The sequence below is a fragment of the Paraglaciecola sp. IT1134 genome, assembly GCF_058068185.1.
Genome location: NZ_CM176486.1, coordinates 114,854 through 230,196 on the forward strand (window position 1 = coordinate 114,854; position 115,343 = coordinate 230,196).

106 protein-coding genes and 1 tRNA gene (2 of these 107 running past the window's edge) are annotated in these 115,343 nt (G+C 46.8%); 55 read left to right on the top strand and 52 right to left on the bottom strand.

The features are described from left to right. Together accC and prmA are read left to right on the top strand one after the other, a co-directional pair. Positions 1-1,206, top strand: the 3' portion of a protein-coding gene (gene accC, locus AC3RV5_RS00550) for an acetyl-CoA carboxylase biotin carboxylase subunit (RefSeq protein WP_489730058.1). Its footprint begins 144 nt before the window's first position; only the last 1,206 of its 1,350 coding nucleotides appear in the window; its start codon lies off the left edge, out of view; it ends in the stop codon at positions 1,204-1,206. A 389-nt stretch (positions 1,207-1,595) separates the two neighbouring features. After that, the gene (prmA, locus tag AC3RV5_RS00555) at positions 1,596-2,474 is read left to right on the top strand and encodes a 50S ribosomal protein L11 methyltransferase (RefSeq protein ID WP_489730059.1); all 879 of its coding nucleotides are present in this window, start codon (positions 1,596-1,598) and stop codon (positions 2,472-2,474) included. A 69-nt stretch (positions 2,475-2,543) separates the two neighbouring features. On the opposite strand, the gene AC3RV5_RS00560 is transcribed toward prmA, so the two are convergent. The 9 genes from AC3RV5_RS00560 to trxA all read right to left on the bottom strand — a co-directional run bounded on the left by AC3RV5_RS00560 (position 2,544) and on the right by trxA (position 10,209). Further along, positions 2,544-3,764: a winged helix-turn-helix domain-containing protein gene (locus AC3RV5_RS00560; RefSeq protein WP_489730060.1), complete on the bottom strand. Its 1,221-nt coding sequence runs from the start codon at positions 3,762-3,764 to the stop codon at positions 2,544-2,546. Positions 3,765-4,071: 307 nt separating this feature from the next. Continuing rightward, complete coding sequence (locus AC3RV5_RS00565; protein ID WP_489730061.1) at positions 4,072-4,446, bottom strand: type II toxin-antitoxin system PemK/MazF family toxin; 375 nt, start codon at positions 4,444-4,446, stop codon at positions 4,072-4,074. Beyond that, on the bottom strand, positions 4,443-4,706 hold the full coding sequence (locus tag AC3RV5_RS00570; RefSeq protein ID WP_489730062.1) for an AbrB/MazE/SpoVT family DNA-binding domain-containing protein: 264 nt from the start codon (positions 4,704-4,706) through the stop codon (positions 4,443-4,445). Before AC3RV5_RS00570 ends, AC3RV5_RS00565 begins: the two co-directional genes overlap by 4 nt. A gap of 322 nt (positions 4,707-5,028) precedes the next feature. After that, positions 5,029-5,104, bottom strand: a tRNA-Thr gene (locus AC3RV5_RS00575). 82 nt (positions 5,105-5,186) lie between these two features. Continuing rightward, positions 5,187-6,329, bottom strand: a complete 1,143-nt coding sequence (locus AC3RV5_RS00580) for a 5-(carboxyamino)imidazole ribonucleotide synthase (protein WP_489730063.1) — start codon at positions 6,327-6,329, stop codon at positions 5,187-5,189. Then, the gene (purE, locus tag AC3RV5_RS00585; protein WP_489730064.1) at positions 6,326-6,817 is read right to left on the bottom strand and encodes a 5-(carboxyamino)imidazole ribonucleotide mutase; all 492 of its coding nucleotides are present in this window, start codon (positions 6,815-6,817) and stop codon (positions 6,326-6,328) included. Before purE ends, AC3RV5_RS00580 begins: the two co-directional genes overlap by 4 nt. A 151-nt stretch (positions 6,818-6,968) precedes the next feature. Beyond that, complete coding sequence (locus AC3RV5_RS00590; protein WP_489732061.1) at positions 6,969-8,186, bottom strand: amidohydrolase; 1,218 nt, start codon at positions 8,184-8,186, stop codon at positions 6,969-6,971. A 178-nt stretch (positions 8,187-8,364) separates the two neighbouring features. Beyond that, the gene (gene rho, locus AC3RV5_RS00595; protein ID WP_489730065.1) at positions 8,365-9,630 is read right to left on the bottom strand and encodes a transcription termination factor Rho; all 1,266 of its coding nucleotides are present in this window, start codon (positions 9,628-9,630) and stop codon (positions 8,365-8,367) included. A gap of 252 nt (positions 9,631-9,882) precedes the next feature. Continuing rightward, the gene (gene trxA / locus AC3RV5_RS00600; RefSeq protein WP_489730066.1) at positions 9,883-10,209 is read right to left on the bottom strand and encodes a thioredoxin TrxA; all 327 of its coding nucleotides are present in this window, start codon (positions 10,207-10,209) and stop codon (positions 9,883-9,885) included. Positions 10,210-10,310: 101 nt separating this feature from the next. Here trxA and rhlB point away from each other — a divergent pair, with 101 nt between their 5' ends. After that, the gene (rhlB, locus tag AC3RV5_RS00605) at positions 10,311-11,570 is read left to right on the top strand and encodes an ATP-dependent RNA helicase RhlB (protein WP_489730067.1); all 1,260 of its coding nucleotides are present in this window, start codon (positions 10,311-10,313) and stop codon (positions 11,568-11,570) included. Then, positions 11,570-13,081, top strand: coding sequence for a Ppx/GppA phosphatase family protein (locus AC3RV5_RS00610; RefSeq protein ID WP_489730068.1), 1,512 nt, complete (start codon positions 11,570-11,572; stop codon positions 13,079-13,081). Before rhlB ends, AC3RV5_RS00610 begins: the two co-directional genes overlap by 1 nt. 28 nt (positions 13,082-13,109) lie before the next feature. Here AC3RV5_RS00610 and hemB read toward each other — a convergent pair whose 3' ends face one another. The 7 genes from hemB to tatA are packed head-to-tail and all read right to left on the bottom strand — an operon-like array spanning position 13,110 to position 18,657. Then, complete coding sequence (gene hemB / locus AC3RV5_RS00615; protein WP_489730069.1) at positions 13,110-14,108, bottom strand: porphobilinogen synthase; 999 nt, start codon at positions 14,106-14,108, stop codon at positions 13,110-13,112. Positions 14,109-14,110: 2 nt separating this feature from the next. Then, positions 14,111-16,027 carry a sensor domain-containing diguanylate cyclase gene (locus AC3RV5_RS00620; RefSeq protein WP_489730070.1) on the bottom strand — a complete coding sequence of 639 codons (1,917 nt, stop codon included), beginning with the start codon at positions 16,025-16,027 and terminating at the stop codon, positions 14,111-14,113. Continuing rightward, entirely contained in the window at positions 16,027-16,815 is a 789-nt protein-coding gene (locus AC3RV5_RS00625) for a TatD family hydrolase (protein WP_489730071.1), read from the bottom strand. The genes AC3RV5_RS00620 and AC3RV5_RS00625 overlap by 1 nt, the downstream gene beginning before the upstream one ends. A 2-nt stretch (positions 16,816-16,817) precedes the next feature. Next, positions 16,818-17,357, bottom strand: a complete 540-nt coding sequence (locus AC3RV5_RS00630) for a hypothetical protein (protein WP_489730072.1) — start codon at positions 17,355-17,357, stop codon at positions 16,818-16,820. Continuing rightward, on the bottom strand, positions 17,354-18,094 hold the full coding sequence (gene tatC / locus AC3RV5_RS00635; RefSeq protein ID WP_489730073.1) for a twin-arginine translocase subunit TatC: 741 nt from the start codon (positions 18,092-18,094) through the stop codon (positions 17,354-17,356). The genes AC3RV5_RS00630 and tatC overlap by 4 nt, the downstream gene beginning before the upstream one ends. A 6-nt stretch (positions 18,095-18,100) precedes the next feature. Further along, positions 18,101-18,400: a Sec-independent protein translocase protein TatB gene (gene tatB / locus AC3RV5_RS00640; protein ID WP_489730074.1), complete on the bottom strand. Its 300-nt coding sequence runs from the start codon at positions 18,398-18,400 to the stop codon at positions 18,101-18,103. Between the two features lie 14 nt (positions 18,401-18,414). After that, positions 18,415-18,657, bottom strand: a complete 243-nt coding sequence (gene tatA / locus AC3RV5_RS00645) for a twin-arginine translocase TatA/TatE family subunit (protein WP_489730075.1) — start codon at positions 18,655-18,657, stop codon at positions 18,415-18,417. Between the two features lie 120 nt (positions 18,658-18,777). Between tatA and AC3RV5_RS00650 the strand changes: the two genes are divergently transcribed. Then, the gene (locus tag AC3RV5_RS00650; protein WP_489730076.1) at positions 18,778-19,695 is read left to right on the top strand and encodes a hypothetical protein; all 918 of its coding nucleotides are present in this window, start codon (positions 18,778-18,780) and stop codon (positions 19,693-19,695) included. A 64-nt stretch (positions 19,696-19,759) separates the two neighbouring features. On the opposite strand, the gene ubiB is transcribed toward AC3RV5_RS00650, so the two are convergent. The 7 genes from ubiB to prlC form a co-directional block, all read right to left on the bottom strand. Further along, positions 19,760-21,391 carry a ubiquinone biosynthesis regulatory protein kinase UbiB gene (gene ubiB / locus AC3RV5_RS00655; protein ID WP_489730077.1) on the bottom strand — a complete coding sequence of 544 codons (1,632 nt, stop codon included), beginning with the start codon at positions 21,389-21,391 and terminating at the stop codon, positions 19,760-19,762. 3 nt (positions 21,392-21,394) lie between these two features. After that, complete coding sequence (locus AC3RV5_RS00660) at positions 21,395-22,051, bottom strand: ubiquinone biosynthesis accessory factor UbiJ (RefSeq protein WP_489730078.1); 657 nt, start codon at positions 22,049-22,051, stop codon at positions 21,395-21,397. Next, the gene (gene ubiE, locus AC3RV5_RS00665; RefSeq protein WP_489730079.1) at positions 22,051-22,836 is read right to left on the bottom strand and encodes a bifunctional demethylmenaquinone methyltransferase/2-methoxy-6-polyprenyl-1,4-benzoquinol methylase UbiE; all 786 of its coding nucleotides are present in this window, start codon (positions 22,834-22,836) and stop codon (positions 22,051-22,053) included. Before ubiE ends, AC3RV5_RS00660 begins: the two co-directional genes overlap by 1 nt. A gap of 321 nt (positions 22,837-23,157) precedes the next feature. Next, the gene (locus tag AC3RV5_RS00670) at positions 23,158-25,281 is read right to left on the bottom strand and encodes a TonB-dependent receptor (protein WP_489730080.1); all 2,124 of its coding nucleotides are present in this window, start codon (positions 25,279-25,281) and stop codon (positions 23,158-23,160) included. A gap of 65 nt (positions 25,282-25,346) precedes the next feature. After that, a complete protein-coding gene (locus AC3RV5_RS00675) occupies positions 25,347-26,414 on the bottom strand; it encodes a PepSY-associated TM helix domain-containing protein (RefSeq protein WP_489730081.1) in 1,068 nt (355 codons plus the stop codon). A gap of 316 nt (positions 26,415-26,730) precedes the next feature. Next, positions 26,731-27,435 carry a DNA-3-methyladenine glycosylase I gene (locus tag AC3RV5_RS00680; RefSeq protein ID WP_489730082.1) on the bottom strand — a complete coding sequence of 235 codons (705 nt, stop codon included), beginning with the start codon at positions 27,433-27,435 and terminating at the stop codon, positions 26,731-26,733. A gap of 10 nt (positions 27,436-27,445) precedes the next feature. Beyond that, on the bottom strand, positions 27,446-29,485 hold the full coding sequence (gene prlC, locus AC3RV5_RS00685; protein ID WP_489730083.1) for an oligopeptidase A: 2,040 nt from the start codon (positions 29,483-29,485) through the stop codon (positions 27,446-27,448). A gap of 272 nt (positions 29,486-29,757) precedes the next feature. Here prlC and gorA point away from each other — a divergent pair, with 272 nt between their 5' ends. From gorA to AC3RV5_RS00705, 4 genes are all read left to right on the top strand, one after another. Further along, on the top strand, positions 29,758-31,104 hold the full coding sequence (gorA, locus tag AC3RV5_RS00690) for a glutathione-disulfide reductase (RefSeq protein WP_489730084.1): 1,347 nt from the start codon (positions 29,758-29,760) through the stop codon (positions 31,102-31,104). A gap of 461 nt (positions 31,105-31,565) precedes the next feature. Continuing rightward, complete coding sequence (locus AC3RV5_RS00695; RefSeq protein WP_489730085.1) at positions 31,566-32,060, top strand: hypothetical protein; 495 nt, start codon at positions 31,566-31,568, stop codon at positions 32,058-32,060. A gap of 337 nt (positions 32,061-32,397) precedes the next feature. After that, positions 32,398-32,682, top strand: coding sequence for a hypothetical protein (locus AC3RV5_RS00700; protein ID WP_489730086.1), 285 nt, complete (start codon positions 32,398-32,400; stop codon positions 32,680-32,682). A gap of 241 nt (positions 32,683-32,923) precedes the next feature. Next, a complete protein-coding gene (locus AC3RV5_RS00705; RefSeq protein ID WP_489730087.1) occupies positions 32,924-34,408 on the top strand; it encodes a DUF418 domain-containing protein in 1,485 nt (494 codons plus the stop codon). Between the two features lie 40 nt (positions 34,409-34,448). Here the strand turns inward: AC3RV5_RS00705 and AC3RV5_RS00710 are convergent, their stop codons facing one another. Beyond that, a complete protein-coding gene (locus tag AC3RV5_RS00710; protein ID WP_489730088.1) occupies positions 34,449-35,132 on the bottom strand; it encodes a 4'-phosphopantetheinyl transferase family protein in 684 nt (227 codons plus the stop codon). A gap of 89 nt (positions 35,133-35,221) precedes the next feature. Here AC3RV5_RS00710 and AC3RV5_RS00715 point away from each other — a divergent pair, with 89 nt between their 5' ends. The 21 genes from AC3RV5_RS00715 to AC3RV5_RS00815 all read left to right on the top strand — a co-directional run bounded on the left by AC3RV5_RS00715 (position 35,222) and on the right by AC3RV5_RS00815 (position 52,607). After that, a complete protein-coding gene (locus tag AC3RV5_RS00715) occupies positions 35,222-35,605 on the top strand; it encodes a hypothetical protein (protein WP_489730089.1) in 384 nt (127 codons plus the stop codon). Then, positions 35,598-36,344 carry a beta-ketoacyl synthase chain length factor gene (locus AC3RV5_RS00720; protein WP_489730090.1) on the top strand — a complete coding sequence of 249 codons (747 nt, stop codon included), beginning with the start codon at positions 35,598-35,600 and terminating at the stop codon, positions 36,342-36,344. The genes AC3RV5_RS00715 and AC3RV5_RS00720 overlap by 8 nt, the downstream gene beginning before the upstream one ends. Continuing rightward, a complete protein-coding gene (locus tag AC3RV5_RS00725) occupies positions 36,337-37,101 on the top strand; it encodes a lysophospholipid acyltransferase family protein (protein ID WP_489730091.1) in 765 nt (254 codons plus the stop codon). Before AC3RV5_RS00720 ends, AC3RV5_RS00725 begins: the two co-directional genes overlap by 8 nt. Beyond that, the gene (locus AC3RV5_RS00730) at positions 37,098-37,349 is read left to right on the top strand and encodes a phosphopantetheine-binding protein (RefSeq protein WP_489730092.1); all 252 of its coding nucleotides are present in this window, start codon (positions 37,098-37,100) and stop codon (positions 37,347-37,349) included. The genes AC3RV5_RS00725 and AC3RV5_RS00730 overlap by 4 nt, the downstream gene beginning before the upstream one ends. Before the next feature lie 15 nt (positions 37,350-37,364). Next, entirely contained in the window at positions 37,365-37,616 is a 252-nt protein-coding gene (locus tag AC3RV5_RS00735; RefSeq protein ID WP_489730093.1) for an acyl carrier protein, read from the top strand. Positions 37,617-37,620: 4 nt separating this feature from the next. Then, positions 37,621-38,169 (top strand): COG4648 family protein, encoded by a 549-nt coding sequence (locus tag AC3RV5_RS00740; protein WP_489730094.1) that lies wholly within the window; start codon positions 37,621-37,623, stop codon positions 38,167-38,169. Continuing rightward, positions 38,159-39,493, top strand: coding sequence for an AMP-binding protein (locus AC3RV5_RS00745; protein WP_489730095.1), 1,335 nt, complete (start codon positions 38,159-38,161; stop codon positions 39,491-39,493). The genes AC3RV5_RS00740 and AC3RV5_RS00745 overlap by 11 nt, the downstream gene beginning before the upstream one ends. After that, positions 39,486-39,839, top strand: coding sequence for an ApeI family dehydratase (locus AC3RV5_RS00750; RefSeq protein ID WP_489730096.1), 354 nt, complete (start codon positions 39,486-39,488; stop codon positions 39,837-39,839). The genes AC3RV5_RS00745 and AC3RV5_RS00750 overlap by 8 nt, the downstream gene beginning before the upstream one ends. Next, on the top strand, positions 39,836-40,567 hold the full coding sequence (locus AC3RV5_RS00755) for a glycosyltransferase family 2 protein (RefSeq protein WP_489730097.1): 732 nt from the start codon (positions 39,836-39,838) through the stop codon (positions 40,565-40,567). The genes AC3RV5_RS00750 and AC3RV5_RS00755 overlap by 4 nt, the downstream gene beginning before the upstream one ends. Beyond that, positions 40,564-41,526 carry a lysophospholipid acyltransferase family protein gene (locus AC3RV5_RS00760; RefSeq protein WP_489730098.1) on the top strand — a complete coding sequence of 321 codons (963 nt, stop codon included), beginning with the start codon at positions 40,564-40,566 and terminating at the stop codon, positions 41,524-41,526. The genes AC3RV5_RS00755 and AC3RV5_RS00760 overlap by 4 nt, the downstream gene beginning before the upstream one ends. Next, positions 41,523-43,067 carry an HAL/PAL/TAL family ammonia-lyase gene (locus tag AC3RV5_RS00765; protein WP_489730099.1) on the top strand — a complete coding sequence of 515 codons (1,545 nt, stop codon included), beginning with the start codon at positions 41,523-41,525 and terminating at the stop codon, positions 43,065-43,067. The genes AC3RV5_RS00760 and AC3RV5_RS00765 overlap by 4 nt, the downstream gene beginning before the upstream one ends. Beyond that, positions 43,060-43,482 carry an acyl-CoA thioesterase gene (locus AC3RV5_RS00770; protein ID WP_489730100.1) on the top strand — a complete coding sequence of 141 codons (423 nt, stop codon included), beginning with the start codon at positions 43,060-43,062 and terminating at the stop codon, positions 43,480-43,482. The genes AC3RV5_RS00765 and AC3RV5_RS00770 overlap by 8 nt, the downstream gene beginning before the upstream one ends. Then, a complete protein-coding gene (locus tag AC3RV5_RS00775; RefSeq protein WP_489730101.1) occupies positions 43,479-44,030 on the top strand; it encodes an outer membrane lipoprotein carrier protein LolA in 552 nt (183 codons plus the stop codon). The genes AC3RV5_RS00770 and AC3RV5_RS00775 overlap by 4 nt, the downstream gene beginning before the upstream one ends. Then, positions 44,030-46,312, top strand: coding sequence for an MMPL family transporter (locus AC3RV5_RS00780; protein ID WP_489730102.1), 2,283 nt, complete (start codon positions 44,030-44,032; stop codon positions 46,310-46,312). The genes AC3RV5_RS00775 and AC3RV5_RS00780 overlap by 1 nt, the downstream gene beginning before the upstream one ends. Further along, on the top strand, positions 46,296-47,525 hold the full coding sequence (locus AC3RV5_RS00785; protein ID WP_489730103.1) for an NAD(P)/FAD-dependent oxidoreductase: 1,230 nt from the start codon (positions 46,296-46,298) through the stop codon (positions 47,523-47,525). Before AC3RV5_RS00780 ends, AC3RV5_RS00785 begins: the two co-directional genes overlap by 17 nt. After that, positions 47,513-48,073, top strand: a complete 561-nt coding sequence (locus AC3RV5_RS00790) for a DUF3261 domain-containing protein (protein ID WP_489730104.1) — start codon at positions 47,513-47,515, stop codon at positions 48,071-48,073. Before AC3RV5_RS00785 ends, AC3RV5_RS00790 begins: the two co-directional genes overlap by 13 nt. Beyond that, entirely contained in the window at positions 48,066-49,235 is a 1,170-nt protein-coding gene (locus AC3RV5_RS00795; RefSeq protein ID WP_489730105.1) for a beta-ketoacyl-ACP synthase, read from the top strand. Before AC3RV5_RS00790 ends, AC3RV5_RS00795 begins: the two co-directional genes overlap by 8 nt. A 2-nt stretch (positions 49,236-49,237) precedes the next feature. Next, positions 49,238-49,705: a hotdog family protein gene (locus AC3RV5_RS00800; RefSeq protein WP_489730106.1), complete on the top strand. Its 468-nt coding sequence runs from the start codon at positions 49,238-49,240 to the stop codon at positions 49,703-49,705. 1 nt (position 49,706) lies between these two features. Continuing rightward, positions 49,707-50,435 (top strand): 3-ketoacyl-ACP reductase FabG2, encoded by a 729-nt coding sequence (locus AC3RV5_RS00805; protein ID WP_489730107.1) that lies wholly within the window; start codon positions 49,707-49,709, stop codon positions 50,433-50,435. Continuing rightward, entirely contained in the window at positions 50,435-51,658 is a 1,224-nt protein-coding gene (locus AC3RV5_RS00810) for a beta-ketoacyl-ACP synthase (protein ID WP_489730108.1), read from the top strand. The genes AC3RV5_RS00805 and AC3RV5_RS00810 overlap by 1 nt, the downstream gene beginning before the upstream one ends. Before the next feature lie 148 nt (positions 51,659-51,806). After that, on the top strand, positions 51,807-52,607 hold the full coding sequence (locus AC3RV5_RS00815) for an RMD1 family protein (RefSeq protein WP_489730109.1): 801 nt from the start codon (positions 51,807-51,809) through the stop codon (positions 52,605-52,607). 26 nt (positions 52,608-52,633) lie between these two features. Here the strand turns inward: AC3RV5_RS00815 and eutC are convergent, their stop codons facing one another. The 8 genes from eutC to nhaR form a co-directional block, all read right to left on the bottom strand. After that, positions 52,634-53,464 carry an ethanolamine ammonia-lyase subunit EutC gene (eutC, locus tag AC3RV5_RS00820; RefSeq protein WP_489730110.1) on the bottom strand — a complete coding sequence of 277 codons (831 nt, stop codon included), beginning with the start codon at positions 53,462-53,464 and terminating at the stop codon, positions 52,634-52,636. An 11-nt stretch (positions 53,465-53,475) separates the two neighbouring features. Continuing rightward, on the bottom strand, positions 53,476-54,915 hold the full coding sequence (locus AC3RV5_RS00825; RefSeq protein WP_489732062.1) for an ethanolamine ammonia-lyase subunit EutB: 1,440 nt from the start codon (positions 54,913-54,915) through the stop codon (positions 53,476-53,478). 190 nt (positions 54,916-55,105) lie between these two features. Continuing rightward, positions 55,106-56,029: a protein translocase subunit SecF gene (gene secF / locus AC3RV5_RS00830; RefSeq protein ID WP_489730111.1), complete on the bottom strand. Its 924-nt coding sequence runs from the start codon at positions 56,027-56,029 to the stop codon at positions 55,106-55,108. Beyond that, positions 56,026-57,849, bottom strand: a complete 1,824-nt coding sequence (gene secD / locus AC3RV5_RS00835; RefSeq protein WP_489730112.1) for a protein translocase subunit SecD — start codon at positions 57,847-57,849, stop codon at positions 56,026-56,028. Before secD ends, secF begins: the two co-directional genes overlap by 4 nt. A gap of 144 nt (positions 57,850-57,993) precedes the next feature. After that, positions 57,994-58,536: a hypothetical protein gene (locus AC3RV5_RS00840; RefSeq protein ID WP_489730113.1), complete on the bottom strand. Its 543-nt coding sequence runs from the start codon at positions 58,534-58,536 to the stop codon at positions 57,994-57,996. Positions 58,537-58,627: 91 nt separating this feature from the next. Beyond that, a complete protein-coding gene (locus AC3RV5_RS00845; protein WP_489730114.1) occupies positions 58,628-59,059 on the bottom strand; it encodes a 3TM-type holin in 432 nt (143 codons plus the stop codon). A 33-nt stretch (positions 59,060-59,092) separates the two neighbouring features. Then, on the bottom strand, positions 59,093-60,406 hold the full coding sequence (locus AC3RV5_RS00850; RefSeq protein ID WP_489730115.1) for an N-acetylmuramidase domain-containing protein: 1,314 nt from the start codon (positions 60,404-60,406) through the stop codon (positions 59,093-59,095). A gap of 191 nt (positions 60,407-60,597) precedes the next feature. After that, positions 60,598-61,497 (bottom strand): transcriptional activator NhaR, encoded by a 900-nt coding sequence (gene nhaR / locus AC3RV5_RS00855; RefSeq protein ID WP_489730116.1) that lies wholly within the window; start codon positions 61,495-61,497, stop codon positions 60,598-60,600. Positions 61,498-61,623: 126 nt separating this feature from the next. On the opposite strand from nhaR, the gene nhaA reads away from it, so the two are divergent. The 6 genes from nhaA (at position 61,624) to AC3RV5_RS00885 (ending at position 66,721) form a co-directional block, all read left to right on the top strand. Then, on the top strand, positions 61,624-62,832 hold the full coding sequence (nhaA, locus tag AC3RV5_RS00860; protein ID WP_489730117.1) for a Na+/H+ antiporter NhaA: 1,209 nt from the start codon (positions 61,624-61,626) through the stop codon (positions 62,830-62,832). 10 nt (positions 62,833-62,842) lie between these two features. After that, a complete protein-coding gene (locus tag AC3RV5_RS00865) occupies positions 62,843-63,337 on the top strand; it encodes a Rap1a/Tai family immunity protein (RefSeq protein WP_489730118.1) in 495 nt (164 codons plus the stop codon). Between the two features lie 179 nt (positions 63,338-63,516). Further along, a complete protein-coding gene (locus AC3RV5_RS00870; protein ID WP_489730119.1) occupies positions 63,517-63,792 on the top strand; it encodes a hypothetical protein in 276 nt (91 codons plus the stop codon). A 291-nt stretch (positions 63,793-64,083) separates the two neighbouring features. Then, positions 64,084-64,461, top strand: coding sequence for a PA2779 family protein (locus AC3RV5_RS00875; protein ID WP_489730120.1), 378 nt, complete (start codon positions 64,084-64,086; stop codon positions 64,459-64,461). 31 nt (positions 64,462-64,492) lie between these two features. Then, positions 64,493-65,491: a PA2778 family cysteine peptidase gene (locus AC3RV5_RS00880; RefSeq protein WP_489732063.1), complete on the top strand. Its 999-nt coding sequence runs from the start codon at positions 64,493-64,495 to the stop codon at positions 65,489-65,491. 150 nt (positions 65,492-65,641) lie between these two features. After that, the gene (locus tag AC3RV5_RS00885; protein WP_489730121.1) at positions 65,642-66,721 is read left to right on the top strand and encodes a serine hydrolase domain-containing protein; all 1,080 of its coding nucleotides are present in this window, start codon (positions 65,642-65,644) and stop codon (positions 66,719-66,721) included. A gap of 273 nt (positions 66,722-66,994) precedes the next feature. Here AC3RV5_RS00885 and AC3RV5_RS00890 read toward each other — a convergent pair whose 3' ends face one another. From AC3RV5_RS00890 to priA, 6 genes are all read right to left on the bottom strand, one after another. Next, positions 66,995-67,246: a hypothetical protein gene (locus tag AC3RV5_RS00890; protein ID WP_489730122.1), complete on the bottom strand. Its 252-nt coding sequence runs from the start codon at positions 67,244-67,246 to the stop codon at positions 66,995-66,997. A 63-nt stretch (positions 67,247-67,309) separates the two neighbouring features. Further along, the gene (locus AC3RV5_RS00895) at positions 67,310-67,489 is read right to left on the bottom strand and encodes a hypothetical protein (RefSeq protein ID WP_489730123.1); all 180 of its coding nucleotides are present in this window, start codon (positions 67,487-67,489) and stop codon (positions 67,310-67,312) included. A gap of 463 nt (positions 67,490-67,952) precedes the next feature. Next, the gene (hslU, locus tag AC3RV5_RS00900) at positions 67,953-69,284 is read right to left on the bottom strand and encodes an ATP-dependent protease ATPase subunit HslU (protein ID WP_489730124.1); all 1,332 of its coding nucleotides are present in this window, start codon (positions 69,282-69,284) and stop codon (positions 67,953-67,955) included. Between the two features lie 57 nt (positions 69,285-69,341). After that, positions 69,342-69,866, bottom strand: a complete 525-nt coding sequence (gene hslV, locus AC3RV5_RS00905; protein ID WP_489730125.1) for an ATP-dependent protease subunit HslV — start codon at positions 69,864-69,866, stop codon at positions 69,342-69,344. A gap of 288 nt (positions 69,867-70,154) precedes the next feature. Then, positions 70,155-70,688 (bottom strand): SPOR domain-containing protein, encoded by a 534-nt coding sequence (locus tag AC3RV5_RS00910; RefSeq protein WP_489730126.1) that lies wholly within the window; start codon positions 70,686-70,688, stop codon positions 70,155-70,157. 133 nt (positions 70,689-70,821) lie between these two features. Then, positions 70,822-73,002, bottom strand: coding sequence for a primosomal protein N' (gene priA, locus AC3RV5_RS00915; RefSeq protein ID WP_489730127.1), 2,181 nt, complete (start codon positions 73,000-73,002; stop codon positions 70,822-70,824). Between the two features lie 205 nt (positions 73,003-73,207). Here priA and rpmE point away from each other — a divergent pair, with 205 nt between their 5' ends. The 5 genes from rpmE (at position 73,208) to AC3RV5_RS00940 (ending at position 79,336) form a co-directional block, all read left to right on the top strand. Beyond that, the gene (rpmE, locus tag AC3RV5_RS00920) at positions 73,208-73,420 is read left to right on the top strand and encodes a 50S ribosomal protein L31 (RefSeq protein WP_489730128.1); all 213 of its coding nucleotides are present in this window, start codon (positions 73,208-73,210) and stop codon (positions 73,418-73,420) included. Positions 73,421-73,965: 545 nt separating this feature from the next. Then, positions 73,966-75,213 carry a malic enzyme-like NAD(P)-binding protein gene (locus tag AC3RV5_RS00925; RefSeq protein WP_489730129.1) on the top strand — a complete coding sequence of 416 codons (1,248 nt, stop codon included), beginning with the start codon at positions 73,966-73,968 and terminating at the stop codon, positions 75,211-75,213. 341 nt (positions 75,214-75,554) lie between these two features. After that, a complete protein-coding gene (locus AC3RV5_RS00930) occupies positions 75,555-77,051 on the top strand; it encodes a methyl-accepting chemotaxis protein (RefSeq protein ID WP_489730130.1) in 1,497 nt (498 codons plus the stop codon). 1 nt (position 77,052) lies between these two features. Then, on the top strand, positions 77,053-77,583 hold the full coding sequence (locus AC3RV5_RS00935) for a DUF6436 domain-containing protein (protein ID WP_489730131.1): 531 nt from the start codon (positions 77,053-77,055) through the stop codon (positions 77,581-77,583). A gap of 148 nt (positions 77,584-77,731) precedes the next feature. Further along, the gene (locus tag AC3RV5_RS00940; RefSeq protein WP_489730132.1) at positions 77,732-79,336 is read left to right on the top strand and encodes an ABC-F family ATPase; all 1,605 of its coding nucleotides are present in this window, start codon (positions 77,732-77,734) and stop codon (positions 79,334-79,336) included. Positions 79,337-79,412: 76 nt separating this feature from the next. Here AC3RV5_RS00940 and AC3RV5_RS00945 read toward each other — a convergent pair whose 3' ends face one another. Both AC3RV5_RS00945 and AC3RV5_RS00950 read right to left on the bottom strand, forming a co-directional pair. Then, a complete protein-coding gene (locus AC3RV5_RS00945; protein ID WP_489730133.1) occupies positions 79,413-79,637 on the bottom strand; it encodes a histidine kinase in 225 nt (74 codons plus the stop codon). An 18-nt stretch (positions 79,638-79,655) separates the two neighbouring features. Beyond that, complete coding sequence (locus AC3RV5_RS00950) at positions 79,656-80,669, bottom strand: GGDEF domain-containing response regulator (RefSeq protein ID WP_489730134.1); 1,014 nt, start codon at positions 80,667-80,669, stop codon at positions 79,656-79,658. A 307-nt stretch (positions 80,670-80,976) separates the two neighbouring features. Here AC3RV5_RS00950 and AC3RV5_RS00955 point away from each other — a divergent pair, with 307 nt between their 5' ends. The 9 genes from AC3RV5_RS00955 (at position 80,977) to AC3RV5_RS00995 (ending at position 92,144) form a co-directional block, all read left to right on the top strand. Then, positions 80,977-82,041, top strand: coding sequence for a S66 peptidase family protein (locus tag AC3RV5_RS00955; RefSeq protein WP_489730135.1), 1,065 nt, complete (start codon positions 80,977-80,979; stop codon positions 82,039-82,041). Between the two features lie 287 nt (positions 82,042-82,328). Further along, positions 82,329-83,495: a DUF819 family protein gene (locus AC3RV5_RS00960; protein ID WP_489730136.1), complete on the top strand. Its 1,167-nt coding sequence runs from the start codon at positions 82,329-82,331 to the stop codon at positions 83,493-83,495. 11 nt (positions 83,496-83,506) lie between these two features. Further along, positions 83,507-84,895, top strand: a complete 1,389-nt coding sequence (locus tag AC3RV5_RS00965) for an SH3 domain-containing protein (protein ID WP_489730137.1) — start codon at positions 83,507-83,509, stop codon at positions 84,893-84,895. A 32-nt stretch (positions 84,896-84,927) separates the two neighbouring features. After that, entirely contained in the window at positions 84,928-86,022 is a 1,095-nt protein-coding gene (locus AC3RV5_RS00970) for a dipeptide epimerase (RefSeq protein ID WP_489730138.1), read from the top strand. Positions 86,023-86,197: 175 nt separating this feature from the next. Continuing rightward, positions 86,198-87,778 (top strand): sodium:solute symporter, encoded by a 1,581-nt coding sequence (locus AC3RV5_RS00975; RefSeq protein WP_489730139.1) that lies wholly within the window; start codon positions 86,198-86,200, stop codon positions 87,776-87,778. After that, positions 87,775-88,668: a glucosamine kinase nucleotide-binding domain-containing protein gene (locus AC3RV5_RS00980; RefSeq protein ID WP_489730140.1), complete on the top strand. Its 894-nt coding sequence runs from the start codon at positions 87,775-87,777 to the stop codon at positions 88,666-88,668. The genes AC3RV5_RS00975 and AC3RV5_RS00980 overlap by 4 nt, the downstream gene beginning before the upstream one ends. Before the next feature lie 6 nt (positions 88,669-88,674). Further along, positions 88,675-89,598, top strand: a complete 924-nt coding sequence (gene murQ, locus AC3RV5_RS00985) for an N-acetylmuramic acid 6-phosphate etherase (RefSeq protein WP_489730141.1) — start codon at positions 88,675-88,677, stop codon at positions 89,596-89,598. Beyond that, the gene (locus AC3RV5_RS00990; RefSeq protein WP_489730142.1) at positions 89,595-90,782 is read left to right on the top strand and encodes an exo-beta-N-acetylmuramidase NamZ family protein; all 1,188 of its coding nucleotides are present in this window, start codon (positions 89,595-89,597) and stop codon (positions 90,780-90,782) included. The genes murQ and AC3RV5_RS00990 overlap by 4 nt, the downstream gene beginning before the upstream one ends. Before the next feature lie 201 nt (positions 90,783-90,983). Continuing rightward, entirely contained in the window at positions 90,984-92,144 is a 1,161-nt protein-coding gene (locus AC3RV5_RS00995) for a class I SAM-dependent methyltransferase (RefSeq protein WP_489730143.1), read from the top strand. On the opposite strand, the gene AC3RV5_RS01000 is transcribed toward AC3RV5_RS00995, so the two are convergent. From AC3RV5_RS01000 to AC3RV5_RS01030, 7 genes are all read right to left on the bottom strand, one after another. Beyond that, positions 92,141-92,788, bottom strand: a complete 648-nt coding sequence (locus AC3RV5_RS01000; protein ID WP_489730144.1) for a DUF6058 family natural product biosynthesis protein — start codon at positions 92,786-92,788, stop codon at positions 92,141-92,143. The two genes, AC3RV5_RS00995 and AC3RV5_RS01000, sit on opposite strands and share 4 nt — an antisense overlap. An 84-nt stretch (positions 92,789-92,872) precedes the next feature. Beyond that, on the bottom strand, positions 92,873-93,241 hold the full coding sequence (locus tag AC3RV5_RS01005; RefSeq protein ID WP_489730145.1) for a DUF3703 domain-containing protein: 369 nt from the start codon (positions 93,239-93,241) through the stop codon (positions 92,873-92,875). 126 nt (positions 93,242-93,367) lie between these two features. Continuing rightward, entirely contained in the window at positions 93,368-93,904 is a 537-nt protein-coding gene (locus tag AC3RV5_RS01010) for a DUF924 family protein (protein WP_489730146.1), read from the bottom strand. A 160-nt stretch (positions 93,905-94,064) separates the two neighbouring features. Beyond that, positions 94,065-94,910, bottom strand: coding sequence for a MurR/RpiR family transcriptional regulator (locus tag AC3RV5_RS01015; RefSeq protein ID WP_489730147.1), 846 nt, complete (start codon positions 94,908-94,910; stop codon positions 94,065-94,067). A gap of 277 nt (positions 94,911-95,187) precedes the next feature. Beyond that, positions 95,188-95,454 carry a DksA/TraR family C4-type zinc finger protein gene (locus AC3RV5_RS01020; protein ID WP_489730148.1) on the bottom strand — a complete coding sequence of 89 codons (267 nt, stop codon included), beginning with the start codon at positions 95,452-95,454 and terminating at the stop codon, positions 95,188-95,190. Positions 95,455-95,655: 201 nt separating this feature from the next. Beyond that, complete coding sequence (locus AC3RV5_RS01025) at positions 95,656-96,057, bottom strand: NUDIX hydrolase (RefSeq protein ID WP_489730149.1); 402 nt, start codon at positions 96,055-96,057, stop codon at positions 95,656-95,658. A 49-nt stretch (positions 96,058-96,106) separates the two neighbouring features. Further along, positions 96,107-97,984 carry a glycoside hydrolase family 3 protein gene (locus AC3RV5_RS01030; protein ID WP_489730150.1) on the bottom strand — a complete coding sequence of 626 codons (1,878 nt, stop codon included), beginning with the start codon at positions 97,982-97,984 and terminating at the stop codon, positions 96,107-96,109. Between the two features lie 762 nt (positions 97,985-98,746). Between AC3RV5_RS01030 and AC3RV5_RS01035 the strand changes: the two genes are divergently transcribed. The 4 genes from AC3RV5_RS01035 (at position 98,747) to AC3RV5_RS01050 (ending at position 107,467) form a co-directional block, all read left to right on the top strand. Next, positions 98,747-101,605 carry a TonB-dependent receptor domain-containing protein gene (locus AC3RV5_RS01035; protein WP_489730151.1) on the top strand — a complete coding sequence of 953 codons (2,859 nt, stop codon included), beginning with the start codon at positions 98,747-98,749 and terminating at the stop codon, positions 101,603-101,605. A 186-nt stretch (positions 101,606-101,791) separates the two neighbouring features. Then, positions 101,792-103,306: a tryptophan halogenase family protein gene (locus AC3RV5_RS01040; protein ID WP_489730152.1), complete on the top strand. Its 1,515-nt coding sequence runs from the start codon at positions 101,792-101,794 to the stop codon at positions 103,304-103,306. 73 nt (positions 103,307-103,379) lie between these two features. Further along, positions 103,380-105,863, top strand: coding sequence for a penicillin binding protein PBP4B (gene pbp4b / locus AC3RV5_RS01045; RefSeq protein ID WP_489732064.1), 2,484 nt, complete (start codon positions 103,380-103,382; stop codon positions 105,861-105,863). A 26-nt stretch (positions 105,864-105,889) separates the two neighbouring features. After that, positions 105,890-107,467, top strand: coding sequence for a serine hydrolase (locus AC3RV5_RS01050; RefSeq protein ID WP_489730153.1), 1,578 nt, complete (start codon positions 105,890-105,892; stop codon positions 107,465-107,467). Positions 107,468-107,567: 100 nt separating this feature from the next. Here AC3RV5_RS01050 and hutG read toward each other — a convergent pair whose 3' ends face one another. The 5 genes from hutG to hutC all read right to left on the bottom strand — a co-directional run bounded on the left by hutG (position 107,568) and on the right by hutC (position 113,759). Next, positions 107,568-108,377, bottom strand: a complete 810-nt coding sequence (gene hutG, locus AC3RV5_RS01055; protein ID WP_489730154.1) for an N-formylglutamate deformylase — start codon at positions 108,375-108,377, stop codon at positions 107,568-107,570. Then, positions 108,374-109,591, bottom strand: coding sequence for an imidazolonepropionase (hutI, locus tag AC3RV5_RS01060; RefSeq protein WP_489730155.1), 1,218 nt, complete (start codon positions 109,589-109,591; stop codon positions 108,374-108,376). Before hutI ends, hutG begins: the two co-directional genes overlap by 4 nt. Before the next feature lies 1 nt (position 109,592). Further along, positions 109,593-111,146: a histidine ammonia-lyase gene (gene hutH / locus AC3RV5_RS01065; protein ID WP_489730156.1), complete on the bottom strand. Its 1,554-nt coding sequence runs from the start codon at positions 111,144-111,146 to the stop codon at positions 109,593-109,595. A gap of 25 nt (positions 111,147-111,171) precedes the next feature. Then, entirely contained in the window at positions 111,172-112,875 is a 1,704-nt protein-coding gene (gene hutU / locus AC3RV5_RS01070; protein WP_489730157.1) for a urocanate hydratase, read from the bottom strand. Positions 112,876-113,003: 128 nt separating this feature from the next. After that, the gene (gene hutC / locus AC3RV5_RS01075; RefSeq protein WP_489730158.1) at positions 113,004-113,759 is read right to left on the bottom strand and encodes a histidine utilization transcriptional repressor HutC; all 756 of its coding nucleotides are present in this window, start codon (positions 113,757-113,759) and stop codon (positions 113,004-113,006) included. Positions 113,760-113,987: 228 nt separating this feature from the next. Between hutC and AC3RV5_RS01080 the strand changes: the two genes are divergently transcribed. Beyond that, positions 113,988-115,343, top strand: partial view of a formimidoylglutamate deiminase gene (locus AC3RV5_RS01080; RefSeq protein WP_489730159.1) — the 5' portion only. It continues 9 nt past the right edge of the window; 1,356 of the gene's 1,365 nt are visible here — the first part of the coding sequence; it begins with the start codon at positions 113,988-113,990; the stop codon falls past the right edge of the window.

Genomic DNA, 115,343 nt, shown 5'->3' on the forward strand with positions numbered 1-115,343 from the left:
ATCTGTATCGGCAAGCCTTCTGCCACAGAAAGCTACCTCAATATACCGCGTATTATAGCCGCCGCAGAAATTACCAATTCTGACGCTATCCATCCCGGTTACGGATTTTTAGCTGAAAATGCTGATTTTGCCGAAGCGGTAGAAAGAAGCGGTTTTATTTTTGTTGGCCCAACTGCCGAAACAATTAATCTAATGGGAGACAAGGTGTCCGCCATTAGATCGATGAAAAGTGCCGGGGTACCCTGTGTGCCAGGTTCTGACGGACCACTGGGTGAAGATGAAGAACGTAATAAGGCTATAGCCTTGCGTATTGGCTATCCCATAATCGTCAAGGCAGCGGGAGGCGGTGGTGGCCGGGGTATGCGCGTTGTACGCAACGAGGGTGAGTTAATCAACTCTATTGCCGCAACCAAAGGTGAGGCGGGAGCGGCCTTCAATAACGACGTCGTCTACATGGAAAAATTCCTGGAAAACCCTCGCCACGTTGAAATTCAGATTTTGGCTGACGGTCAAGGTAGCGCTATTCATTTGGGTGAGCGGGATTGTTCTATGCAGCGCCGCCACCAAAAAGTGGTTGAAGAGGCACCGGCGCCGGGGATTACCCCGGAAATGCGCGCTAAAATTGGTGCCAGATGCTGTCAGGCTTGTGTGGATATAGGTTATCGCGGGGCGGGCACCTTTGAATTTTTGTTTGAAAATGGTGAGTTTTACTTTATCGAGATGAATACCCGTATTCAGGTTGAACATCCTGTGTCTGAGATGATCACCGGTATCGATTTGATCAAAGAACAATTGCGTATTGCCGATGGCCAGAAACTATCGATTAACCAATCTCAAGTACAATTCCGTGGTCACGCCATCGAATGTCGAATCAATGCTGAAGATCCTGAAACCTTCGTGCCCAGTCCGGGCAAGATAAATATGTTTCATCCTCCAGGGGGCTTGGGTGTACGCTGGGATTCACATATTTATGCGGGTTATTCTGTACCACCTAATTATGACTCCATGATAGGCAAGCTCATTACCTACGGTGAGACCCGGGAAGTGGCCATTGCCCGAATGCGCCATGCTTTGGATGAGTTAGTGATTGAAGGTATCAAAACCAATATTCCCTTGCAACAGAAGATCATGGCGGATGAAAATTTCGCTGCCGGTGGTGCCAATATCCATTATCTCGAGAAAAAACTGGGATTAGGCGGGCACTAATTCCGGGCCGACAAGGCAACCCATGCGCTGACAACGCATTGGCAGAAAAAAGGGGATACTTGTGCAAACTAGAATCCCCTTTTTAATTCAGACCGTTTTGTGGTTTTCCCACGAGCCGGTAAAAAGCGCTTTTGAGACGGGTAGTATGCAACAAAGAGCATTTATACCCAAAATCATTGGAATTGCATGGCGGCGGCAAATGAATGAGACCCCATGAATTTAGTCCTCTAAGTGCAACGTTGGTTGTCGCGCCGCGGTTGTCGCAACGCGGTTGTCGCAACGCGGTTGGCGCACGTGGCGAATGAGTGTAGCCAACAAATAGGCAGTTTTAAGGATGAAGGGTATATCTAATGGTATACTGGGTTTTCTAACACCCAGCCAAGAATTTTATGCCCTGGATCCAATTGATTATTGACACTCGCGCCGAACACGCCGAACAAATTGGCGATATGTTAAGTGCGAATGGTGCCCAAGCAGTCACCTTCGTTGACGCTAAAGATACCCCTATGTACGAGCCCAAGCCGGGGGAAGTGATGTTATGGCCTGAAACGCAAGTGGTCGGCCTGTACGATGCCCAGCATAATATGGCCCAGGTGGTTGCTCAGTTGAGTAAGTCGCGCCTACTTGGCCAGGACTTCCCTTATAAACTTGATCAATTGGAAGACAAAGATTGGGAGCGGGAGTGGATGGATAACTTCCACCCTATGCAGTTTGGCAAACGCCTATGGATTTGCCCGAGTTGGCGCGATGTGCCGGACCCAAAAGCAGTGAATGTTATGTTGGATCCTGGTCTGGCTTTTGGCACAGGCACTCACCCTACAACAGCCTTGTGTTTACGTTGGCTGGATGGGCTGGAGTTAACCGCAAAAACGGTGGTGGATTTTGGCTGTGGCTCGGGCATTTTAGGCATAGCGGCTATCAAATTGGGAGCCAAACGGGTTATCGGTATTGATATAGATCCCCAGGCATTGCTTTCGAGTCAAAACAACGCCGACCGTAATGAGGTGGGGGATCAAATAGAGTTATATCTGCCACAATATCAACCCCAGTTACAAGTGGATGCGGTGTTGGCCAATATTCTGGCCGGGCCCTTACGAGAATTGCGTGAAGTGATCACAGCCTACTGCAAACCTGGCGCTAACCTGGTTTTGTCAGGCATTTTAGCCAATCAGGCGGCAGAAATTGACGCACTGTATAGCCAGGATTTTGTTATGGACCCCATCGCCATCGATGGTGAGTGGGCACGTGTGTCAGGGGTTAAACGCTAGCCCGAGCGATAGTTGTGACCACTGCTTCGAGACAAGGAAGTCGCATTGACAGCACGAGTAAGTGGAACTTTACTGGCATAACAGCTTACTTAAGTGCTCTACAGTGGTTCGGGAATACACATTTTTACTACTGGATATGGTTCTCACAACGAGTTGGTTTGCGCTGTTAAACGCCATAAAAGCCTTAAGGGCAGGTTTAAGAGCAGCGATAAAATCTACATCTTCTTGAACTTCGATATGTAAATGATTGATAGTTAGTATGCCTGATTTCCGCTGCATTTTAACATCCATTCGCCCGGCAAATGTCTGGCCCCATAACAGGGGTAAACTGAAGTAACCAAACTTACGTTTCTGCGCTGGTACATAACATTCAATTTGATAATCGTAGTTGAACAAGACTTTGGTTCGTTTACGTTGTATTAACAGGTTATCAAAGGGCGAGAGGATTTTTACCTGTGTAGCGTTGAGGCGTTTTTTCAACAACTGCTCGAGACAAGGTAACGCAAAGTAAGTGGTAGCCCCCACTGTAACGCGCATTAGCTGACCACTTTCTAACATTTTAAAACATTGGTTTTTGATAGCCGGTTTAAGCCCCTTCAACAAATACCCGATTTGCTCGACAGTGGCTATGCCGTGAGCGGTTAAAAAGCGCGTAATGAGGTAGTCTAGATACTCCTCGTCATTGGGCTCACGGGTATCTACACCTGCGGGAATGACACGTTCGGTCAGCTCATATACTTTTTGAAACCCCTGGCGTTTGATAACCATCAACTCCCCTTCCATGAACAATTGTTCCAGGGCTTTTTTTGCTGGTTTCCAGTCCCACCAACCACTATTTGACTGGCGCTTATCGTCAAAATCCTTAGCTTGTAAGGGGCCTTCGTTTTTTATGCGCGCTAATACCAATGCGGCCAGTTTTGCATCTTTGTCAAACCAGTGTTTATCACCTTTAGTAATGGCGTTTTTACGTGGCAGACTAAAACGATAATCTGACATGGGTAAATAAGCTGCCGCATGGGACCAATACTCAAAGATACGTTTTTCTGCTAATAGCTGTTCGATGTGTTCAGGTTGATAATCCTTAACACGGTTCCACAGGCTGTGGTGATGGGCTCGTTGGACCACAGAGATAGAATCGATCTGCACATAACCGAGTTTTTCGATGGCATTTAGAGTGGCAACTGCACCGCGCCCCAATTGCTGTTGCTGGTGGATCCCCTGGCTCAACAACACAATTTTTGTGGCTTGGCGTTGGCTGATCACAAGAGGGGCGGGTAGCGGGCAATTCATATAATTTTTTAATAGCGATGCAATATGCCCATAGCATAACAAGTAAGGGTAAAAGATAAAATGTCCGCACTGTTACCGAACCTATTTGCCGCTCTAAATTGGCGCAGCCGTAGGCTGACCCTGAAAGGAAAAGGTACATGGATGTTGTGAATAATCTAATGGGGTGAAGTAAGTGTCTTCAGGAGCACAGCTTCGCCTGACTGAAGGACATAATATAACCGGACATGATACTGAGCTGTAAAAAATTAGAATGGGTCTCGCGTTAATTACTGACGCACTATTGCCCAGGGCTGGCTCCGTTTATGCCTCATTTTAATTGCTCGTTGACGATATTCTCAATCAGTTCGCCTGCGCCTATTAGTGGTATTAGCCTAAGTAGCACTTGGTCTAAAACACCCGCTTGGGCTTCAATGATCAGTTTCGCCTTTCGGTCTTTCCAGGAAAGCGTTTGGATAAGACTCGCGGCCACAACTGATTTGCTATCTAAGTTATTCACCTCAACTTCTGTTTGATGCCCTCGAACGCTGGTGCTTACTGGGCAGCAGATGAGCAAGCCAGTGTTTTTGTTGTAATCAACCGAACTTAATACGAGTGCCGGTCTATATTTACCTATTTCCTTGCCTTTAACAGGCTCAAAATCCATCCAGATAATGTCGTTACGCCGTGGTACATATTGACTCAAATTTGAAGTTCCTTATCGATGTTTGCGGCTAATTCATCCGAGTGCGAACTATGAGTATCCAAATCTTGTATTAACTCACCTTCATTGAAGGGTAATGAAAATACTTTGTTGATGGTCTTTGGCTTGATAGTCATTTTCCCGTTAGAGGTTTCGACGATAACAGCAACACCTTTGGCAAACATCGGCTCTTGTGCCATTGCGCTGGAGATGCGCAAAGCCAATGAGTTACCCCATTGTTTTATTTCAGTTTCAAATCTCATAAATTACTGTATCTATAATGTAGATACATTAATTGTACACGATGTGTCTACCTGGGCAAATATGAATTAAACGGATAGCAATGATATCGAGCACGAATATATTAAAGTGGGTGTTGGTTAATTCGCTGAGATTTGAAACTTGCTGGAGAGTGGACTTTGTAAAAAAATCCTATATTTTGCCCTGTGGGCCATCCGGCGAGGCGCCCGCTCGAGACGAGGTTTGAAAACAGGCATGGATGCCATAAGCGAAGCGCATATTTGTAATGCACACAGTGCCTAACGTTCGCAAAGCGTAGATCTTTGAGATCTAAAAAAATAAAAATGGTGCCGACTACCGGAGTCGAACTGGTGACCTACTGATTACAAGTCAGTTGCTCTACCAACTGAGCTAAGTCGGCACACTAAAACGATTGTTATTGGTTGCCCAAAAACCAGGCGCTATTTTAGGCATTCATAACGTTATGTCAAAGCATAAAAAAATTATTTTAAGCTGACAAGTCTGCTTGCTTCTGCCCCAAGCATAGGAAAATGTTCTTTGGGTAAATATTCCGCCAGATTGGTCATCGCTAAACCTAAATCCCGGTAATTCTCAGCACATAGATTAAAATGTCCCATTTTACGTTTCTCCCGTGGGCTTTTACCGTACCAGTGCAAATGACAACCGGCTATGCCTAACATATCCCGGCTAAAGGTGTGGCAACCGATAATGTTGATCATCGCCGTATAAGACACCACTTTAGTTGAGCCGAGGGGCAAACCTCTTACTGCTCGTAAGTGGTTTTCAAACTGGCAGGTATCGGCCCCTTGTTGGGTCCAGTGCCCAGAATTGTGCACCCGTGGGGCAATCTCATTGACTAACAGTTGGGTGCCAATTTGAAAAAATTCGATGGCTAACACCCCGACATAATCCAGGGCTTGGGCAAGTTTAGTGAATATATCCTGCGCTTGTTGTTCAAGGGCAGTATCAACTTGGGGAGCGGGCGCCACAGATACATGTAATTGCCCCTGATAATGCAGATTTTCTGCCAGTGGATAAAAGGCCACATTACCGCTGGTGTCACGAACCCCTACCAGTGATAACTCGCGATCGAAGTCGAGCATCTTTTCAACCACTAAGGGGACTTTTTGCAGGTCCAATTGGGCCAACTGTTGTTTTAACTCAGGTAACTGCTTTTTGTCCTGCAGCCGCCATTGACCATAACCGTCGTAACCATCCCGGCTGGCCTTAATAATCAGGCGCTCGCCAAGGCTGTGCACTGCTGTGTCAAGTTGCTCCACATCAGTGACTATTTCAAATGGGCAATTGGTGATGGCCAATTTCTGTAACAGCTTTTTTTCACGCACCCTATCGGCACCCGTGAGGATCGCTTCGATACTGGGCTTAAGTTTGCCACTGGCATGAGCTTTATGCAGTAAGTCTTCTGGAATGTGCTCAAACTCAACGGTTATCGCATCTACTTCCTCAATCTGGCTGTCCAATGAACTACCTAGTGGCAGTTTACTGATGGGATCAACCACGTTATGGTCGGTGACATCAACCGCCTGGACACTCAGGCCCAAGGGGTATCCGGCCAGGGCCATCATTCTGGCTAACTGCCCTGAGCCCAAAACTAAGATACTCATTCTGGCAATTCCAAATCAGGCTGGGCGAGTACGGCTGCGGTTTGTTCGGCGCGAAAATCGATTATTGCCTGGCGAACGGTAACGTCTTGCAAAGCGACTACCTGGGCAGCAAGCAAACCTGCATTGGCGGCGCCAGCTTCGCCTATGGCCAAGGTTCCCACAGCTACACCTTTGGGCATCTGCACTATGGACAGTAACGAATCCAGGCCGCTCAATTGGCTGGAACGCACAGGCACCCCAAATACAGGTAAGTGGGTATGTGCCGCTATCATGCCGGGTAAATGCGCAGCACCACCGGCACCGCCTATGATCACCTGGTAGCCTGCATCGGCTGCCCCGTGGGAAAATTCACTCAACAGATCCGGAGTACGGTGAGCCGAAACGACCTGCGCTTTGTAGCTAACACCCAGTTTGTCTAACATTTTCGCTGCCTGGGCCATAGTTGGCCAATCAGACTTAGATCCCATTACAATCGCCACTTTAGGCATAATGACTCCCAGATAAATACAAAGATTACTAGCGAAAAACGCGTTCAATTTGAACGCGTTTAAGTTACTGAAAAATTTTGGAAACGGATTGTAGCTTAAATCATGGCTTGCGTCCCGTCTGAGCAATAATCCCGCCTTACAGTTTCTATTATTATTTATGTTGCTGCATGTAATCCAGAGTTAAATTGCTCAGCAGCTCAACGCCAAGCCTCATACCTGCATCGTCCACCTTAAAGCTTGGGGTATGATGAGGAGGCGCATCTTTTTTGGCTAAATCTAAGGGTTTGCCACCGACAAACAGATATAGGCCAGGCACTTGTTCCTGAAAGAACGAGAAGTCTTCGGCTCCGGTAACGGCATTAACCAGCTCAACCTTGGCCTCGCCTGCTGTGCGCGTGAGTGTGGGCAGCATCTGTGCCATTAACTTAGGCTCGTTATAGGTAACCGGGTAAGAATAATCCAGGGGTAAGATCACTTCAGCTTGAGCGCGCATGCTATCGGCAATGCCCTTGACCTTTCGGGGTATAGCTTCATACATATGTTTACGTGCTTCGTCGTTTAAGGTGCGGATGGTGCCAATCAGCTCCACTTGCTCGGGGATGATATTTGAACGGTTACCGCCATGTATAGAGCCAATGGTTACTACGGCCGCGTTGTCGATGAGTTTGACCTCCCGACTGACTATGGTTTGTAAGGCCAATACTATTTGCGCTGCTGTAGTGACGGGATCAACACTTAGCCAAGGATAGGCACCGTGTGCCTGTTTACCCTTAATGATAATTTTAAACGGGTCCACCGCCGCCATTATGCCTCCCGGGCGATATTCAACTGTGCCAACATCGGTGTCAGAGCTGATATGTAATCCGAAGATCACATCCACATCCGGATTTTTTAGTACACCTTCTTGCACCATGACTTGTGCGCCGCCTTTTTCACCCGCGGGGGCCCCTTCTTCGGCAGGCTGAAAAATAAACTTAACCTGACCGCTGAGTTCGCTACGCATGTCGCTCAATATCTTGGCGCTGCCCATGAGCATGGCCATATGGGTGTCATGGCCACAGGCATGCATCACAGGTACTTGTTTGCCATTGTATTCGCCTGTTTGCGTGGATTTATAGACAAGTTCGTTTTGTTCGAGTACGGGCAAGCCGTCCATATCGGCACGCAGGGCGATCACCGGCCCGGGTTTACCGCTATCAAGAATGGCGACCACACCAGTTTTGGCCACGTCCGTGGTGACAGCCAACCCCAAGCTGGTTAAGTATTTTGCAATATAGTCAGCGGTTTTGAATTCACGGTTGGATAATTCGGGAAATTCGTGAAAATGATGCCGCCACTGGATAACTTGCGGTTCTATTTTGGCTGCCATGTCGGCAACGGGATCGGCTTGGGCCAATAGTGGCGCTAAAGCCAGGGTGTAGAGGATTTTTTTCATCTGAAAGTTCCGTAAGTAAACTAGTAGATTAACTTACAGCAATAGATTTTCAAGGCAATAAAAAATCCGCCGTCGTTTTACCGAGAGCGGATTTTTTGACGCCTATACTAGCTTAGCTTTTTTGCTTACGCATGGAGGTGAAAAATTCATCATTGGTTTTGGTCATAGACAACTTGCCAATTAAGAATTCCATGGCGTCAATTTCTGACATCTCATGCACGATTTTGCGCAAAATCCACATTTTTTGCAATTCGTCTTGAGTCGTCAGCAACTCTTCGCGACGGGTACCTGAACGATTGTAATCGATAGCCGGGAATACACGTTTCTCGGCAATCTTGCGGTTCAAGTGCAATTCCATATTACCCGTACCTTTAAACTCTTCATAGATAACTTCATCCATTTTAGAGCCGGTATCGATAAGTGCAGTCGCAATAATGGTCAAACTTCCGCCCTCTTCGATGTTACGTGCGGCGCCAAAGAAGCGTTTGGGTTTATGTAAGGCATTGGCATCCACACCACCGGTTAATACTTTACCGGATGAAGGAATTACCGTGTTGTAGGCACGCGCTAAACGGGTAATAGAATCAAGCAAAATAACCACGTCTTTTTTATGCTCAACCAAGCGCTTGGCTTTTTCGATAACCATCTCGGCCACTTGTACATGACGGCTGGCGGGTTCATCGAAAGTAGAGGCTATAACTTCACCTTGCACCAAGCGCTGCATTTCAGTTACTTCTTCCGGGCGTTCGTCGATCAGTAATACCATCAACAAACATTCGGGGTAATTGGCAGCGATGGATTGGGCAATATTCTGCAGTAACAGTGTTTTACCGGCTTTAGGCGGAGCCACGATAAGACCACGTTGACCACGTCCGATAGGTGCAGCTAAATCCAACACCCGGGCGGTAATATCTTCCGTGCTGCCATTGCCACGCTCCATGATTAGGCGTTCATTGGCATGCAGTGGCGTTAAGTTTTCGAACAGGATCTTGTTACGGGCGTTTTCTGGCCGGTCAAAGTTGACTTCGCTAATCTTCAGTAAGGCGAAGTAACGTTCGCTGTCTTTGGGCGGACGAATTTTACCGGAAATGGTATCGCCAGTGCGCAAGTTAAAACGTCTTATCTGGCTCGGCGATACGTAAATATCATCTGGGCCTGCCAAATAAGACGCATCATTGGAACGCAAGAATCCAAAGCCGTCTTGAAGAATTTCTAAGACACCGTCGCCAAATATATCTTCTCCACCTTTGGCGTGGGTTTTCAATATTGAAAATATAATGTCTTGTTTGCGAGCGCGAGCCATATTCTCTAGGTTCATTGCCTCGGCTAGTCCAACCAGCTCACTGATCGGTTTATTCTTGAGTTCCGTTAGGTTCATATTGGTGGGTCTTTATGCTTGAAAAATTCGCTATAACAGCAAAAATTAATTGAATGGTTCAAAGGTATTTACTTTTTAAATCTCTGATTGGGGCGAAAATACAGGTCTGTTCAGGTGTGAACACAGAAAAGTTAGCACCAAAACAAGGTTGCGTCTAGTGAAAATAACCGATTAGTTGATTAAGGGGCTAATTCATTTTTACGCTCAACATAAAAAAACCCGGCTCAACCGGGTTTTAACAGAGTATTTAAACTAGATGTTTTCGTTCAAAAATTCTTCTAATTGGGTTTTTGATAGGGCTCCAACTTTAGTTGCTGCTACATTACCGCCTTTAAATAACAACAAGGTAGGTATACCACGGATACCGTACTTTGGTGGTGTTTCGTTATTTTCATCGACATTTAGCTTGCCAACTGTTACTTTGCCGTCGAATTCGTCAGCAATTTCATGCAGTATTGGCGCAATCATCTTACACGGACCGCACCATTCCGCCCAGAAGTCAACTAGTACAGGACCAGTAGCATTGATAACATCTGCCTCGAAACTATCGTCTGATAACTGGATAATTTTGTCGCTCATTCTTTTCTCCGTCATTTATTCTAGCGCCGAACTACTTCAGCGTGATCGTGATTGTTATATAGAAACTGTTTTTTAATGCAAGCACTGATAAGCTATAAGCTATGCAAACTACACATTTAACTGAAACACATTTCTCGGACTTGCCTATACATGAGCAAGTTATTAAGGCGTTATCCGCCGCTAACTTTAGTCACTGCACACCAATCCAAGCTTTGAGTATACCGCCTTTATTAGAGGGTAACGACATCGCAGGACAGGCGCAAACCGGAACCGGTAAAACTATAGCCTTCCTGGTGGCGACTTTTCACCACTTATTGAATAATCCTCAGCCGACTAAAAAACAACCCAGAGCCATTATTATGGCACCAACCAGAGAACTGGCAGTTCAGATCTTTAATGATGCTGAATTGCTTAGTCAACACACTGGTTTGTCGCTTGGTCTAATTTATGGGGGCGAGGGCTATCAAAGTCAACGGGAAAAGCTCGAAGAAGGTGTGGATATTATTATCGGCACCACAGGCCGGATCATTGATTATTACAAACAAGGTATTTTTTCGTTAGCCTCGATCCAGGTATCGGTACTTGATGAAGCTGACCGCATGTTTGATTTGGGTTTTATAAAAGATATTCGTTATCTTTTAAATCGTATGCCCAAACCAACAGAACGTTTAAGCATGTTGTTCTCTGCTACTTTGTCCTATCGGGTACAAGAATTGGCCTACGAACACATGAATAATCCTACCCATGTGCAGGTCGAACCTGATCGCAAGACTGGCGCACGAATTAAGGAAGAACTGTTTTATCCCTCTGATGAAGACAAGATGTATTTGTTACTCAGTTTGATGGAAGAAGAATGGCCAGAAAAGGCCATAGTTTTTGCCAATACTAAACATAGCTGTGAAAAAGTAGCCGACTGGTTACAGGCGGATGGACACCGGGTCGGTTTGCTCAGTGGCGACGTGCCCCAGAATAAACGTTTAAAAATCCTGGAAAATTTCACTTCGGGTATCCTTGACGTGCTTGTGGCCACAGATGTTGCCGCTCGTGGCCTGCATATCCCCATGGTAAGCCATGTTTTCAACTTTGACTTACCCGATGACGCAGAAGATTATGTGCATCGTATCGGTCGTACCGGTCGGGCCGGTCACAGTGGTAGCTCAATCAGTTTTGCTTGCGAAAAGTACGCACTTAATTTGCCGGCGATTGAAATTTACATCGAGCATTCGATACCGGTGACGGAATATAATCCAAACGAATTAGTTCGTGATGTGGTTCCACCTAAACCTAAGTTCAAAAAACGTATGCAAAGTGGGCGCAGCCCGCAAAACCGTCATTCGGGCCCTCGACCACGCAGGAATTAATGATCACGTCCACACGTCTGCCTCAAAATAAGCCAGAGCAGCTTTATGCTGCCGTTGATCTGGGTTCGAATAGCTTTCATTTAGTGATTGTGCGTGTGGTCGCCGGTAGTGTGCAGATCATCGGTAAGGTTAAACAAAAGGTGCGCTTAGCCGCCGGTCTTGACGATGACATGATGCTCGACACACAGAGCCTCGAACGAGGTTGGCGTTGTCTGGAAACCTTCGCTGAACGTTTGCAAGATATACCTTCGTCTAATATCCGGGCTGTTGCGACAGCCACCTTACGCCTGGCCAAAAACGCCGATGTTTTTACTTCTCGTGCTGAAAAAATCCTTAATCACAAACTCGATGTGATCAGTGGCGAAGAAGAGGCGCGTCAGATTTATTTGGGCGTGGCTTATACCTCTGCTAATCAAGGCAATTCCCTGGTGATTGATATTGGCGGTGCCAGTACTGAGATTATCATTGGCAACGATATGGAGCCCATCCACCTGGTGAGTCTGGACATGGGCTGCGTGACCTTTATGGAGCGTTACTTTGTCGGGGGAAAATTAACCAATAACAATTTCCAACGGGCCATAGGCGCAGCAAAGTCTCTGTTAACCACTGTTGTTGATGGTTTTGTGAGCTTCGACTGGCAACAGTGTTTGGGTGCTTCCGGCACGCCTCAGGCAATAGCAGAAATTTTGGTGTTTCAAGGGATAAGCGATGCCATTCGTATTGATTATCTCTATAATTTACGCCAGCAATGCATAGATTGTGGCTCAACCGATACCCTGGACATTGAGGGGTTGGAGGAGTCGCGCCAGACAATTTTTGCCAGCGGGTTAGCCATTTTAATTGCCCTATTTGAAGAGCTCCATATCGACCAGATGCAGATATCGGGCGGCGCCCTGCGTGAAGGCTTGATCTACGGCATGCTGGAAAACATGCAACAAAATGATCGCAGGTTGCAAACCCTGGAACAAACCATGGCGCAGTTTCATATTGAAGCGGATCAGGCCGTACGGGTCAAAAACCTGGCGCTGAATCTGTTTAAACAGATGCAGGGGCAGGTTGAATTAGGCAACATCGATTGCGAGGCCATGCTGATTGCCGGTGCCATGTTACATGAGGCCGGCCTGCACATAGAATACAAACTGCACCATGTACATGGTGCCTACATCATTACCCATCTACCTTTACCCGGCTATACTGCATTGCAGCGCGAGGGTATAAAAAATCTGGTGTTAAACCACAGGCAAAATATCAATACTGGCGTATTTGACAGTTTTCATGACGATGTGCGTCAGTCTATGCTGTACCTGTCGCGCTTGCTGCGCCTGGCCTGTATCTTGTCTATCAGGCGCAGGGACAACCTGTTACCCAACTTGACATTAACGGTCAATCAGGACCTATGGTCACTCACTTTCCCGGATGGCTGGCTTAAAGCCCATCCGTTGATTGACGCTGAACTGGCAAATGAAAAATGGCAGCAACATAAAGTAGGCTGGTTACTGAATTGTCAGTAATGCCGCTTTTCGTACACTAGCCTGTCATCTAAGCCGATTTAAGCATTATGGCCGCCTGTTTGGCAAAGTAGGTAAGAATGCCATCGGCCCCGGCGCGTTTAAAGGCTAATAACGACTCCATAATCACGGTTTCCTCGTCCAGCCAACCATTGGCAAATGCAGCTTTATGCATGGCGTATTCACCGCTCACCTGATAAGCAAAAGTGGGGGCCTGAAATTGGGTTTTGCAGCGATGTACTATATCCAGGTAAGGCATACCTGGCTTAACCATAACCATGTCGGCACCTTCCTGCAAATCCAGGGCAATCTCGCGCATGGCCTCATCAGCATTGGCCGGATCCATCTGATAACTCTTTTTATTGCCCCCTTTAATATTGCTCGCCGAGCCGACCGCATCTCTAAATGGCCCGTAATAACTCGACGCATACTTGGCTGAATAGGCCATGATACAAGTATTGATATGTCCGTGGCTTTCAAGCGCCTGGCGAATGGCGCCTATGCGTCCGTCCATCATATCCGAGGGGGCGACTATGTCGGCCCCTGCCTCAGCATGGGATAGCGCTTGTTTGACCAAGACTTCGATAGTTTGGTCATTGAGTACATAACCGTTTTCGTCGATTAAACCATCCTGGCCGTGTGACGTGAAAGGATCCAGCGCCACATCTGTGATGATCCCCATTTGCGGCACAGCCTGTTTGAGGGCTTTTACTGCCCGTTGGGCGAGTCCTTCGGGGTTAAAGCCTTCACTGGCACACAGTGATTTTAATTTTTTGGGCGTGACCGGGAAAAGCGCCAATGCGGGTATGCCCAGGTCGGCCAATAACTTGGCTTCTTCAACCAACAAATCTATCGATAAACGCTCTATGCCAGGCATAGAAGGGATGACTTCTTTTTTGTTTTTACCGTCTAGTACAAAAAGCGGATAAATCAGATCGTTAACGGATAAGGTATTTTCCGCCATCATTAAACGGCTAAATGTATTGCGACGCATGCGGCGCATGCGTGTGTTAGGAAAGACCTCGGGCATCACTATTGTCCTATTGTTGCATCCAATGAAAGTGGCAATTGCGCGGCGCACACCAGGTTTCGGCCACGATTTTTGGCTTTATATAATTGCTGGTCAGCGCTGGCTATGAGAATGTCCTCTGGGTGCGCGGGTTCGATTATTCCGGAGCAGACCCCGGCGCTGATCGTTAAATGTATCTCAAGATCAGCACTCGACACAGGTGTGCTTTCAAGCTGTAGCCTGGCCTGTTCAACCAAGGTTTGGGCACCCGTCAAGTCCGTGCTAGGCATGATCAGCGCAAACTCTTCACCGCCATAACGACAAACATCATCACTGGGGCGTTTAAGGACATCTTGTAGTGCTTGTGCCACAAATTTGATGCAATCGTCGCCAACCAGATGTCCATGTTTATCGTTCACCTGTTTAAAATTATCGATGTCGATCATTGCCACGGATAAGTCCGTGCGTTCACGACGGCTGCGGCGAACTTCAGCCAAATATTTTTTATCAAAATAACTGCGGTTGCGAATACCGGTTAACGCATCAAGGGTGTTTTTTTCTGCTAATTCTTTATTGGTTTCAGATAATTCCCTTAGGGCAATTTGCAGCTCCAGGGTGCGTTCTTGCACACTGTATTCCAGAGCGTGTTTAGTCGTTTTTTGTAATCCCAGTATACCTTCTTGCGCTTTACGCATTTCTCGCTCTTTGCCAAGTGCGGCTTCTTGGGCATCAAATATTTGCTGACGTTGTTGATTGTAATTTACCGCCAGCACTAGGGCCAGCAGGAAGGTTTCTATAGTGGCGCCCACCATCAACAAATAATGAGAAGGAATATCCAGTTTAATCAAGCCAAGGTTGTCTAAACTAGTGATAAATCCACTGACAAGTAGCGCTGACCAGGCCAGGGTATAAAATCTGGCTATCTGCACGCCTTTTGACCACAACCATATGCCTACCGCAAAGATCAAGAGCACTGCCAAACACAGCATCACCAGAAAACCTTCGATAAAAAAAGCATGGGGCAAAAACAAACTCACGCACAAGCTGATCAGGAATATTGCCGCGCTGATTTTTAGTATGGCGCTAATCTTCTGACTATGGACACGTACACCAAGCAACAGATCGGTAAAAATAATCGCAAAAAATAGCGTAGCATTGGCGTAAATAGCGATGGCATGTTCTTGCAACCAGGGACTTTGCGGCCATAAATATTTGTAACCTAAGCCATGTAATGATGCCAGGGTTAACGCGAGTGTTAATACATATCCCCCGTAGACTAAAAACGTGTTCTGGCGGGTGGTAATATAAAAGAAAAAGTTGCTCAGGCCCATAGCGGCCATAAAACCAAAAAACAGTCCCATAGCGATACTGTGCTCACCGTTAAATACCAAATAAGAGGACTGCTGCCATAAACGCAAGGGTGCCTTGACTGTGCCACTGGTTTGGATTTTGACAAAAACAACTAAAGGCCTTGTTATCTCGGGTACGGGGAATAAAAATTTTTCATGGCGCATAGTACGTTGATTAAATACCTGGCTATCGCCAGTGTCATAGCGCGCCACTACCTGTTGTTGGTGCATAAACCACAGTGAAATATTGTCTAACAAAGCATAATCCAGCTCAATTAACCACGGCTGAGAGTCATTGGCTTGGGTCAGGGTGAATTTAAACCAGTAAGGGCTATCACTCATGCCAAAGTTAAGGTATTCGGTTTGTTCAAGCTGCCAGGCAGTCTCAGGCAATGTTTGCACTGTGGCGATATCCAGTTCAGCGTCTACATCATGGTAGTACTGTACGCCGCGACTGATATTGCGCTCTGGGGCACTGATATTAAAGGTCTTGATAATACCAAAAAGCCCCAACATACAGGCTAGGCTGACAAACAAAATCAAACCGCTTTGACCGATTTTACTGCTAACTCTGGGGGGGTGATCCAGCATCAAGTTAAGCCAAACAATTGTTGGCTGTTATGGGTACTGTGTTGCTGAATATCCCCAAGCTTGGCCTGCATTAACTCGGCTAGCTGATGGGCAATGTGTGGTAAATAGCAGGGTTCATTGTGATCCACCCCTTTAATTTTTTCCTGACCCAAGCTTTTGGGTCGCAAATAGGGCGCATCGGTTTCCAGTAATAAATGTTCAAGAGGCAGATGAGTGACCGCCTCACGCAAAGCATGGCCACGCTGTGGATCACATACCCAGCCGGTGATGCCTATATATAAATCCAGCTCAAGATATGCCTGCATTTGCTGAGTATCACCAGTGAAACAGTGCACAACCCCACCGGTAAGTTGTGAACGGTATTTTTTTAATAACGAATATTGTTGTTCGAACGCATCGCGTTCGTGTAAAAAAACGGGCAGGCCAAGTTCACTCGCCAGTTTCAGTTGCTGTTCGAATACCCTAATTTGCTGCTCGGGCGGTGAGAAGTTGCGGTTAAAATCCAGACCACATTCGCCTATAGCCACAACTTGCGGATTGCTCGCCAATTGACGGATAGTCTCAAGGTAATCATCTGTGACATCTTTGGCACTGTGGGGATGCACACCTACGGTACTAAACAGCTGCCCAGGATAATCGGCCGCCAAAGATGCGGCTTGCCCACTCTGGGTAACGTCGGTACCAGTCAGTATTATTTTCTTGACTCCTGCGGCATTAGCGCGTTCAAGCATGGGCTCGATCTTTAGCCTGCTATTGGGTAAGTTCACGCCTATATCGACCCAGTGCATGGTTATTTTATCCGTTTGACGCGAATACGTTTATTAACCGACTCTTTACTGAGGAAAAACGAGTTCAGAGCACCTTCTTCGACATATACCTGGTCACCGGTTCTCACGCGAAAACTATCGGAATCGTTTTGCTTCCAGACATGTTGATTGTCTAAACTGATAATTAACTTCCCGTATGGGTCCTTACTTACCTCTGAAACTGTGGCAATAACCTTGCTGATCTTGGTATTGGTTTTAGCCGGTTTGTTGGCCAAGCCAAATTCTTGCTCTTGACTCCGGGGACTGATAGCCATGGCCTTTTTGGGGGGGGTAACCACGGGTTTTTCGGCTGCGGGCGCCGGCAGCATTTTTGGTTTCGTCTTAACAGTGGCATTAGCTTGACTTGTTTTAACCGGCTGGTTAGCCAGTTTGTCGAAGCAAGTTAACCGGGCCAGGTTGTCTATCTTTGTACTGCACGCTTGCAGCGCATCAGCCAGGGTTTGGGCTTGGCTGATGCCGGTTGTTATCAGCGTTAACACCAGTGTTAGGATAGTGATCTTCATTGTTGTTCCTGCTCCTCATTTTGCTTGTCTCGGGTGTAGATGCCGCCAACTATTACTCCCACTTCAAACAGTATCCACATAGGGATGGCTAACAGGGTTTGTGAAATAATATCAGGCGGGGTAAGTAACATACCTAGAGTAAAAACCCCTACTATCACATAAGGGCGTTTGGCGCGTAGCGCATTAGGCGTAGTCATTCCAGTCCAGCACATCAATACTATGGCTATGGGTATTTCAAAAGATAAACCAAAGGCAAAAAATATCTTTAAAACAAAATCCAGATAACTGCTGATATCGGTATTGATGACGACTCCTTCTGGCGCCACACTGGTGAAAAACGCAAAGGCCAGGGGAAATACTACGTAATACGCAAAGGCCATACCGGCGTAAAAGAGCAGAGTGCTGGAGAGTAATAAAGGCACAACCAGACGTTTTTCATTTTTATACAAGCCCGGAGCGATAAATCCCCATACTTGATACAACACCATGGGTATGGCAATAAAAAAAGACAGTACCAAGGTTAATTTGAAAGGGGCAAAAAAGGGCGAAGCCACATCTGTGGCTATCATTTGCGCATGTTCAGGCAAGGTATCGAGTAAAGGGGTAGCCAGCCAGTGATAAAGATCCTGGGCGAAATACACTAAACATAAAAAGATCACAAAAACACTGATAACAGCCTTTAATACCCGACCTCGTAACTCAATTAAATGGGCAATTAAACTATTGGGCTCTGACATCCATAACTACTTTTTTTGGTAAGGTTTTTGAACAGACTTGGCTGCTGCTTGCAGTTCATCTACGGATTGTTGCAATTCTGGTGATAAATTTTTCAGACCCTGTTGCTCAGCCTTTTTCAAGTTTTCATGCAACTCGTGAATTTTGAATTGCTGTTCGACTTCCTGGCGGAAACCTGTGGCCATGCTTTTCACGCTGCGCACGGTTTTCATGGTGGCGCGGATCGCCCCGGGTAAACGTTCAGGCCCGAGTACCAGCAAAGCAACTACACCAATCACTAACAATTCAAGAAAGCCAATATCAAACATGACAATTGCTCTTGTTAATCACTTTTTGCATTGGATTCACTTTTTGCATTTTGCCCTGTAGCCTGTTCGGATTTCTGGGGCTCGTTTTCGACTTTCTCATCTGGCTTGAAATCTGCATCTTTATCTTCGATAGCTTTTTTGAATCCCTTGACTGCCGAGCCGAGGTCGCCACCCATGTTGCGCAGTTTTTTGGTGCCAAAAAGTAGCACGACTATGACCAAAATGATGATTAATTGCATTGGGCTAATACCAAACATAACATACTCCTTTAGGATAATTAGTTACATTATACGTAGCAAAATGAAAAGGTCACTGGATTTGATCCGGCAAAAATACAATGGCACAGTATTAGGTATAGACAAACAGGGAAATGCCCGTTGAAAATCACTAAAGAGAGTTTATTTTTGATCATGTTGATGCCTTTGGTGTCGGTGGCTCAGGAGGATAAGACCTATCCCTGGTTGGATACCATGCATGAAAATATCGCCGATTCAGTGAATGAGAGTGCGATCTGGTTCGACAACTTTTTTTTGTTAGAAGATTATAACAACCAGCAAAACGCCAATGGAGAAGCCAGAATCAAGTTGGGATGGGAGCCAAGAAGCCGGGAATTTAACAATTTTGAGAGTCGATTCAGGGTCAGGGTTCGGTTACCCAATTTGAAAAGTCGCCTGGATGTGGTGTTATCGGATTACGATGATGAACTGGATCAGAATAACAATACCATTGCATCTAATGACAGAGGCGCTGATCGGGAGCGCTTCAGCTTGGCGTTGCGTTGGCGAGTCAAACCTAACAGCGGGTTTTCTCACCGTATTGGGGTTGGCAGGCGTTTACAGCCTTTCGTGAAAAGCCGATACCGCAATGATTTTGCCATTTCTAATCAAACCCATGTGCGCTGGGAAACGTCTGTCTATTACTATAGCAATGATGGTTTTGGTATGCATTTTTCTACCAAACTGGATCACAGCGTCAATACGCAGTCATTATTTCGTTTCGATAATAATTTTTATTTCAGGGATGAGACCAACGATTGGCTGTGGCGGCATAGTTGGCAAAACCTCTATCAGCTCAATAAACGCACCGCTATTATCAGTGGTTATTACATCGAAGGCCTCAGTCAACCAAATTATCGCCTAAATGAACACCTTGTCAGTATGCGCTGGCGGCAGAATACCCTGAGAGACTGGTTATTTTACGAAATCGAGCCGTTTATTTTGTGGCGCCGAGACGAGAGCTTTGCACCTTCTTATGGCCTTGCACTGCGGGTGGAAGGATTTTTCGACCATGGTTAAGTTTATAGTGCTCGTTGGTGTCATGTATAGGCGGTTTTGGGTTGAAAAAACCGCCGTTAATCAGTTAATCGGCCCGATAGCGCCAAGCTACCAGCCAGGCACCTAGGCCAACTATCGCTGTGATGGTGGGTATCCACCATTGTTCAATATACAGCGGCAATATACTGGAGACTAACAATAAGGTTGATCCGCATAGGGTGATCACCAAACGTCGCTGACTTTGTTTATGTTGCTGCATTTGCAGTTCGAACTGCTGACGTTGCTGTTCAGGATATTTTTTGATTTGACGCAGGGAGTCATAGATAAGGTCAGGCATTTCCGGCAGTTTCTCTGACCAAAAGGGCAGGTTGGCCGAAATTTTATTGTACATGGCTTTGATCCCAATCTGCTCTTTCATCCAATTTTCCAGGAAAGGTTTAGCCGTTTGCCATAGGTCGAGTTGCGGGTATAGCTGGCGTCCCAGACCTTCTATGTACAATAAGGTTTTTTGCAGCAATACCAATTGCGGCTGGATGACCATGTTAAAGCGTCGAGCGGTATTAAACAGTTGCAATAAAACATTGCTGAACTCGATTTCCGCCAGGGGTTTTTGGAAAATAGGTTCACAAACCCGTCGAATGGATGCCTCAAAGTCATCAATATTGGTGTCGGCGGGCACCCAGCCTGAGTCCACGTGCAGCTCCGCTACCTTGCGATAATTACGGTTGAAAAAGGCGATGAAGTTTTCCGCCAGATAACGTTTGTCTTCACTATTTAGGGTGCCAACTATGCCATAATCTATGGTGATATATTGGGGGTCGTGGGGATTTTCAAAGGAAACAAAAATATTGCCTGGATGCATGTCTGCGTGGAAAAAGCTGTCCCTAAATACCTGGGTAAAAAACACCTCAACTCCCCGCTCGGCGAGTTTTTTCATGTTGGTATTGCGCGCTTCCAGGGCCGCCACTTCGGAAATGGGTGTGCCATAAATACGCTCCATGACCATCACATTTATATGGCAAAAATCGCTATAAATTTCGGGTACATATAGCGCAGGTGAGTCTTCAAAATTGCGCCTGAACTGAATACCGTTGGCCGCTTCATTGAGTAAGTCTAATTCACCGATTATGGTTTTTTCATATTCTGCGACCACTTCCACCGGGCGCAGGCGTTTGCCATCGGGTAATAATTTTTGCAAGACGCCGGCAAAGGTGCGCATTAATTTGATGTCAGCCTGAATGGTGTCGGCAATATTGGGGCGGATCACTTTAACCACCACTTCTTGGTCCTGGCCATTGAGTTTGGCAGCGTGCACCTGGGCTATTGAGGCTGACGCCATGGGAATAGGGTCAAACTCGCTGAATATGTCGCTGAGCTGTTCGACCCGAAACGCTTTGAGGATAATTTGCTCGGCGACCTTGCTATCGAAGGGTTCAACTTGATCCTGCAAAATTGCTAGTTCATTGGCGATATCGAGGGTAAGCAAGTCTTTACGGGTGGACAGCATCTGGCCAAATTTGACAAACACCGGTCCCAACGTTTGCAACGCCAGCCGGATCCGTGTGCCTTGGGTTTTTTCAGGGTGTTGATTGTGCAGCCAGAAAAATCCATACCGACCTAGTTTGGCATACCAAGGTAACCATTTAGGGGGAATGAGTTCATCTAATCCGTGTTGTAAGAAGACTTTGTTAATTTTATATAAACGTAAGGTTCGCACGGCTTAGTTATCGTCCTGTGGGGAGTTTTCCAATAGTGAAAGCCGGGCATCCAGGCGTTCAACAGCGCTGCGTAACTCGTTCACCTGCTCACAAAAATTATCTACTGCGGGTTTTGAGGTAGCGATGGCGTCATCTTGGGTCAGATTCTGTGCCAGTTGCTGGCCAAAGTCTTGTAACTGTTGCTGTGCGGTTAAAAAAAGCGATTTGATACTGGCAAAGGTCTGATGAGCGACTACGTCCCCGGTGTATTTTGACAGTTGCTCTTCCCAATCTATGTCCAGCTCTTTGAGCAGGCTACTAAACCCCTGGGCAACCTGGATATCGCCTTCCAATGTAAGTTTGTTCTGCTGGATCAATTGGCTAATTTTGCTACTGTCTCGCAGTTCGCCTAGTGTCTCAAGGGCCAGGGAAATATGACAATCTACTACCAGATTAGCGGCCTCTTCTGGCCACTGTGATTCAGTATCGCTTGGAGGGAGCGCCATGACATCTATTTGCTCTGAAAAACTAAACAACAAAGGCCAGGGTAACTCCCGCACCGAAACTTGTAGCTGTTTACCGGACAGTTTTTTGAGTTTGGACAAACTGTTTGGATCGAGTTTAAGCAATTGATTGAGGCTAAACTCAAGACCGGCGCTAAGCAGTTGGGCAAGGGGCATCAGAATTTAAATCCACGATGCAGGGCGACCACGCCGGCGGTTAGATTATGATAGGTGGTTTGTTCGAAACCTGCGGTTTCCATCATGTCTTTTAACACCTCCTGGTTTGGATGCATGCGGATCGACTCGGCCAGGTAGCGATAACTTTCACTATCGTTGGCCACCCATTGCCCAATTTTTGGCAACAAATGAAAGGAATAGGTATCGTATACCTTGCTGAGCAATTCATTGGTAGGTTTGGAAAATTCCAATACCAGTAAACGCCCTCCGGGCTTAAGCACCCGATACATTGATGCCAGGGCTTTGTCTTTGTCTGTTACGTTACGCAGACCGAAAGCGATGGTAATAATATCGAAAGTATTGTCAGGAAAGGGCAGGGCTTCGGCGTTAGCCTGCACGTAGTCGACATTGCCTACTATGCCCAGATCCCGCAGTTTGTCCCGGCCCACCTTTAACATGGCATCGTTGATATCGGCGAGCACTACCTGGCCGGTTGGCCCCACTATGCGTGAGAATTTGGCAGTCAAATCCCCGGTCCCACCCGCTAAATCCAGTACCTTATGACCCGCTCTGGCTCCACTGCAATCAATGGTAAAACGTTTCCACAAACGATGAATGCCCAGTGACATAAGATCGTTCATAATGTCATATTTGGCTGCCACCGATTGGAATACCTCGGCCACCATAGATGCCTTCTGACTCTTGTCTACCTGTTTAAAGCCAAAATCCGTTTTTTCGGAGGCAGATTTTGGCTGACCTGGGCTATTGGTGTCGCTATCGCTCATTATCATTCCTTGCAAATTTCTAAGGGCAGTTTACTCAATTCTGCTGCGTGCCGACAGGGCCAACAACACAAATTTGTCAAAGGTTGGCATTATCCGCCATATTGATTTAATTCAGTACTGGTTGAATACGTGCGAGTCGCCGACTTTATTGCTGAAGCTAAAACATATTTATTGATATAAAAAATAATAACAAGGTTACACAGGTAAGTCACAAAAGCTGCAAAATACCGAAGTGGCTGTTGCTATCGAATATTTTGCCTGACATGAAAAAGCCAGTTCATAGTGAACTGGCTAACAGGTTTTTATGCCGTGTTGAATCTACTAAAATAGATATTTCATTCCGAGGTTCACTGTAGTTCCTAAGCCTTTTACTGCATAACCACCGTAAGTATAGGATTGCGCTCTGGCAGGGAAATAGTCTGCATTGAGTAGGTTTTGGATCCCTGCAAATGTTTGCCAATTGTCTGCCATGGCGTAGGTGCCACTTAGATTAACTAGATTATAGCTATCTACCGGGCCTTGGTCAGTGCCATATTCACCATTCTCATCAGGTTCAAAACGCTTTCTATTGCCCACGTAGAGGTATTCGAAGGCGACAGACGCGTCATCTATTGGCTGCCACTGCAGCATCAGTGTGGCTTTGGGCGGGCTGATATCCCGCCCACCCAAATGTGCATCACTGTCGGTATTTTTCCCTTCAACATAACTATAAGTCGCCACTAACTGCAATTGAGCGTTAATGCGTAAGTCCATAAGACCTTCGTAACCCCAAATTTTAATCGGTGAACGCACGGGTAGATAAATACCACTTTGCGCATCAAAAGCGGTGGTGGTACCAAGTTGTGACGTGCTGCGATAGGTCGCCACTTCAAAACGCAGATCTTTTGATAATTGCGAGGTAATTCCGAATTCATAGTTGTCAATAATCGACGCTTGGGTCTGAATTTCTGCGATGTCGGTGACGGTCGCAGAGCGCAGCAGTCGTCCGGTATCGGATATATCTGCACCCTGTGAATAACTTAAAAACGGACTGAATTTTTCATATTTATTGTATTTAATTGCAACGTTATAGGTGGTGGCACGATAATTCAGATCGCCACCCTTAACCGCCATTGCAATTGAGCATTGGGTCGCACTTCTACACAGTTTTAGGGTGTCATAATCATCCACCCCAAGATCAATGTTCTCTCTGCGAACACCGGCTTTGAAGATGATATTTTCAGCCACTACCCATTTGCTTTGCACAAATGCCGCAATGTTTTCCATGTCCATCTCTGGTACCCAGATACGCCCGTCCACTAAAGGTTGTGAGGTAACATCATTTAATGCATCAACGCCGTAAATCAAGGTTGCGTTGACATTATCAAAATCAAACTTACTATTAAAAGTTGCTCTTAAACCTTGTTTTTCGGATTTGATAACCGATTGCCCACCCTCGTAATCTTCGTCTGGATTGGCTAAATTGCTGGAGAAGAAAAATATGTTTTCGATGTTTTGCTGATAATAGTCAAGGGTTAAAGCCGTATTAGCGAAAACGTCGTTATCTTCGTATTTGAGAGTGAAGTTAGTATTGCCTTCAGGGCCCTGGGGTTTGCCGTATTTTTGCAGTTCAGCGGGTACATGTATGGCATAGTCTTTGGTGCCGTCATTGACGTCACCTAAATCAGTCTTTTGCTGTGAGCGATAAAAATTGTAGCTCATTTGCAATGACTTATCAGCGTCAAACTGATATCCCAGTTTGGTAAAATAATTTTGCGTTACGGCATCTGAAAGGCCATATTGCAGGCCAAGAATATCGCCTTGTGCATCACGCTGAACACCATTTTGTTCATAACTGCCCGTAACCAGGTAGTGCCAATTTCCATTACGCCCGTTGACAGCCGCTTCCACACGAGTGCCAGCACTTTCAGCTGCTCTAACCGCACTAAAGCGGCTGGAAAAAGCCACATCTCCACTGATGCCGTCATTGCTTTTCGGTTGGCGGGTGATGTAATTAATGATCCCACCAGCAGCACCATTGCCAAAAATCGACGTAGCCCCCTTAATGACCTCAATTCGTTCAATAGCACTGGGGTCTAAGGTTTTGACACCAAGAGAACCATTGCGAAGTGGGGTTGATTGCGGTACCCCATCAATCATTATTAACGGGCTTCGTCCTCGAAGTGTTTGTCCGGTATTGCTTGATGAGCCGGTATCTGGCCCCATTCCGGGTACGTACATGGCCAATAAACTTTGCAGCTCAGACGTAATCTTCAAGTGCTCACGAATTTGTTGTTGATTGATAATAGTAATGGATGCGGGCACCTCGTCAATGCTCTCCACTACCCGGCTGCCCGTTATAACCAAGCGTTCGGTGTCGTCAGAAGACGTTTTTTCAGCTAGCGCGGTTGTCGATATCAGCGTTGCCGATACAAAATAGCAAAGCTTGCTTAAGGTAAATTTCATTGACACAAAGGTCCTCACCAGAAAAAAGAATGCGTATACTAATGATAATCATTCTCAATATCAAGTTATTTGCGCAAGCTTCTCTTAAGCCAAAGGTACAGCCCAGAAGCGGCAAAAAAGCTGGCTGTCAACACTAGCAGTAGCCAAAAAACTTGTACTACTGGCCCGGCAAAAGCACCGATATGAAATTTATACCTAAAATTCCAAACCTGGGTTGCCATTGACGCCTGACTGCCATCATAAACTTGTAGCACCTCGCCTGAATAAGGGTCACTCCACACCCAGCTATAGGCATGGGTTTCGCCGGGCATACTTAGTCGCAAGCGCATTGTTTCAGTGGCAGATAACGGCATGTAGATCCTAAATAAGGTTGCCTCAGGTAGGGCCGCTAATGCATTTTGCAGGGTTAACGTTATGCGAAGCTCCGGCTTCGCTGCAACCGAGGGGGCAGCGGGGCGGCTCTCGATTTTACCAGGTGACAACAGATTAACTATGGCTAGAGCGGGTTGTTGCCAGTGAAACGCAATGCCCGTAAACGCAATGAGTATCAGGGGGATGATACAATACACACCCAGTACGCTATGCAATTGATACATCAATACTTTCAATCGTGCTTTAGGTTGGATCTTAAGTCGTTTTAACGGTTTTTTCGGTTTTAGCCAAAGATATAAACCGACCAATATTTGCAGCATAAACATTACCGCAACTATGGATACCCAGTTTTGTAATGGTTTTTGCTGGTCGCTTTGCCATAACAACCAGCGATGCAGTTGCAGGGTAAAACCATAAAGCGTATCGCGCTCATTATAGACTAACAGTATCTCACCCGTGTAAGGGTTAACGCTGACGTGACTGCCATCATTAAGTTTCATTTGCCAGGCAAAATCAGCTATATCTGGCTCTAGGCTAATGTGATCTACAGATAGTGAAGTCTGCTGGCTGACGGTATCCAGTATGACGTTTAGTGCTAAGGTATTTGCTTGTGGTTTGGCAACCCAGTAAGCAGGGTTAATTAGGGCTTGAATGTCTTTGGCGTAGATGAGTATCGACCCCGTGATACTCAAAATTATAATGAATAGTCCGCTGATCAGGGCAATAAATAGATGTATTCTGCGCAGCCACAACTTGGGCATAACGTCACTTAACTTGTCAAAATTGGCTCTAGAGAATATTGATTTTTGGGTATGTTGCAACCTAAAGACACTGCCGTTGTGCAATATACTTTTCTGTGAAACTCTTAATGAAGTATTGTTTTTTATATAAAAATCAATTGGTTAATTTTTATTTGTCACGCAAAAAAAAGATAAAATTAAATTCTACCTTAGGGGCGCAGTATTGCTGTCTATGTTTGTATCAAGAAGCCCAATTGTCACTGCGTATACATAATGTTTTTTGATTTTACCTGACCAACAAACAGACTGTTTACGTTAACCCGCAGCATTTACGGTATTACACAAAGTTGTCTCCAACACTCAATGAAATAATTTGGCTAAGCTCCTGCAATGAGCGCCCGCTTTGCTGTTGTAATTCATTGAAAGATGCCTGAATAGCACTCAAGCTGCGTTTAGAGGTCACGCCCCCAGAGATAATATTGCGCTGCAAGAAATAGCTACTTACATCGCGACTCAATAAAAAGGTGTCTTTGCCTAAAAAACGCAGGGCATAAGGCCCGGTATTGCCGCCTAAACGCGCCCCATGTTGTTTCAAATAGGCCCATAAATTAATGATGTCATCTGCTGGCCAGTTGGCCACGAACCCGGCGAAACTGCCATGTTCACTGCGCACCGAATCGATCATCAAGGCGTTGTCACGCACCGTTTTAACCTTACGGTAATTGCGGATAATGCTTGGGTCCTGAGCGCGCTGTTCGAGCATTTCATCCGGCATTAGTAATACTTTGTCTATATCAAAGCCAAAAAACAAACGCTCGAAATCGGGCCATTTGTTACGTACCACTTTCCATACAAAACCTGATTGGAAGATTTTTTTGGTGAATTCAGCCAAAAATCTGTCATCCCCAAGGGCCGCCACCTGGCTATTGACCACGGGTTTGCTGAGCAAAGCCTCGAGAGCTTCAGGGCCGCCTTTGCGCTCACAAGCCCTTTGATACAGGGCCTCAAAGCTTTCCATCTGCGCCAATACAGCGTCGCTCATGGATTATTCCTTATTCAATGCCCGAATGCCTGAGCAAAGCATCTACCTGGGGTTCGCGCCCCCGAAACGCCACAAATAACTCCATTGGCTCCCGGCTGCCGCCCATTTCTAATACATGGTTTAAAAAATCTCGTCCGGCTTGCTCGGCAAATATGCCCTCTTCTTCAAAGCGGCTAAAGGCATCTGATGAGAGTACTTCTGCCCATTTGTAACTGTAATAACCAGCGGCATAACCACCAGCAAATATGTGGCCAAAACTGTTTTGAAAACGGTTAAACTCTGGGGGCGTGATCACTGCTACTTCCTGGCGTACGTGGTCTAAAAAGGCTTGTACTGACGTTTTATCTGCAGCGCTGTATTGCTCATGTAACATAAAATCAAACAAGCTGAATTCGAGCTGCCTAAGCATCTGCATGGCAGATTGGAAATTACGCGCAGCCAGCATTTTATCCAACAGATCCTGGGGTAAAGGCTCGCCACTTTGATAATGTCCGGAAATAAAGGCCAACGCTTCAGGCTGCCAACACCAATTTTCCAAAAACTGGCTAGGTAATTCCACAGCATCCCAGGCGACACCATTGATACCTGAGACCCCGCCAACCTCAACTTTGGTCAACATATGATGCAGGCCATGACCAAATTCATGGAATAAAGTGATCACTTCGTCGTGGGTAAACAGGGCAGGTTTATCTCCCACCGGGCCACTGAAATTACAGGTCAAGTAAGCGACAGGCATTTGCAGGCTGTCATCGAGTTTACGTCGCCGTGCCTGACATTCATCCATCCAGGCACCGCCGCGTTTGTGTTCACGGGCGTAGAGATCCAGATAAAAACTGCCTCTTAATTCGCCACTGGCATCTTTAATATCAAAAAAACGTACATCTTTATGCCAGGTTGCTACATCGGAGCGCTCTGTGATCGCCAAACCATATAAGCGGGTCACGACTTCAAATAAACCACTTACGGCCTTATGCGCCGGGAAATAGGGGCGCAGTGCCTCATCTGAGATGGCGTATTTTTTCTCCTTTAATTTCTCGCTGTAATAGGCTAAATCCCAGGCTTTAAGCTCGCTTAATTGATAGGTCTGGGTGGCAAATTCGTTAAGTTCGGCCAAATCCTTACGGGCCTGGGGCTGGGAGCGCTTGGCCAGATCACGTAAAAAGGATTTCACCTGAGTAGTCGAGTCGGCCATTTTAGTGGCCAGGGAGCGCTCAGAGTAGTTGGCAAAATCCATCAGCCGGGCAACTTCTTGACGCAGACTCAGGGTTTCATCAATCAAGGGACCATTATCCCATTGCCCAGCATTCGGGCCTTGATCCGAGGCGCGTGTGGTATAGGCACGGTACATTTCTTCCCGTAACGGGCGATGGTCAGCGTGCATCATAACCGGTAAATAACTGGGGATGTCCAGGGTAAACAACCAGCCTTGCAGCTCTTTACTTGACGCCAACTGTTTGGCGGCTCCCATGGCGGATCCCGGTAATCCTGCCAGCAATGCCTCGTCAGTTATATGCTTTTGCCAGCCTAGAGTGGCGTCCATGACGTTGTTGCTAAACGTTGAGGAGAGATCTGACAAACGACTCTGAATTTGTGCGTAACGTTGCTTTTTATCCGCAGTTAACCCCACGCCAGACAATTGAAAATCACGTACGGCGTTATCAATCACTTTACGCTGAGCCTCGTTTAACTGGGCGAAGTCATCGCTGGCCTGAATTTGGCAATAGGCATCATACAAACCTTTATGCTGGCCAACCCAAGTACCATAGTCGGATAACAATGGCAGGCAGGCATCGTGGGCTTCTCGTAACTCATCGTTACTGACCACAGAATTCATATGGGATACAGGTGACCAAAGACGACCTAATTCGTCATCCATTTCTTCCAAGGGAGCAACCAGATTCTGCCAATTGTATGCGTCTTGCTGCAGTAAACTTTCTATATGTTGTTTGCATTGGCTGACACTTTGTTCAATGGCCGGTTGGATCTGTTGGGGTGTGATTTCGCCAAAGCGCGGCAAACCGGATAGATCTTGTAGTGGGCTGAGAGTCATAGTGAATTCTTTAATAAAAAAATTATGCATAGTAAATAAGGGGTCAGAGCAACAAATTCAAGTGCGCACGACAAATCTTCTGTCAGTCAGCTCCTTGCCCAACTTGACATAATGCACAGTTCGACAAGGTACAGGCAATTTATTTGCAGTTGCCAGGGTCTTCTGGCCACACTGATTGAAATAACGATTAGTACAATAGGAATTTAAGTTTGTCTTTGGGCAGGCTAACCTTATATCGTGTACAGATACTAAACTAAGTAGGACAGAGCAAAATGACAGATTTTGATTATATATGTATCGGCGGCGGCAGTGGCGGCATTGCCTCTGCCAATCGTGCGGCTAAACATGGCAAGAAAGTCGCCCTTATCGAGGCCAGTCATATGGGCGGTACCTGCGTCAATCTAGGCTGTATCCCTAAAAAAGCCATGTGGTTTGGCGCCCAAGTCGCCGAAGCGATCCACAGGTACGCCGCTGACTACGGTTTCGATCTGACGGTGAATAAATTCGATTGGCAAACCCTGGTCAATAGCCGTGAAGCCTATATCAAGCGGATCCATCAATCCTATGAGCGGGTATTGGGCAACAATGACATCACAGTAATCGATGGTTTTGCCAAGTTTATTGATAAAAATACCGTAGAGGTAGACGGCACACACTACACCGCAGATCACATCTTGATTGCGACCGGCGGCCGCCCGATAAAACCCAGTATTCCCGGTGCTGAGCTAGGCATAGATTCAGATGGTTTTTTTGCCCTAACCGAGCAACCTAAACGAGTAGTAGTGGTAGGGGCTGGTTATATAGCAGTAGAACTAGCCGGTGTATTACATTCCTTGGGCAGCGATACTCATCTGGTGGTCCGTAAACATGCCCCCCTGCGCTCGTTCGATACCCTGTTAAGCGAAACCTTAGTTGAGCTAATGGCCGAAGATGGCCCCACTTTGCATACCCATCGCACCCCGGAAAAGCTTGAAAAAAATGCGGATGACAGTTTGACCCTGACCTTCGAAAACGGCGAAAGCATCGAAGCTGATTGTGTTATCTGGGCAATAGGCCGGGTACCTTCCACCGAAAAAATCGGCTTAGATAAGATCGGCGTTAAGGTGAACGAACAAGGTTATATCGCAGTAGACAAATATCAAAATACCAATGTTGAAGGCATATATGCCGTGGGTGACAATATAGGCAAGGTGGAACTAACGCCAGTGGCAGTTAAAGCCGGGCGCTTGTTATCCGAGCGCCTATTTAATGGTCAAACAGATGCCCATATGGATTACACCCTCATTCCCACGGTGGTTTTCAGTCATCCAGCGATCGGTACTATAGGCCTGACAGAGCTAGAAGCCCAGGCTGAATACGGCAAAGACAATATTAAAGTTTACAATTCCAGCTTTGCCGCTATGTATACCGCCGTAACCCGTAATCGCCAGATGACACGCATGAAGCTGATCTGTGCCGGTGAAGAGCAAAAGGTTGTGGGTTTACACGGCATTGGTTTTGGAATGGATGAGATATTACAAGGTTTTGCCGTGGCCATGAAAATGGGCGCCACCAAAGCCGACTTTGATGCCTGTGTGGCTATACACCCCACCAGCGCCGAAGAATACGTCACCATGTAGAGCTATAACGTTTACTGGTGGAACTGAAACTTTACTAGTCTTGATTAAATAGAAGCTTATTTTGGTTCGGACTGGTAGGTTTTGGGCTCTGCTTTAGCGCACTTTTAATCCCACGAATCTCATTTAACTGCCCAGCAATACGTCATAAAACGAATCTTTCCGCGCTCCCCCCCGTCATGCACAATCCTTACTCCCTATGACCATAGAACTCTGACATATATGCGAGTTGAAAAAGGCAAGTCAAAGCTGTGTTGGGTTGTCAGTAAAAATTACAATTTTAAAGTAAAATATTGCCCGGTAGGCCAATCTATATTTGCGCCAAGGGGGTGTACGCTTTACGTCAAGCCGCGTCAATTTATGCCCTGGACATAAAATTTCATTTAACCATAAATTGGGCCTATGGATTGCAAAGGGGTAAAGCGCGTAAACAAGTAGTCGTTATCAATGTAAAGGAGAGACAAATGAGTGATGTAATTACAGGTCTATTTGACAACCCATCAAAAGCAACTCTTGCGATTGTTAAATTAGAAAATTTAGGTGTTCTTGGTAAAGACATCAGTATTATTGCCAATGATTCCCATAGCAAAGATGATTTTGCTGTTGACGAAGGCTCAAAAGCTGCGGAGGGTGGCTTACTTGGCGCTGCTTCTACTGGCATTATTGCCGCCTTGGTAGCCGGATTTACTGCGGTAGGGACAGTGGCCACAGGTGGCGCCGGACTGCTGGTTGCAGGACCCATTGTTGCTGCGCTAGCGGCTGGTGGTGCCGGGGCTGCGGCTGGTGGGACGATTGGCGCAATTATTGGCGCGTTCATTCCTGAGCATGAAATCAAGTATTATGAAGATGCGCTTGAAAAAGGCTCAGTGCTGGTGGGAGTGAAATACAACAGCGATAATAAAAACGACATTAAAGAAATACTAGAAAAAGCCGGGGCTGAAAAAGTATCGACAGCATAATTTTTTAGTTTTTAATAAACTAAGGGGAGCTGATGCTCTCCTTTTTTATTTGCTTTTATCAATTTAAACCCGGGTAATTAATTAAACGTAAATCTAATAGCTTGGCCAGCACAAGTGTGTTGTTAGCATCACCTAATTCAGATCTGGCACTGATATTTCAATAGGTAAAAAGTACTGGCTCGCTGAAATTCCTACAGGGAGTAAGTCTGTTGGTTGGCTCCAAGTTATGCTTAATCGGTTGTTGGGGGGCCTTAGGAGATATCAGCTTGCTCGGCTCACTTGGCATACAGTTTGCCTTATTTTTTATGCTGTTTAGACAAACTATTGGAGAGCAAAAATGGACAATATAAATGATACAAGCAGGCAAGTTTCCCCCACGTTAGGCGATACTTTGACTGATTCTGATAAACAAAATTTACGACAAGCGACACTGGTTAACCAAGCTCAGCCTCAAGCGGCGGGCACTGCTGGCCAATCTATGGCTAGTAGGGGATATGAAGTTGCCAATCAGTGGCAGCACTCAAGTCTCAGACGTCGCATCCAGGAACACCCGGTTAAGGCAGCGGGTCTGGTTTTACTAAGTGGTATTTTAATTCGCTCAATCTTTAGCCGCAAAAACTAAAATAGTAATAACGACGTTCACTTGGGTGCAGTGATGGTAGTATATTGCACCCTCTTTGCGCTTTTTACTACGGCCAGTAACTGCGTGCCAAAGGGCTGATATTGATCAGCCCTTTTATGCTTGCTTCGCACCTTCCTACACCACATTAGCAATCGGCAAGTCACAATAGCGGGGTTATTAGACATTCTAGCGGTAATTACTTAATCTAGGTTTTGCTAACAGATGACAGCAAGGAATTAGCATGTCAGATCTCAATTCCCCTCAACTTAATCTTCCGGATAATAATTTTTCAGAGCAAGCTACACACCTGAGCCCCATCAGCACAGCTAGTCGCATTGGTGCATTGGATATGTTACGCGGTTTTGCCTTGATTGGCGTACTGCTGATGAATATTGAATGGTTTGCTCGCCCCTTTAATGACATGGGCCAGTTTGATATTAGTTTAACGGGCTGGGATCACGTTTGGGGCTGGTTGATCCGCTGCCTGGTGGAGGGCAAGTTTTACAAATTATTTTCCCTGCTGTTTGGCATGGGTTTCGGGGTGATGTTAATTCGTGCTAACGCTGCTGGGCGCCCCTTTAATCTGTGGTTTAGCCGGCGCATGTTGGCGTTGTTTATACTGGGTATAATTCATTCGGTGTTTTTTTGGGTGGGCGATATTCTACATATCTATGCGATCAGCGGCATGTTGCTACTCGCCTGGCTGCACTTGCTGCAAAAACCAGGTTTTCAGCGACTCGCTGACCCAAGGTCGGTCTTGAAGATAGCACTAGGCTGGATGTTTTTACCCTTGTTGTTAACCCTGATCTTTGGCATCGGGTTTGGCAACTTTATGGACCATTCCAGAATGTTGGCCAGTTGGCAACATTCTCAACAAGTGAATGTCAGGGTTGATGAGATCAGGGCTAAAAATCAGCAGGGATCCAGTACTGCCCTAGAAGTCATACCCGAGTCAGACAAACAGCCACTAGTAGAGGATCAGCTTAAAATTACTGAGCCAGATGACCCTATTGAAGAGCAAGCCACAGTTGCATTTGCTGAGCAGCAAGAAGAGTGGGCGGACTCAGCAAAAGAAATCGCCGCATTACACAAGGGCAATTATTGGCAGGCAACAGCTTATCGCGCCCAGTCCTCCCTATATTGGTTATTGATCTCGTTTCCTATGGCGCTGATGATTTTTTTACCCATTTTTATGTTTGGCTACTGGCTGATCATCAGCGGCGTGATGACTGAATACCAAAAACACCAAGCCTTGTTTAGAGTGCTAGCCTGGGGAGGCACACCAGCTGGTTTATTCATGACAGTAGGGGCCTTGCTGATTTTACAGCATCCGGCCACCGCCGACATCGATGCTATTGCTATTAGTGCTGAGGGGCTGTTTTTTGCCGGGCAATATTTTATGGCGGCAGGGTATTTGGGTATTTTTATGGTTTTGCTTTGCACGGAAAAATGGCCGCAAAGGTTAGGGTTTTTAGCACCCTTGGGCAAAATGGCATTGACCAACTACATCTCCCATAGCGTGATCCTAAGCAGTGTTTTTTACGGTTATGGTGCAGGTTATTATGGTGAAATACCCCGTAGTTTTCAGGTCCTACTAGCCCTGCTGATCATCGCCATGCAAATTCCCCTTTCTCGCTGGTGGCTGAGGCATTTTTATTTCGGCCCGCTGGAATGGTTATGGCGCTGTTTTACTTACCTTAAATGGCAGAGATTTAAGATTGGTTAATGTACTGCGCGGTTAAATTGGAACGTCAGTGGTTGTCAAATCACAGTTGCCAGTTTTCATGGCAGTGGCTAAATGTCTGCAATAGATTGTTTGTATAGCGCCAATAAATAATCTGCAGGGGAGTGGTTGGCGCTTGAGTCAACACTATAGCTAGTTCAACTTGATCATTGACGTGAATTAACTGCGCAAAATTGTGCGCAATTATAGATGTAATAGGAAGCTTGAGCACATCGAATATTGAGCATTTTGATAGTTTTGCGTAGGCCTCTTTGATCACCCAGATTTGATAGAAAGTATATTTTTTTGCAGCGATTTGCTGCTGGTCGTTTTCACTCAGCAAGGTTTGTAATTGTGCCAGTTGCTTCGCTGTCTTGCTGTGATACTGAACGTCCACCCCAGCGATGTTATCTGCACATTGCAAAGCCGCAACATACTGGCGGCTATGGGACAGGCTAAAGCGGTTTTGCGTAAGTTTTGTCTCTCCGCATAGGTCGATCATACCTACTGTCTTATCGTACAAAGCACAGTGTTGTGGCCAAAGAGTTGAACGTGCCCCTAAACAAACTTGTTTCATCAAGTAGCGACTGGCAAAAAATTGATTGCGTATTACAGAGCGTTTTTTTTGTTGAAAAACCTGTAATTCATCGGGGTGTAGCCAGCTTGTATCAAGATCACCTATTCCTTGGAGGTCTGCAATATGCAACACATAATTTATATCAGCCATGAAAACACACCAAAATCCTATACGTATTTTGCGTCACTTTGATATACTCCGCTGTCATTTTGCCTATCATAAAACAAGGGATCCAGTTTATGTCTAGCTTGAAACACATAGCCTTAGCCATAATTGCGCTCACGTTAGTCGCATGTATGACCACTAAGCCGATTTATAATGTGGCTGAGAAAAATAACACTGCTGCCAATCCTACCGTAGCTCAAGTCAAAAAAGCGATTGTTGCCGGAGCTAAATATAAGAATTGGGTGGTAAAAGAAGACTTACCGGGTAAATTGATTTTAGACATTACCGTACGTGACCACTATGCCCAGATTGAAGTACCTTATTCTGCAAACGGATACAGCATTCATTATCTATCAAGTACCAACTTAGGCATGAAGGGCAATAAAATTCACCGTAACTATAACCGGTGGATCAAATACCTTGAGCAACAAATTGATGCCTATTTGAGTTATGAATAAAGCTGGTCAAACAGGTATTGCGATAAATATTCATACCTGGTCTGCATGGCTACATGGTTGCTCACTCAGCGAATTGAAAGCTTGGGCCCTAGGTGCACTAATGTTACCTGCTCAGCCTGAAACTATGCCAGCTCCTCGAAAAGTGCCCAAAGGGCAGCACAGGCGTTTAAGCCCCATGGCTAAAATGGTCCTGAGTCAGATTGATAATATCGATAACGCAACAATGTTGCCGAGTGTTTTTTCAACTCGGCATGGTGATTTAGGTAAGACGGTAGCTTTAGTCGCCGATGTAGCAAATAACGAGCCATTGTCGCCCACGCAATTTGCACTTTCAGTACATAATGCCATTGCCGGGCAGTTTAGTATCTACTGGGGCAATAGCCAAGCGAACAATATTGTGTCTGGGGGCAGGGATAGTTTCCATTTAGGTTTACTGGATGCCGCCGTCAGATTAGGTAACTCATCGGCCTCACAAATGCTATTCATCCATGCTGACTTGCCGTTGCCAAGAGCATACGAAGGGTATGCAGATGAACAACAAATAGGTCATTGTGTTGTAATGGTGCTCAGTAAAGCAGTGTCTGCATTATCCTACAGGTTAAAGCGCGTTGTGCATCTTCAAGCGACGGACCCGATATTGCCTTTGCCCCAGGCCGTCGAGTTTTTAAAGTTGATGCTGAATGAGCAGAAAGAGTTTTGCATTCAGGGTGATGCGAGTTGGGAATGGCAGCGTGGATAAACTAAACCAAGGCTGGCGTTTAATTACCACAGGCCTGTGTTTTTTAGTATTTGGTGTGGGTGGGCTATTGATGGCACTGTGTTGGTTGCCATTGTATCGTATGGTCTATCGTCAACCGGCACAGCGCAGGAAAGCCAGTCGTTTAGCTGTACATAAAGCCTTTAAATTTTTTGTGCAATTGATGGAATTTGTTGGTGTGGTTCGACTCGACCGACAAAATTTGTCCAAATTGCACAATATCGACGGGCGGATAGTGATAGCCAATCATCCATCTTTAATTGATGTGGTAGTGCTGATATCACTGATCCCCAATGCGAATTGTGTAGTTAAACAAAGTTTGTGGCGCAACCCCTTTATGCGCGGTGTTATTCGTAACACCGGCTATTTAAGTAATGCGGATCCGCAAAAATTGTTAATGCAATGCCGGGATTCATTGGCAAGTGGCAGTTGCGTCATCATGTTCCCTGAAGGCACGCGCACTGAACCTGGCAAGATACCCAATTTTCAACGCGGTGCGGCGAACCTAGCCTTGCGCTGCAATGCTAATTTTCAGTGTGTATTTATACAAGTTACGCCTCCGGGGCTGACCAAATGTTTACCCTGGTACAAGGTGCCAAAACGCAAAATGCAGTTTTTGTTAGACGTAAGAAAAGAGTTTGATGTGAGTCCGTATTTGACAGGCAACATTAGTAAATCGGTACGTATCCTGACACGGGATATAGAGGCGTTATTTATAGAGGAGTTAATGGAGATATGAGCTTACACATCCAGCTTAAGCAATTGATTATCGATACCTTGGATTTGGAAGATATAGGAGTAGAAGATATAAATAATGACGAGCCACTGTTTGTTGACGGACTGGGTTTGGATTCGATCGACGCCCTTGAGCTAGGATTGGCCATTAAGAAAACCTACAACATAACGATAGAGAGTAATTCTGAACAGACTAAGGCGCACTTTGCTTCAGTAGACAGTTTAGCGAATTTCATTACATCACAGGCATAGGAAGTAGTGAGTATAATGACGAACACCCAAAATGAAATCTTCAGTCAATTAAAAATCATTTTAGTTAATGATTTCGAACTGGAAGAAAATGACATAGTACCAGCGGCAAATCTGTATGAAGACCTGGATTTAGACAGCATTGACGCCGTAGATTTAGTGGTTAAAGTACGGGAACTAACCGGTTTAAAAATTGAACCCGATGCCTTCAAGCAAGTGCGCACGGTGCAACATGTAGTGGACGAAATTTATTCTTTAAAACAAGGCTAGTGAAGTGACGTGGCTAGTGGCTGTGCTTGCGTTAGCTTACCCATTGCTGGCTTATTTGGGCCTGCAACTGGGGTCGCCCGCCCTAGTTGCAGCAGTGCTCATGGGCGTGTTATTAGGACGACTAAAATGGCATAAAGGCGGACTTTCTGACCGATATGTAAATGTGGCGTCGGTTATGATCGTGCTGGTGTTGGGTGTGTCGGTGCTGACAAATTCCAATATAGGTCTTCGCTTTTATCCCGTCATGGTCAATCTGATGTTACTGATGTTGTTTGTTGCGTCGCTGTTTTCCCCCCCTCCCATTATCGAACGGCTCGCCAGATTGCAGCAGCCTGACTTACCACCTTCAGGCGTATCCTATACCCGCAAGGTAACTATGGTTTGGAGTGTGTTTTTTCTACTCAATGGGAGTATTGCTCTAGGCACTGCAGTGTGGGCAGATATGCAAACCTGGGCGCTGTATAATGGGTTTATTGCTTATCTTTTAATGGGGGGGCTTGGTGCAGGTGAATGGTTAGTTCGACGCAGGGTAAAAAAACAACATGACAGTTAATCTTGCGCTGGATAAAAATAGTACCCGGACTTTTATTAGTTATCCCCAGCACAACATTAGCTTCGGCCAGTGGACAGTAGCGGTGTTGCATCGAGCGGCGTTTTTCAGCCAGAAAAGTGAACATAGGTGGCTAGTGTACGAGCCAGATTTCTACGAGTTTTCGGTTTCCTTTTTCGCCTTATTGCTGGCCAAAAAAGAGATATTGTTAGCCAGTAATGGTCAAGCTTTGAGCGTTAAATCTCTGGCCGAGCATTTCGATGTGGCTTTGTTACCAGAAGTCATACCGCACGTGCATTGTTACACTCCTCAAGTATGTTATGCGCAATTAACTGGGGCCCAGTGTTCATCGATAGATGACATGCAAGTGGTGAACTTTTTAACCTCTGGTAGCAGCGGAGAAGCTAAAAAAATTGGCAAATATTGGCATCAGTTAAAGGCAGAAGCACTTTGTCACATCCAGCAGCATCAACCTCAATTCGCTGCTGGCATCTTTGTCACCAGTGTTAGTCATCAACATATATACGGTTTGTTATTCAAGTGTATTGTACCGCTATTAGGCAGTTATTCGGTGATCGCACCTATGATTCAATTTCCGGAGCAACTAAGCCGCTTAGCAACTGAATATAGAACGCTGATTTTCATATCTAGCCCCGCCTATTTAAGTCGGGTTGTACAGGAACCATGTAATATTCAAAGCCTGTCGTCTATGGGGATGACTTTTAGTTCTGGAGGGCCATTGCAACCTAACACTGCCCAGGCGATTTACCACAACATTGGCACAAGTCCGATAGAAATCTTTGGCAGTACAGAAACAGGTGGCATAGCGTGGCGCCAATATCCTGAAATAGATTATTGGTTACCTTTGCTGCCGGTAAAAATTAAGATTGTAGAGCAAGGACAATTAGCGATCCAGTCGCCATTTTTAGGTGATAAAAATTGGTATGTGAGTGACGATCTCGCCACGCTGGTCACTGAGGATAAGTTTAAGTTGCTCGGGCGCGTCGATCGTATTGTTAAGTTAGAAGAAAAACGCTTATCCCTGAGCGAAGTTGAGAAGGTGCTAGTTCAGCATCCACTTTGTGAGCAGGCCAAAGCGTTTTTGCTGGAAGGTAAACGTACCCAACTTGCGGTAGTTATTGCCATGGTCCCAGGTCAAACCTTAACTGGATCTGCCAGCTTGAAAAAAATATTCAAACAACATCTTGCGGGATATTTTGAAACTGTGTTGTTACCCAGAAAATGGCGTTTTGTTGACGTGATACCGACAAACAGCCAAAGCAAGACCCCCCAAGCTATGTTAATGGAGTTGTTTGCTAGTGAATAGGGAGCCGCAAGTACTGTTTGCACAAACCAGTGGTGATGAATGCAAATTGTCATTATTTTTGGCAACAGACCTAGATTTTTTCAACGGTCATTTTCCCGGCGCTCCAGTATTGCCCGGTGTCGTTCAATTGCATTGGGCAGTGGAATTCGCCCAGCGGTATTTCCCTAGTGCAAGGTACCGCTATGTGCATCAAGTAGAGGTGTTGAAATTTCAACAACTATTGATCCCCGATCAGCAAGTAGATTTATTATTAACGCGTAAATCGGAGTTTAAGTTTAACTTTGTTTATCACTCTGAATTTGGACAACATGCTTCTGGCCGAGTGATATTCAAGGATATTGAATGAAGGTTTGTGTGGTTATCCCCTGCTTTAATCATGGGCATAAGTTGTTTGAGGTGTGTGAGCGATTACTAACCTACGGACTGCCAATTATTATAGTTGATGACGCCAGCCATAAGACTACCGCGCTAGTCGTGGATCAACTGGTAACGCGCGAGGATATACATCTTGTTCGTCACGGGGTCAATCAAGGCAAAGGAGGAGCTGTCATGAGTGGTTTCCGCCAAGCCTATAACATGGGTTTTAGCCATGTGCTGCAAGTTGATGCAGATGGTCAGCATGAATTAGCCGATATTCCTAAGCTGCTGGAGACAGCGACTGCCTTGCCACACCATGTTATAAGTGGATATCCTCAATATGATAATAGTATTCCGACAGGTCGTAAATATGGCCGTTATATCACCCACTTTTGGGTTTGGGTAGAGACCCTGTCTTTTACTATCAAAGATACTATGTGTGGATTTCGAGTCTACCCTTTAGCACCGTGTCTGGCTCTGATGGAAAGCCACGCACTGGGCCGAAGAATGGATTTTGATATCGAAATCCTGGTCAGATTGCATTGGCGCAATGTGCACACATCTTTCATCCCGACTCGGGTTATTTATCCACCAAATGGATTGTCTCATTTTCAGCCCTTGGCCGACAATATGCGGATCGCTTGGCTGCATACACGTCTTTTTTTTGGCATGTTGCTGCGCGCGCCTTTTCTTGTTAAACGCAAGTGGGCTAAATGAACCAACACTGGTCCATGTTAAGCGAACGTGGCAGCCTGCTCGGTATGCGCATCCTGTTATTTAGCTATAAGCTAAGTGGCAGATGGCTTGCCTGGCTGATACTCGGTCCGGTCATCCTTTACTTTTTTATCACGGGCCGAGAGGCACGTCGAGCCTCAGGTAATTTTCTGTATAGCGTATGGCAAGCCCACCCTGATGGACCGATTAAGCAAAAACCTGGTCTTTGGCATAGCTTTACGCATTTTTTAAGCTTCGGTTCAGCGGCGTTAGATAAAGTAGATTCCTGGTTGGGTAAAATTACTAATCAACAAATCAGTTATACAAATTACGCCCTGTTTGAAACGCTGCAAAAAAGCCAGCAGGGGGCGGTCTTTATTGGTTCCCATTTAGGTAACCTTGAAGTGTGTCGTGCCTTGAGCAGCCAAAAATATCCGGTGCGGATTAATGTTTTGGTATTTACTCAGCATGCCCAAGCATTTAACCGTATGTTAAATCAATTAAATGTGGAGGTTGGGGTCAACCTTATTCAGGTGAATGAGCTTGGGCCGGATGTCGCTATTATGCTAAAGCAGCGAATAGACGACGGTGAATACCTGGTCATTGTCGGCGATCGCACGCCCATCGCCAACCCAGGACGTGTGGCTAATTGCCGGTTCTTGCAACACGATGCGCCATTTTCACAGGGACCTCTAATATTAGCCAGCTTGCTCGAGTGCCCGGTGTATTTATTGTTTTGTTTGCGTCAGGGCCGGGGTTTTCACGTTATTCTCGAATCCTTTTGCGAATCCAAGCTCGTGTTAAAACGTAATGTTCGCCAACAGCGTTTAAACGAACTGTGCCAGACCTATGCAGACAGACTAGCTTATTACGCCAAGCGCTATCCGCTGCAATGGTTTAATTTTTATGATTTTTGGCGACATGAACTTGCCGCTGTAAAACAGGAAGATAGTACTGAATGATATGCCAAGATAAACAGGTGTTTGGCCACGAAAGATTGTGTATTGAAGATATTGTATCTATCGCGATTAAAGGAGCAGAAGTTGCACTGTCAGACGATCCAAAGTTTACACATAAAGTGGACGCTGGTGTCAGGTTTTTAGAAAAATTGTTGACCGAAGACGGCGTGATTTACGGCGTGACCACGGGTTACGGCGATTCTTGCACTGTGGATATTCCGCCTGAACTTGCCGGTGAGTTACCGTTGCATTTAACCCGTTTCCACGGCTGTGGCTTAGGAGATGACTTTTCACTCCAGCAGGGCCGGGCCATACTTGCCGCTCGTTTGTGCTCGTTGAGCCAGGGTTACTCAGGAGTCAGTTGGGACCTATTAGATTTGTTGGTGGCGTTATTGAATCGCAATATCATTCCTGTTATTCCCCAAGAAGGCTCGGTTGGAGCCAGTGGCGACTTAACTCCCCTTTCGTATTTGGCCGCAGTGATGTGTGGTGAACGAGAGGTGTTTTATCAGGGCCAGAAAACGCCGGCACTACAAGCTCTGGCAGCGGAAAACTTGCAGCCAATCACATTACGCCCCAAAGAAGGCTTGGCAGTGATGAATGGTACAGCGGTGATGACGGCACTGGCAGCATTGGCCTTTGACCGGGCCAGTTATTTGACCAAGCTTTGTAGCCGTATTACTTCCTTAGCCAGCCTGGCATTAAAAGGTAATAGCCATCATTTTGATGAGATTTTGTTTTCAGTTAAACCCCATGCAGGGCAACAGCAAGTGGCTAAGTGGATCCGGGATGACGTGAATCATCATGATCATCCACGCAATGATAAACGCCTTCAGGATCGTTACTCTATTCGTTGTGCACCCCATGTAATAGGGGTGTTGGCAGATGCCTTGCCTTGGTTTCGCAGTCTCATCGAAAACGAATTAAACAGTGCAAACGACAATCCAATTATTGATGGTGTCGGAGAGCACGTGCTGCACGGCGGCCATTTTTACGGTGGGCATATTGCGCTGGCCATGGACACCATGAAAAACTGCGTTGCTAATCTCGCTGATTTGATGGACAGGCAAATGGCGCTGTTAATGGATGTGAAGTTCAATAACGGTTTACCCGCAAACTTATCAGCGGCTAGTGCCCAGCGTAGTTGCATTAATCATGGCTTCAAAGCGGTACAAATCGGTACCTCTGCCTGGACTGCTGAAGCTTTGAAGTTAACTATGCCAGCCAGTGTTTTCTCCCGATCTACTGAATGTCATAATCAGGACAAGGTCAGTATGGGTACCATAGCGGCACGGGATTGTTTACGTGTCTTGCAATTGACTGAGCAAGTGGCGGCGGCAACGCTGTTATCGAGCTGGCAAGGGGTGGCATTGCGCGTGGCTCAGGGTGAATTGGCCGAGGATACGTTCACCCCCCAGCTCACAGCCATGTTAGATGATATTAAAAGCTTTTTCCCTTTGTTAACAGAAGACCGGCCACTCGAACATGAGCTTAGAAATGTTATCAATTATATTCAAACTAAGCGCTGGAATTTATATGAATAACGAAATGCCCAGTGTTGATGTCTGCATAGACGTGCCATTTTACGACGTCGATGCGATGCATGTCGTGTGGCATGGTAATTATGTGAAATACTTGGAAGTGGCACGTTGTGAATTGTTGCGTAGCTTTAATTACGATTACCTGGATATGCACGCTTCAGGTTACATGTGGCCTATTGTTGATATGCGGATCAAGTATGTGGGTTCGGCCAAATTTGCTCGTAAAATCAATGTCAGAGCTAGTATTAAAGAGTATGAAAACCGCTTAAAAATAGCCTATATCATTACCGACGTAGCTAGTGCCGAAGTGTTAACCAAGGCTAGCACCATCCAGGTTGCTATTGATATGTTATCAGGGGAGATGCTGTTTGCCAGTCCAGCCATACTATTGGAGAAATTAGGGATTAAGGGAGCATGAAGATGGCTCTGGGTGGGTTATTTTTCGCTTGGCTATTGGTCACCGGCAGCGCACATGGTGTCACCCTGGATTGGCCTGCTCAGCAACCACAAGAAGGCCAGTTTGAGCAGCAAAAGCATTTAAAAGTATTAGCCCAACCCTTTGTGAGTCAAGGAGAATACAGCTATAGCCCACAAAAAGGCATAGTGTGGTGTACCCAATATCCTATCGTGAATACCTTAATTATTGGGCCCAAGGGCGTGTTTGAAACCCAAGAGGATGGCAGTAAAATCTTATTGACTGCTGACACGCGCTTGAGTGAATTATTACTGGTGTTGTTTAGTGGCGATGAGCAATTGTTGCAACAGCAGTTTGAGGTTGAAAAAATGACCGAGCACTACCTGTTACAGCCTATCGATGCACAATTACGTAAGCTGTTTGCCAAGATCACTGTCACCTTAGACAACAATCTCATTAGGCAAATTTCGTTGTTTGAGGAAAACGGCAATTACACCGACATTTTTTTAACTGACCAAGCAAGTGACGCATCAAAAGTGAATGCCCCCTAGTGTTACAACAGTTCACTAAATGGCGTGTGGCAGCGCTATGGCTGATTAGTTATTTGTTGATTCTTACTGCGCTTTTAGTGCATCTTTATCACCAACCTGTGACATTAGATGCGGATATCTTGAATCTACTGGACACGGATCAAGATGCAATGCAATTGGTGAAAGAAGCGTCCAGACCTTTTCAGCAAAAAGCATTGTTGCTGGTCGCCCACGAAGATCCGGCACAAAGTAAAACCTATCTTGATACTATTAGCCCCGCACTGTTGGCGTTAAAGGGTGTCAGCTCAGTTACTGCCAATCTGGCAGACAGTCTGGATTTAACAAAAATTCTGGCCGCCTATGGCAACTATCCTCTTAATTTTTTGAGCACCCAAGCTCAAAAAGCCAAAAGCAATAACGATTATGCTTATTTACAGCAGCGCTATTTACAGCTCATGAGTCAGCCTGGAAATCCGGTGGTCAGCGGTACGCTAGCTGATGCGCCGCTATTAAATGTGGCCGATTGGATCATCGAGCAAAGTAAACAGGGAAACTGGTTGCAGGATGGCAATTATCTCTATGTGAAACATGCTGAATTACGTTATTACCCGCTCTTTATTGAGCTGACGCCCGGCGCAATGCAGTTAGATCAAGCGATTACTACCGTGGACAATTTTTGGCATATTTTGCGGACCGCTGATAAAACCGGGCAATTTATTCTGAAAACCAGTGGTTACATTTTTCACGGCGCGGCGATTACTGCCAGGGCGGGATACGAAATGCAGTTTTTTGGCATGATTTCCTTGTTAGGAATATTGCTACTGACTTGGTTGAGCTTCAAAAGTGTGCGCCCGCTTTTTATGACATTATTACTGATTATCGGCGCTGTAACAGCAGGCTTCACTGCTTTGGTGCTGGTGTTTGCAAAGATCCATTTATTAGCTTTGGTGTTTGCTATCAGTTTAATCGGGGTGGCGGTTGATTATGCCTATCATATTCTGCTTAGTGCTCGTCACACAGGTAAAACGGGCGGGGCATTAGCCCGTTATATGTTGCCTTCCTTATTAATGAGTGGTGGCACCACATTGGTAAGTTACCTATTGTTGTGGTTGATCCCTATTGGGTTTTTACACCAAGTAGCCGTTTTTGTTAGTGCTGGCTTGGCGTTTGCTATTTTTAGCGGACTGAGTCTATTGTGCTGGTTCCCCGCAGTGATCCATGCACCCACCGAAGCGGTGGTTAAGATTGTACATAAGCGATACTTTGTGGGGGTGGTAGTGATTTTTGTCGGGATCATAGTCATGGCAGGGTCGATGTTTAGGTTTGTGGATGACATCCGTATATTTAATAGCGTTCCGAAGGACCTGATTGAAAATGAGAAATTTGTAAATAGCCTGATTGGTAATCAGCAGTATCCGCGTTTTATTTTGCTGCAAGGGGATAGTGAAGAGAAACTTTTGCAAAATTTCGAAGTCACTCGGTCGGCATTCTCGCGTATTTCCAACGAACGTGTAGTGGGCATCGACCAATGGCTGCCCTCAGGCAAACGACAGCAAGATAACGCACTGTGGCTACGCGGCGCCTTACAGCAACAGTTACTCCCATTAATTAGTCCATTTATTCGTCCACAGCAGCAGCAAAAATTGCTTAACTCCCCCATCGAGGTGATGCAAGCGGCCCAATTGCCCCAAAGTATTAACCAGCTGTACCCGCAAATATTAACCCAGGGGACACAGAAATACGGTGTATTGAGTTACTTTACAAAACTGAGCGACAGACAACTTGCCCGCTTGCAGCAGGCCTTGCCTTTTAAAGTAAATTTGATTGACCAACCGAGCCAACTCAGTGCCGCGCTATTTGAATTGCGGCACTACGTGGGATATTTTTTGCTGGTCTCCACATTGGCTCTAATCAGCTTGATGTTGCTACGCTATGGATTTCGTTATGGAACCGTGATGCTGAGCATTCCGCTATTGGCAGCAGGATTAGCCCTGGCGATCAGTCAATTGCTTAACGGATTTCTGACATTGTTCAACTTGTTGCCCTGTATATTGATCTTGGCGCTGAATGTGGATTACAGTGTTTTTCTTAAAGAACACGGTAGACAGAAGCATGTTGTGCTTGCCATTGCCTTAGCTGCACTAACCTCGATACTGGCATTTGGTATGTTGGTATTAAGTAATACACCTGCTATTAAACAATTTGGCTTGACCACCTTAGTGGGCGTTGCGGCAGGGTGGTTACTCTGTTATTTGCTACCGCCATCTTTATTAAACAAGGAAAGTAATGCAACAAAGTTGTGATGTAGTTGTTATTGGTGCCGGACCTGCCGGTTCATGTGCGGCAAAAATGTTGGTCGATAAGGGCTTATCTGTGGTGGTGGTGGAAAGAGCCACCTTTCCGCGTTTTTCAATTGGCGAAAGTCTGTTGCCGCAATGTATGAGCTTTCTGCAGGAAGCCGGATTAAAAGAGGTTGTAGACCAGTATGGTTTTCAACCAAAAAACGGGGCAACATTTTTACGTCACGGTCAGTTAAGTGAATTTGATTTTTCTGACAAGGTGACGGCTGGGCCGAGTACCACTTATCAGGTTAAACGCGCAGAGTTCGACCAACTATTGGCTGACGCGGCGAGTAAAGCCGGGGCTGATATTCGTTTCAGACAGCAATTGCTATCCTTAGTACAGCAAGAAGGGCTGGTTGCATTACAAATACAAGATGAAGTTACCGAGCAGTCATATCAGCTTAATTGCCAGTTTGTATTGGATGCCAGTGGCTTTGGCCGCGTTTTGCCGAAGATGTTGGGATTGGAGTATCCTTCTGCATTTCCAGTGCGCCAGGCGCTGTTTGGTCATATTCGTGACCGACTCCCAGCCCATGTGGATCGTAATAAAATTCTGATCACCGTTCATCCTGTGCACCCGGACGTATGGTTTTGGTTGATCCCCTTCGCCGATGGTACCAGCAGTTTGGGCGTTGTGGGTGAACAACATTACTTCGATGCTAGCGACACCAGGAGTAACGAACAAATACTATGGGATTTAGTGCGCCAAGCCCCGGATTTGGCCCAGCTACTTGTGGAAGCTGACGTGGTTTCACCCGTGCGGGATATCGTGGGTTATGCTGCTAACGTAACGAGCCTTTACGGTCAGCGATTTGCATTGTTGGGTAACGCTGGGGAATTTCTCGACCCGATATTTTCATCTGGTGTCACTATTGCCTTAAAGTCCGCATCTTTGGCAGTCCCTTTGGTACAGCGAGAGTTACAAGGAAAAAATGTCGATTGGGAAAGCGAGTACAGTGTGCCACTACGCAAAGGCATAAATACGTTTTGGCAATTTGTGGCTAAGTGGTATGAACTGCCGCTGCAAGACATCATTTTCTATCCCACACCTCAGCCCCAGGTGCGGCAGATGATATGTTCGATCTTAGCTGGCTACGCTTGGGATGACAGTAATCCATTTGTGCACGACCCTGGACGCCGTCTAAGTGTATTGGCTGAGCTGTGCGCGCCTTAGTCTTATTGCTGGTATGCCAGTTGTTGCTAGGTTGTGCGTCTCATATGCAACAAGTAGAAGAAGTGCCCTTAGGGAGCGGTCAATATCAACTGCAACCCATTCCGTCACAGTTACAAGGACAGGGGCGCTTAGAGCAACTGCTAGTCACCCGAGATAATCAGCAACATCAGTTGTTGCTGCAAATAGAATTGCACGCACAACAGATTAAAATGGTGGGTTTTTCTGCTGCCGGTTTAACCCTGTTTGAGCTAAACTGGCAACCGTTGACAGCTATTCAAAGCTACAATTACATGCCGATAGATGGGGTGCCTCTGGCACAGATATTGGCTTATTTTCAATTAGCCAATTGGCCGGTAGAAAGTTTATATAGTGGCTTGAAAGGCATCGAACTAAACGCTAGTGATAACGGGCAAACACGTCGCTTCGCGTATCAAGGTCAGCAGGAATTTAGTGTGATTAAAACAGCAAAAAAAAGCGTGTTTGCACATCAGCAACAACATTTCAGTATCGAAATTAGCACATTAAAGATTTGGCCTATTAATGAGTAGTTTAACTGACTTAGGCATTGTCTGTGCGTTAGGCGAAAATAAACAGCAAGTGTTGGCAGCTTGTTTGCGTGGCTGTCAGCAAGGCATGTCGATGCGCAAAAATCTTCATCCCCAACACTCTGTTCGGGTGGGGCAAGTAGAGACAGCATTGCCTACCTTAGCTGCATTTGCTAAGGGCGCTAAAAGTCGCTGCAATCAGTTGGCTTATATTGCTTACCAGCAAATCGCCAAACAAGTGGCGAACCTGCCTTATGCTGCCGAGCGTATTGCTGTCATTATTGGCACTAGCACATCGGGTATCGAGACCGGTGAGTTAGCCATGGCCGAGTACAACCACACAGGGAAGATGCCGGATGAATTTAATTACAGTATTCAGGAAATGGTCGCGCCCGCAACATTTATTGCAAAATTAAGCGGGGCTAAAGGGCCAGTTTATAGTCTTTCCAGCGCCTGTTCTTCATCAGCTAAGGCCTTGATCAGTGCCGATTTTTTGCTACGCTCAGGCCAGGTTGATGCCGTTATTGCCGGTGGTGTAGATAGTTTATGTAAGCTGACGATTAACGGTTTTGCAGCTCTGGAATCGGTAGCGAAAGATTATGCGTCACCCTTCGCCCAACAACGTGACGGCATCAATATTGGCGAGGGTGCCGCCTTGTTTGTGATGCAAAATAGTACCACTGGGGTGATATTAAAGGGTTACGCAGAAAGTTCAGATGCGCATCATATTTCTGCACCAGCGCCGGAAGGGAGAGGTGCCATAAGCGTAATGCGCGGGGCCTTAACTATGGGGGGACTTCATGCCAGCGAGGTCGATTATCTCAATTTACATGGAACAGCAACCTTGCAAAATGATCAAATGGAAGCCATTGCTGTTAATAAAGTCTTGCCCAACACGCCATGTAGCTCGACTAAAGCCATGACAGGTCATACTTTAGGAGCCGCCGGTGCAATAGAGGCAGGCATATGTTGGTTATTGATGAGTGAGTTCAATACCCAAAATAGACTGCCAGTAAACATCATGCATGGCCAACTTGATCCCAGCCTCGCACCTGTGAATTTGCTTACCCATAGTTTAACCTTGCCGCGCAAAATACGCCGCTGCCTGTCAAACTCCTTTGCATTTGGCGGTAACAATGTGGCTTTGCTGTTGGTGAAGGAGTAATCATGTATTCAATAGCACAGGTGCTACCCCATCGTCCCCCCATGGTGTTACTCAATACCTTGCAAAGCTACGATTTAGAGGCTGCAGTCTGCCGGGTTATAATCAATCAGCAAAGTCCATTTTTTGATGCCCAATTAAATGGTGTGCCCAGTTATATCGGGGTGGAGTACATGGCGCAAACCATTGCCGCTTATGCCGGTGCTAAGGCGCTTGCATCACAAGACCAGGTGCGTATAGGATTTTTACTGGGATCTCGCAAATATCAATGCCATGCAAAGATTTTTACGCTTGGTCAGATACTTGATGTGGCGGTGCAGTTGTTTATGCAAGATGAATCTGGTTTAAGTGTATTTGACTGCAGCGTTATGCATGCGCAAACGTTGTTGGCTAGTGCCAAAATCAATGTATTTCAACCTGCTGATGCCGCTTTATACATTCGTCAACAAATGCAATCGAGAGAAGAAGAATAATATGCAAAACAGACGCGTTTTTATTACCGGCTCAAGTAAGGGCATAGGTAAAGCGATTGCCCTAGCATTGGCAGAAGCGGGTTTTACCCTGACGTTACACTGCCGTTCAGATATGGACAGTGCCAAACTAACCCAGGCCCAGTTCGCCCAATTTGGCCAAACTCCAAATATTCTGCAATTCGATGTAGCAGACCGGCAACAAGCCAAGGCCCAACTTAAGGCTGAAGTTGCAGAACATGGTGCCTTTTATGGTGTGGTATGCAATGCAGGCATCACCCGGGATAACGCCTTTCCTGCCATGCCGGCAGAAGATTGGGACGCTGTACTTAGTACCAATTTGGATGGTTTTTATAATGTACTACAGCCACTTGTTATGCCTATGGTGCAAGGGCGAAAAGGAGGGAGAATTATTAGTATTTCTTCTGTGTCGGGAATCCTGGGAAATCGTGGGCAGGTCAATTATAGCGCCTCTAAAGCAGGGCTAATTGGCGCGACCAAAGCTCTCGCATTAGAATTGGCGAAGCGAAAAATCACGGTAAATTGTGTGGCACCGGGTTTAATAGAAACCGATATGGTGCATGAATTACCCAAAGAAGACATGCTCAAAATGATCCCGTTGCGGCGGATGGGGCAAGCTGAAGAAGTGGCCGCCACTGTGGCCTTTTTAATGTCGGATCCAGCGGCCTATATAACCCGTCAGGTTATCGCGGTTGATGGCGGATTAAGCTGATGAAACGCGTAGTAGTGACCGGAATGTCGGCAGTGACTGCCATGGGTCATGATTGGGATTCCTTTGAACGCGGGTTGCGCGCGGAAAAAAATGCGGTGCAGGTTATGCCCGACTGGCAAGATGTTCAGGATATGAACACCCAAATCGCCGCTCCGGTAGATTTTGTCAAACCGGCACATTTCAAGCGTAAGAAGGTTCGCTCTATGGGGCGGGTATCACTGATGGCCACGGCGGCGACAGAAGCCGCCCTGGCACAAGCCCAATTACTTCATGACCCCATGTTATCTGACGGCGGGGCAGGCATTGCCTACGGCTCGTCTACCGGCTCGACGGATCCACTGATCGCTTTTGCCCGGCTCAAGAGCGAGCACGTTATGCAAGGGGTAACCGCTACCAGTTATATCCAAATGATGGCTCATACTACTGCGGTTAATTTGGGCGTTTATTTTCAGACCAAAGGGCGAGTTGTGACAACAAGCTCGGCTTGTACCTCAGGCTCCCAAGGCATAGGTTACGCTTATGAAGCGATTAAATTTGGTAAGCAGAAGATCATGATCGCTGGTGGAGCAGAAGAGTTATGTATTACAGAAGCGGCGGTCTTTGACACCTTGTATGCAACCAGTACTCGCACACAAACTCCAGAATTGACGCCGCGGCCTTATGATAGCAAACGTGACGGCTTGGTTATCGGAGAGGGGGCCGGAAGCTTAATTCTAGAAGAGTTAGATCATGCCGTGGCAAGGGGAGCGACTATCTACGCTGAAGTAGTGGGTTTTGGAACCAACTCCGATGGTGAGCATATTACCCAGCCTGCTGCCGATACTATGAGTACCGCAATGCAGCTAGCCTTGGAAGATGCGGGTGTTAGTGCCTCTCAAATTGGCTACGTCAACGCCCACGGTACGGCGACTGAAGCGGGTGATATTGCCGAAAGTCATGCAACTTATACAGCACTCGGTGCGGTGCCTATTAGTTCGCTGAAAAGCTATCTAGGACATACATTGGGTGCATGTGGCGCAATTGAAGCTTGGGCTACTATCCAGATGATGCGCACAGGTTGGTTTGCCCCGACCATCAACTTAACCGATGTCGATCCCAGGTGTGCCCCATTGGACTATCTTACTAGCGGCGGGCGGATCATAGACACGGACATGGTTATGAGCAATAACTTTGCCTTTGGCGGTATCAATACTTCACTTATTTTTAAGCGCTGGACGGTCTAATTATTATTCGTAAAATTGTGCTAGAAAATGCTGGTTGCAGGTATTTAATTTATTTTTGAAAGGCTTGAAAATTCTGCTGTACAAGTGAGAGAACTAGCCTTACATTAGCGCCGATCTCCCTTACTGGCCGTGTGCCCTGTGATTTGTTGTGAACTTTAGCAATGACCGTATTTCTGCCATTTATCTTGGCAATGATGATTTTATTTCTGGCTCTGAACAAGACTGGCTGGTTACCGAGCGTGGCGTACGTTACCGGGACGCGGTGTATATCACCTTGCCAGGCGGCGAAGTGTGGCTGTTTGACTATGGCATCGCCATATTTTGGGGAGTAGATGAAGACGAACGTCAGGCATTGCTGCATCGTCTGAAGCTGTCCGACAGCTTATTAACCACTGCCAGTCAGGAGCACTTTCGTTTTACCTTAGGGGCTTCGGAGAATCGCATTAGTCAGGATAACATCAGTTTGTCTCAGGACGATCCTTTAGCGCGGCTGGCATTTAGCCATGCCCTGGCCCAATCCCTGAAGTTAAACGAGTATGAAAGTCAGGCTCAACAAACCATACAGGATCACGCACATATCCCCCAAGAGTTGGCCAGAACCGGTACAATCAAGTTGTCTAGGCGCAATATTGCCAAAATTCGCGGTAAGCTGTTTGGTACCAAAAGCGATATTATCCTGCACTATGGCTTGCTCGATACCCCGGAATTTTTCTGGGAATACCCTGAGTTTGACAGTGTTTATAGTCTGGCCGCTCGGTATTTAGAGATCCATCCCCGGGTGGATTTACTGTCGAAAAAGCTGGAGACCATCCATGAGTTATTCGATATGTTGGCCGATGAGCAAAAACATCAGCATTCATCATTTTTGGAGTGGATCATCATTATCTTGATTGCGGTGGAAATTGTGATGTTTGGCGCCAAGGAGTTGCAAATGTTAATGGGTGTTTAACCCGCACCTGTCACCTCACTGGTGGTTTAATCCAGCCGAAACTTTACCTCAGAATGGGAGATCAGATTATCGCCTTGCTGGCTATTATCTTTGAGACTCACCCCCGAGGTGTGGCGCCGGCGTGCTTCATTGATTAACCAGCTCAAACGTTGAGTTGCCTGAGCGAAACCCAAGCCCTGGGGGCGAATATTGGACAGGCAATTACGCCTTTCATCGCTCAAACCCACACGGGCCTGGTAAGTGAAATAAATTCCCAGGCTGTCGGGCGCGGTCAAACCTGGGCGTTCTCCAATTAACACCACCAGTAATTCTGCATTGAGCAACTGGGCAATTTCATCACCAATAGCAACCCGGCCCTGGGCAACGCTAAATACCCCTGAGCAGGTCAGGCCCTGATTAGCAAAATCCGTCAGTAAATGGTGCACCATAGTCACGGCGTGATTTTCAGTGGCTGGGGCTGACAAGCCGTCAACCAGTACTAGACACACATCTAAACCTTGGTTGTGCTGCTGACGCCATTGTCGCAGACTTTGTGCTGAGTCGGGCGTTAATCGCCGTCCTAAATCGGGGCGTTGCAAATAAACCTGGCGATTTTCAGCCCGGCTATGCAGGTGCAAAATATTGAGCCCCAGAGTTTCAAGCTGCGGGTGAATGGTTTCCCAGGGCACGACTTTGAGCACAGCATCCCGGGCCACGGCATGGTCAAGCTGAAACGCTAAATGATGGGCGGTGGGTATGCTGCCCCCAGCGCGCCCTAACGCGATCCGGGCAGGGGTGTATTTTTTCAGGCTGTGCCAGGGGTTGCTGATCACCAGGTTAGCTGTTGATAACGTGGAGGGGGAATTGTCATTTTTCATATTCGTACCCCTTATTGGCTTATACGATGTTGCAAGCCGGCAAATATGCCGGGTAAACTGTCATTAACCAACAAACCTCGACCATGACGATAAATGTCCATTTCACTCAACCAAAGCTCGAATTCCGGAGCCGGGCGCTTACCTAACACCTGACGCACATAAAGTGCATCGTGAAAGCTGGTGCTTTGATAGTTGAGCATGATGTCATCGCTCCCCGCTATTCCCATAATAAAATTCACCCCTGCCACGGCCAGCTGAGTCAGCAAGCTGTCCATGTCGTCTTGATCAGCCTGGGCATGGTTGGTATAACAAATATCGCAACCCATAGGCAGACCGAGCAGTTTACCGCAGAAATGGTCTTCTAAGCCGGCGCGCATAATCTGTTTTCCATCGTATAGGTATTCAGGGCCAATAAAACCCACAACGGAGTTAACTAACAGCGGGTTGAAGGCTCTGGCAACACCATAGGCCCGGGCTTCACAGGTTTGCTGGTCAACACCGTGATGGGCATTTGCTGATAGCGCGCTGCCCTGGCCGGTTTCAAAATACATCACATTGTCGGCCACATAGGGCTGGATTTTTTGGCCATTAATATCAGTATTAAAGCTGGCTCCACGGTTTAATTGGCAAGCGGCGTTTTGAGCTTCAGTCAACATGTTCAAGTTTATACCAAAACTGGCATTGGCCTGCTGGGTGCCGGCAATCGATTGGAACACCAAATCCAGCGGGGCCCCTTGGTTCATCAGTTGGATTTGACTGCTGATATGGGTAAGCACGCAAGACTGGGTAGGGATAGCATAATGCTGTATCACCTCGTCTAACATCTCCAGTAAAGTACGGGCCGCCTGGGGGCTGTCACTGGCCGGGTTAATACCAATAACCGCATCGCCATTTGCATACAGCAGGCCATCCAATATACTGGCCGCCACTGCGGACGGATCGTCCGTGGGATGATTGGGTTGTAAGCGAGTTGACATCCTGCCAGTTAGGCCCAAGGTAGAACGAAAACGGCTGGTTACCTGGCATTTTTGCGCCACCAATATCAGATCTTGGATACGCATTATTTTGCTCACTGCCGCGACCATCTCAGGCGTTAAACCTGGAGCCAATAGTTTGAGGCTTTGGGTATTGGCCTCGTCGGACAACAACCAGTTGCGAAAATCCCCCACAGTAAAAGCGGATACTGGCAAAAAGGCCACCGAGTCATGGTTATCAATGATCAGTCGGCTGACGTCATCTTGTTCGTAGGGGATCACCAGATCATTTAAAAACTGTTTGAGTGGTACATCGGCTAACGCCATTTGTGCGGCGATACGTTGCTGGGCTGATTGCGCGGCTATGCCGGCTAAGCAGTCTCCGGAGCGAAGGGGGGTGGCCTTGGCTAAAAGTTCACGTAATCCGTCAAACTGCCAAGTAGTGGGACCGGTCGTGGCTTGATAACCTGGCATAATGCCCTTACCTGTGATGATCCGTCAAAATATATAATGAGTGTACAAAAACCGCGCATAATAACCAGCGGATAATGTTGTGTTTATCTAAGGTCAGGAATAAAAAGTATTTTACTGGTAGGGGGATATTAACCCATAGAGCAACGCGCCCGTTACACAGGCACGTTTTAAGATGTTAATGTTAAAAGAGAGGTTATGGCGTTTCGTCAACAGGCATTTCTTGACGGATACGATAGAAATCTGGCTTTAATCCAATCAATTGCGGAATGGTCGCCGACACGGCAACGGACGACAAGGTGCCAAATACCACTCCGGCAAACAATGCTATGGCGAAACCTTGTAAGGGTTGGCCGCCAAATATCCAGATTGCGCCGATAGTGGCCAGTGTTGTGCCTGAGGTAATTAAAGTGCGGGTAAGACTAGCTTGCACAGCACGGTCGACCATTTCGCTGGTGGTAAATTTTGTCTCAATCCGCATCACCTCACGCAATTTGTCACCAATAACGATGGAATCATTTAACGAATAACCGATAATGGCCAATACGCTGGCCAGCACGGTTAAGTCAAACGATAGTCCCAGCCAGGCAAATAAACCCAGTACCACTAATACATCGTGCACTAATGCCATCAGCGAGCCACAGGCCAGTCGCCATTCAAAACGCCATGTTAGGTACAACATCATAGCAATAGCCGCAACTAATAAGGCTAAGCCACCATCATCAATTAGCTCAGCGCCGACCTGAGAGCCGATATATACCGAGTCTTGAGGGCTGATGTGATAGCCGCTTTGACTGGCAAACTCGGTTAACCAATCTTTGTCGATAACCTGGGGAGCATCGTCTGCCTGACGAATGCTCCATTGTGTGCCGCCAGAACTGCTGCTAAGTTTAAAATCACCGTTGATGTGTGTCGCTAGTTGGACCTGCATTTGTTGCTGGTTGATGGCTTCAGATGTGGTAAATTCGGTCATATAACCGCCGGTAAAATCCAGTCCCAGATTTAAACCTTTGGCCACTAAACCCACTGTTGATAAAAACATCAGTCCCAGGGCAAGATAAAAGCCCATTAGGCGAAATTTTCCCACTTTATTTATGGTTGATTTATTAGCAACGTTCATAGGGTTTGCTCCTTATTTTTTACTGCTATTTGGGGTTTAACAATCTGGGTTAATACATGTGATACAAATACCCCGGTAAACATACTGGTGAGAATGCCAAGACTTAAGGTCATGGCGAATCCTTTGACCGGCCCATAACCAATACTGAGTAAAATTAAAGCGGTGATCATGGTGGTGATATTGGCGTCTAACACTGTGGCAAACGCTTGGCGATAACCCTCTTCTATGGCTAGAAAATTACTACGCCCGAGTTGCCTTTGTTCTTTAATACGCTCGAAAATAAGCACGTTGGTATCCACCGCCATGCCAACGGTTAACACTAAACCTGCAATACCGGGCAGAGTCAGCACCACATTGGGAAGCAATGCCATTAACCCCAACAAACACACCAGGTTAAGCACCAGGCTTACATTGGCAATCATGCCTAGTTTTCGGTACCACAACCCCATGAAAATCAAGGTAATAGCAACGCCAATCATCAAAGCCATAATGCCATTGTTGACATTTTCCTGACCTAGGGAGGCTTGAATGGTGCGTTGCTGCACTATGGTAATCGGCGCATCTAACGAGCCGGCCCGCAATAACAGCGCCAGATCAGATGCGGCTTGTGGGTTCGCCATATTGGTGATGCTAAAACGGTTACCCAGCTGACTCTGGATGGTGGCGACGCTGATGACTTTGCTGCTTTTGAGTAATTCATTGGCAGTGTTTTTGTGATACTCCGAAAATACCGTCACCATAGGGTTACCTATGTTGTCTCTAGAAAAAGCCGACATCTTTTTGCCGCCAAGGCCATCAAGGGACAAATTAACCATCGCCATACCCATTTCATCCCGCCCGGCATCGGCATTTTCGATATTTGAACCACTGAAAATAGGCTTAGGGGCGACCCGTAAGCGGCGACCGCTTTGATCAGTAAAGGTTTTTGCCCCTACCGTTCCACTATGGGCCAATTCATAAAAATCCAGTGAGGCGGTGGCGCCAATAATACGTTTGGCTAGTTCAGGATCTTTGACCCCTGGTAACTCAACGCGGATCCGGTTTTTGCCTTCACGTTGAGTGACTGCTTCGGTGATCCCCAATTCTTCGATGCGTCCGCGCAAGGTACTTATTGCCTGGGCCATAATTTGCTGATGAAATTGCTTGGTTTGCTGTTCAGAAAAAAACAATTTTCCGCTATGTGCATCTATGGGTGAATACTGCGCATCGGGCAGCAACGATTGCAGTGTATTTACTAAAACTTTTATGTTGTCATTTTGCTGGGCGGAAAAGTTGAGCGTTACGCTATCGTTGTCTTCTAGACGGGTAGACACACCATGTAATGCCTGATCATGGATAATTTGCCGTGTCTCGTCTTTGACATTCTGCAAACGTTCCTGGTTCGCTTGAACCGTATCGACTTCCAAGACAAACAATACCCCACCACTGAGATCCAGACCTAATTTGATGGGTGTCATACCTAAATTCTGTAGCCAGTCTGGTGCCGCGGACTGTGAACCTAGACGCACTTGATAATCATTGCCGAGCTTGGCTTTAAGTTGTTGCTCAGTGGTGGCCAATTGAACATCCGTAACATCAAACACTAGTTTGCTTTCGTTTTTGCTATTAATAACCTGCGTTACGGCCAGCTGTTGTTCCATTGCCCAATCACGGAGCTCCTTGGTATTGGGCAGTGGTTGAGTTGGATTAACTGAGCTGATCAGCAAAGCATTGTGGCTGCCGTAAAGGGTTGGAAGGGCATTGATAGCCAGTATCAAGACGGTGCTAATGATCACTAATAGTTGCCAAGTATACTTGGGCTTTTTATTGGTATTACGCATATATATTCTCTTGTTCACCCATATGAACAGCGCCACATGAGGTTGCATCGGCATAAAACACAGCTGTGCACAAAGGGAAATCAGTACCTATTGGTACGGGAATAAAAACAAGACGCGCTGGGAAAGCGCAAACCATAGAATATATTAACTAAGGTAGGTAATGCTGCCGGTATAAAGGTTGTTGCCATCTTTCCAACCAGTTACCCGATTGTGTTTATTTGATGGGGTTGATCGTAAATACCAGGGTAAATTATTGGCGGGGGGCACCAGTGTTAAAAAATGTTTGCGGGCACGGATTTCTGGCAAAAACTCATAGGCAAAGACAAAAAGTGGCTCTAGCTGGGAGGAGGAGCTAAACACTGTAACTGACTGGCGTTCAAACGGCGGTAAGCTGATACCGAACTGTTGCCAATAACCCAAGAAAACAACGGGATTGTGTATGTCGTTATGATTAACTTGAGTCTGTTCGAAGTGTGGAACAACGCTGACGGGACTGATAGTGGTATAAAGATCGTTTACCCCCCCAATAGTTGGAACGCCTGATGACCCTTCATAAAATGCAGCTGGTATGCTGTTATTAGCCTTTGTGTCGATGCAAGTGGCATAGGCAGCAGAAAACCCAAGTGCCAATGTCGCCAGCAACAGAGTCAATCTGAGACTAAATATAAATACGCGCCAACAACTCATATAAAATGAATAAACCTATGAACGAGATCCCAGCAATAATAAGGGCGAACGTTATCAAATCAAGGTAAAGATAGGATTAACGTAAAAATAATTAACCTTTGGCCGTGGTGCCGCTCGTGTTGTCTGCTGGGCGAGCTTGTAAATACTGCTGAGTAATTTTTTCAGCTGAACGTCCCGCCACATAACCACCCAGGCCAATTTGTAGTAGTGTCCAGGCATCAGGCGCCAATGGGTTGGGTAGCCAGCCGAAGCTGTCCATTACTACCAATAACAAAAACACCAACATAGTGATCGGCCGCCAATTACGCTGTAACCAAGATTGACCGGTGGATTCGGCGGTGATGATTGCGGTTTTATTTTCCAGTAGCTGAGACTCGTAATCGATGACCTTGGCCAGCAGTTCGTTTTCAACCGCTTTAATCTGACTTTGTAATTGCAACTTCTCTTCGACACTAGTGTGCAAATCATCAACCAACCTAACCGCGGGTTCAAAAATATTACTGATGAATGAAAAAACGTTCATATTGCTTCCTCACTGTGGTTATAAACAATACCGTTAAGCACGGTATATTTTTTTAAACGCCTCAAAGTGCAACGCGATCCGTTGGCCATAGATTTTTTTTTGGCCTTTACCGTTATATAAAGCGGCAAAATCTTCAAATGCCTGTTCGCGCAAAAAGGTGTGCATCGATTCGCTGAAAAAATCGAATAAACCCTTTATTTGGCCTTGGATCCCGCCACTGAATGCATTGAACATCTCATTTACCGATTGATAGCCTAAGCGCTGATAATGAAACCCCATGATTTGCGGGGCCCCCATGCTAATTGATAACATTGCGGCGTTTTTATCCAGCTGTTGCGCAAATTCAAATACCCGCCATTCCCCAGATTGTTGACCATGAAAACTTTGCCAGGGATCTTGAGACTCGGTCCGCCATCGATGTTCTGTCCATACTTTATCCGGGTTGTAGCTAAAGTGTTGTCTATAGTGCTGGGGATGGTGCCTGCCCCAGTAAGTCCAGAATTTGTGGTTTTCGAAACGGATGATCATGCGATCACCATTATTTTGTTCAAAACCTTTGCCCGAGCTTTCAACACATAACACCGCCAGAGCACAGCCGACATCCAGTTGTTTGTTTTGGCAGAGGTTTTCCAGCAGCGCCCCCCAGCGATTCCAGGTGGCGGCAACGGATCTCTGGTGAGGTTCTCCGGTAACGGTTAATAATGTCTGAGGTGTAAGTCTGGCAAGTTGAGCGTCTTGTTCAACTTGAGGAATGTCCAACAACTCTTCATGTTCTGCCAAGGATCGTTGTTCAGGTTCAACCTGAGGGTCGTCGACCAATAAATACTCACTGGCAACATAGCCCCGATTGCCGTTGAAGCGGATTTGGCTCCATTGTTGTTGTTCACCTTCCACCCATATTTGAGTATCGGCGGCCAGTTGCCCAAATAAACTGGCGTTGTTGGTCGGGGCGCTTCTTACATTTAAGGCATTGGCGATGACTTTGGCGTAATGCCCGCTTTGTGCGTACACCAAGTCTACATATTGAGCCAGGGTATAAGCCAGTTGGCCGTTAAATTCTATCTCTAGCCAGTCATTTACCACTGCCAGGGTCTTGATCGAAGCGCCATGTCCAACGGAGGCTAATGTTTTGGCCCCTGGATTAGGCGCGTCCCGAATATTGAGTAAGTCCGTATTAACCGTGCCGGTGAGACGCATCAGATCATTAACCGGTTGTAAATAATGGGCAGATACAAAACCAAAGGTACCCCCAAAGCGAAACTGTACCCAGGCGTCGTGCATTTTATTGCCGACTATTACCATGCCTTGAGTCAGTTGACCCACCACCGCGCTAGTCACAGTCGGCATGCTACGCACGTTTAGCAGGCCGGCGGAGACAGCGCCTAACATAACGATGGCGCATTAAGGTTTATCGGTACAGTGACGTCTAGGCTCTTCATAGGATTGACCAGCAGTAACGACTTGTTAGCTAAAGGCTTAGCAGATTTTTAACAAAATGCCATCACAATCAGGGGCCACAAGTATTATAGACTTAACCCTTAACCCTCAACCCTCAATTTAGCTTGTTCAAATAATGCCAAAACTGCCGGGTGTTTGATTTGGCGTTCCGGGGAAATTAAATACAAACGTTCTTTGATCTCATTGGTACGCCCTATGACCTTGACCTTATATTGCTGTTCCAGATGTCGTTCAATAGAAGTAGGCGCACAGAATACGCCGTAACCTTGTTGTCCGAAAAGTTTCATCAACGCGCTATCTTCAAATTCAGCCTTGATGCGAGGATTAATATTGTGCCGGGCAAACCAGGCCAGTAAATTCAACTTCTGGGCAGACTTATCCCCGGGGATCAAAAAGGCCTGTTGATGCAGGCAGTGGGGGAAATTGTCTCGATAGGGCAGGGCAAGGTGTTCGGCGATAAAAAAACTTAATCCGCGGCTACCGATAAGGTGATTGTAGGCCTTTACATGACTACCCGGTGCCAGTGGCCGATCTGAGAGGATCATATCTAAACGATTTAACGCCAGTTCCGCGGTCAGAGAATCCAAATCGCCCTCTTTGCACACCAAATGTAAATCATCGTGCTGGGCGATGCAGGTTTTAAATAAATCAAAGGCCAATATTTTGGGCACCACATCGGTGGCCCCTACCGTTAATACCTGCAACTTGGTAAGCTGCTGGTTTTTTACTGATTGCAACAGCTCGCTGCCAAGATTAAATATATCTCGGGCAAAACTGTAGGCCAGTTGCCCTTGAGGGTTGAGTCGTAGTCTTTTGCCCACCCGATCGAATAATTCAAAACCAAAATAACCTTCTAGAGTACGTATTTGCTCGCTGATAGTTTGCGGCGTGAGGTGTAAAATGCCAGCGGCTTTAATGATGCTGCCTTCTTTGGCCGTCACGTAAAAATAATATAGGTGCTGGTAGTTTAATTGGTTCATGGTTAATACTTATCCCACGTGACTATCAGGAAATACCTGTCTATAAGGCAACAACAAACGACTATACCTAATTAAGAATTGTGCGTATATCTATACGTCGCCATCCACCATAGGAAGTTTATAAACGTGCCAACATTTTTGAATAAGCTAATACATCATGAAGCAGCAGGCGGCGTACTCCTTGTGCTCGCCGCTACTATTGCCATGATATTGGCCAATTCGCCTTTATATAGTTTTTACAACGGATTGCTCGAAATCCCCGTGAGCATACGCTTTGGCGCATTTGAAATAGCCAAGCCCTTGATACTTTGGGTTAACGATGGCCTGATGGCTATTTTCTTCTTTTTAGTTGGCCTGGAAGTAAAAAGAGAAGTCCTAGACGGCCAATTGTCGTCCGTGGCACAAATTACCTTGCCAGCAGTGGCAGCGATAGCCGGGATTGTCTTTCCAGCCCTGATCTATGTGTGGTTTAACTGGCATGATCCTATCGCCATAAGCGGTTGGGCTATCCCATCCGCGACTGATATCGCATTTGCGGTGGGACTGTTCACTATTTTTGGCAAATTTTTACCCTTAAGCCTTAAATTATTTTTACTCAGCGTGGCAATATTTGACGATATAGGCGCCATAGTGATTATTGCTCTGTTTTATTCTCAGGATTTATCACCAGTTTCCTTAGTGGTGGCCGCTGCAGGTCTACTCGCTTTATTTATGCTCAACCGCTTTAGGGTGAGACAACAGGCGGCCTATATTTTAGTTGGTGTGGTGGTGTGGGCAGCCGTATTGAAATCTGGAGTGCATGCCACCCTAGCTGGTTTTATCTTGGCCTGGTTTATCCCTCTTAAGTTAAAAAATGACGATGGTCACCCTATGTTGCTGCATATGGAGCACAAGTTACATCCCTGGGTGGCCTTTGGCGTTTTACCCATTTTTGCCTTCGCTAATGCAGGTGTCGCCCTATTTGGAGCCAGCGTGGAAGATATGTTTAACCCAATCACCATAGGAATAGCGGTGGGGTTGTTTGTAGGTAAACAGCTGGGAATTTTTGGTATTTGCTGGCTCACGGTCAAGTCAGGTTTAGCCAAACTACCTGATGGCTCAACCTGGTTACAGTTATATGGCGTGAGCTTACTGTGTGGGATCGGTTTTACGATGAGCCTATTTATCGGCAGCCTGGCGTTTGAGGAGCAAGGACTGGCTTATCAAACCAGCGTGAAAGTCGGCGTATTACTGGGCTCTCTGTTATCGGCCTTCATCGGTGCAGCTGTTTTGGCCAGCTGTAAACCTAAAAAAGTTGATAAACAATCCCCTCAGACGATAAATCAGCTTAGCTAAGGAGTGAACAATGAATATGTCATCAAAGATACAATCCGCAAGAAAACCAATTGTCCTATTAACCGCCTTACTGTTACTCGTCAGCGTGGCTAACGTGCAAGCTAGGCAAAGTGCAGAGCCTATATGGCAAAGCTGTCATGCTCTAGGGCAGCAAACCGCGGGAGAAACCAGTGATGGTGGGGATAAATCCTCACTCTGCTACCAATATATCAAGGGTTTTTTGGAAGGCGCGGTGTTGACAGATACGCAAATTATGGCTCAATTGGCGCAGACAAATTCCAAGTCAGCATTTGCTCAGCGCGCTATTCGCACGCGGGTCGGAAACACCCGGGCAACCGATGTGGATACTTATTTAGCCAAGTTCTGTTTACCAGATACGCACATTAGTCATGGGATCATCAACGAAGTCGCAACAAACCTTGCCACAGATGATGAGGCCCAGCAACAGATTGGGCCACTGGTGTACCAAGCCGTCAAGCAGGCCTATCCATGTGATCCGTCCTAAGCCAATTGTTATTTGAAAGATAAACACCATTAGCCTAAATTCGGCAAACCTTGAGGGAATGGAATCCGTGGGAGGGGGCATTAATACGTCTTTAGGCCATGCTCTCATCAGTTGTCTCAACCAGAGCTTTGCGGCGTACCTGCCTGCCTTGCATAATTGGAATAACTTGGCGTACTAAAGTGGAAATGGTCGATGATAACAACCCATATCGCTGGATCGATCTAGGCGACAAAGAATATGCCAGTGCAAAGTTTCACCAGGCACTTAAGTTTTATCGCCGGGCGGCCAAAGCTGCCCCGTATTTACATGAGAGTTATTTGGGTTTAGCCAGAGCTCATTACCAATTGGGAGATATGCAACAAGCTGAAATCGACATACAAAAAGCATTGGCATTATCTTATGTGCCCGAAGACAAGGTGTTATACCAGGCAAAATTGCTGGCACTAGGGAAATAGTCAATTGAAAGCCGGTACGTCAGTACCTGAAATAATTACATTGTAGTGGCCGTTTTTAGCCTAATAACTTATCAAATGGCTAAGTTCAATATTTAACCTCAGTCAGAGATGTATTGTAACTGCATGATTTAAAGCTATATTTATTTAATTGGCATGTTAGTTGTAGGTTAATGGTAACAAAAACCTTATCTTTGATAACCTAGAGCCGATTAGTTAACTAATAATGTAGAACTAGAGAACGAAATAATTAGGTTTCTGGCAGTTCAATTATGCAACCATAAAGAGAATAATATGAAAAAATTTATAACACTGACGTTCACGGCATTATTGCTGACTTTCACTATGGGTACAGCTTCCGCCGGGGTTTATTCCTCTGGTGAAGTGTTACATGCGCAACACATGGATTACAAAAAACAACAAATTCTGGGCATGGTCGACGGTGCCGATGTGCAGCAGCAGTTGGTGGCACTAGGGGTAAGTAGCACCGATGCCAAAACTCGGATCGCTAGTATGACGGATAACGAACTCACTGCATTAAACGATCAAATGAATAATATGCCAGCCGGTGGCATAGTGGGCACTATAGTCACAGTATTAGTGGTGATTGCCGTATTGGATGTACTGGGTATAACGGATGTTTATCCTTTTATCCGTCCGATTAATTCATAAGTTTTATTGCAAACTAAGAGTAAATAAATTGCTGTATACACTCTTCAAAGCCGGCGTTTTCGCCGGCTTTTGCTATTTATTAGCCGGCTGTCAAGCCACCCCACAAACCGACAGGTTACTAGCCAATCACCCAGAGATACCAGCCCAACACCTTATCCCCAATGTGCCTTTTTACGCTCAGCAAGATTTTTACTGTGGGCCCACAACGTTGGCCGAAGTGTTTAACTTTTACGATCTTCGTTTATCACCCCAGGCTATCGCCCCCAATCTATTTATCCCTGAACTAGCCGGCAGTTTGCAGATTGAAATGGTGGCTGCTACGCGCCAACAAGGTCTGATCGCCTATGCTGAACGTGGCAACCTGGAAAGGCTGTTAACGCTCGCCAGTGAAGATATACCGGTGGTGGTGTTGCAAAATGTGTCCGTCTCTTGGTTACCTATGTGGCACTACGCCTTGGTCATAGGTTATGACTTAGACAAACAACAAATCATTATGCATTCAGGGGTTACCGAACAGCATAGGTTAAACCTCGCCACTTTTGAGCGCACTTGGGGTCGAGGCGAATACTGGATGATGGCAGCGGTGCCACCGACAAAAACCAGTGGGCAATTTACTCCGCTAAATTATACCCAAGCCGCGCAAGATTTGCTGTCAACGGGTCAGCTTGATGCGGGAATCACTGCCATGGAGCAAGCCATTAAACAATGGCCGGATTACTGGTTGAGTTATTTTTTATTGGCCAATCATTACTTGCAAGAAGACCCCCAACAAGCGGCTATGTGGTATCAAAAAGGTTATCAACATGCCGATGAAAACGTCCCTTATTTAAACAACTTTGCATTCACATTGGCAACACTAGGCTGTGAGGCCCAAGCGCATACCCTTGTTGCCAGAGGCTTAGCTCAGCAACCTAAGGATCCAAACCTGCTCGAGACCCAAAGCCAAATTGCCAAGCTCAGTAGTCGGGCCTCTGTGGATCCCAAGGGCCATCAAACCCCCATGACCAAGCCATGCCCACTAATTCACTAACATAAAAAACACTGATGTTACATGTGTTGGTATTGATGTTAAAACAGATAAAAATGCATGCTAATTACCCCTTGGTAATGGCTATTATACGGGGAGTTACTTATATCATCTGTATCTACTCATGGCGTTTGGGAAGCTGAATTTAATTCAGTGGCCGAGGAATTTATTGATAATTTTAATTCACAAAACCCTATTCCCGAAAAGGGGGCCGCATTTACGCTCATGCATCAAGGTCAAGTTGTGGTCGATGTATATGCAGGTACCCGTACCCTCGCAGGCGATGCATGGCAACAAGACACCTTAGTTAATGTCTTCTCAACAACAAAAGGCGCCGCGGTGTTATGTGTGGCCCATTTAGTTGATCGAGGCTTATTGAATTACAGTGATAATGTTGCCCAGCATTGGCCCGAGTTTGCGGCCAATGGTAAAAAGGAAATTACCCTGGCTCAGGTGTTATCACACCAAGGGAGCTTGAATGCTTTTCAAGCGCTAACTACAGCAGATGATTTACTTAATTGGGATGTTTGCTGTGACAAGCTCGCCGCCCAAATACCTTTTTTCACCCTAGGTACAACTACCTGTTATCACCCGGTGACTTTCGGTTTTCTGATCGGAGAGATTCTGCGCCGGGTATCAGGGGTTACGATTGGCCAGTACTTAAATAAACATATTTGCCAACCTTATAATATCGACTTTCATATTGGCTTAGGTGACATAGACAATGCCAAAATAGCAGATTTATTCGCGCCAACACGCGCACCCTATATGCCGAGTCAACTTCCTGAACATGTAATGCTAAGCATGACTAACCCTAAGTTACGGGCGGGTTTTATGCTCCAGGAGCAGACCCGCCGTGCCGAGCTGCCCGCGGTTAACGGCCATGGCACAGCCAACGGTGTGGCCAGGCTTTATGCTTTATTTGATGGGCGAGCGGGTTTACTCAATCATAAAACCGTATCACAAACCTGTACTGTGCAAAGTACACGAGTAGATGAATTACTGGGTTTACCTGTGCACTGGGCGATGGGTTTGGTGATCAATTTCAACATGAATACCTACGGACCAGTGCCGACAACCTTGGGGCACAGCGGTTGGGGTGGCTCGTTTGGCTGTCACGATCCGCTGAATCAGTTATCTATGGGGTATGTGTGTAATCAGATGAGCCCCGATCTGATCGGGGATGCAAGAGGGCAGAATTTGATTAAACAGGTTTATGCTTCGCTAGCGTAATCGCTTCGCGTACCGTCATTCATGACGTTTTGATACGGCATCCCAGCCGCACTGTGTGCGTTCTAAATTTATCCAGCCTTAGCCTGTGGTGCTCGGGGAGAGTTGAGTCGAGGAACAAAGCACTGCTTCGCTGCTGGTCAAAAAAGCCGACATTAACACCTTGCCACGAAATCCGCTTTATCTGCGTATAATGCAAGGTGATTTTAGGCGATTACAATTATACGTGCTCTTCTGAGGTGTACTTTTTATCGTGTCTTTGTTTTTGTTTGTATTTTAGTTTTTGTCTGACTGTTTTTCGTCGTCAGATTCAGAAGCCGTAGCTGCCACTTTGGTAATTATTTGTGGAACCAATCTTTCAGAAAATCCTGCCACAAATGACCAAAACAAGAATTTCCCCAAATCCTGCCCCGTTTCAGGGTAAGTTTTTGTAAAGAGGCTTAGCATAAACTGATCGTCAGGCCCTGATGTGGGCGGTGTAGGCATGAAAAACTCGGGAAATAAATCGCCGCTGACAATCTCTGACAAAAACAATGCGTAGAGCACAAGGGAAAATACCCCGCCAAATATAGGCACCAACAGTATTTGAAATCAGGAGCGAGTTAACAGCATGAGTTCGTCATTTGATACCTTAGGGATGCGCTGCTGGATGCTAACAAATCCGCCAATTATGCCGCATAAAAAACCTGCCCAGGTCAGCATAAAACGTTTTTCAAACAAAAAACTGATGCCGAAAAGGGTAGCAAAAAGGAGTACAGTTAACGCTGTCATTATTATCAGGCGCCTGGTTAATAAGTGTATGCGTTCAATACGATCCATACTTTTCTCGGGTAATCTCCATATTGGGAATTAATAGTGTAGTGGGAATTTATCAAAAACGAATGTTGTCATTGACAATACAAGTCGTTGTCAGGACATATTTAAATGGTCATATATGTTAATTCCTACCGTGTTAGCCCAGACATTTTTTTATGGGAGGTAAGGGTGCAAATCCTCAGAGAGCCCCACGAATAATTTATCTTAGTATCAAGTGCAACGTTGATTAGTGATTTGCATTTTTCATTTCCCATGGTGATTTAAATTCGTAACCCCTTCTGGGGCTGATATTTTGTAATGATGGTATATGCCCAGTTATTTGTTAAGCCGTCTAACAGGGAAGGATTAGCACCCCATAAAAAAGGGCCAAGTCAGTTTGCTGACTTGGCCCTTTTGGTACTGATGTTTAGCTGCTTATTTACAAAATAAAGCGGCTTAAGTCTTCGTCATCAACCAGTTTATCCAGATGGTCATTAACATACTGGGCGTTAATAGTCAGTTTCTCGCCGTTTTTCTCTGATGCATCGAATGAGATGTCTTCCATCAGCCTTTCCATTACGGTGTGCAAACGCCGGGCACCGATGTTTTCCGTGCGCTCGTTGACTTGCCAGGCAGCATTAGCAATGCGCTCAATCCCTTCTTGGGTAAAGTCGACATCTACGCCTTCGGTTTTAAGCAAGGCAACATATTGCTCGGTTAACGAGGCTTTGGGCTCGGTTAAAATGCGGATAAAGTCGTCAGCCGTTAATGCTGTCAGTTCGACCCGGATCGGCAGGCGGCCCTGTAATTCGGGGATCAAATCCGACGGTTTACACATTTGAAACGCCCCTGAGGCGATAAACAGGATATGGTCGGTTTTCACCATGCCGTGTTTGGTCGAAACAGTCGAGCCTTCTACTAAGGGTAACAAGTCGCGTTGTACCCCTTCGCGAGATACATCACCACCGCTGGTGCTGCCTTCGCGTTTGCAAATTTTGTCGATTTCATCGATAAAAACGATGCCGTTTTGTTCCAGGGATTCGATGGCGTTAAGTTTTAAATCTTCTTGGTTCACTAATTTAGCGGCTTCTTCTTCAATAAGCAGCTTGAAGGCCTCTTTGATCTTCAGCTTTTTCTTTTTCTTTTGCGAGCCAGATAAGTTTTGGAACATGCCCTGTAGCTGGTTGGTCATTTCCTCCATACCTGGGGGGGCCATGATCTCTACGCCAACCTGGGCCTGGGCAACATCAATCTCAATTTCTTTATCGTCCAGCTGGCCTTCACGTAATTTTTTACGGAAAGTTTGTCGAGTGCCTTTATCTTCGTTTTTTTCCTTTTCGCCCCACTGGTTTTCCGCAGACGGAAGCAAGACGTCTAAAATTCGTTCTTCTGCGGCTTCTTCGGCGCGGTATTTAACTTTTGTGGTTTCTTGCTCTTTAGCCATTTTCACCGCGATATCAGCGAGATCGCGAATGATGGTCTCCACTTCTTTGCCTACATAGCCAACTTCAGTGAATTTGGTTGCTTCTACTTTGATAAAAGGCGCGTTGGCCAGTTTGGCTAAACGTCGGGCAATTTCGGTTTTGCCCACACCCGTTGGGCCAATCATCAGAATGTTTTTAGGGGTGACTTCCTGGCGCAGCTCTTCATCAAGCTGCATGCGACGCCAGCGGTTACGCAAGGCAATAGATACGGCGCGTTTGGCGTCTTTTTGGCCAATAATATGGCGATCCAATTCGTGGACGATTTCTCTTGGGGTCATTTCTGACATAGGTTAACCCTTACAATAATGTTCGTGTTTGATGGAATACAAGCGCATGGGTAGCGCTCAATACTCAAGCATTTCAATAGTTTGGCTGTGGTTGGTAAAGACACATATATCACCGGCAATGCTCAGGCTTTTTTCGGCTATCTCCCGGGCTGAAAGGTCGGTGTTTTGCAGCAATGCAATGGCGGCGGATTGAGCAAAAGGGCCGCCTGAGCCAATGGCAATAAGATCATTTTCCGGCTGCACTACGTCGCCATTGCCGGTAATAATAAAAGATGCGGTTTCGTCTGCGACCGCTAATAAGGCTTCAAGTTTGCGTAACATACGATCCGTACGCCAATCTTTGGCTAACTCTACTGCCGCTCGGGTCAGGTTACCCTGGTGCATTTCCAGTTTGGCTTCAAAGCGTTCGAACAGGGTAAAAGCGTCGGCAGTGCCACCGGCGAAACCGGCCAGCACTTTATTATGATAAAGACGACGCACTTTTTTGGCGTTGCCTTTCATGACGGTATTACCAAGAGAAACTTGGCCGTCTCCGGCGATAACCACTTGATTACCGCGGCGTACTGAAACAATTGTAGTCACATGTAGTCCTCAATAGATTAGGGATAGTTGGTGCGAGATGAAAAGAACAAGCGCACTGGGATCCTGCAATTGAGTTAGATGTGGGGAGTAATCGAAAATTTTCAAGCTATAGCCGCCCCCTCGATGTCAGCTATATACCCGTCATCCTTGAAACTGCCTGTTTGTTGGCTGCACGCATGCGCATAACACGGTTGGCGCAACACGGTTGGCGCAACGCGGTTGGCGCAACACGGTTGGCGCAACACGGTTGGCGCCGTCATGCCATTCCAATGATTTTGGTATAGTTACTTATAGATTCCAGTTCCAGATCTTGCAGCCATTAATGCGTGCCCGTTGGATAGTATGCCTATGGGTTTCCGCCAGGCGTTTGCTTTCATAGGGGCCGAGGATGACCCTATACCAGCGACCAGAGCTGCCATCGCTGGGGCGAACCTGAGCCTCGAAGCCTTGAAACGCTATTTTTGCCTTAAGCTCTTCGGCTTGTCCCTGCTTTCTGAACGATCCGCATTGCATCAAATAACGTTTATCCGATGCTTCTCTGTCTTCTACTTCCACCTCGACACTATATTCGGGCAAGGTTTTGATAAATTCCCACTCTTCTTTGGGAATATCCGGCAAGGCTTCAACTTGCTCGGTCGCCGCGTTATCTTGTTGGGCGGCCGGATCCTCTGCTTTATCGTTAATCGACCATAAAAAATAGCCAAAGCTAGCAATCAAACCGATAGTAATGACAATTCTGATCCAGGGAAGGGAGCGTGTCGGTGGTGGGGGAGGCGGCTTTTTGGCGCCGCGGCCACGTGCTACATAGTCTTTGTGAGCCATAAAAAATTATTCCGAAATGCTAAGGCTTGAAGAGAGGCGGATTCTACCTTGCTCAAGCTATACCTCAATCAGAATTTATCGAATAGTTAAAATGAGCATCCCCAGGCTGGTTGAAAACATGCATGGCAAACCACTACATAAAATCCTGGGGATCCACATCCACTGACCAGCGCACCTTAGTGGCCAGTGCCAGGGCTTCGATATTCCCCATGGCTTGATGGAGGGAAAATTGCAGGGCTGCGCGGTTGGCGCTTTGCAATACCAACTGCATGCGAAATTGCCCCTGACGTTTTTCCATTAAGGCAGGTAGTGGTCCAATACATTGCACATGCTGGCTATGAGAAAATAATAACGCTATATCCAGCAACAGTTGATTGGCTTGGCGAGCATTGACCGACTGAGCTCTGAATAGGGCCTGAAACGTATGGGGTGGCAACATAGCTTGCTGGCGCTCTAGCAGGGCATAGCGGGCGAAATGGGAATAGCCGTTGTTGATTAAATCTTGCAGCAAGGGATGTCCCGGGTCATGGGTTTGTAACCACATCTCGCCGGGTTTCTCTGCCCGCCCGGCGCGCCCAGCCAGTTGGGTAACCAGTTGTGCCAGATGCTCTGCCGCGCGATAATCGGCGCTAAACAAAGCGCCATCCACTTCGAGTATCACCACTAAGGTTACATTGGGGAAATGGTGGCCTTTGGATAAGATCTGGGTACCAATTAAAATTTGGTATTCGTTGCTGTTTATTTTGTCCAGCATGTCATTTAGCCGGTTCTTGCCTCTGGCGCTGTCGCTGTCAATACGCACACTGGCATATTGCGGGAAGAGCCGGGCAATGCCCTGCTCTAATTGTTCGGTGCCCACACCCATGGCAACCAGCTCATCACTGGCACATTCCTGGCAACGTTTGGGAATACCTTTAGTACTGCCACAGTGATGGCACTGCAACTTATATAGCTGTTTATGTAAAGTATAGGCTTTATTGCAACCCGGGCATTGTTCAACAAAGCCACATTTATGACACACCAGCGCAGGGGCATATCCCCGACGGTTAATAAACAGCAGCACTTGGCTTTGTTGGGCAAGGTGCTGTTCGATGCGTTCGATCATGCCTTTGGCCAGCCCCACCTCCAGGGGCTGATTGCGAATATCCATGACCTGTTGTTTCGGGTGAGACGCACTGCCGGCGCGTTCATTGAGTAACAAATGGTGATATTTGCCATTTAAGGCATTGTTCAGAGACTCAAGAGAAGGGGTCGCGGTGCCTAATACCAGTGGGACTTTCTCTTCTGCAGCGCGCATTACCGCCAGATCCCGGGCGTGGTAGCGTAAGCCGTCCTGCTGTTTATAGGAGGCATCGTGCTCTTCATCTACTATCAACATACCGGGGTTGAGCATAGGTGTGAAAATGGCTGAGCGTGTGCCGATCACTATAGGCAACTGACCTGCTTGGCTTTGTTGCCAGACCACCAGGCGTTCATTGTCGGTTAAATTTGAGTGCAGGATCCCCACAGGTACATTAAAACGTTCCTTAAAACGAAATACGGTTTGCGGGGTCAGGCCAATTTCAGGCACCAGGATCAGCACCTGTTTACCTTGTTTGAGCACGCTCTCAATAGCCTGTAAATACACCTCGGTTTTACCGCTGCCTGTCACCCCTTCAATCAGAAAACTGGCATACTGGCCGAGCTTTTGTTCGATGCTGCTAATTGCTATGGCTTGTTCCACATTGGGTATAGGTTTGTGACCAATGTGCATGTGCTGTTGCCAATTTGAGGTCAGCGAAGGTTGTTTCTCAGTGTTTTCGATCAACTCCTTGCTTATCAAAGCTTTGATACTGGCAACTGCGAACTCGGCGGCAATGCTCGAATAGCTTGTCTGCCCTTGTTGCAAACGTGCCAACAACTGCTGCTGTTTAGGGGCTTTACTAAGGGTCTGTATATCTGTTTGTTTACCTAGGGCAGTAACCCCCAGATGACGGATGGCCTTGGGTTGGCTTGAGCCACCTTTGCGCAGCGCTCCAGGCATAGCGCTTTGCAGCACATCGCCTATTGGGTGTTGATAGTATTGGCTTAACCAGTGGCATAGTTTTAGTTGAACTGGGCTGAAAACGGGCGTGTCATCGATAACCTTTTCAATAAACTTTAGTTTATCCAAATGCCATTGGGATTCGGTAACCGTTTCTAGTACCACGGCAACCAATTTACGTGGGCCAAAAGGCACGAGCACGCGCACGCCTGGGGCCAGAGGCTGGCCTTCATGTCGATAATCGAAAAATTGGCGTTTAGGCACAGGTACAGCAACGCGTATAATGGGCATATTAAGGCAATGGTCTTTTTGTTTTTGAGCTTGAATTAGTTTTTGCTGGCTATATATTGTGCATAGGGCTTGATCAGAGCAAGGTGTTACATTAATATGCCCGGCTCTTTGCGGCAAGCCGCATTGATCCCTAATTTGAATTTAATTTGCGTATGGTGTTCGGCTACGGGTTGAATAGCGATACGGCCTGACTAAGAGGTAACCCATGAAAGAAGGTATACATCCAGATTATCAAGACATGACCGCAGTATGTTCATGTGGCAACAAAATCGTCGTACGCTCAACTTTGAAGAAAGACTTGAACCTGGACGTATGTTCAGCTTGTCACCCTTTCTACACTGGTAAGCAGCGTAACGTTGATACTGGCGGACGTGTCGACAAGTTCAATAAACGTTTTACTGCCCTTAACAAAAAGTAGGCAGTTATAACGTCGAATAAAAAAGCGCTCTAAAGCGCTTTTTTTGTGCCTGATGAAATTCAGCTCTGGCGACAGTTTAACCTGTTGAATCTAGGTAAATGATGCAGCTCTTGGGAGTGTTTTTTCACGGATTGGCAGGGAACAACTTCCCCCCAGCTTGTTGGTAGAACAACATGGGCTTGTTATCGAAAAGACCACTTTTACTTTTCCCAAATCGAATTTACTCGGCAGATATTTCAGGTATTAACTCTTGATTTAATTGTATAATTCCTATTACTCTAGAAATTGAGCACAGTATAATTCACGGACTTGTTGGCGGGCTGTGTTTACCCGTATATCACTGTCATTATTGATCTAAGTGACTTGCATAAACCTGCTCTGATCAGATATGTGCTTCAGCACTGATATGCTAGAGTCCCTCACTGTTGGCAAGTCCTAATAATTATAAGTGGGCCGGACACTCTCCAGACTCACAAGGCTTGTGAAAAAGCAGTTAGCAGCATTTGCTTCGTTTAACCCTACACTTTTTAAGGATCTAGACACCTATGTCTGATTTTCGTCAACAAGCCCTGGATTACCATGCCCACCCCGTGCCCGGGAAAATTAGCATTGCATTAACCAAACCGGCAGAGACCGTTACCGATTTGGCTTTAGCCTATAGCCCCGGTGTAGCCGAGCCGGTCAGAGAAATTGCCTTGGATCCCAACATGGCATACAAATATACAGCTAAAGGCAATTTGGTAGCGGTGATCACTAACGGCACTGCTATTTTGGGTTTGGGTAACCTGGGTCCGTTGGCATCTAAGCCAGTCATGGAAGGTAAGTCATTATTATTTAAACGATTTGCCGGAATTGATTCGATTGATATTGAAGTAACCCACAAGACCACCGAAGAGTTTATCAACACGGTGGCGAATATCGCCGATACCTTCGGTGGGATTAATCTGGAGGACATTAAGGCCCCGGAATGCTTTGAGATAGAGCAAGAGTTAATCAAGCGTTGTAAGGTGCCAGTGTTTCATGACGATCAACATGGTACGGCTATTGTTACTGCAGCGGGCATGCTTAATGCCCTGGAGATCCAAGGTAAAAACATTGCCGATGTGACTATCGTGTGTATGGGTGCGGGCGCCGCAGCCATTGCCTGCATGGAATTGCTGATAAAGTGTGGTGCCAAACGTGAACGCATATACATGCTTGATACCAAGGGGGTGATCCACACTCGCCGGGATGATTTAACTAAATATAAGCAGTTGTTCGCCAACAATACCGATAAACGCACCTTAGAAGATGCTTTGGATGGGGCAGATGTGTTTGTTGGGGTATCCGGGCCGGACGTGCTTCCGCCACAAGCCTTAAAATTAATGGCGGCGGATCCGGTTATCTTTGCCTGCTCAAACCCGGATCCGGAAATTAAACCGGAATTGGCTCATGCCATACGTGATGATTTGATCATGGCAACCGGGCGCTCCGATTACCCTAATCAGGTCAATAACGTGCTATGTTTCCCGTTTATTTTCCGCGGTGCATTAGATGTGCGTGCTTCGGTGATCAATGATGAAATGAAAATTGCGGCAGTGGATGCCATCCGCGCCATCGCCAAAGAGCCAGTATCTGCCGAGGTATTAAGAGCCAGCAACGTGGATTCTTTAAGTTTTGGTAAAACCTATATAATACCCAAACCGATGGATCCAAGGTTGCTACAGCGAGTCGCCACGGCTGTGGCCCAAGCAGCAATTGATTCGGGGGCATCAGCCCTAACCGAACTACCTGCAGGTTATATGCAAAACTAGCTAGAAATAAAGGCTATAAATAGGACGCTTAAAGCGTCCTTTTTATTGGGCACAGCGTTATTTCTAGCACACACCAATCAGCTTCCCAGCGGTATTTATCGGTTGCTTAAGCTTAATCCAGTTTGGCCGATAACTATTTTTAGCGTTGGACTTTTATTCGCTAGCCAAAAGTAGTCGCGCTTTGTCTGGGCAATGGCAGGTAAACCGGACTAACTGCTAAATATGCCTAAGCGCAAATGCTTTGTAGCTGCGTTATGTTTTTTACATCAAGATGTTAAATATTCACGATCAACGTGATCCCATAGCCTGGGTAAATATCGTATAATTTTTTGGAGAGCTAGATGCCTACTAACCAACGTCCCTGGGTTACCAGTGCCAACAAGGGAATGCAGATCACCTTTGCTGTGCTGATATTAATTTCGTTTGCTATCGCGTCAGTCAATGACACCTGGTTAGCCGCCATTGTCATTGGTTTGTCCGCTGCCGTTGTACCGATGATTTTTATCAAATTAAAACCCCAAGCGGAAATCACCCAGCACGTCGTGGCTATTGGGCTGATGTTATTTACTGCTTTGCAAATTCATCAAATGCATGGCTTGGTAGAAGTGCACTTCGGAATATTTGTATTGATGTCGTTTCTTGCCTATTACCGTAATTGGAAGGTATACATCACTGCAATTACGGTTGTCGCTGTACATCACTTGTCGTTCTTTTATCTTCAATCCCAGGGGGTGGGTGTTTACGTTTTATCCGAAGGCGGATTGCTGTTTTCGCTGATAATAGTACATGCAGCTTATGCCATAGTACAAGCCGCTATGCTATCGAAAATGGCTCAGAATAATCAACAAGAATCCTTGTCATCTATTTCTCTGACCAGCAGTATTGAAGCCATCATGGCTGACAAGCATGCCATTGATTTGAAAATACGTGCTGATAAGTCTATTAAAAGTGACTCTTTACACGCCTTTAACAGCTTATTGGAGCTATTTGATACGCTCATTATGGATATGCGCCGCGCGGCCCAGCAAATTGAAAGTAACTCGAAAACTAATCATCAACATAGTGAAAACCTCAATCATGCTAAGAAAAGGAGTATTGATGAGGTTCAGCATATTGAAGTGTCGTCGGCGGAGATGGCACAATCGACCTTGGCGATGACAAACGATACCAAAATTGCCAAAACAGAGTCGGAAAAAGCCCGGGAGAATACCCAGCAAGCCGAATTAACGGTATTAAAAACCCGTGAAGAAGTGACCAGTTTAGTGGTTAAACTTAACGAAACCAGCGAAAACATTCAAAAACTGGCGGCAAATTGTAGTGAAATATCCAACGTGCTTGAAACGATTAAATCCATTGCTGATCAAACCAATTTGTTGGCCTTAAACGCCGCAATTGAGGCGGCTCGCGCGGGGGAACAGGGACGCGGATTTGCGGTAGTGGCTGATGAAGTCCGCACTCTGGCATCTCGTACCAAATCGAGTACTGAAGAAATAAACGGTATCATCGGTAACCTTTTGAACTCGTCAAAATTATCCAGTGAGTCTATGGCCGATTGCCTGACTTTAAGTGATACCACCAATCAGCGCACCAACGCCGCCAGCCAGCTAATGACCGAGGTGCAAAATAATATTCTGCACGTGTATGAAGCGATTGAAACCATGTCGTTATCCTGTGACAAACAATCACAAAACAGTGACGTGATTAACAATGCCTCTGGCCAATTGAAGGCGATCAATCAGGATGAACAGCAGATGATTGAAGCGATGAGCAGTGAAGCCGGGTTACTGGAGAAAATGACCGAAGACCTGAACCGTCAGTTGGCAAACTTCCGAGTTTAATATGTTAAATAAACTCCTGCTCGTAGGGGCTGTTTCCTTGTGGCTGATCCTGAGTATCGCTTTTTTGGGTTATGCAGGGGTAAACCGTCAAGTTGAATTTGACTCTAAGGGCGAGCTTGAGCGTGCCGCATTTACCCAAGAATTCCAACACACGGCTGAAAAGGTATTTGTCAGCCGTGTGACTGGTTTAGCTAACAAAGTGGTGCATATTCAGCAAGCAGGTTGCGGCTGTAACTTTGCCAATAACATCCATGTGGCAAAAATCGACAGTACATTGAGTGACTTTGGCTTTTCACCTGAATACATACAAGCATCTGATTTACCTTTAGAATTTGTCGTTCCGTCTACTCCTGCTGTGGCCATATTTGATCACAATGCCCAATTAGCCTATTTAGGGCCTTATTCATCTGGGTATTTTTGTTCATCCAGCAATGCCATTGTTGATGGTTTCTTGTCCATGATAATGCGCCAACAACATTATGGCCCGTCAGTTGTCACTGATGGAGTTGGTTGCTATTGCCCTAACAGTTAACTTTCTTAGACGGTTTTTTGCACATTATTTAGCCAACTCCACTCGACATTCAAGCGCGAGTTCTATATAGTGCGCGCCTTTTGTACGGTGCGTTTGGCTGCTTTTAGTTAACACCTCGTTAAACTTGTAAACTCCTAGGAACTTTCTTTTGATATCTACCGCAAACATCACCATGCAGTTTGGTGCCGAGCCTTTATTTGAAAATATCTCAGCAAAATTTGGACATGGTAATCGCTATGGCTTAATTGGCGCCAACGGCTGCGGTAAATCGACCTTTATGAAAATCTTGAGCGGTGAGCTAACCCCCTCAGCAGGTAACGTATCGATCACCCCAGGCGACAAAGTGGGCACCTTGAGTCAAGACCAATTCGCCTTTGAAGAATATTCCGTGGTCGATGCCGTTATCATGGGTGATAGCAAGTTGTGGAAAATTAAACAGAAGCGCGACGCGATTTATGCCAAAGCTGAAATGAGCGAAGAAGAAGGCATGGAAGTCGCACATTTGGAAACCGAGTTTGCTGAAATGGACGGTTATACTGCTGAGAGTCGTGCAGGTGAGATATTGCTGCAAGCGGGTATCGCCGAGCATTTCCATTTTGGTCTGATGAAACAAGTTGCCCCAGGTTGGAAATTACGGGTATTGCTGGCCCAAGCCCTGTTTGCAAATCCTGACATTTTACTGCTCGATGAACCTACCAATAACCTGGATATTTACACAATAAACTGGTTAGCCGAGGTGTTGAATCAACGCAAGTGCACCATGATCATTATTTCCCATGATCGGCATTTCTTAAATTCCGTATGTACCCATATGGCAGATATCGACTATGGTGAATTGCGTATTTACCCCGGTAACTATGAAGCCTTTATGGCCGCGTCTTCTTTGATCCAGGAACAGCTGCATACCGAAAATGCCAAGAAAAGCGCCGAAATTGACGAACTACAAAGTTTTGTCAATCGTTTCTCGGCCAACGCTTCTAAAGCCAAACAAGCTAGCTCCCGCGCCAAACGTATGGACAAAATTAAACTCGATGAAGTGAAATCGTCCAGCCGTCAAACGCCCTCTATTACCTTAAAGCAACATAGAAAACTGCACCGTCAGGCCGTTACCCTCGAAGAATTTGGACATGGGTTTGACGATAACTTCCTATTTAAAGACGGCAATTTAATTCTGGAAGCCGGCGCCAAACTGGCGGTTATCGGTGAAAACGGCGTGGGTAAAACCACCTTTTTGCGTTGCCTTATCAACGAACTTGAAGCGAATAACGGTGTGGTTAAATGGGCCGAAAATGCCGTCATTGGTTATTGCCCCCAAGACAGTAGTGCAGACTTTGATACTGATCTGAGCTTATTCGACTGGATGTCACAATGGCGCACGCCCAAACATGACGATTTAATGGTCAGAGCAATGTTGGGACGACTGCTATTTAGCGCCGACGACTTTAATAAGAAAGCCAAAGTGTGCTCCGGTGGAGAAAAAAACCGCTTGTTATTTGGCAAATTGATGATGGCCGATATTAACGTGTTGATCATGGATGAACCCACCAACCACATGGATATGGAAGCGATTGAAGCTTTGAATGTGGCGCTGAAAAAATTCGATGGTACCTTGATTTTTGTCAGTCACGACCGGGAGTTTGTTTCGTCGCTGGCAACTCGAGTAATAGAAATTTGCCAGCAGGAAATAGTGAATTTTCAAGGCACTTACAATGAATATTTAGCTAATCGCCTAGACACACAAAAAGTAGCCTAGGGTCTGTCACGCTAGTTGGCGGTTATAACATGGCTGTAAGAGCAGATGGTTACTATCACTTATCTGCTTACAGCCACTAGTCTGGATCGTCGTCGCTGGTCTTTTTGCGCATGTCTGTTAAGACTTGTTCACAGCATTTGCACTGTTGCAAGATGACCATAAAAGCATTTTTTATCCGCTCAGTACTTGCGTGGTCTTCAATTAACATATTACCCAGTTCGGCGTGCAAGGCGATGCTGTTTAGTGGGTTTCGTACGTTGTGGATAAATTTTTTAAACTCTGGTGGTTCGATACTTTTCATTACTCAATCTGCCTTGGGTTATAGAGCTACTTCGCTACCAGTTTTAGCCTCAACTGTGCTGTAGCTAACACAATTTTTTCCGTTATGTTTAGCCTTATATAATTGTTGATCCGCCTGGTCAACAAAAGCGTCTAGCGTGAAATCTTGGTGTTCTTGATGTTTTGCTTCAAACACCGCCAGCCCTATACTGACAGTCACTATTTTGTGGGTCGACACACCGGCGTTTTCAATTTTAAGTTGTCGTATACGATCTAATAGCATGTTTGCAACCACTAAACCCCCGTCTGCATCTGTATCTGGCAGGATAACGGCAAACTCTTCTCCACCGTAGCGGCCGACAATGTCTGTCTCTCTGCGGCGCACCGACATGATAGTATGGGCAATCTGTTTCAAACATTGATCGCCTTTAACATGTCCATAGGTATCATTATAAGCTTTAAAGTCATCGATATCGATCATCAGCAAGGTCAAACAATGGCCATACCTTATGGTTGATGCATAGTGTTGTAGCAACATGGTGTCCAATTGACGACGATTCGATGCGCCAGTTAAGCCATCTACGCAGGACAAAATTTCCAGCTGTTTACGATAATAAATCAATTCCATATGGTTTCTTACCCGTGCCCGCAAAATAGTCAGATTTACCGGTTTGACTACATAATCTACCGCTCCGAGAAGCAGACCTTTGGCCTCTTCGTCGGAACTATCTGCAGCGGTGACAAAGATAATGGGGATGTGTGCAGTGATAGGATTGGATTTAAGCGCCGTGCAGGCTTCGTAACCGTTCATAACCGGCATGTCAACATCTAGCAGGATCAGATCGACGTTTTGCTGAGTGGCATAATTGATGGCGTCTTTGGCATTATCTTGTAATACCACATGATATTGGAATTCGAACAGGGCGTTCATTGCCTGCAAGTTACTTTGATAGTCATCTACGACCATAAGAGTCTGTTTATTCAATTCACTATTTTGAATAGATGGACCCAAATTCCCTTCCATATACAGGCTAGGTGATTCAGATTTGGTCATTGGGGTACTCTCCAAGATAAAACCTTAAGTAAAATGGTGATCGAAAGGTTATAACTTTGCAGATAAAGTGCCAACTTATCAATTAATGACTAAAACCTTGATACCCATTGGCTTTGCTTTGTTTTTGTAAGCTTTCGACCGAAAAGTTTATTACCCTGATAGTCAAATTATTTTGTAGTCTTTACAAACTGCGCGGAATATATTCTTGGCCGAGGCCGCATTTCCCGAGAATTTTCGTAAACACCCATAAGTTAACTCTGTTTGCTATGGGGCTAATTTGTTATGTTAAAAGAAAAGCGAGAATACTATGCCTAATCGCCGGGATTTACTTAAAACTCTGGTCATTTCTGCTCTTTCCAGTGTCATGGCGCCCATAGCTCTAGGTAAAAATTTAACCGCCAATACCCCACAACGAGAGATACCTCACAAGCCAGCGCGTTTGCGCACCGGGCAAACTATCGGACTCATCGCACCCAGCAGTAATACCTGGGAAGATGAGGAAATACAATTTGCGATAGATATCCTGAACTCGTTTGGATTTAAGGTCAAATCGGGCCAGCACCTAATGCAACGCTGGGGATATTTAGCCGGCAATGATCGAGATCGGGCGGCGGATATTAACCACATGTTCGCAGATAAACAGGTCGATGGTATTTTTTGTTTGCGCGGCGGGTATGGCTCACCGCGTTTATTACCTTATCTGGATTACCCGCTGATAGCCAAAAACCCCAAAGTATTGCTCGGTTATAGCGATGTGACGGCGTTGCTGAACGCTATTTACGCTCGCTGCGCCTTGGTGACGTTTCATGGTCCTATTGCCAAACAAAATTTCAGCGATTACACCCTCGCCCGTTTTAAAGAAGTGTTATTCAATCCACAAGCGCCCATCAACTTGGCTATGCCTCCACCTTTTGAGGCCAAAGAAGGCCAAGCGGACCAAGATAATCGTTTGATCACTGTTAGCCCGGGCCAGGCGAGCGGTGTATTAATAGGCGGTAACTTGTCACTTATGGTCAAGCTGGTTGGCAGCCCTTATGAGCCCGATTACCGTAATAAAATTCTATTTTTGGAGGATGTGGAAGAAGCACCTTACCGGATAGACGGAATGTTAACCCACCTCATCTTAGCGGGTCGGCTAGACAAGGTAGCCGGGGTGGTATTTGGTAAATGCACGGATTGCGAAGCCAGTAGCCCACCATCTTTTAGCATAGAGCATGTATTAAAAGACCGTTTAGGCGCTTTGGATGTGCCGGTGTTGTCCGGGGTGATGATAGGCCATGTGGAAGATATGGCCACGATTCCCATAGGAGCCGTGGCGACTCTGGATGCAAGTGCCAAACGTTTGCAGCTAATGGAAGAGGCAGTTATCTAGATCTAGTCATTCCGAAATTGATTAATATTTTATAAATATTATGTAAGTGAATACTTACATTCTTTCTACGGCTTATATTATTGGGCTCATTAACGCACAGGCTGCCCAAATCGAAAAAATGAAACACAGGTAAGTTAGGCGGGTTTTAACGGCGTTGATTGTTGGCCGCCTATCTGGCCGAGTTTTAAAATAATTTATTCTTAATATAATGCTGATCCAATAATAGATATTTACAATTGCGGTGCGGCTGGTTAATGTTTAACTAACCACAGCTACTAGAAAATTTCATGATCACCACCGCTTTTTCTTACATTACCGCGCTACTTTTTATAGCGGGCTCCTTGACCCTGCTGGAACAAAAAAATCGCTGGAAACTTTTTGAATACCTGCCCGCCATAGTGCTGCTGTACTTTAGTGTCATGCTCTTTTCGACCCTGGGTTTGTGGCAAAAAACCGAATCGATCAATGGTGCCTATCAAACGCTTAAAACCAACTTGTTGCCTGCCATGATATTCCTGATGTTGCTGGATGCAGACTTGCGCCAAATAGGTAAATTAGGCAGCAAAATGCTATTGGCGTTTTTTGCCGCGGCTTTAAGTATTGGTTTCGCCTTTGTGTTGGCGTTCTCCCTGTTTTATCCATATTTACAGCCTGAGGCTTGGAAGACGTTCGCCGCTTTAAGCGGCAGCTGGATGGGGGGCACGGGCAATATGGCTGCGGTGCAGGCCGCACTAAACGTCCCTGATGCCAGTATGGGTTACACCTTGTTAATCGATTCTATTGATTACGCCATGTGGGTCATGTTTTTGTTGGCCCTGGTACCCTTCGCCAAACGATTTAACCATTGGGTCGGGGCCGACAGTAAACTGTTGGAACAGGTCAGTGCAGGATTGGCCCAGCGCGAGCCGCCAGTTGAAGGCGACAAAACCACCCAGCTGCTAATATTGCTATCCGGGTCTATGCTGGTATCTGTGATCGCCCAGACTATCGCTGAGCAATTACCCGTGAGTGCATTTTTTACCACCACGGCCTGGACGGTGATGTTGGTGACCCTGCTTGGGGTTATCGCCGCTATGACGCCCGTAAGCAAGATTTGGGGAGGTAAAGAATTATCCGGTTTGATGTTGTATTTAATCATCGCCCTGATCGCTTCACGTGCCAACTTCAACCAATTGACCGAGGCACCGGTTTATATAGTAATGGGTTTGGTGATCCTATTGATACATGGCGTATTAATGGTGGTAGTAGCCAAACTATTCAAACTGGATTTATTCACTTGTGGTATTGCTTCATTGGCTAATATAGGAGGTGTAGCTTCAGCACCTATATTAGCGGCCGCATATTCACGGGCGCTGATCCCGGTGGGCGTACTTATGGCCATGTTAGGTTATATAATAGGCACAGGGGGAGGCTTACTAGTGGGTCGAATATTGGCCTGGGTGAGTGTCTTGTAAAGGGGGAAAACATGAAAATTAAATTGGGTTTACTGATGATGATTTTTATTAGCTGTACAGGAAATGCTAAAACACCAGAATGGCATACCGATGTGATCGGTATGTCGATACAAAAACTGACTGCGGATTATTGGCTGGAAAAGTTACAGGGGCATCCGCACGAAGCCCCGCAAGTACTTATGACTCCAGACCAAATTGTGCAGTATAACCAGCAACTGGTTGCCACCAATCGTTTTGTCAGCGACCCCCTAAACATGCCAGAGTTGCTCACAGCTTATGCCTTGCGAGCCAAGATAAACAGTATTAGTAAACCTGCCAAGAGCCCGCGTTTTTACCAGGATGGGCACGAACTTAACGCCCAGGATTATCAGCAATATCAGCACAATATGCAGCTGGAAAACATCTCTAAGAGCAATCCTCTGCGCTTTGCGCTGGTAGTGCAGCGAGCGTCACTACGCACCTTTCCCACTTATGATCGGGTCTTTAACTCTGCTATGGATACGGATTTGGACAGATTCCAGGAAAGTGCTTTGTTCCCCGGGGACGCCGTGGCCTGGCTACACACCAGCCAAGATGGCAAATGGGCATTGGTGCAGGCTTATAATTATCTAGCCTGGATGGAGACAAATAAGTTGGCAATCGGCTCCAAAGATGTGATCCGGGCCTTTACCCAGGCCAGACCCTTTTTGTTGATCACCGGTGACAAGGTGCATACCAACTTTGTTCCTGAGCAAAGCCAGATCTCACAAGTCCAGTTGGATATGGGGGTTAGGTTACCTCTGGTTGCACCCCAGGAGATACCTGGCCTGATAAATGGACAAAATTCCTATGCTTCACATGTGGTTTGGCTACCAACGAGAGATGAAACTGGCCAGTTATCCCTGGTGAAAACCTTGATCGCCCGTAATCAGGATGTACATCAAGGTTATCTGGATTTCACTCAAACCAATGTGATCACCCAGGCGTTTAAGTTTCTGGGTGAGCGTTATGGTTGGGGCCACGACTTTAATGCTCGGGACTGCACCGGTTTTATTGGTGAAGTATATCGCAGCTTTGGCATCTTGATGCCCCGTAACTCAGGGGATCAAGGTCGTAGTGAATACGGAATGAACCAACGTTTTGCTAAAAATGCTGCCCTGGATGACAAACTTCATGCCATAACAACATTGCAGGTGGGGGATTTAATTTATATCCCCGCCCATGTGATGTTGTATTTAGGCGAGGATGACGGTCAGCCTTATGTGATACATGATGTCAAAGGTTTAGCCTATTTCAAGCCGGATGGGCGCTTGTATAAAGGAAGTTTAAACGGTGTGTCTGTCACGCCCCTGTTACCTTTGCGTCTGTCACAAGATAACAGCTACCTTGACCGCCTGTACAATATCAAGCGGATCCAGTAAACCCTTCCTCTCATGGCGGAAATTATAAAGTTATGAAAATTACTGACATTAGATTTGCCCGCAGTGTGGTGCCATTAGTTACCCCCTTTACTACTGCCATGCGCAGTGTGGACTGCATTGAAGACTTGATCGTGATCATCGAAACCGACCAGGGGATGCTGGGTTATGGTTCGGCACCTTCCACACCCGTAATAACCGGTGATACCCACAGTTCTATTTTGGCTGCCATTCGACAAATTTATTTGCCATTACTCAAAGGCCGGGATGTAGAGCAGCTTAGTCAACTTACTTATTTAGTGCACAACACCATGCAAGGTAACTTCAGTGCCAAAGCGGCTTTGGAAATCGCCCTGTATGATTTATGGGGCAAGTTACATCAGGCGCCCCTGTATAAATTATTGGGCGGCGGCGAGCCTACGTTACGCACTGACCTGACCATTAGTTTGGGTAAGCAGGATAAAATGTTAGCGGACTGCGAACGCGCTATAACCGCGGGTTTTGATGTGTTAAAAATTAAAGTGGGCAAGGATCTGGCGCAGGACATCACAGGGATCATAGGTATTTATCAACAGGTCGCAGGGCGGGCCAAGCTGCGCCTGGATGTCAATCAGGGGTGGAGTGCTAAACAAACCGTATTTGCCGTCCGCCAACTCGAGAGCCAAGGCGTGGAGCTGGAGTTGATTGAACAGCCGGTTAGGGCAGATGATATCGATGCCATGCGTTATGTTACCCAGCGCATTACGACCCCGGTGATGGCTGATGAGAGTGCGTTTTCACCTAAGCAGGTCATCGAACTTATTACCACTGGCGCGGCAGATATCATCAACATCAAATTGATGAAAACCGGCGGTTTGTCCAGAGCGCTGCATATTGCAGATATTGCCCAAACCTACCAACTGCCTTGTATGATGGGCTGCATGTTAGAAGGGAATGTAGGGGTGACGGCGGCAGCTCACTTAGCGGTGGCAAAAAGTACGACCATCAGCCTCATCGATTTAGACGGCCCAGCTTTGGGGCAATACGATCCTGTCATCGGTGGTGCCTGTTTCGACAAGGCTACAATTCGTTTGTCCCCTGGTGATGGCTTAGGTATCGAGTCCATCGAAGGCTTGAAGGACTGGGTGTAATGCTAACACCTGCCAGCGGACGCGGGCAGGATTGATATCGCCATAAATTGTCGGCCTCCGACAGTGTATAGCTACATTGAATTAGCCTCAGGAATAGAGTAATTGTCATTAATGTTATTTTTGTAATAAACTATTCTTTACCGCCTCTAGTACTACTTATTTCGGGCAGGGCTAAATGATAGGACAATATACGGGGTTAGACTGGTTAGTTTTTATCGCGTACGGTTTGATATTGATGGGGTCGGGTTGGTATTTCAATCGACGCTCCGCCTCGAGTCAGGATTATTTTCGCGGCGGAAATAGTATGCCGGTATGGGTAGTGGCAATCTCCGTATTGGCCACATCTCAATCGGCCGCAACCTTTTTGGGAGGCCCGGATCAAGGGTATCGAGGTGATCTGTCCTATTTAGCCAGCAATATCGGCGCCTTTCTCGCCGCATTTTTTGTAGCTCGTTTTCTGATCCCGCTGTTTTATCGCTATCAGGTTTATACGGTTTACGAATTACTGGAAAAACGCTTTGGTGAAAAAGCTAAAAAGCAGGCCGGGCTGATGTATTTATTTGGCCGGGTATTTGCCAGTGGTGCCCGTTTATACATGGCCGCCATAGCGGTATCTATGATTTTGTACGGTGACATATTGGCTGAGCACGTGATCATGGCGACCTGGTTATTGGCTGTCACTGGACTGGCTTATACGGTGTACGGAGGAATCAAAACTGTTATCTACAGCGATGTGGTCCAGTGTGTGGTTTATGTCAGCGCCGCCCTGTGTGTGGTTTATTTTTTACTGGCGGCAATTCCCGTGGAACTATCACAGATAATCCAGGCCCTGGCATCCCCCGCTCCCGGAGCAGGATCAAAGCTGGCCTTGTTTAAGTTTGAACTCGATTTTAGCTCAGCTGGCGTATTTAATATCTGGTCGGTGTTAACCGGTTTTGTATTGCTCAATATCGCCGCATTCGGCTTGGACCAGGATATGACTCAGCGCATGTTAACCTGCCGCAGCGCCAAACAGGGCAGCCAGGCATTATTGTATTCAATCGTTATGGTGATCCCGGTTATGCTGGTTTTTATTGTCATAGGTTTGCTGTTATTTATTTACTACCAGCGCCCGGACATCATGCAAAGTGGCGGGACCGACCAACTGATACCGACCTTTGAAGGCAAGCCGGTTACTATTTTCATGTATTATGTGCTCAATCATATTCCGGCGGGGGTCAAAGGTTTAGTGACGGTGGGCATCATTGCTGCGGCGCTGTCGACCCTCAATTCAGGCTTAAATTCCATGGCTTCGGTTTTGGTCCAGGATTTATATTTGCCATGGCAGTTAGAAAAGGGAAAAAAACATCCCGAAATTCACTATGTTAAAGCCGGACGTTTTGCTATGTTGTTAGTGGGTGTTGCCTTGGCAAGCATGGCCTGTCTGTGTTTTTTCTGGCAGCAATATACCAATATGCCGTTATTACAATTTGCCTTGAGCGTGATGGTGTTTTCGTATAGTGGTCTATTAGGGGTGTATTTTTGTGCCTTGTTTACCACCCGGGGCACGCAAGGCACTGTGTTAGCGGCTTTGATTTGTGGTTTTGTATCGACCTTATTGTTTCAACCTTACATAATGTCATTTTATTTACCGCTTAATTGGCAGTTTGACTTGGGCTTCACCTGGCAGTTGTGTATTGGCACACTGGTGGCATTTTTTGTTTGTATATGCCGCACGGTTAAACCACAACTCATTTGCCAAAAGGTAGCGGCGTGAATACTCCTATTGAATTTATTCTTGGCTTAGATGGCGGCGGAACCAAGACCCTGGCCAGATTGGTCTCTCTCAAAGACAATCGGCAATGGCAAAGTGTCCAGGGCGCCACCTCGTTAACCAACGATTATCCGTTGGCGCTGAAAAGTGTAACCGATGCCTGTGAGGAACTATTTTCCCTGGCTGGGTGTCAGGCACCGCAAGTGTCGGCAGTTTTTGGTGTGGCAGGTGCAGGTGACAGTCAGGTTGTTGGGCGCTTCGAGGCCCATTTATGTATACCCTTTGCCCATCTCGATATCGTATCTGATGCCAAGATTTCTTTATATGGTGCCAATCAAGGACACCCCGTAGCCGTCGTCGCTCTGGGTACGGGTTCGGTGGGTATGCGCATGTTGGAAGATGGCAGCCAACGTATTATAGGCGGCTGGGGATTTTGTATCGGGGATGAAGGTGGCGGGGCGAAACTAGGTTATCTGGCCGTACAAAAATTATTGCTAGAGCTGGATTGGCACGGTTGTAGCAAAAGCCGTTTAGGTCAACTGTTAGCGAGCCGGGTGGGAGCCAGCCGAGAAACCGCCTTGCAATGGTTGGCGCAGGCAAAACCTGGCGATTATGCGGCTTTGGCTCCTGAAGTGTTTGCCCTTAAAGACAAATGTGGTGTGGCAATGGATGTATTAAAACGACACATCCATATGGTAGAGCAACTGATAAACAGCACCCGTGGTGATTCGGCTTTGCCCCTGGTGTTATTGGGAGGGCTGGCCGGGGCCAGCCAGGCCCTATTAAGCACGCAGACGAAAGACCTGATTATTCCGGCTAAGGGCGACGCTCTTGATGGGGCCTGTTTACTCGCCCGGCAATCTTGCCCAGAGCCGCAATGGGAAATGATGTGAACCTTTATGAACCATGACAATTTATTGAGTGAGCTTAACCACATAGTCTCGGAAGGTCGCAATAGCGATACTTTGGACATCGATACCTTGTCGACCTATGAGATCCTCGAAAAAATTAATGACGAGGATCGAAAAGTCGCCATAGCAGTCAGATCTGTTTTACCCCAAATCACCTTGGCGGTGGATAACATAGTAACCGCCTTTGGTCACAGAGGGCGGTTAATCTATTTAGGGGCAGGTACCAGTGGCCGTTTGGGAATTTTGGATGCGGTAGAATGTATCCCTACTTTCAGTGTGGGTCCGAATATGGTGATCGGCTTGATAGCAGGCGGTGACAAGGCAATGGCGTGTGCAGTTGAAGGGGCTGAAGACGATAAAGTCATGGCGATTAATGACTTACGTAGGATTAACTTTAATAATAAAGATGTGCTAGTGGGCATTGCCGCCAGTGGCCGTACGCCTTATGTGAGCGCTGGCTTACAATACGCTGTGGATCTTGGGGCAAAAACGGTGGCTTTGAGTTGTAACCCCGACTCGCTGATTGCCGCTATCGCCGATATCGATATATGCGCTGTGGTTGGCCCCGAAGTGCTGACCGGCTCAACACGCATGAAATCCGGTACCGCCCAGAAACTGATCCTTAATATGCTCAGTACCGCAGCCATGATCCGGTTTGGCAAAACCTATCAGAATTTGATGGTGGATTTGCGTGCCAGCAACGAAAAACTTTACGCCCGAGCCATTCGCATTGTGATGCAAGCTACAGATTGTGATCAGGCTAGTGCGTCGACAGCCCTGGATCAAGCGGGAAGAGAAGTGAAAGTTGCTATTTTAATGCTCTTAACCCACACCACTGCCGATGAAGCTAGGCACAGCCTCAATGCCAACGCCGGCTTTTTGCGCCAGGCCGTACAAAAGCATCAATTATGAAAAGCCAACTCACAGTGGGCAGGTACACAGCACTCATATTATGTTTGTTAACCCTACTGCTGGTTAGCACTGGTTTGGCGGCTTCAGAGTCCTCCCAAGTCGGTGCCCAACGTAGCGCCTTATACTTGTCCAGCTTACAGGGAAAACGGGTTGGATTAGTGGTCAACCAAACATCCAGGGCAGGAGACCAGCATCTGGTGGATTACCTGATAGGGCAAAAGGTAAATGTGCAGCGCATCTTTGCCCCGGAACATGGCTTTCGTGGCGATCATGACGCCGGGGCCCTGGTTGATAGTCAAATCGACGAACGAACCGGGATCCCCATTACCTCTATTTATGGTCAATTTAAACAGCCGCCGCAGGAAATGCTGACGCAATTGGATGTGGTGGTATTTGATATTCAAGATGTGGGAGTACGCTTTTACACTTATATCAGCTCAATGCATTACATGATGCAAGCCGCGGCACAAGCCAAGGTAAGTTTTATGGTGTTAGACCGGCCCAATCCCAACGGCCGTTTTGTGGATGGGCCTATTCTGGAAACTAAATTTCGCTCCTTTGTAGGCATGCACCCTATTCCGGTGTTACATGGAATGACAGTAGCGGAACTGGCCAGGATGATCAAAGGAGAAAAATGGATAAAAGGCGCCGACGCTCTCGATTTAATTACCGTACCCATAGCCAATTATCGCCGGGGCATGATTTACAGTTTACCTGTCGCGCCCAGCCCCAATTTACCCACCGAGCAAGCCATTCAACTCTATCCGAGTTTATGTTTTTTTGAAGCAACTCCAATTAGTGTCGGCCGGGGCACCGATTTTCCCTTTCAGGTGGTGGGCCACGACCAGATCTTTCTTGGCGATTTCAGCTTTAGCCCAATTTCCCGACCCGGTAGCGCTTCACATCCTAAACTAGAAGGCAAAAAGCTCAAGGGTCTGGACTTGCGCCAGAGTGACATTCAAGGCTTGGATTTAAGCCTGTTAATTAAGGCTTATCAGCAGTTTAATAAACAAGAACAAATATTCTTTACTCGAATTGACTTTATGGACAAGTTGGCCGGCACAGATAAATTGCGCCTGGCGATTGAAGCTGGACAAAGCGAAACCCAAATCAAACAAAGCTGGCAGACCGACCTACAGACATTCAAACAACAGCGCTTACCCTATCTACTCTATCCTGAGTAACGCGAGAACTTTATAGACCGGAAATTAAAATGCATACCATTGTAATTTTGAACGGTCATGTTGCAAATCAGCAAAATCAGACTTATAAAAATAGGATTGTATAATATTGAACCCGGGTTCCCGGTACCCGGTACTTGGTACGCGGTACTCGGTACTCGGTACCCGGTACCCGGATAATGTAAATGAAAAGGAGTTTGCATTATGTTTCTCAGTCTTCTAGAAAAACACATAAAGACAGGTATTTTGCACTTGCACCTGCCTGACGGTCGGGAATATAGCTTTGGCAGTGATGGTCCTGAGGCCCATTGGTATATTCAGGATGTAGCGGCCATTCGCAGAATTGCCAGAGACTGGGAGTTTGAGTTAGGTGAAACCTACATTCAGGGTCACTGGGACGCTGGCAGTGCGGGCTTACGTGACCTGTTGACCGTCTTGCGCGCCAACTTCTCCGATTACCTTATGAACAGCGGGCTGCGCCGTTTGGGGATTCTATTACAGGAGTGGAACCTGGTCGGGCGCAGCTATGAAAATGTTTCCCATCATTATGATGTGCCGGAAAAGGTTTTTCGTCAGTTTCTCGATCAAGAAATGTTTTATTCGTGCGCGTATTTTTCTCAAGACAACCTGTCACTTGATGAAGCGCAGCAGGCCAAGGCGAAACATATTGCCGACAAGTTACTGATCCGGCCAGGGGATCGGATCCTCGATATTGGTTGTGGCTGGGGCAGTATGGCCTTTTACCTTGCTGGTCATTTCGATTGCGAGGTAACCGGCATAACCCTGTCGAGGGAGCAACTGGCTGTCGCCCGTCAGGAAGCCGAAAAGCGCGGTATTGGTAACGTAAACTTTGAACTAGCCGATTATCGGGAACATAGTGGCAGCTACGACCGCATCGTCAGTATCGGTATGTTCGAACATGTAGGTCGGCCCTTTTATACAACCTATTTCAACCAGGTAAGAGATCTACTAAAACCCCAGGGAGTCGCTTTGATCCATACCATTGGGCGTTCTGGCCCTCCGGGGTTGACCAACCCCTGGATACGCAAATACATCTTTCCTGGGGGATCTACACCGGCGTTGTCTGAAATCGCCCATGCTGCTGAGCGTAGCGGCGTGCGTGTGACCGATGTGGAAGTGTGGCGTCTACATTATGCCCATACACTCAGGCGCTGGTACCAGCGCTTCGAGCAAAACCGCGAAGGCATCAGAGAGCTCATGAGCGAAGAATTCTGCCGTATGTGGGAATTCTACCTCGCCGTGTGCGAGTCGGCCTTTCGCCACTCTGATCTGGTCGTATACCAGCTGCAATTGGCACAGGAACATGGCAGTGTGCCTCTAACCAGAGATTATCTTTATTCCTAAATGGCAGATCCGACTGGTAATTTATATTTTTGACGAATTTCATTCACCAAACGATGGCGAGAACTTTGCAACCTTTCGTGGGGCGCAAATAAAGAACTAGCGGAATCCAAAAGATTTACAGCTAAAGTTAAGCTGTTAATTTGCTCCGAGGATAATTCTTTTGTTTTTGAAAGTTCGTTAATTTCTAGAATTGAAAATTCTTTAGCAGCAATATCTTCAGGTAAACCAGATTTAGTGCACAAGCCGTAGGTTCCTTGTAAAAAATGATCCCACTCTTGCTTGATGTGTTTATCAATACCCGAGTTTATGTTTATGCTGCTTGAATAGTGACCTCGGGCTTTTAAACGTTCAACGGCTTCTTTGTAGCGATTGGCAAATACTGAATAAATAATTTCAGCTGAGTTTAGCGATTGAATGATGGCTAACCAGGAGCAATAGCCTTTGGCATAATATTCTATTTGCTGTTCTTCGTCGTGTAAACCGAGAGATGATTCACTTTTCAAATTTAACGTTAACCTGTAAGAGCACGTAGGCATCAAACGTTCTGCTTGATATTTTAATAATTCATGTTCAGTGACTTTTGAGTTATCAAGCAGTTCTTGCTTGGTAACAAAATGCTCGTTTAGATATTTAATTAATTCCACTACCGTTGACACTCCATAAAAAAATCTACCGTCAAGTGGCCCGTACCCTATAACGAGGGAAAGCCATTCACCAGACGAACATACTTATATATCAGATTTTGCTTTTCGAATCATAACCGCCAATTCCGCTTTTATTGGCATGGTCTTAAAAGGGCTGACATTACTGCCACCTGTATTGCCTTGGGGTACCAAGCCAAATACCGTTTTAGTGGCAGCACCAACTATTCGAAAGGCTTGACCGAATACTTCTTTTGCATAATGGTTGCGTAGCGCCCAGGCCAGCATAGAGGCATGAACCCTCACATGCCAATAGGTGGATCCCTGTCCGATCACATGAGCCCGTTCCAAGTGCCAAAATTCTCGCTGGGTATTACCGGTTGATCTGGCCCGGTGAGCCTCAGCCAACTCGGCTTCAACATAGGGAGCGACTTTACGTGAAAAATGACTTTGCATATTAACCTCTCAAAAAGGGTAGGACGTGCTTTTGGTTGTTTATAAATCACGGCTTGCTTATCTCGCTGACATATACTTTTGATGGATGGTTTTTTGCCTAACAACTTATAGGGTTTGCCAGTCTTACTAGAAACCAGCGCCAGGTTTCGATAAGAATGCCTGTTCTTGTGGTGTTGAACTACGCCCGAGAACCACATTCCTATGGGGATAGCGCCCAAAACTCTCAATGATAGCTTTGTGTTTGCGCGCGGAGTTTACGTTAGCTTTTATGCCAAGCTCAGTAAAAAGGCTCAGGGCTTTGTCATGAATAGGCAAAGACTCACTATGCATAAACGGCATATACATAAAGCTTCGTTGCTCTGCAGTTAATTCAGAATCAAAACCTTTTGATATGGCATTTTGCGCTAATGCCAAGGCAAGTGGATCATAAATAAACGATTCAGCCTTACCCCGGTACATATTTCGGGAAAACTGATCCAGCACGATAATCTCCGCCAGACTGCCTAAAGGGTTTAACCGCCAGTTCCAAAGCTCGCATTTGATAGCTTGAGCGTGCACATCAGAAAACCTTGAACGAATTTCTTGATCAAACGCCTCATCTTTGGCGAACCACTTAGACTTGTCAATTTCATTGAACCAGAACTCTATTATTTCTTGGTACATTTGTGATCCTTAAAATCTAGCCAAGCCATATTTTTAAAGGGGGGTAATTTTGATTTTATTTCCACAATCTTTGTTACGTCGTCCATAAAGGAGGCGCAACTTTGATGCCACTCCTTTGGCTGTGTCTCGGCTGAGCCTTCCATTTGGCATGGTTCACGGGCTATGAACGCCTGAACTCCCCTACCACTGCATTGGTTTTCTCGAGCAGCAGACGGCCTTGACGCGACGACTGGGTGATGGCAATAAAGAGTATATCGATAATAAATTCCTGGGCGGTACGCGCCAGGATTGATGACAACCTGGCGGAGCCTTCTTCTGCTACTGAATAGAGTTTAACGTCTGCCATATCTGACACCGGTGTGGGGCCGAACCGGGTAACAGATATTATTTTGCTATTATTTTGCTTAGCTTGCCCGACCACATTAACGATCTCCCGGGTAGTGCCGGATTCGCTGATGGCGAATACCAGATCGTTTTCAGACAAGGTTGCAGCGTAGGCTAATTGGGCGTGTCCATCAGGTTCCTCGATGGCCAACATGCCGAGTTTCTGTAACTTATAGGAAAAGTCTTTGCCCACCAGTGCCGAGCCACCTAAACCACAGATCAGTATGCGTTTGGCAGACTTGAGATAGCCCACCGCCTGGTTAAAAGCCGCTTCTTCGTTGAGGTTTTTAGTTTCGGTTAACACCGCCACTTTGCTGCTGAGCAGTTTTTCAGACATTTGTAAAAAGCTATCGTTGAGGTTGATTTTGCCATGCAGATTAGTATTGCTGGGGGTGACGTTCAGGGCGTCTATCACGCCTAGTTTAAAGGCTGGGTAACCTTTATATCCCAGCTTTTGGGCAAATTTCACGACGCTGGATTGGCTTACCCCTACCACGTTGGCTAATTCTTGTGACGACAAATCGCGCACTGCATTAGATGAACTCAAAGCAAACTTTGCTAGTTTTAACTCACTAGTAGACAGTGAATCTTTGATTGCCTTGATTTTGGTGAATGTGGACATGAGGGGCTCTACGTAATATTTTATTTTTAAATTAATATCATTTTAACGAGTGAGTTAATAGTGATTAAAATTAAAACCCTGTAAGTTTAGCCTGTTATGCGCAAGTTGCTTGGCAAAGTATAATTTACCTTTTGAATTTTGGGTTTAGAGAATTATAAATTCACAGTGCGATCCACTAATATTCCTCACCAAAACAGGAAAAAATTTTGCCGTAACCAGGTTCTATCGAATGAATGGCTGTTTTTGAAATCTGTATAGCCAAAGGCAGTGTAGAACCTTAGCGCAACTGACTGTCTTTACTGCCCCGGCGATTAAATCCGCTCGAGGCGGTTTGTTGTTTATCGATTTCTGCTTGGCAATTAACACATAACCGCACGCCCTTAATAGCGTCACGTCTGGCTGGGGGGATCAGGTTCCCGCATTCTTCACAGTGCGTTAGGCTTTTACCAACAGGTATGCGACTGCGCACCCGGTTAACGGCATCCTCTACACTTGCATCAATTTGATCCTGTACTGCTCCGTCTTTTGACCAACCCCCTGCCATAATGTGCTCCTTAGTAAATGTGTCCTGTTTGCGTAATATGTTTATCCTTGGTTGACTACTGAGAATAGCAAAAGTTCGGTATTTTCGCTCTTTGTAGAGCAAAGCTAGGATGGACTTATTCTTATGGAGAAATACACGGGAATATAAGATCTGTGTATTGCTACCCAGGATGATTGGGCTGAATTTATTATGGACTTAGGCTTAAAACTTGGCGCTGACTACCACACCGGTATAGTTTAAACAGTCTTCAACCCGCCGTTTTTGCACCGGGCTGAGGCTGGCAACAGCCGTATATTGATAGGCGCTGTGCTCACTGCTCAACATTATTTCTTTTTGTGGCAGGTCGACTTTAAAGATAAAGGCCTGGGAATTAACCGCAAAGTGGTAATACACCCCTGATAAATAATTGATACTGATCTTAAGACCGAGCTCCTCTTCACATTCCCGTAGCAAAGCTTCGTGAATGGTTTCCCCGGGCTCCAGAGCGCCCCCTGGCAGGCCCCATGACTTTTGCCCATAATCGGCTTTTAACAACAGGATTTCTCCCCTTGGGTTTTGGATCACTGCGTGGCTGCTTAATCTAAACGTATCGTTAAACGCCATAACACTCCCGTTGCCAAAGTTAACTGATTAAAAAACGGCCCGTTTATGTTTAGTTGCCAATCGATACGGGCAAGGTGCCGCTTGCTTGTTGGTTGCCGGCTAATATTGCCGCCAGGGCTCGATATATCGGCCCCTCATATTGGGTGATCAAACGGCCATAATCATCCTGATATTGCACTTCTTGCAAATTGTAGCTAAAAGTGGCCAGTATTGCGTCAGCGTAAGGTGCATAGTCCGGCACATTATAAGGGCTACGCATACTGATTAAAATAGCCGTTTTATGTTGTTGTTTACTAAAGCGCATAAGGGACAACAGATTGGCTGCCTGGGCAGTCGGTACGGTGCGTTGGTGCTGTATATCGTCCATGCCACCTAGCTCGGCTAAACTCTGTTGCGGGGTGATATCGGCGAAAATCACCAATTCAGTTTGTTCGATCATCGCTTTGGCCTGGGAGGGGATTTCTACTGCCAGGCTCGAACAACTCAAGGTTAAGCGGGGTAACGTGGTTTTTAAAGCGTAGGTCATGGCCATGCATTTAGTGGTGTCGGGCATGACTAAGTGTATTTTGCTGACCGCCGGGGCTATCGGTACTACCTGTTGGTTTTTAATTAACACTACGGCTCTACTGGCCAATTCCTGTTCTGCTTGGCGGTGAGATTTCGCGCCCAGTATTTGGGTGGCTTGTTGGCTGAGCAAGGCGATTTCCTTAGGTTGCTCAGGTACTAACTCAAAGGCGTATTGCTGTTTTAGCCGCTGTATACGTTGCAGTGAATGGCGCATTTCGCTTAGCTTCAACCTGCCACCTTGCACTGCCTTGGCTACATCCCGGATCAACGTTTTAAGGGCCGGCATATCCGCCGGGCTACGCACGGTTATAGGCATCAGCGCAATATCGCTGCCAGCACTAAAGGTCTGGATCACGGCCTCAGCCGGCTCAAAGAACTGGGCAATACCCGCCATATCCAAGGCATCCGTGATGATCACCCCTTTAAAGCTCATCTCCTGGCGCAGAATATCTGTCAGTATGGTGCGGGACATAGTGGCGGGTAATATAGTTGTGTTGCCATCTATGGCGGTAAATTCTGTGTTGTCCAGCGCCGGATATTGGATATGGGCTGTCATGATCATGCCCGGGTCGTCGTGGTCTATGGCATATTGAAAAGGTTTTAAGTCTGCGGCTCTGATAGTAGCGGCGCTGTGTTCCACCCTGGGTAAACCCGTGTGACTGTCTACGCTGGTATCTCCATGACCGGGAAAATGTTTAAGCGCGGCAATGACACCTTGTTGCTGCATGCCTTGCAATTGGGCCAAGCCTAACTCAGCTACCATCTGGGGGTCTTCGCCAAAAGAGCGCACATTGATCACCGGGTTATGTGGATTAATATTTACATCCACCGCAGGGGCAAAGTTGAGATTAAAGCCCAGTGCCGCCAATTCTTTGCCTATCACCTGACCACTTAGCGTTGCAAATTTAAGTCCGTTTTGACCATAGGTTGCGCCAATAGCCATATTGCCACTAAAAGAGGTGGCCAAATGCTGAGGGAGCCGCACCACTCGGCCTCCTTCTTGATCGATAGCGATAAAAAGTGGCAGATGGCCCCCTCTGCGAGCTGCGTGTTGAAGGGCCAAGTTTAAATCCAGTATCTGCCTGGGATCTTGTAGATTCTCGGCGAACAGGATCACCCCGCCAATGCCGGTTTCACTGAGCATATTGCCAATAGCAGGCGGTAATGTGGTAACTGCTTTTTTGCAGCGTGTATTTTTGGGCTGCACCGGGCAAAAGTAGCGAATATCCAGCAATAATTTTTGGGCTATGAGGGCCTCAAGTTTGGCATCCGGCTGATAGCGGGTAGCGCAGGACACACAGACCAAGGCTGGGATGAAAAGTAAAAGATGAGGAAGGTATCGGTGATATCTTTTTTGCATATTTCCTTCCTAAAAAAATTTAACAGGGGTCAGCAGTCAAGTTATATGTTTAACCATAAAAAAGACACCAGGCAGTTCAAAGTCATAAAATATTTACCGGATTTAATGGTAGTGAAATTATATATTTATTGCCACTTGTCCTGTTGTGAAATTAAAAAATCCAATATTCAGCCCAGTGTTTGTCTTTACATGGTTAATAATAAGGTTTTTTTATTTATGCCTACCTTAGAAGGTTAAAAGGGCTTGGGGCTATTTATTTATGGCCGTCAGCTACACGCAAATGAGTCGCTGAGGTATGCACAGATTTCAAACCTACTTGCCGGAGCATGAAAGGTTTACATGAGTTATTATCCATACAAGCACCCTAAAGCTGGTTGCCCCTACTTTATATATGGTCTAGCGCACTAAGTTAAGCTGCGTGTCCCCCAGGGCGTGTAAATACTATATTCCATATATCTCCTTTACCAAAATATACCGCGATATATAAATTATCCTTATAATAAAGAGAAATTAAAATAAATTATTTACATTTCAGGCGGCTATGCTACGTTTAATTAGTCGTCGAACCTTCATCAGTTGTTCTGTTTGTGTGGTAACGGAGTAGGCAGGGTTACCAAATAAAAACAGTTCGTGAGGTCTGCGCTAGCGGTGCAAAGATACTGCTTTTATTGGGATGAAACTTGGGTCAAAGACAAACTCCCGATACCTTTCGAAGCTTAGTAAACGCAAAGCAATTCCATGAAAATAAATGGAGAGAACACAATGAAACTGAATAAAATCGCTCTGGTGTTGGCAATGTATGGGGGATGCTCACACGCATTGGCACAGCAGAGCACAGGTGAAGATGACGATAACGACAATAATATTGAACGGGTGGCAGTGACAGGCTCAAGCATTAAGCGAACCTCTTTAGAAGGTGATTTGCCGTTAACAATTATTAATAAAGCAGAGATCGACGCTTCGGGTATTACTTCAGCCGAACAACTTATGTTACAGCTCAATATTTCTTCTAATTCTAACGACAATCTATCGAGTAACGCGGGTATTGTAGGTGGTGAAGAGCGCGGAAATAACGGTGCCTCTAGTGCCAACCTGCGTCAGCAAGGTGTGGGTTCGACTCTGGTTCTGTTAAACGGCAGACGGGTGGCTACACATGGGTTCAAGGGCCAATCTGTTGATTTAAATTCCATTCCTTTTGCCGCAATCGAACGGGTTGAAGTATTGCGAGATGGCGCCTCAGCCATTTACGGAACCGATGCTATAGGCGGGGTTATCAACTTCATACTTAAAACTAATTACCAAGGCACTCAGGTCAGCGCTTTCACCGATGTGACCGAACAAGGTGGTGGTAATATTCATCGTTTTAACCTGCTTACCGGTGCTGGAGACTTAAATACTGATGGTTATAATGTCATGGCTTCTTTGTCGTTTAAAAAAGTAGAGATTTTACGTGGCACGGATCGTGATTTTACGAATACTTTTCAGCCTGATCGCGGCCTATCTCCTGATACACGTGGAGCCCCTTTCGCGTCGTTGAATGACCGAAATAGTGGGGGAGATGATCCCACTAGTTCAAATTATAATCTTATTGGCACTGGTTTGGTTGATCCCCTAACCGGGTTAGAGCAGGGCACACTCAATGTGTTGGCTTTTCCCGGTCAACCCGGTTGTGACTCGATTGAAAATATGGGTATTGACACTGGTGCTTTGTGGAATCGCTCAAACGAGATTTACAGCTGTGCCTGGGATTACCCCAGGGCATCGGTGCTCCAACAACCCGTTGAGAGCATCGATCTGGTATCCAGGGGAACGATGAAATTAAACAAAGATACCGAAGGCTTTATTGAGTTTATGGCCTCGGAGGTGACGTCAAACAAAGTATTTGAGCCAAATCAAATTACACCCTGGGCGATAGGTTCACAAGGCTGGTACCCCAGCACGGGTGAATCATATGACTATATCGCCAATGCGTTAACGGATGTTTATGGCGCAGAACAATTAAATATCGGAGCACCTATCGCCTATCGCTGGCGTTGTATGGATTGTGGATCACGTGAAATTGAAACCGTAACCAAGTCGTACAAGTTGCAATTGGGTTTGGATGGCACCTGGAATAGCTGGGATTACAAAGCAGGTTTATCGCGTTCGAGTAATGAGGCTGAATCTGAGCTGGGCAGCGGTTATCACTTTACCGATCTGCTAGCCCAGGGGATAAGCAGCGGTGCGGTTAATCCTTTTCTACTGGCTGGCGAAACGCAAAGTGATGCCGGTATACAAGCTATCGAGTCCGCGTCAGCCCGAGGGGTTGTGCTATTCGGTGGTGAAACTGTACTGACTCAACTCGATGCTTCGATTACCGGCGATACAGGGTGGGAATTAGGTTGGGGAGGCGACAGTATCTATGTGGCCGCTGGCGTTGACTTGCGAAAAGAGGAATACAAATTTAACGGTGATAAACGTGCAGCAGAAGACAGGCCCGATATTTACGGTGCACCATTTGATGATGGTAATGCCCTGGATAATGTGTCCCGTAATGTCAAAGCGGTGTTTGCTGAAGTCCTGGTGCCTATCACTGAGACGCTGGAGATAAATGCGGCCGTACGTTACGACCATTATACGGGTTTTGGCAGTACCACTAACCCCAAACTGGGCTTTAAGTTTACTCCACTAGAAAGCCTGCTATTTCGAGGCTCCTACAGTACAGGTTTCAGGGTGCCCTCATTTAATCAGTTGTTCAATGGCCTGACTGAAACCGCTTATACTGGAACCGATTTTGCCGATCCCAGGGATTGCCCAGATGGGATAGTAGATAACAGTAATCCGCTGTGCCAACCCATTACCCCTGTAACCTTTACCGGCGGTCAAGAAGACTTGGGACCAGAAGAATCCACGCAGAATAGCTTGGGCGTAGTATGGGCACCGATGGATAATCTGACCCTTAACCTGGACTGGTGGAAGATTGTTATAGATGGCACAATTCAAACGCCAACTCGCACCGAACTTATTGAAAATTTTGATTTATTCCCGGAAAATTTCCTGCGTGATGGCAGTGGTAATTTGGTAGCCATTGATCAGCGATTTATTAATGCCGGGGAGCGGAATACCAGTGGAGTAGAAATTGGCGCTAAATTAGATGGTCTGATAGCCGATGGGCGCTGGAGCCTCAACCTTAATGGCAGTTATCTAATTGAAGACAAAAAAAAGTTACTGGATAACGCGCCATTTGGGGACAATCTGGTGGGCACCCATTCTCGTGGCAATATTCCACTTAGATGGAAACACACCCTCAGTTTTGTTTACCAGACCGGTGATTGGCGGCATAGTTTGATCCAGATTTTCCGAGACGGGTATGAGGATGAAGTCCCCCCCGGCATTCAATCTGGGGAGATCGATCCCCCCAACTGGGATCCAGACGTAGACAGCTACACTATTTACAACGTTAGCGCGGCCTACTCAGGCATAGACCAGCTAACTGTTACCCTGGGTATTAAAAATTTGTTTGATACCGATCCTCCGTTCACCGCCCATCAAAACGATTTTTCTCCCGGCGCGGCATTTGATCCGCGAGTCGCGGATCCCAGAGGAAGAGCCTATACCTTACTGGCTGAATACCGTTTTTAGGCACAACAAGCACAGGCAGGCCTAACAAAATAAACATTTAGGCGATCAGATACATGTGACTGGTCGCTTTTTTTTTGATACTTGCAAATAGGCTGTTTTGCCGGGCTGGATTGTTATAAATTAAACATGATTTCCCGCATAATCGAGTATGTTTTTAGATTCACATTCGAAGCCAAGAGAATATTTATGACCTCAGCTGCGACAAACCATCGAATAAGCAAAATTGTCATTGCCGGAGGTGGTTCGGCAGGTTGGATGACAGCCGCAGCACTGGCCAAGGTTGTCGGCACCAAGCACTGTTCTATTCAAGTGGTGGAGTCCAAGGCAATAGGCACAGTGTCGGTAGGCGAGGCCACTATTCCGCAAATTCGGTTATTTAATTCGCTATTAGGCATAGATGAAAACGATTTTCTAACCGCTACCCAAGGTACATTTAAATTAGGCATAGAATTTGTTGATTGGTATCAAGCCGGACAAAGCTATATGCATCCTTTTGGTCCTTACGGGTCGAATATGCACGGCGTACCCTTTCATCATTATTGGTTGAAGAGTAAAAAAATGGGTCGAGCTCATGACTTACAGAGTTTCTGTGTAGAAGCCAGTGCCGCTAAAAAAAATCGTTTTATGCGTCCCCTAAAGCAAGCTAATTCGTCACTCGCCCAAGTTAATTACGCATTTCATTTTGACAGCACATTGTACGCTAACTATTTAAAGGATTTTGCTTTACGCCTGGGTGTTAACCACGTGGAAGGAATGATAGACAAGGTTAATTTACAGGCTGAGAGTGGTTTTATCGACTCATTATTGTTATCCGATGGCAAGCTAATAGATGGGCATCTATTTATCGATTGTACCGGCTTTCATGCTCGGCTAATTGAACAGGCACTTAATACCGGTTTTGAAGATTGGGGCCACTGGCTGCCCTGCGATAAGGCTGTCGCTCAAGCCTGTGGATCTGACCATACCCTTCGACCTTACACTATCTCTACTGCCAGAAACGCTGGCTGGCAATGGCAAATCCCCTTGCAGAACCGGATTGGCAACGGTCATGTATTTTCCAGCCGTCATCTTAGTGAGGATCATGCCGTGGCGATACTGCAACAAAATCTGCCAGGCAAGCCCTTAGCAGAACCCAGGGTACTTAGTTGGAAAAATGGCAAACGACGTAAAACATGGAACAAAAATTGTGTCGCTATTGGCTTATCTGCCGGTTTCCTTGAGCCTCTTGAGTCCACTGGCTTGCAGCTTGTCCAATCAGCTATTTCCCGTTTATTAAGCCTGTTTCCCGATCGGTCTTTTCGTCAGGCTGATATCAATGCCTATAATCAACACAGTGATTTTGAAATAGAACGCATTCGTGACTTTATAATTGCGCATTACAAGTTAACCGAGCGTCAGGACAGCGACTTTTGGCGCACATGCCGTGCAATGGACATTCCTCACTCACTACAAGCCAAGTTTGACCTTTATCAGGCCAATGGACGTATATTTCGGGAAAACAACGAGTTGTTTAATGAGCTCAGCTGGTTTTCAGTGCTCAATGGCCAAGGTTTGGTACCCCAAGGCTATCATTCGTTGGTAGATAATATGCCTGAAGATGAAATGTTGCAGTATTTAACCAATATGCGGGCCATGACAGCTGAGGCTGTCGCCAAAATGTCAGATCATCGGCAGTTTATTCTGCGCCATTGCCATGCTTAAATGCGCTCTTATGCAGCGGTACACACTGTTACAGGAAAACGTTACGCAACATTATGTGGGAGTCAGTTTAGCGATGCCAGTGTTTGATTCAATTTTTCGAAGACGTGGTTGGGTGCAGTCCAGGATAATTCTCATAGCAGCGATCATTGCTGCATTAGTTGGCTGCGCGACTCAATCCATTGAATTTATGCCGTCTCATAATTACAGTCAGCGGATCAAGTTTTTGGTGTTACATTTTACCGGGATTGATTATCAACAATCTGTCACTGCGTTGGTGGACGAGGGGGGCTTGAGTGCCCATTATTTGATCCCTGAGGGGGGCGATCCAAGTTACCCAGAAACCGAGCTGACGGTATTGCAACTGGTGGATGAAACGGCTCGGGCCTGGCATGCCGGTACAAGTTACTGGCAAGGGCGGGAAGATCTAAATGACCAGTCAATTGGCATTGAAATTGTGCATGAGGCCGATTGCATCTGGCAGCAAGACACTTCCGCCGCGCAGGGAGGACAAGACCTGGACCAGCAGTTGTGCCTTTTCGAGGATTATGATCCCAAACAAATTGAACTGTTGATCACCCTGGCCAAGGATATCTTGCAGCGTAATCCGGATATTACCCCCACCGCCGTTGTGGGCCATGCAGATATTGCCCCGACCCGCAAAAATGATCCTGGTCCGCGCTTTCCCTGGTATCGGTTATACCAGGCGGGAATTGGCGCTTGGTATGACAAAGACAGCGTCAAACACTACTGGCAAATTTTTAATCAATATTCCCCCCAGATCGGCTTAGTGCAGGCTGCCTTGCGCACCTATGGATACGGGGTGCGTGAAACCGGGGTGCTGGATGCGCAAAGCATCGATACCCTGGCAGCCTTTCAGATGCATTTCTTGCCGTGGCAGGTAACGGGCAAGGTAGATAGCAAAACCGTGGCCGTCTTGTTTGCTTTGCTCGAAAAATATTTTCCCGGACACAATAGCAAATTAATGACCCGCTACGTAGCCGAGCAATCTGGGGTGCCTGTGGCCCATCAGAATTTAAAATTCGGGCAAATTAGCCAGTTTTTCCCCCAGAAAGACCCCAGCACCAGGCAGTTGGTCAATGACAGAGCACTATTTAAAAGTTATAGGGGCGAAGGCCAGCTCATTATCGATAATATTGATGCGTTATCCGCTGATTTGTTTGTTAACGGCCAGAAACTCAATATCAAACCGCAGTTACAGCCCTACCAGCGTTACGTCTACAGTTTGTCCCGACGCACCAGAGAGGGTGACAATACGTTCAAAATTGAGAATGTTCAGCCACAGGGTAGCCAACTTAAGATCACGATTCCTTACCCCACATTGTCAGACGCGACGGCGGGCCATGACCAGCGTTTTGACCAGGTCGATGCACTTATCGAACAAGATGTACAAAATGGCTTCCCCGGAGCGGTATTGTTGGTGTTAAAAGACGGCAAAGTTATTAAACGTTCCGCTTATGGCTATGCCAGGAAATATGCGGATGGCGGAGGATTATTGGCGCAACCAGTGTCCATGCGTACCGATCATCTATTTGATCTGGCCTCCAATACCAAGATGTTTGCCACTAATCTGGCGCTGATGAAATTGGTCGCTGAAGGAAAACTGGATATTACCCAGTCAGTGAGTCATTACTTACCTGAATATACTTATCAGGGAAGAGATACCCGTTTGGTCAGGGATTTACTTACTCATACAGCCGGCTATGTGCCACACGTGAGGTTCTTTTCTCGTGATAACGCCCTGGGGGAGCAATTTTATTCTCAGGATAAGCAGCGCACCGAACAGTTACTATTGCGCCATGTGCCCTTTGCCATCGGCCGCCAAACAAAAGCGGTATATAGTGATATAGATTATATGTTGCTGGGTTTATTGGTGGAGCGTCTCAGTCATATGAGTTTGGACAATTATGTGGAAAATCAGCTATACGCTCCGTTAGGACTGCACAATACTCTTTTTAATCCCCTGCAAAAGAGCTTTGCAAAAACCCAGTTTGCTGCCACAGAAATCCAGGGCAACTCACGGGGAGGGCGGGTAGATTTTGACCATATGCGTGATTATGTGCTGCAAGGTGAAGTTCATGACGAAAAAGCCTATTACTCCTTAGGGGGCGTGGCAGGGCATGCAGGGTTGTTTTCAACCGTGGATGACCTAGCTGTGTTGGGGCAAACTCTGTTAAATGGCGGTGGATACGGCCAGGTTAGCCTGTTTGACCAAGGGGTATTAAGCCAATTTACTAAACCGGAAGAAGCAGATAGCAGTTACGGGTTAGGATGGCGCCGTGCAGCCCAGGGCCAAAATAAATGGCATTTCGGTCCTTATGCGAGTGCCCAGGCATACGGACATACAGGCTGGACAGGTACCGTATCTGTCATCGACCCGGAGCATGATCTGGCGATTTTTTTACTCACCAATGTCCGCCATAGCCAAGTGTTAGATGATCAAGATGGCCAGCCTGAATTTAGCGGCAAACAATTTGAAACCGGCAAATATGGTAGTGTGATCAGCTTGGTGTACGAGGCAGTATTAAATGCACCCTGATCGCCATGTCGGGTAAGGAGCGACCCATGACGGTAAAACCAGTGACTTTGACCATTAAGCTGCTTGGCATTGTGCTGATATTTGTCAGTGTTTCGGTAACCGCCGAGCCTTTAGAAAAGGTGGGTAATCCCCAAACTATACAGAAGATCCTGACACATTTTAATGTGCCAGGTGCGGCTATCGGGGTGATTAAGAACGGCAAGATCATCAGCGCCCAAGGTTACGGGGTAAAAGATATGCGTAGCGAGGCAGCGGTTGACCCAGACACCATCTTCAAAATCGGCTCCAATAGCAAAGCTTTTACCGTAGCGGCCCTGGCTCTTCTGGTGGACGAAGGCAAAATTTCCTGGGATGCACCCGTAATCCGCTATCTACCGGATTTCAAGCTGCATGACCCGTGGATCACCACCCATTTCACCGTCACAGATTTACTCACCCACCGCAGCGGCTTGGGTCTTGGGTCGGGGGATTTAATGCTCTGGCCTGAACCTTCCAGTTTCAGTCGTCAGGAGGTGGTACACAACTTGCGGTATCTCAAGGCAAAAGGGCAGTTTCGGGCAAATTACGCCTACGACAATTTGTTGTACATAGCCGCAGGGGAAATCATCCCTGCGATGACCGGCACCCCCTGGCAAACCTTTGTTCAAGGGCGCATTATCCAGCCTCTGGGCATGAGCCACTGTTATGCCCATAACCCGCCTGCCTCCGAGCAAGTAAACCTGGCCTCTCCCCATGGTATGGTGGAAGGCCGACTCCAACCCATTATTCGCCCGGTAGAGCCAGGTATTGCGTCGGTATCGGCTGCCGCTGGGGGCATACAGTGCAGCCTCAACGATATGTTGATATGGTCCGAATTATGGTTGCAGCGAGGTAAAATGCCTAATGACCAAATGCTGTTTTCAAGTGCCCAGCACCGCCAAATGTGGTCAGCAAAGACCATCATGCCATTAACAAATACTGACGCCCGCTACAATCATGGTCACTTTAGCAATTATGCTCTGGGCTGGCGTTTAAATGACGTAGACGGTTATTTACGGGTGCATCACAGTGGCTCTCTGGCGGGTATGTATTCTGCTTTAAGTATTTTTCCTGAGTTGGGTTTGGCCATAGTGGTGCTGACCAACCAGCAATCCGAGGGGGCACGCAGCGCCTTGATGTATCACATAATGAAACCCTATCTCGGGGATAGCAAGACTGACTGGCTAGAGGTTTTTGCCGCATCCTCCGGGTCTTCCGATGAGAATTTTGCGCCGCCCAAGGAAGAGGTTCACCTCGCCGTGCCCCCTGACTACCCTAAATTAGCGAGTTATTTAGGGGGATACCGGGATCCCTGGTTGGGACAGTTCTTTATTGAACAACAGGGTAACCGTTTGCAGTTGCGCTCAGACCGAGTGATAAAGCTGGTGGGGGGCATGTATCTCACCCAAGACAAAGACCGCTTCCTGATCAGGTGGGACGACCGCAGCCTGGAAGCGGACGTGATCGCCCAGTTTAGTCGCAACGAGCAAGAGCGAGTTCAAGACATGACCTTGATCCCGGTTTCACCAGATATCGATTTCAGTTACGATTTTCAGGATCTGAATTTAGTGAAAATTCTCCCTTAAGACTCAATGATCGGTTGGCTATTAAACCTGGTCCCTTGCCTCAAAAGATATTGCAGACCGCTGCATTTAATCCACTGGCTCTGTGGTTCAATGCCGGCGTTTAGCCCCCATTGAGCAAGTTACTTGTAAGTAAGGTGTCAAGCAGCTGTTGTAATACAGGCTGCACGGCCTGCAGTTTGACGGGGTCGAGCACAAAATCCGCCGTATCGTCTTGTAAATAGGTGGCTTGTGACAGCTCCAGCTGAATGGCATGAATATGGTTTTGCGGCATACCAAAATGCCGGGTAATGTAACCGCCTTTAAAACGCCCATTACATACATGACTATAACCACTTTTGCCCACTACTATAGCCAGTCCATCCAGCAGTTGAGCGTGGCAAGACAAGCCGTCATTGCTGCCAAAATTAAAGTCCGGCAGTCGCCCTTTAAACAGCATAGGTACTTCGGCTGCGATACTGTGGGCATCAAATAAAATAGCATAACCAAATTTTGTTTTTAGGCGCTTCAGCTCCTGTTGTATAGCCATATGGTAGGCCAGCCAAATTTGCTGTTTATAGTGGTCCCTGTGCTGACTGGCCGGTTGTCCGCCAGGCATAAAAACCGGGCTACCATCAAACAAAACCTCGGGAAACAACCCCGTTGTCGGGGTGGAATAAAGAGGTTTGTCATCCACCGGCCGATTCAAATCAATAACATATCGTGAGTAGTTGGCCTGGATAAAACTGGCGTTGGTGGTGTGTAAAAAATGATAAAGCTGGGGAATATACCAATCAGTATCCGGCAGTTGGCGAGCCTTTGGGCTCAAACCTTTAGCCACCTCAGGGGTAAGCTCCAGTCCAGAGTGGGGCATACTGACCAGCAAGGGCGAATTACCTTGCTGCAAATCGAACGGATACAGAGTGTTATTCATGTAGTTAAGCGGCCTTTTTTGACCCGCACTTTGAGCAAATCGCCACCCAACCAATAGCTCAGCTCTCCTGGGCTTGCAATATCCCAGCACACAAAATCTGCCTGTTTTCCCACTGCCAGTTCACCCTGTGAGTCTTGTAGGCCCAGGGCTTTGGCAGCATGACAGGTGGCACCGGCCAGACTTTCTTCTGGGGTCAACCCAAACAAGTTGCAGGCCATATTTAACATTAAGCGTAACGACAATACCGGCGAGGTGCCCGGATTCGCATCTGTGGCCACAGCCATGGGTATTTGATATTGACGCAACAATTCAATGGGCGGTTTTTGGGTTTCATGTAAGCAGTAATAAGCCCCAGGTAACAATACTGCCACTGTACCCGCCTCGGCCATGGCCTTAGCATCTTGCTCGGTCATAAATTCCAGGTGATCCGCAGATAATGCCTGATAACCCGCCGCCAGGGCGCTGCCTCCTAGGGCCGAGAGCTGTTCGGCGTGCAATTTTACCGGTAAACCCAGGGCCTTGGCCTGGTCAAAATAACGGGCAACCTGGGCTGGACTAAAACCGATATTTTCACAAAAGGCGTCTACTGCATCGGCGTAGCCGAGGCGGGCGATTTCAGGTAATACTGTGTCACACAGGTAATCTATATAGGCATCGGCTTGGCCCTTGAATTCAGGGGGTAAGGCATGGGCGGCCAGGCAAGTGGTTTGGATATCCACAGGGAAAGCTTGCTGCAAAGATCTGGCGACTTTAAGCATTTTGACTTCGTGTTCCAGACTCAGGCCATAACCTGATTTGATTTCCACTGTGGTGACCCCATCGTTGATCAAAGCTTGCAGGCGTTTGGCGGCACTGGCGAACAGCTCATCTTGGTTCGCGCTGCGTGTGGCGGCCACCGATGAAGCAATGCCTCCACCGGCCTGGGCAATCTGTTGATAACTGATCCCATTGAGGCGTTGTTCGAATTCAGCGGCGCGATTACCGCCAAAGACCAGATGGGTATGGCAGTCTATCAAGCCCGGTGTCACCCAACCGCCAGCCAAATCATGGGTGGTTTTTGCACGGTAGTCAGGTAATTTATCCTGCTGACCTAACCAGGCAATTTTGCCATCCAGCACACCTATGGCACCATCATAAATAGGCCCATACTGGCTATCCACCATGGTTGCCATATGAAAACCAAACCACATAGAATCAAACTGTTTGACGGCCACGTTATTTATTTTCCTGCTCGTTGGCCATGCTGGGCAACAAGCCACTTGGCATCAAGGGGTTATGCACGGCTTCTTGCAATAGGCAATAAGCGTGTTCAATGTCAGCGGCGAAATAGCGGTCTTTGTCATAAAAGGGCACCCGTGTACGCAACTGGGCTCTGACCTCTTCCAAGGTCACACTGGTGCCTAGGGGCAGGCGGAAATCCAGACCTTGCACCGCTGCTAACAGCTCCACCGCCAGGATCCCTCTGGTATTGCCAGCCATATCCGTTAAACGCCGGGCCGCAAACGTGGCCATGGATACATGATCTTCCTGGTTAGCCGAGGTGGGTATGCTATCTACCGACGCGGGGTGGGCGTAGGATTTGTTTTCACTGGCCAAGGCGGCAGCCGTAACCTGGGCGATCATAAAACCTGAATTAACCCCCCCATTGTCCACCAAAAACGGGGGTAGTTTGCTTAAGCTGCTGTCAATCAACAAGGCCATACGTCGCTCTGATAAACTGCCTATTTCGGCAATGGACAAGGCCAGGTTATCTGCGGCAAAGGCCACAGGCTCGGCGTGAAAGTTGCCACCTGAGATGATGTCGCCGTCATCCAGAAAAACCAGAGGATTATCCGAAACGGCATTGGCTTCCACTAATAACGTATCTGCACTGTTTCTAATCTGTTGTAAACACGCCCCCATAACCTGAGGCTGGCAGCGCAGGGAATACGGGTCTTGTACTTTCTCACAGCCTACGTGGGAGTCAGCTAGCTCACTGTTTTCACCGAGCAACAGCCGATAGGCCAAGGCCGCGTCAATTTGGCCCTGATGACCGCGCGCCTGGTGGATACGCGGATCAAATGGACGTCGACTGCCCAAAGCGGCTTCAACCGACAGTGCGCCACATACCGTGGCCGAAGCATAGAGATCCTCTGCCTGGAACAAACCCTCCAGGGCAAAAGCTGTAGAAGCCTGGGTGCCGTTTAGCAGCGCCAGCCCCTCCTTTGGTCCTAAGGTAATGGGGTCCAGTCCGGCAATCTTAAGTGCCGCCTGGCCAGATACTATTTTCCCTTGATAGCGGGCCCGACCTTCACCAAGCAATACCGCACTCATATGGGCCAAAGGTGCCAGATCCCCCGACGCCCCCACCGAGCCTTTTTTAGGGATGCAGGGATAAACTTCCTTATTAACCAAGCTCATCAGCGCCTCTATCACTGTCAGGCGAATGCCGGAATACCCTCTGGCCAGGCTGTTGATTTTCAGCACCATAACCAGTTTAACCGTGGCGTCATCCATCGGCTCGCCAATGCCGGCGGCGTGTGACAACACTATGCTACGTTGCAGGGTTTCCAGGTCCTGGGCCGCGATACGTGTATTGGCCAACAAGCCAAAGCCGGTATTGATCCCATACACTGTGCGCCCTTGGCTGATCACATCATTGACAATCTGGGTACTGGCATGAATATCGGCCAGGGCAGAGGAATGCAAAGACATCTTAACGGGCTCTTTGCTAATGCGGCGCAAATCACTCAAACGCAACTGGCCTGGCTCTAGGGTAAATTCAAACATTCTATATTCTCCGGTTCGCCAATGATCAGCGTGCTTGTTTTTGGGTTGCCCGAACCATAGGCAGATTCAAGTCCTGTTCTTGGGCGCATTCTATGGCGCTGGTGTAGCCTGCATCGGCGTGGCGCATGACCCCAGACGCAGGATCGTTATGCAACACACGTGCGATACGCCGTGCAGCATCATCTGTGCCGTCTGCCACTATCACCATGCCCGCATGTTGAGAAAACCCCATGCCTACTCCACCGCCATGGTGTAATGACACCCAGGTGGCTCCTGATGCAGTATTGAGCAATGCATTTAATAACGGCCAATCGGACACCGCATCAGATCCGTCCTGCATGGCTTCGGTTTCGCGGTTCGGGCTGGCAACCGAGCCCGAATCCAGGTGATCCCGGCCAATCACCACAGGCGCTGACAATTCACCACTGCGCACCATTTCATTAAAGGCCAGGCCCAACTTTTCTCTTTGCCCCAGGCCAACCCAACAAATGCGTGCCGGCAAACCTTGAAACACAATGCGCTCCCGGGCCATATCTAGCCAGTTATGCAGATGGTTATCATCAGGGATGAGCTCCTTAACCTTAGCATCGGTTTTATAGATGTCCTGCGGATCACCAGATAACGCTACCCAGCGAAACGGCCCAATGCCCCGGCAAAACAAGGGGCGGATATAGGCAGGCACAAAACCTGGGAAATCAAAAGCGTTTTTCACCCCTTCCTCGAAGGCCATCTGGCGGATATTGTTGCCATAATCAAAGGTCGCCACACCCATGTTTTGAAAATCCAGCATGGCCTGAACATGGATAGCCATGGATTGTTTGGCGGCCTTAACAGTGGCCTCAGGCGCGTCTTTTGCTTGCTGTTTGTAAGTCTCCCAGCTCATGTCTTGGGGCAAATAGCCATTGAGCGGATCATGGGCCGAGGTCTGATCCGTGACCATATCGGGTTTTATTCCACGGCGCACCAGCTCGGGTAATACATCGGCGGCATTGGCGCACAGACCAATAGACCGTGGGATGCCTTGCTGGGTATAGCGGGTTACGCGGGCCAGGGCATCGTCCAGGTCTTTGGCTTGCTCATCCAGATAGCGGGTTTTAAGACGAAAATCGATACGGCTTTGCTGGCACTCTATGTTCAACGAACTGGCACCGGCCAGAGTGGCGGCCAGGGGCTGGGCGCCGCCCATGCCACCCAGACCTGCGGTAAGCACCCAACGACCGCTTAAATCCCCGGCGAAATGCTGACGCCCGGCTTCCACAAAGGTCTCGTAGGTGCCTTGCACTATGCCCTGACTGCCGATATAGATCCACGATCCCGCAGTCATTTGCCCATACATGGCCAAACCTTTGGCATCGAGTTCGTTAAAATGTTGCCAAGTGGCCCAGTGGGGTACCAGGTTGGAATTGGCAATCAATACTCTTGGGGCGTCCTTGTGAGTGCGAAACACCCCCACCGGTTTGCCGGATTGCACGAGCAGGGTTTCATCTTCTTCCAAGGTCAGCAGTGAGGCGACTATCTGATCGTAACACTGCCAGTTACGGGCGGCGCGACCAATCCCCCCGTATACCACCAATTCTTCTGGATTTTCGGCCACATCCGGATCGAGGTTGTTCATTAACATGCGCAGAGGCGCTTCTGTCAGCCAGGATTTGGCGCTCAGGTTAGTGCCTGTTGCGGCTCGCACTGTGCCACTGCGAAAACGCGAGTCGTGCAATTCTTTTGAGTTCATATTTACCCCCTACATACATGTATATACAAGTTATGTGCAAACAATAAAGCGAGTTAACGCCATGAGCAAGTTTTTTACAGAGTTTTAGCTAACATTTTTGGTTTAAAAACGCCCGTTAGCCTGGCCAGCTACCGACCAAAATGACCGAATAACTGAAAACGCGACCCAGGTGACAATAACCGGGCAGTGGTCACCAGATCTTGCTCCGACCAGGTACGGCGCTTGATCTGCAAACAAGGCTCATGGGGACTTATCTGCAACAGGGCGCATTCTTTCGCATTAGCCAATACCGCTTCTACCAGGTGCTCTCCTTCTGTCATGGGCGCCACCCTCATAAGGTAATCGTAAGCGGTGTGGCGAATAAAGTCCTGTTGATCATAATCTGGCGCCAGAGACGCATTGACCACTCTTTGTTCGAGCTGGATAGGTTGTTCGCTTTCAAAGTGTAGGATCGTTGAGCGAAAAATACCGTGATTGGTTCTGACACCAAGGTTCATGGCTTCCTGGGTATTGGCTTTGGTACGCACAAGTTCGATCAGTTCGGCCCTGTGAATATGCCCCCTGTCGGCAATTTCCGCGGCTATATTGTGCACTTCGAACAGGGCCGAATGGACCTTTTTTTCGGCTACAAAGGTGCCCACCCCCTGGTGACGGGTAAGCATTCCTTCTGCGGTTAGTTCCCGCAGGGCGCGGTTGACGGTCATGCGACTCACCCTTAAGGCCTGAACTATCTCGGATTCAGAAGGCACTCGCTGATTCGCCTGCCACTCACCGCTGGTGATCTTGTGAGAAATAGCCTGTTTGACCCGGGCGTAGATAGGCAATGGAGAATCTTCGCTAGCCTTAAACAGGCTGGTAATCATGCTTTGTTTGGCGTTTGCCATATTTTCGCTACCTTGTTAGTCAATATTCCCGGTATCTTCTGTGGTCAGGATCGGGTAATCCATATCAGTTTTTGCATCGGTCCACCGGCACCCCGTACCCGGTCACCACGTCACTGGTCTACAGGGCGGATTATACTGGCTAATTGATTATGTTGACAGTTAAGCTTGTCTATACAAGATGAGTTCCACTAGAATGAGAAACAAGTACATCAGTTACCAGGAGAAAACATGAGCCACCAGCTGTATTTTGTCGAACAGGCCTTATTGGCAGATGGCTGGGCGCAAAATGTGCGCCTGGAAGTAGAACACGGCTATATTAAAAATATTCATAAAAATACCAGTGCCGATGGCGCCATCAAACTTAGTGGCCCGATGTTGCCAACGGTGGCCAATGTGCATTCTCATGCATTCCAGCGGGTGATGGCAGGCATGGCCGAAGTGAGTCTGGATCCCAATGACAGCTTTTGGAGCTGGCGGGAGTTGATGTACCAAATAGTAGGCAAACTCTCGCCGGGCGATGTGTTTATCATAGCTCGCCAATTATATATAGAACTACTCAAAGCGGGTTATAGCCAGGTAGGGGAGTTTCACTATTTGCATCATGGCCCTTTGGGGCAACGTTATACTCAGCCTCATGAGATGTCGCTTCAACTTTTCGAGGCCGCCAATCAAGCGGGAATAGGTCTAACCTTATTACCAGTACTTTATGCTTATGCGGGTTTTGGTGGGCAGCCCTGCACAACCGGTCAAACACGTTTTATTCATGATCCCGAGCAATACCTGTCTTTGCAGAGAGCCTGCGAAGAGGTTATAACCGGGCACGACTTGCATCGCCTGGGGATGTGTTTTCATTCACTGCGCGCGGTGAATAAAGCGCAGATAACCGAGGTATTAAGCGCCAGCCCCGCAGATATGCCCGTGCATATTCATATAGCCGAACAACAAAAGGAAGTCGATGACTGTGTGCAATGGTCTGGCCAGCGACCGGTGCAATGGCTACACAACGAAATTGGCTTTGATCCACGTTGGTGCCTGGTGCATGCGACTCATCTAAGCCCCCATGAGGTTAGCTTAATAGCTAAAAGTGGTGCGGTTGTTGGGTTGTGCCCAACCACCGAAGCCAATTTGGGGGACGGTATTTTTCCCGCAGTGGATTTTAATCAACAACAGGGCAGATGGGCAATTGGCTCAGACAGCCACGTTAGTGTATCGCTGGTCGAAGAGCTCAGAAGCCTGGAATATGGTCAGCGACTTTTTGCCCGGCAACGCAACCGGCTGCACAGTAAAGGTCAGCCGCAGGTGGGCGATTTTCTTTTCAACCAGGCCCTAAGCGGTGGTAATCAGGCTTGCGATGTACAACTAGGTTTGGCCGAAGGAAAACGGGCCGATTTCATGTTGCTGGATCCCGACCAGCCTTTTATCGGCGCCAGTGCGCCCAAAGATCTTCTCAATCGCTGGATATTTGGCATCAGCGCCAATGCAGTCAAAGATGTCTATGTGGCAGGTAAACCAGTGGTACTCAATTTTCGTCATCCCTTGGAGCAATTAGCATGCAGCGAATTTGCCCAGTTGCTTAAACGGCTG

Bases quoted from the DNA above. Each gene is read 5' to 3' on its own strand.
- prmA (WP_489730059.1), top strand. From the start codon at position 1,596: ATGCCCTGGATCCAATTGATTATTGACACTCGCGCCGAACACGCCGAA.
- AC3RV5_RS00560 (WP_489730060.1), bottom strand. From the start codon at position 3,764: ATGAATTGCCCGCTACCCGCCCCTCTTGTGATCAGCCAACGCCAAGCC.
- AC3RV5_RS00570 (WP_489730062.1), bottom strand. From the start codon at position 4,706: ATGAGATTTGAAACTGAAATAAAACAATGGGGTAACTCATTGGCTTTG.
- AC3RV5_RS00580 (WP_489730063.1), bottom strand. From the start codon at position 6,329: ATGAGTATCTTAGTTTTGGGCTCAGGGCAGTTAGCCAGAATGATGGCC.
- purE (WP_489730064.1), bottom strand. From the start codon at position 6,817: ATGCCTAAAGTGGCGATTGTAATGGGATCTAAGTCTGATTGGCCAACT.
- AC3RV5_RS00590 (WP_489732061.1), bottom strand. From the start codon at position 8,186: ATGGCAGCCAAAATAGAACCGCAAGTTATCCAGTGGCGGCATCATTTT.
- rho (WP_489730065.1), bottom strand. From the start codon at position 9,630: ATGAACCTAACGGAACTCAAGAATAAACCGATCAGTGAGCTGGTTGGA.
- trxA (WP_489730066.1), bottom strand. From the start codon at position 10,209: ATGAGCGACAAAATTATCCAGTTATCAGACGATAGTTTCGAGGCAGAT.
- rhlB (WP_489730067.1), top strand. From the start codon at position 10,311: ATGCAAACTACACATTTAACTGAAACACATTTCTCGGACTTGCCTATA.
- AC3RV5_RS00610 (WP_489730068.1), top strand. From the start codon at position 11,570: ATGATCACGTCCACACGTCTGCCTCAAAATAAGCCAGAGCAGCTTTAT.
- hemB (WP_489730069.1), bottom strand. From the start codon at position 14,108: ATGCCCGAGGTCTTTCCTAACACACGCATGCGCCGCATGCGTCGCAAT.
- AC3RV5_RS00620 (WP_489730070.1), bottom strand. From the start codon at position 16,027: ATGCTGGATCACCCCCCCAGAGTTAGCAGTAAAATCGGTCAAAGCGGT.
- AC3RV5_RS00625 (WP_489730071.1), bottom strand. From the start codon at position 16,815: ATGCACTGGGTCGATATAGGCGTGAACTTACCCAATAGCAGGCTAAAG.
- AC3RV5_RS00630 (WP_489730072.1), bottom strand. From the start codon at position 17,357: ATGAAGATCACTATCCTAACACTGGTGTTAACGCTGATAACAACCGGC.
- tatC (WP_489730073.1), bottom strand. From the start codon at position 18,094: ATGTCAGAGCCCAATAGTTTAATTGCCCATTTAATTGAGTTACGAGGT.
- tatB (WP_489730074.1), bottom strand. From the start codon at position 18,400: ATGTTTGATATTGGCTTTCTTGAATTGTTAGTGATTGGTGTAGTTGCT.
- tatA (WP_489730075.1), bottom strand. From the start codon at position 18,657: ATGTTTGGTATTAGCCCAATGCAATTAATCATCATTTTGGTCATAGTC.
- AC3RV5_RS00660 (WP_489730078.1), bottom strand. From the start codon at position 22,051: ATGCCCCTTGCCCAACTGCTTAGCGCCGGTCTTGAGTTTAGCCTCAAT.
- ubiE (WP_489730079.1), bottom strand. From the start codon at position 22,836: ATGAGCGATAGCGACACCAATAGCCCAGGTCAGCCAAAATCTGCCTCC.
- AC3RV5_RS00670 (WP_489730080.1), bottom strand. From the start codon at position 25,281: ATGAAATTTACCTTAAGCAAGCTTTGCTATTTTGTATCGGCAACGCTG.
- AC3RV5_RS00675 (WP_489730081.1), bottom strand. From the start codon at position 26,414: ATGCCCAAGTTGTGGCTGCGCAGAATACATCTATTTATTGCCCTGATC.
- AC3RV5_RS00680 (WP_489730082.1), bottom strand. From the start codon at position 27,435: ATGAGCGACGCTGTATTGGCGCAGATGGAAAGCTTTGAGGCCCTGTAT.
- prlC (WP_489730083.1), bottom strand. From the start codon at position 29,485: ATGACTCTCAGCCCACTACAAGATCTATCCGGTTTGCCGCGCTTTGGC.
- gorA (WP_489730084.1), top strand. From the start codon at position 29,758: ATGACAGATTTTGATTATATATGTATCGGCGGCGGCAGTGGCGGCATT.
- AC3RV5_RS00695 (WP_489730085.1), top strand. From the start codon at position 31,566: ATGAGTGATGTAATTACAGGTCTATTTGACAACCCATCAAAAGCAACT.
- AC3RV5_RS00700 (WP_489730086.1), top strand. From the start codon at position 32,398: ATGGACAATATAAATGATACAAGCAGGCAAGTTTCCCCCACGTTAGGC.
- AC3RV5_RS00705 (WP_489730087.1), top strand. From the start codon at position 32,924: ATGTCAGATCTCAATTCCCCTCAACTTAATCTTCCGGATAATAATTTT.
- AC3RV5_RS00710 (WP_489730088.1), bottom strand. From the start codon at position 35,132: ATGGCTGATATAAATTATGTGTTGCATATTGCAGACCTCCAAGGAATA.
- AC3RV5_RS00715 (WP_489730089.1), top strand. From the start codon at position 35,222: ATGTCTAGCTTGAAACACATAGCCTTAGCCATAATTGCGCTCACGTTA.
- AC3RV5_RS00720 (WP_489730090.1), top strand. From the start codon at position 35,598: ATGAATAAAGCTGGTCAAACAGGTATTGCGATAAATATTCATACCTGG.
- AC3RV5_RS00730 (WP_489730092.1), top strand. From the start codon at position 37,098: ATGAGCTTACACATCCAGCTTAAGCAATTGATTATCGATACCTTGGAT.
- AC3RV5_RS00735 (WP_489730093.1), top strand. From the start codon at position 37,365: ATGACGAACACCCAAAATGAAATCTTCAGTCAATTAAAAATCATTTTA.
- AC3RV5_RS00745 (WP_489730095.1), top strand. From the start codon at position 38,159: ATGACAGTTAATCTTGCGCTGGATAAAAATAGTACCCGGACTTTTATT.
- AC3RV5_RS00755 (WP_489730097.1), top strand. From the start codon at position 39,836: ATGAAGGTTTGTGTGGTTATCCCCTGCTTTAATCATGGGCATAAGTTG.
- AC3RV5_RS00760 (WP_489730098.1), top strand. From the start codon at position 40,564: ATGAACCAACACTGGTCCATGTTAAGCGAACGTGGCAGCCTGCTCGGT.
- AC3RV5_RS00765 (WP_489730099.1), top strand. From the start codon at position 41,523: ATGATATGCCAAGATAAACAGGTGTTTGGCCACGAAAGATTGTGTATT.
- AC3RV5_RS00770 (WP_489730100.1), top strand. From the start codon at position 43,060: ATGAATAACGAAATGCCCAGTGTTGATGTCTGCATAGACGTGCCATTT.
- AC3RV5_RS00775 (WP_489730101.1), top strand. From the start codon at position 43,479: ATGAAGATGGCTCTGGGTGGGTTATTTTTCGCTTGGCTATTGGTCACC.
- AC3RV5_RS00785 (WP_489730103.1), top strand. From the start codon at position 46,296: ATGCAACAAAGTTGTGATGTAGTTGTTATTGGTGCCGGACCTGCCGGT.
- AC3RV5_RS00795 (WP_489730105.1), top strand. From the start codon at position 48,066: ATGAGTAGTTTAACTGACTTAGGCATTGTCTGTGCGTTAGGCGAAAAT.
- AC3RV5_RS00800 (WP_489730106.1), top strand. From the start codon at position 49,238: ATGTATTCAATAGCACAGGTGCTACCCCATCGTCCCCCCATGGTGTTA.
- AC3RV5_RS00805 (WP_489730107.1), top strand. From the start codon at position 49,707: ATGCAAAACAGACGCGTTTTTATTACCGGCTCAAGTAAGGGCATAGGT.
- AC3RV5_RS00810 (WP_489730108.1), top strand. From the start codon at position 50,435: ATGAAACGCGTAGTAGTGACCGGAATGTCGGCAGTGACTGCCATGGGT.
- eutC (WP_489730110.1), bottom strand. From the start codon at position 53,464: ATGAAAAATGACAATTCCCCCTCCACGTTATCAACAGCTAACCTGGTG.
- secF (WP_489730111.1), bottom strand. From the start codon at position 56,029: ATGAACGTTGCTAATAAATCAACCATAAATAAAGTGGGAAAATTTCGC.
- secD (WP_489730112.1), bottom strand. From the start codon at position 57,849: ATGCGTAATACCAATAAAAAGCCCAAGTATACTTGGCAACTATTAGTG.
- AC3RV5_RS00840 (WP_489730113.1), bottom strand. From the start codon at position 58,536: ATGAGTTGTTGGCGCGTATTTATATTTAGTCTCAGATTGACTCTGTTG.
- AC3RV5_RS00845 (WP_489730114.1), bottom strand. From the start codon at position 59,059: ATGAACGTTTTTTCATTCATCAGTAATATTTTTGAACCCGCGGTTAGG.
- AC3RV5_RS00850 (WP_489730115.1), bottom strand. From the start codon at position 60,406: ATGCCGACTGTGACTAGCGCGGTGGTGGGTCAACTGACTCAAGGCATG.
- nhaR (WP_489730116.1), bottom strand. From the start codon at position 61,497: ATGAACCAATTAAACTACCAGCACCTATATTATTTTTACGTGACGGCC.
- AC3RV5_RS00865 (WP_489730118.1), top strand. From the start codon at position 62,843: ATGAATATGTCATCAAAGATACAATCCGCAAGAAAACCAATTGTCCTA.
- AC3RV5_RS00875 (WP_489730120.1), top strand. From the start codon at position 64,084: ATGAAAAAATTTATAACACTGACGTTCACGGCATTATTGCTGACTTTC.
- AC3RV5_RS00895 (WP_489730123.1), bottom strand. From the start codon at position 67,489: ATGACAGCGTTAACTGTACTCCTTTTTGCTACCCTTTTCGGCATCAGT.
- hslU (WP_489730124.1), bottom strand. From the start codon at position 69,284: ATGTCAGAAATGACCCCAAGAGAAATCGTCCACGAATTGGATCGCCAT.
- AC3RV5_RS00910 (WP_489730126.1), bottom strand. From the start codon at position 70,688: ATGGCTCACAAAGACTATGTAGCACGTGGCCGCGGCGCCAAAAAGCCG.
- priA (WP_489730127.1), bottom strand. From the start codon at position 73,002: ATGCCCATTATACGCGTTGCTGTACCTGTGCCTAAACGCCAATTTTTC.
- rpmE (WP_489730128.1), top strand. From the start codon at position 73,208: ATGAAAGAAGGTATACATCCAGATTATCAAGACATGACCGCAGTATGT.
- AC3RV5_RS00925 (WP_489730129.1), top strand. From the start codon at position 73,966: ATGTCTGATTTTCGTCAACAAGCCCTGGATTACCATGCCCACCCCGTG.
- AC3RV5_RS00930 (WP_489730130.1), top strand. From the start codon at position 75,555: ATGCCTACTAACCAACGTCCCTGGGTTACCAGTGCCAACAAGGGAATG.
- AC3RV5_RS00935 (WP_489730131.1), top strand. From the start codon at position 77,053: ATGTTAAATAAACTCCTGCTCGTAGGGGCTGTTTCCTTGTGGCTGATC.
- AC3RV5_RS00945 (WP_489730133.1), bottom strand. From the start codon at position 79,637: ATGAAAAGTATCGAACCACCAGAGTTTAAAAAATTTATCCACAACGTA.
- AC3RV5_RS00950 (WP_489730134.1), bottom strand. From the start codon at position 80,669: ATGACCAAATCTGAATCACCTAGCCTGTATATGGAAGGGAATTTGGGT.
- AC3RV5_RS00955 (WP_489730135.1), top strand. From the start codon at position 80,977: ATGCCTAATCGCCGGGATTTACTTAAAACTCTGGTCATTTCTGCTCTT.
- AC3RV5_RS00960 (WP_489730136.1), top strand. From the start codon at position 82,329: ATGATCACCACCGCTTTTTCTTACATTACCGCGCTACTTTTTATAGCG.
- AC3RV5_RS00965 (WP_489730137.1), top strand. From the start codon at position 83,507: ATGAAAATTAAATTGGGTTTACTGATGATGATTTTTATTAGCTGTACA.
- AC3RV5_RS00970 (WP_489730138.1), top strand. From the start codon at position 84,928: ATGAAAATTACTGACATTAGATTTGCCCGCAGTGTGGTGCCATTAGTT.
- AC3RV5_RS00975 (WP_489730139.1), top strand. From the start codon at position 86,198: ATGATAGGACAATATACGGGGTTAGACTGGTTAGTTTTTATCGCGTAC.
- murQ (WP_489730141.1), top strand. From the start codon at position 88,675: ATGAACCATGACAATTTATTGAGTGAGCTTAACCACATAGTCTCGGAA.
- AC3RV5_RS00990 (WP_489730142.1), top strand. From the start codon at position 89,595: ATGAAAAGCCAACTCACAGTGGGCAGGTACACAGCACTCATATTATGT.
- AC3RV5_RS00995 (WP_489730143.1), top strand. From the start codon at position 90,984: ATGTTTCTCAGTCTTCTAGAAAAACACATAAAGACAGGTATTTTGCAC.
- AC3RV5_RS01005 (WP_489730145.1), bottom strand. From the start codon at position 93,241: ATGCAAAGTCATTTTTCACGTAAAGTCGCTCCCTATGTTGAAGCCGAG.
- AC3RV5_RS01010 (WP_489730146.1), bottom strand. From the start codon at position 93,904: ATGTACCAAGAAATAATAGAGTTCTGGTTCAATGAAATTGACAAGTCT.
- AC3RV5_RS01015 (WP_489730147.1), bottom strand. From the start codon at position 94,910: ATGTCCACATTCACCAAAATCAAGGCAATCAAAGATTCACTGTCTACT.
- AC3RV5_RS01020 (WP_489730148.1), bottom strand. From the start codon at position 95,454: ATGGCAGGGGGTTGGTCAAAAGACGGAGCAGTACAGGATCAAATTGAT.
- AC3RV5_RS01025 (WP_489730149.1), bottom strand. From the start codon at position 96,057: ATGGCGTTTAACGATACGTTTAGATTAAGCAGCCACGCAGTGATCCAA.
- AC3RV5_RS01030 (WP_489730150.1), bottom strand. From the start codon at position 97,984: ATGCAAAAAAGATATCACCGATACCTTCCTCATCTTTTACTTTTCATC.
- AC3RV5_RS01035 (WP_489730151.1), top strand. From the start codon at position 98,747: ATGAAACTGAATAAAATCGCTCTGGTGTTGGCAATGTATGGGGGATGC.
- AC3RV5_RS01040 (WP_489730152.1), top strand. From the start codon at position 101,792: ATGACCTCAGCTGCGACAAACCATCGAATAAGCAAAATTGTCATTGCC.
- pbp4b (WP_489732064.1), top strand. From the start codon at position 103,380: ATGCCAGTGTTTGATTCAATTTTTCGAAGACGTGGTTGGGTGCAGTCC.
- AC3RV5_RS01050 (WP_489730153.1), top strand. From the start codon at position 105,890: ATGACGGTAAAACCAGTGACTTTGACCATTAAGCTGCTTGGCATTGTG.
- hutG (WP_489730154.1), bottom strand. From the start codon at position 108,377: ATGAATAACACTCTGTATCCGTTCGATTTGCAGCAAGGTAATTCGCCC.
- hutH (WP_489730156.1), bottom strand. From the start codon at position 111,146: ATGTTTGAATTTACCCTAGAGCCAGGCCAGTTGCGTTTGAGTGATTTG.
- hutU (WP_489730157.1), bottom strand. From the start codon at position 112,875: ATGAACTCAAAAGAATTGCACGACTCGCGTTTTCGCAGTGGCACAGTG.
- hutC (WP_489730158.1), bottom strand. From the start codon at position 113,759: ATGGCAAACGCCAAACAAAGCATGATTACCAGCCTGTTTAAGGCTAGC.